Below are 113,442 nucleotides of genomic sequence, written 5' to 3'. Positions count from 1 at the left end.
TCGACGGCGACCACGACATCGTGGGCCGCTGGCGGGAGTTCATCCGGCGGTGCGACGGGCGGCTGCCGTCCTTCCCCGTCGACCTCGGCCTGGAGCCGGGCGGCCCGCTGCCCGAGCAGAAGCTGCTGCGCGAGCCGCTGGTGGACGCGGCCGACGCCGCCGCCTTCGAGGCGTACTGCCGTCCCTACGGCGGCAGCCTGGTCGGGGTCCTGGCCGCCACCGCGCTGGCCGTCCACGAGATCGGCGGGGAGTCCGTCTACCGCACCGTCGTCCCGTTCCACACCCGGTCGCGGTCCCAGTGGTCGGAGTCGGTGGGCTGGTACGTGGGCGGCGCGCCGATCGAGGTCCCGGTGACCGGGGCCGGCGACTTCACCGGTGCCCTGCGCACCGTCCGCGCCCAGCTCCAGGCCAACCGGCGGATGTCCCGCATGCCGATCGACCGGGTGCTGCGCCTGCTCGGCACGGACTTCCGGCCGACCTCGCCCGACCTGTACTCGATCGTGTCCTACGTCGACGCCCGCGGTGTCCCCGGCGCCGACGGCTGGCCGGACCGCACGGCGTACGCCCTGCTCCGGGTCTCCTACGGCGACCAGGTGTGCGCCTGGGTCACCCGGCTCCCGGAGGGCCTGTGGTTCGCCGCCCGCTACCCGGACACCGACGTCGCCCACAAGAACCTGAGCCTGTACGTGGAGCGGCTGCGGGACGTCGTCACGGGCGTCGCCCGCGGCCGTCCCTAGGCACGATGCGTCCCCGCGTCTCCGGCCCGTCCGTACGCCGAAGGCCGGCTCCCGTGACGTGGGTCACGCGAACCGGCCTTCGGCGTACGGGCGTCGGCGGGTCAGAAGCCCACGGACTGGAGGGCGCCCAGGCCCACGTCCGCGTAGGAGTGCTTGCCGGAGACGAAGATGTTCACGCCGTAGTAGTTGAACAGCCAGCAGGCGAAGGCGGCCAGGGCCAGGTAGGCGGCCTTGCGGCCCTTCCAGCCGGCGGTGGCGCGGGCGTGCAGGTAGCCGGCGTAGGCGACCCAGGTGATGAAGGACCAGGTCTCCTTGGGGTCCCAGCCCCAGTAGCGGCCCCAGGCGTCGCCCGCCCAGATGGCGCCCGCGATGATCGTGAACGTCCACAGCGGGAAGACGGCGGCGTTGACGCGGTAGGCGAACTTGTCGAGGGACGCGGCGGAGGGCAGGCGGTCCAGGACGGAGTCGGCGAAGCGGCCGGGGGTCCCGCCGGAGGCGAGCTTGTTCTCGTAGCCGTCCTTGAACAGGTACAGGATCGTGGAGACCGCGCCGACGTAGAAGACCGCGCCGCAGAAGATCGCGGTGGAGACGTGGATGTACAGCCAGTACGAGTGCAGCGCGGGGACGAGCTGGTCGCTGGCCGTGTAGAGGACCGTGACGGCGAGGCCGAGGTCGAGCAGGACCGTGGTGATCAGCGGGAGGCCGAGCCAGCGGACGTTCTTCTTCAGGGCCAGCAGGACGAGGTACACGCCGACGGCGGTCGTCGTGAAGGTGATGTTGAACTCGTACATGTTGCCCCACGGCGCCCGCTTCACCGACAGCGCGCGGGTGAGCACCCCGCCCGCCTCGATGGCGAAGGCCAGCACGGTGAGGGAGATGGCGATCCGGCCGTAGAGGTCGCCCTTCTCGGTGCCGCCGTGCGCGCCGGGGCCGTCGGGCACGTCACGGGAGCCGGTGGCGGCGCGCACCACGACCTCCGGCCGCTCCAGCACGGCGGTGCCGCCGGCCTTCTTGACGGTGACGGCCGGCGCCGCCTTGGACTTGGCCTTGGCCTTGTCCTCGCCGGACGCGGTGAGCGCGGCGGCGGTGCGACCGACCTTGCTGCGGCTGCCGAAGAGCCACTCGGCGATGTAGGCGAAGAACGCCAGCGTGTAGACGGCCATCGCGGAGTAGATCAGCGTGTTGCTGATGTTCGCGAGGTTCTCGTTGGTTGCGGCGGCGAGAGTCACTTCTCAGGCCCTTCGGCAGGTACGACGTGGGTGTCGGGTGAATCGGGGGTGTCGTCGTCGTTCGTCGGCTCGTACAGGACCGCGGCGAGGTCGCCGAGTTCCTCGGGGACCTTCGCGGACTCGCTGCGTCCGAGGCCGGCCATCTCGACGACCGTGACGCCGTCGTCGCCCTTGACGGCCCGCACCCAGACCCGGCGGCGCTGGATGAACAGGGAGCCGGCGAGACCGAGGATGGCGGCGACGGAGCCGGCCAGCGCCCAGCCGCTGGCGGGCTGCCGGGTCACCTGGAAGTTGGCCCACTCCTGGACGCCGTCGAAGGTGACGGTGCCGGCGCCGTTCGGGAGGGTCATGGTCTCGCCGATCTTCAGCTGCTTCTTGAACAGCTCCCCGTCGGAGTCCTTGAACTCCTCCAGGTTGGTCTTGTCGAGCTGGTAGATGCTCTTGGCGAAGCCCGCGTCGACGCCGAGGTCGCCGTGGTAGGCGGAGAGCGCCAGCATCGGGTTGAGCAGCGCGGGGAAGGTGGAGAGCATCGTGCTGCCCTCGCCGCCGTAGGTCGGCAGGAAGAAGGCGTTGAAGCCGAGCTGCTCCTTCTCGCCCTTCGCGTTGCGGTAGCCGTCGCGGACCATGACGGCGCCGGAGGAGGTGACGTTGGAGTCCAGCGGCAGCAGGGCCGTCGCCTCCTTGTCCATGACGACGTTGCCCTTCGCGTCCTTGACGGTGAGGATCGGCGCGTAGCCGTGGGCGGTGAGGTAGACCTTCGAGCCGTCGATCTCCAGCGGCTTGTTGACCTCGATGACCTTCGACTTCTCGTCGCCGTAGGCGCCCTCGCTGTAGGTGACCTGGGCCTCGTAGACGCGGGGGGTGCCGCGGTTGGGGCCGGTCGCCTCGTAGGTGCCGTGGAAGTCCTTCAGGCTGAAGCTGAAGGGGGTCAGGTCGTGGTCCGGGTCGAAGAGGTTGCCGGACTTGAAGTCGTCGTACTGGGTGAGCGTGTTGGAGAAGCCGTCGCCCTCCAGGATCAGCTTGTTGCCCTCGTACTTGAAGAGCTGGCCCCAGGCGAAGGCGATCAGCATCACGATCAGGGCGACGTGGAAGGCGAGGTTCCCCGCCTCGCGCAGATAGCCCTTCTCGGCGGCGACGGCGTCACCGACCGCGTGGGCGCGGAAGCGGCGCTTCCGCAGCAGCTTCAGCGCGGCCTCGCGGACCTCCTCCGGCTCCGCCCCGGTGCGCCAGGTGGTGTACGCGGGCAGCCGGCTCAGGCGCCGGGGGGCGCCCGGCGGACGGCCGCGCAGCTGGCCCACGAACTGCCAGGTGCGCGGCACGATGCAGCCGATGAGGGAGACGAACAGCAGGATGTAGATCGCGGAGAACCACACCGAGCTGTACACGTGGAAGAGGCCGAGCTTGTCGTAGAGGGGCCCGAGGACGTCGTGCTTGCCGCGGAACTCCTCGACCTTCATGGCGTCGACGCCCTCCTGCGGGATCAGCGACCCCGGGATGGCGCCCAGCGACAGCAGCAGGAGCAGCAGCAGCGCCACCCGCATCGAGGTGAGCTGCCGCCAGAACCAGCGGGCCCAGCCGATGACGCCGAGGGAGGGGAGGTTCGGGGTCTCCTCCTTGGGGGCGGTGGTCAGCTGGGAGCCGGCGGCGCCGAGGTCCTGGTCCTCGCCGGGCGCCGGGGCCCCGTTCGCCGGCGTCTTGCCGGGCGCCGTTTTCGAAGTGCCGCTCATCGGTTCAGATCCCTACAGTGAAGCCGTTGGACCAGGTCTGCATGTCCTGCACGATGCTGTCCCAGGCGCCGGTCAGCAGGAGGAGGCCGGTCGCGATCATCATGCCGCCGCCGATCCGCAGCACCCACACATAGTGGCGCTTGATCCAGCCGAAGGCGCCGAGCGCCTTGCGGAAGGCGACCGCGGCCAGCACGAAGGGCAGGCCGAGGCCCAGGCAGTAGGCGACGGTCAGTATCGCGCCGCGGCCGGCGGTCCCCTGCTGGGAGGAGAGGATCAGCACGGAGGAGAGGGTCGGTCCGATGCAGGGCGTCCAGCCGATACCGAACAGGGCGCCGAGCACGGGGGCACCGATCAGGCCGCTGACCGGCTTCCGGTGGAAGCGGAACTCGCGCTGGGTGAGCCAGGGCATCAGACCCATGAAGAAGACGCCCATGAGGATCATGAAGACGCCCAGCACCTTGGTCAGGACGCCCTGGTTCTCCTGGAGGGTCTGGCCGAAGTAGCCGAACAGCGCGCCGCTGGAGACGAAGACGGCCGTGAAGCCGAGGACGAAGAGGGAGGCGCCGACGACCATCCGCCCGCGCCGGGCCTCCTGGAGGTCGGTGCCGGTGACGCCGGTCACATAGGAGAGGTAGCCGGGGACGAGCGGCAGGACGCAGGGCGAGAAGAAGGAGACGAGGCCGCCGAGCAGCGCGACGGGGAGGGCCACCAGCAGGGCGCCGTTGAGCACCGTGCCGTTGCTGCCCGCCACGGCGAGCGTGGACAGTGCGCTCACGTCACTTCCCCGACCCGCCGGAGGTGTCCTTCAGGTACGGCTCCAGCATCTTGCGGAGCTTCTCCTCGCTCAGCGCCTGGAGGGTGCGGGCGGCGACCTTGCCCTCGCGGTCGATGATCAGCGTCGAGGGGATGGCCTGCGGGTTGAGGGTGCCCTTCTCGAAGCGGAGCATCAGCTTGCCGGCCGGGTCGTACAGGCTCGGGTAGCTGACGCCGAACTCCTCCTCGAAGGCCCTGGCCGGACCGACGGAGGTGTCGCGGGTGTTGATGCCGACGAACTGGACGCCCTGGTCCTTGACGTCCTGGTAGACCTTCTCGAAGTTCTTGGCCTCGGCCCGGCAGGGCGGGCACCAGGAGCCCCACACGTTGAGGACGACGACCTTGCCCCGGTAGTCGTCGACGTCGATCTGTCCGCCGTCGACCGTCTTGCCGGACAGGTCGGGGGCGTCGGCCCGCTCACCCTCCTTGACGGTGGAGATGCCGTCCGAGCCGGTGACGAAGCCGGTCTGCCCGCCCCCGCCCGAGGTGCCGCCCGAGCTGCACGCGGACACGAGCAGCGCCGAGACGGCCGCGCCGGCGGCGAGGGCGGCGCGGCGGCGGACGCGGACGGCTGTGCTGGACGAGCGCAGGGGGGCGCGGCTGGCGGCACTCATGTGAAAAGTTTCGCATGTCCGTTCCGGGGATCTTGGGCACCCCCCTCACGGGCGGAAACCCGCATTTCAGGCGGCGTTTCCGCTGGGTGTCGCGGAGCCGGTGGCGGCGTCCTTGAGGAAGGCGCCCCAGCCGCCGGCCGGCCGCTGCCCGACCTCGACGGTGCGCAGGGCGGCGAGCACCTCCGGCTTCTGCACGTCCAGCCAGTCGGTGAACTGGCGGAAGGAGACCAGCCGGATGTCCTGCCCGCTCTTCTCCTTCTCCCGGGCGATGTGCCGGAGGACGTTCTCGACGGCGTCCATGTAGATGCCGCCGTTCCACTCCTCGAAGTGGTTGCCGATGAAGAACGGCGCCCGATTCGTCTCGTATGCCCGTTTGAAGCCGGATATGTAGGCGTTGGTGGCTTGTTCGCGCCACCCGGGGTAGTTGTGGGCGGGCGCCTTGGTGGAGTTGACGGACTGGTTGGCCAGGATGTTGTAGTCCATCGAGAGCACTTCGAAGGAGTGGCCGGGGAAAGGTATCTGCTGGAGCGGCAGGTCCCAGATGCCGTCCTTCTTCACCGGCCACACCTGACGGCCGCCGGGCGAGGAGGCGTCGTAGCGCCAGCCCAGCTCGCGGGCGGTGGGCAGCAGGTTGTCCTGGCCGAGCAGACAGGGCGTGCGGCCGCCGACCAGCTCCTTGTCGTAGTCGAAGGGCAGCGAGGGCAGGTCGGTCCAGCCGGTGTTGGTCCGCCACTCCTTGACGAAGGACTTCGCCTGGTCGATCTCGCTGCGCCACTGCGCCGGGGTCCAGTTGCCGACCGTGCCGCTGCCGCCGCAGAAGTGGCCGTTGAAGTGGGTGCCGATCTCGTGGCCGTCCAGCCAGGCCCGGCGCACGCCCGCGAGCGTGTCCTTGATGTGGGCGTCGGTGAGGTAGCCGATGTCGGAGGCGCCGCGCGGGTTGTTCGGCGGGTCGTAGAGGCGCTTCTTCGACTCGGGCAGCAGGTACAGCCCGGAGAGGAAGAAGGTCATGTGCGCGCCGTGCTCCTTCGCGAGGTCCAGGAAGCGCGGGAAGAGCCCGTTGCCGACCTCGCCCGCCCCGTCCCAGGAGAAGACGACGAACTGCGGCGGAGTCTCGCCCGGCTCCAGCGGCACGGGGGCGTCCGGCTGGTGGGGCTGCTTGCCGGTGTACGACGTCGAGCCGTCCCCGATGGGCTTGGCGGGAGCCGTCTCGCTGCCCGAAGGCGAGGGCTTCCCGGAGCCGTCGGCCCGGTGCGAGCCGTCCGACGCCGGGTGGGAGCCGGTACCGCAGCCCGCGACCCCGACGGCGGCCGCGGCGCCCGCGCCGAGTCGGAGCATCCCCCTGCGGGTGAGAGTGCGGGTGGAAGTGCGCATCGCAACCTCGTTCGTCACGTCCTCTGGTGGTCACTAGGTCAGAGGACGTGACGAACGTGCGGGTTCCGGAAATTTGTGCGGATCACGTGACGGGGAGTCACATACCGCGGGGTCGGCCGTGCCGGCCCCTCAGGCCCCGTACGCCTTGCCCTGCCCCTTGACCGGCTTGGCGCCGGCGAGGAGGTGGGCGGGGACGAGGTCGCGGGCCGGCTCGGTGTAGCCGACGGAGACGATGCGGTCGCCCCGGTACGTGAACGTCGTCAGGGACGCCAGGGTGCACTGCCGCTTGCGCGGGTCGTGCCACAGGCGCCGCCGCTCGACGTAGGACCGCAGGATCCAGATCGGCAGCTGATGGCTGACCATCACGGCCTCGTGCCCCCGCGCCCGCTCCTTGGCCGCGTCCAGCGCGCCCATCATGCGCACCACCTGGTCGACGTACGGCTCGCCCCAGGACGGCTTGAACGGGTTGACCACGTGCTTCCAGTTGCCGGGCCGGCGCAGCGCGCCGTCGCCGATGCCGAAGGTCTTGCCCTGGAAGACGTTGTCCGCCTCGATGAGCCGCGCGTCGGTGGCGAGGTCCAGCCCGTGCGCCTTGGCGATCGGCGTCGCCGTCTCCTGCGCCCGCTCCAGCGGGGAGGCCACGACATACGTCACGTCCCGCTCGGCCAGGTGCTCGGCGACCCGGTCGGCCATGCGCCGGCCCAGGTCGGAGAGGTGGTAGCCGGGCAGACGGCCGTAGAGGACGCCCGTGGGGTTCTCCACCTCGCCGTGCCGCATGACGTGGACGACGGTCAGTTCCTCGTCGGTGTCGTGGCTCACGCCGTCGCCTCCGCAGCCGCGCGGGCCGCCGCCGGGAGGGCGTCGGCGATGCGCTGGACGGCCCGCTCGTCGTGGGCGGTGGACACGAACCAGGACTCGAAGGAGGACGGCGGCAGGTAGACGCCGTTCGCGAGCAGCGCGTGGAAGAAGGCGGTGTAGCGGAAGGACTCCTGCGCCTTGGCGTCCTCGTAGTCGCGCACCGGGCCGTCGGTGAAGAACACGGAGAACATGTTGGAGGCGGTCTGCAGCGTGTGCGCGACGCCCTCCTTGCTCAGCGCCTCGGTGACCAGGCCCTGGATCTGCTCCGACACGGCGTTGACCTTGGCGTACGCGGCATCGTCGAGCAGCCGCAGCTGGGCGAGCCCGGCGGCGGTGGCGACCGGATTGCCGGAGAGGGTGCCGGCCTGGTAGACGGGCCCGGCGGGCGCGAGGTGCGCCATGACGTCGGCGCGCCCGCCGAACGCGGCGGCGGGGAACCCACCGCCCATGACCTTCCCGAAGGTCATCAGGTCGGGGACGACGCCCTCCACCCCGTACCACCCGGCGCGGCTGGTCCGGAAGCCGGTCATCACCTCGTCGGACACGAACAGCGCGCCGTTGGCCGCGCACGCGTCCTTCAGCCCCTGGTTGAACCCGGGCAGCGGCGGCACGACGCCCATGTTGCCGGGCGACGCCTCGGTGATCACGCAGGCGATCTCGCCGGGGTGGGCGGCGAAGGCGGCGTGCACGGCGTCGAGGTCGTTGTACGGCAGCACGATCGTGTCGCTCGCCTGGGCGCCCGTGACCCCGGGGGTGTCGGGCAGCGCGAAGGTGGCGACGCCGGAGCCGGCGGCGGCGAGGAGCGAGTCGACGTGACCGTGGTAGCAGCCGGCGAACTTGATCACCTTGGTGCGCTGCGTGAAGCCGCGGGCGAGCCGGATGGCGGACATGGTCGCCTCGGTGCCGCTCGACACGAGCCGCACCTCCTCCAGCGGCGCGACCCGCTCCACCATGGCCTCGGCGAGGGCGACCTCACCCTCGGCGGGCGTACCGAAGGAGGTGCCGCGCGCGACCGCCTCCTGCACGGCGGCGACCACCTCGGGGTGGGCGTGCCCGAGGATCATCGGCCCCCAGGAGCAGACGAGGTCGACGTACTCGCGCCCGTCCGCGTCGGTCAGGTACGGCCCGGAGCCGGACACCATGAACCGGGGCGTGCCGCCGACGGCGCGGAAGGCCCGCACCGGCGAGTTCACACCGCCGGGCGTGACGGCCGCCGCGCGGTCGAACAGAGCCTGCGAGGCCGGTGCTTCGTATGGATATGCCAGTTCGCTCATGACCTGCGACTTCTCCGACCTTCTCGTCCTTCTCCGACTTCTCGGACCCTGCGCGGGCCTCGACCGGCCCCTGTCCGGCTCCCGCTCGGCCTCTGGTTGCCCAGGGTGACCTCAATCAGGGTAGACAACCCGCCCGACCGCCGTACCGTCTGCCAGACTGGAGCCCATCCACGCAGCTCACGCGGGCGGCGCGGAGAGGGGCCGCCGGCCGTGCCGCGGACGCGTGTCGGACATGCGACGGGCATACGACGGGCATATGTCCGACCGCACGTTTCGGCGAGCGGCCGTGGGGGAGGTCACTGACACGATGATCGGGTTGCGCGGCTGGGGCCACGCGTCCTAGAAAAGCAGTCGGGTGGAGATATGCATCGCGGTGGCGGACTGGGCGAGGGGACCGACGACCTGGGTCCTCGACGTGCCCGGCGGGGAAGGCACCGGCGCGAGGCGGCGGAATCGACCGAAGCACGTCAGGCACACGGCACCCCGGGCGAGCCCGACCGGCTCGCCGGGCAGGCCGACCGGCTGGGGGCGGGGAGCAGGAATGGTGGTCGGGTGGGGGTGACCTACAAGTACTTCGGCGCGCCCGACGGCGCGACCGCGGCCCGCGTCCCGATCTCGATGCGCCCCGAGGAACTGGGCGGCGACGAGCTGGGGATGAACGGCATGTTCACCAAGATCAAGCCGGAGACCATGGCCGCGATGGTCCTCACCGGCATCGAGGGCGTGCCCCTGCACAAGGTCCCGCCCCTCGAACTGGTCGTCCTGCACCCCGACTACGCGGTCGTCAAGCTCCCCATGACGGTCGTCGACCCCCTGCGCGGCATCGGCGAGGAGGCGGTCGGCGCGGCGGCCTTCATCTGGTCGACGGTCCCGGACCGGGGCGGACCGCGGGACGCGTTCAACGTGTACCAGCTGCTGCACGAGTGGCAGGACTTCTCGCACCGGCTGCATGAGGCGGGGCATCAGCCGTATTGCCTGGTGTGGCCCTGAGGCTCGGAGCCTCGGCGGTGGCGGGCGGGGTCTTCGGGCCTCGCCCTTTTGCTTGCCGGGGAGGGGCCGTCAGGCGGGCAGGGCACGTCGCCCGTCGCCGACCGCCGTGCCGGGGCCGCCGTGCCGGGTCCGGTGAGGCGAGGCGAGGCGAGGCGAGGCGAGGACACGATCGCCGATGCGCACGGCATCCGCCCGCTCGGTTGGCCCACCAGGGGGACCGCGCGGCCCTGCGGGTGTGTGCGGTGGCTGGAAGTCGCCCGTCGTGAACAGACTGAGGAACCCGTCTGTGCTCGTCGCCCGACACGGGGTACTCCGACGGCGCGCGGATCCCCCTCGTCGTCAGGAGGCACGGCCCATGACGTTCAATCCGTTGGAGCAGCGGGGTATCCCGCTGGACCGCCAGCTACGGAGCTGGCGCGAGCTGAACGTGGACCCGATCGACCCGGACCACTGCGACCCGTACACCCGCTGCCGGATCATCACGATGAACGGCATCGAGGTGGAGGCGATCCTCTTCAGCCACCAGCTCGCCCGGAACACGGTCGATCCTGAGGTCAAGCGGCAGCTGGCCCGGGTCCGCTACATCGAGGCGCAGCAGCAGAAGGTCGTGAACTGGCTGCTCCCGGGTGTCTCCTCGGTGCTGGAGACGACGATCGCCTACGAGCAGGTGGCGGTGGACCTGACGGCGTGGGTGGCGCGGATGGAGCCGGACCCGTACCTGAAGCAGGCGTACCAGTTCGGTGTGCTGGAGGACTTCGACCACCTGTACCGGTACGCGAACCTGTACGAGATGATCGAGCACCGCAAGGCGGAGTCGATCGTCGACAACCTGACCGAGGTCATGCCCGGCCGGCCCACCCGGTTCCACCACCGCGATCCGGTCGACAACGTCCGCGACCCGTACGCCAAGGACGAGACGGACCCGCTCTCCAAGCTGCACGCCCTGACGATCATGTCGGCGGAGCAGCAGACCATGAACTTCTACATGAACACCGGCCCCACCTACATGGAGCCGATCGCCCGCCAGCTCTACCAGGAGATCGGGCTGATCGAGGAGGAGCACGTCACCCACTACGAGTCCCTGGTGGACCCGGGTGAGACGTGGTGGGAGCAGTTGGTCAACCACGAGTACAACGAGTGCTACCTGTACTACTCCTTCATGGAGCAGGAGAGCGACCCCAAGGTCAAGGCGATCTGGGAGCTGCACCTGAACATGGAGCTGGAGCACCTGCACGCCGCCTGCGACCTGATGCGCCGGCACGACGGCCGCGACCCCGCCTCCGTGCTGGCCCCCGAGCTGCCCAACGTGCTCACCTTCGAGCCGAACAAGGGCTATCTGCGCGAGTTGCTGGACACCCAGATGGACCTGACGACTCTCGGTGCCGGATACGTGCGGGAGGCTCACGAGCGGTTCGAGAAGATGCAGGAACAGATCCACGGCGGCGAGGCGCCCCCGAGCGACCGGGTGATGACCCAGCACGACGAGATGTTCGGCCGCGAGTACCGCGTCCAGACCGAGGGCGAGCACCCCGACCCCACGCAGCGCGAGAAGTAGGGGAGGCCGACATGTCCGAGCTGCACACCCCGCACGCCGGGGACGACATGGCCGAGGACGACGACGTCGTCTCCCTGCTGATGCGCCAGCACGGCGACATCCGCAACCTCTTCGACGAGGTCGAGGCCGCCAAGGGCGAGGAACGCCGGGACGCCTTCCGCCGCCTGGTGCGCCTGCTCGCGGTGCACGAGACCGCCGAGGAGGAGGTCGTCCATCCCTTCGCCCGCAAGGGCTTCCCCGGTGGCGAGCAGGTGGTGAAGGACCGGCTCGCCGAGGAGAAGGCGGCCAAGGAGACCCTGTCCGCGCTGGACGACATGGACACCGACGACCCGAAGTTCATGCCCCGGCTGCTCAAGCTGCGCAAGGACGTCCAGGAGCACGCGCGGGCCGAGGAACGCTACGAGTTCACCCACATCCGGCGCAGCACCGACGTCACCGGCCTCGCCGCGATGGCCAAGGCGATCAAGGCCGCCGAGGCCATGGCGCCGACCCGGCCCCACCCGGGTGTCGAGTCCGGGGCGAAGAACATGGCGCTGGGACCGGTCGCCGCGCTGATGGACCGCACCAAGGACGCGGTGCGTCAGGCCATGGGCAAGGGCTGAGTCCGCGTCGACTCCGCGTCGATCCCGCGTCGACTCCGCGTCCTCCTGGCCGGCCGGGGCATCCGCCCGGTCGGCCGGGGCGCGGTACCGGCCCCGTGAGCCGGCTGTTTGTCCCCTACCCTCCGGGGGACCCAGCGCGCATGAGCAAAAAGGCAGGTCGCCGCCTCATGGGCCAGAACCGGATGCTGTGGCTGCTCGACGCCCTGGAACGTGATCCCAGGGCTGACGCGGTGATCGACAAGCTCACCGGGAGCGTGCGGGCCCTCCCGTTGGGCCGCGCGCGGGACGCGCTGCACGGCAGGTGGCTGGGACACCCCGTGCACCCTCTGATGGTCCAGGTGCCGATCGGCAGCTGGATGTCCGCCGCCGTCCTCGACCTGCTGCCCGGCCGCACCCGGGAGGCCGGCCTCCTCGTGGGCGTCGGACTGGCCGCGGCCGGCCCCGCCGCGCTGGCGGGCGCGGTCGACTGGGCCGAACTCCACCGGCAGCAGACCCGGGTGGGACTGGTGCACGCCGTGGCCAACACGGCGGCCGTGGGGCTGTACGGCGCCTCACTCCTGTGCCGCCTCACCGGACGGGCCACAGCGGGCCGCGCGTACGGCTTCCTCGGGCTGACGGCGGTCGGCCTGGGCGGCATGCTCGGCGGCCACCTCGCCTACCGACAGGCTTCCGGAGCCAACCACGCCGAGGAAGTACCCCATGTCGTCGGCGAAGGCTGGCACCGGATCGGCACCGTGGACGAGTTCCCCGCCGGCCGGCCCGTGCGGCGCGCCGTGGACGACGTTCCGGTCCTGGTGGTGCGCGAGACCGGCGGCACCTTCCACGCGCTGGCGGACCGGTGCAGCCACCTGGCGGGCCCGCTGTCCGAGGGCACGGTCGCCGACGGGTGCGTGGAGTGCCCCTGGCACGGCAGCGTCTTCCGGCTCTCGGACGGCTGGAACGTCCGCGGCCCCGCCACCGCGCCCCAGCCCGCCTTCGACACCCGCGTCGTCGACGGACACGTGGAGATCAGGCTGCGCCGCGCGGACGGCACGGAGGACGCGGACGAGGACCGAACGGCCGGGGCAGCGGAGCGGGCAGGGGAGGACGAGGGTCATGGGCACGGCGTCTGACGGCGGTGTCGTGGCGCGGCTGAGGGGACGGCTGCGCCGCACCGAACGCACCTACTCGGCGGGAGAGGACCGCCCGCTGCGCGGCTACGCGGCGGCCATGGCGGCCTTCGGCGTCTACACGGCGGGGTGGGCGGCGGTGGTCGGCACGCGCGGTCGTCCGCTCCCGGACCGGCCCGAGCCCTGGGACGTTGCACTGACGGCGGTGGCGACGTTCCGGCTGAGCCGGCTGCTCAGCAAGGCGTCGGTGACCAGCCCGCTACGGGCCCCCTTCACCACGTTCCAGGGTCCCCAGGGCCCGGCCGAGCTGCACGAGGAGGCGCGCACCGAGGGCGCCAAGGACACGGTCGGCGAGCTGCTGACGTGCCCGTTCTGCATGAGCGTCTGGGTGGCCTCGACCCTCACCGCCGGACAGCTGCTCTGGCCGCGCGCCACCCGCACCGCCATGGGCGCGCTCACCGCGCTGGCCGGCGCGGACGCCCTGCAACTCACGTACAGCGCGCTGGTGGCCAGGACGACCGACGAGTGACCACGCCGCGCGGGCCCGGCCCGGTGGTCACCGGCGCCGGGGCAGAGGCCCTACGTCGGAGTGGCGGCCGGGGCGCATCGCGGCGTGCCGCTGCCCCGGACCGGGGCCCGACCGGGCGGCCAGGGCGTCGGCGACGGCGCCGGTGACGAAGGCGTACACCGTCTTGTGCAGCAGGTCGACGGCGAGTTCGCGGCGGGGCCAGGTCGGGGGCGGGGCGCCGACGCCGGTGGCGTTCTCCAGGATCTGGTCGGAGGTGACCCGGACGACGGCGAACTTCCCCGAGGACCAGGGCCCGCGCAGCCCGGCGTGCGCCATCACCGACCGCAGGACCCCGAGGAGGGCGCCCTGCCCCGCGTGCATGGCCAGGTTCACCGGCACCGGCTGACGCCCGGAGTGCTCCCGCATCCCGGTCAGGCGTTCCAGTGTGCGGGCGGGGACGTGGGAGTCGGGCCGGCCGGTCAGCCGTTGCTCCGCCTTCTCGCCCAGCGTCATCGCCAGCACTCCGGTCGTACCGGCCAGCAGCCCCTGCCACAGTGCGCGCTTCATCATGCGGCGCCGAGTACCCAGCGCGCCCCGGCTCACCTGCTCCCCGGCCTCGGACGGAGGCGCGCCGTCCGGGTCCGCTCAGCGGGCGACCGTGCACAGCGCACCGCTGACGGCTGCCGCGCGGACCAGCGGGCACGACGCCCGGACACCTTGGCGTCTGAGCAGGTCGCCTCGGAGCGGGGCCGCCGCTACGGCGGTGCGGTGCGGGTCAGGACCACAGCGCGTCCGCGAGGGCGGTGCCGAGGAAGGCCGCGCCCAGGCCGGCGACGACGCCGGCGAGGACGTTGGCGGCGGCGAGGAGCCTCGCGCCGTTCTCGGCCAGCCGCAGGGTCTCGTAGGAGAAGGTGGAGTAGGTGGTCAGGGCTCCGCACAGGCCCGTGCCGACCAGCAGCTGCACCGATGCGGAGGCGGCGCCGTGGGCGGCCGCGCCGGCGAGGGTGCCGAGGACCAGGCAGCCGACGACGTTGACGGTGAAGGTGCCCCAGGGGAAGACGGTGCCGTGCCGGGCCTGGACCGCCCGGTCGGTCAGATAGCGCAGGGGCGCCCCGACCATGGCTCCGGCCATGACGAGCAGCCAGTTCACCTCCGCCTCCCGGAGACCAGGCGCCGGGTGAGGCTCGCCGAGCACCACACCGCCGCGAGGGCCGCGACGACGGTGACGGCCAGGTAGGCCAGGCCGGTGCCGGCCTCCCCGGAGCGGAGCAGGTGCTGGATGTCGACGGCGTAGGTCGAGAAGGTGGTGAAGCCGCCCAGGACGCCGGTGCCGAAGAAGGGGCGCACCAAGCGGTGGGCGGCCCACACGTCGGTGACGACCACCATGAAGACGCCGATCACCGCGCAGCCGACCGCGTTGACCAGCAGGGTGGTCCAGGGGAAACCGCCGGCCGCCGTGGGCCACAGCAGTGCGGCGCCGTAGCGGGCCGCGGCCCCCAGGGCGCCGCCGGCCGCGACCACCGCGAGGACGGGAGCCTCGCCGTGGGTGAGCGCGGGGCGGGTGGCGGGCGCCGGCGGGCGGGGGCCGGGGTCGAGGTCCGGGTCGACGGGCTCGGGGGCTGCGGGGACTTCGGGGTGCGCGGCGCTCCCGGCGCGGGGTTCGCGGGGGGCTTCGGTCAACGCGGGTCTCCTACTCGTGCGGCCGTCCGGGCAGGCGGACGGCTCTGATCACCAGTAGGGACTGTCGGCGGCGTCGGTGCCGCGGTTCGGGTGCGGCGAGCCCCACCGCCGCGCGACCCGCCCGGACGGGGCCGGCCGCTCCCCCAGGGTAACCGAGCGCCCCGTACGGACATCGGGGCCGGGCGCCCCCGACCTCGTAGACTCGACGGCCGATATCGGTTTCGTCACCGGCGGAGGTGGACCGGGTGCGGGAGTTCCAGCGGGCCGCGGTGCGGCTGCACATCCTGCACCACGCGGCCCAGGAGGAGATCCACGGCGCCTGGATGACCGCGGAGCTGGCCCGGCACGGGTACCGGATCAGCCCCGGCACCCTGTATCCGACGCTGCACCGCCTGGAGGCGGACGGGTTGCTCGCCTCGGAGCAGCGGGTGGTGGACGGCCGTACGCGCCGCGTCTACCGGGCGACGGAGGCGGGGCGGCAGGCCCTCGCCGACGACCGCCGGGCCCTCGAGGAGCTGGCCCGCGAGGTGCTGGGCGACGAGCGGCCGTGAGGCGACCGCGCCGCGCGGTCAGGCGCCGCGGGAGGCGAGCCGGCGGCGGACGCCGTACGCGAGGACGCCGGCGGCGAGCACGGCCGCGCCCGAGAGGACGGAGGCGACCGGCAGGGTGAAGGCCAGCAGCAGGCAGCCCGCGAGTCCGACCACCGGGACGAGGCGCGGTGGCCGGCCCTCCTCGGGGCGGAGCGTCCAGGCGGAGGCGTTGGCGACGGCGTAGTAGACCAGGACCGCGAAGGAGGAGAAGCCGATCGCGCCGCGCAGGTCCGCCGTCGCGGCGAGCACGGCCACCACGGCACCGACGAGCAGTTCGGCGCGGTGCGGCACCTCGAAGCGCGGATGGACGGCGGCCAGGGCGTGCGGCAGGTGCCGGTCCCGGGCCATGGCCAGGGTGGTGCGCGAGACGCCGAGGATCAGCGCCAGCAGCGAGCCGAGCGCGGCGACCGCCGCTCCCGCCCGCACCACCGGTGACAGGCCGTCGGCGCCCGCGGCCCGCACCGCGTCCGAGAGCGGCGCGGCGGACTCCGCCAGCCCGCGCGGGCCGAGCACCGCGAGCACGGCCAGTGCCACGGCGGCGTAGACGGCCAGGGTGATGCCCAGGGCGAGCGGGATCGCGCGGGGGATGGTGCGGGCCGGATCGCGGACCTCCTCGCCCAGGGTGGCGATGCGCGCGTACCCGGCGAACGCGAAGAACAGCAGGCCCGCCGCCTCCAGCACCCCGCCGGCGGTGGCGTCGCCCCCGATGTCCCAGCGGGCCGGGTCCGCCGCCCCGGAGCCCAGGGCCGCGACCACCACCGCGGCCAGCACCGCCAGGACCACGGTGACGATCACGCGGGTCAGCCACGCCGACTTCTGCACCCCGGCGTAGTTCACCGCGGTGAGCGCCACGACCGCGGCCACCGCGACGGCGTGTGCCTGGCCGGGCCAGACGTAGGCGCCGACGGTGAGCGCCATGGCCGCGCACGAGGCGGTCTTGCCGACGACGAAGGCCCAGCCGGCCAGGTGGCCCCAGAAGTCGCCGAGCCGTTCCCTGCCGTAGACGTAGGTGCCGCCGGAGGCCGGGTACCGGGCGGCGAGCCGCGCGGAGGAGGTGGCGTTGCAGTACGCCACCACGGCGGCCACCGCCAGCCCGAGCAGGAGCCCGGAACCGGCGGCGCGGGCGGCCGGGGCGAGGGCCGCGAAGATCCCCGCGCCGATCATCGAGCCCAGCCCGATGGTCACGGCGTCGCCGACGCCCAGCCGACGCCGCAGCCGGTCCGGCGCCCCCGTGGTGTTCGACGACTCGCCCATCAGCTCAGCTCACTCCTCGCGCCCCGCGCACCGTTTACGGATACCGATATCGGGTGACGATAGAGCAGCGGGGCGACGTCGAGGTGAACTCCCGGGGCCGGCCCGTAGCATGGTGCGCGTGACCAGGAGCATGCCGCCGATCAGCCGCCCGGCCGGGCGGTTGCTCACGCTGCTGGTACTGGCGGTACTGGCCGGCGTGCTCGGTATGCACGGCCTGGCCCCCGGGGTGCCGACGGCCCACGCGGGCGCCGGACACGAGCGGGCGACGGGCTCCACGACCGGGGCACCCCACGCGGAGGGTGGGGCGTACGCGGAACGCGGGATGTACGCGGAAGGCGCGTCGCACGCGCAAGGTACGGCGTACGCGGACGCCGGCGCGGACCGGGCCTGTGGTCACACGGACGGCGGGCCGGGGCACCTCGATCACGCCGACGGCACCTGCGCCGCCGCCGGGACCGCCTCCGCCTACACCCCGCCGGCCCTGACCGGCGCCGCCACCGACGCCCCCGCCGTCACCGTGCCCTCGGCGGCGGCCACCGGAGCCTCCCGGGACGGCCGGGCGCCGCCCGACCTCTCCGAACTGCAACTCCTGCGGATATAGAGCCGCCCGCACGGCATCCCACGCACCGGTCCCCGGTGCCGGGTGCCGTGCCCTCGCGCGCCCTCACCTCCACTCGACGCATCCAGTCGACACATCCACCGCGCGCCGCGAACAGGCGCGCGCGAAGGAGTTGCACCCCGCATGAAGATCGAGCGTTCCCTCGTCCGCCGTACCGTCGCCGTGGCCGCCGCCGGTGCGACGGCCCTCGTCCTGGCCGCCTGCGGCGGAGCCGACGACGGCGGGTCGGACGGCTCCGCCGGGCACGGCGGACACAGCGCCGCGGCGTCGGCCACGGCCTCGCCCACGCCGTCGGCCTCCGCGTCGGACGCGCGGGGCGGGCACAACGCCGCCGACGTGGCGTTCGCGAAGGGGATGATCCCCCACCACCGTCAGGCCGTCGAGATGGCCGACCTCGCGCCCGGACGGGCGGGTTCGCCCGAGGTCGAGAAGCTGGCCGCGGAGATCAAGAAGGCCCAGGACCCGGAGATCAGGACGCTGTCCGGCTGGCTCACGGCGTGGGGCGAGGAGGTGCCCGCCGAGGGCGCCGCCATGGACCACTCGTCGCACGGCATGGACGGCATGGACGGCATGATGACCGACCAGGAGATGCGCGGGCTCGAGGACGCCTCGGGCGAGGCGTTCGACACCGCCTTCCTGGAGCTGATGGTCAAGCACCACGAAGGCGCGCTCGCGATGGCCGAGACCGAGCGGGCCGACGGCGCCTTCGCGCCGGCCAGGAAGATGGCCGCCCAGATCATCACGTCCCAGAGCGCCGAGATCGAGCGCATGAACGGGCTCCTCGGCAAGGGATAGGACAACGGCGCCTTTCGGCGTCCTCACGGGTACCGGAATACCCCCAGGGGGTATATGGTTCCCCACCGTGGGGGCCCGGCCCGGGCTCCCACGGGGACGTCGAACGGGGTTGAACCGTCATGGAGCATCACCACCACACGCACCAGGAGCACCACGGGCACGGCCAGGCACACCAAGGGCACCAAGGGCACCAGCAGCGGGAGCAGCACGGTGCGACCTGGGCCACGGCGGTGCGCGCGACCCTGCACTGCCTCACCGGGTGCGCCATCGGCGAGATCCTCGGCATGGTCATCGGCACCGCCCTGATGTGGGGCAACGTACCGACGATGGCCCTGGCGATCGGCCTCGCCTTCGTCTTCGGCTACTCCTTCACCCTCTTCGCGGTGGTGCGCGCCGGGGTCTCCCTGAAGGCCGCGGTGAAGGTGGCGCTGGCGGCCGACACCGTGTCCATCGCGGTGATGGAGCTGGTGGACAACGGCATCATCGCGCTGACGCCGGGGGCGATGGACGCGCACCTGTCGGACGGACTGTTCTGGTACGCGCTGCTCGGCGGGTTCGCCGTGGCGTTCCTGATCACCACGCCGGTCAACAAGTGGATGATCGGCCGCGGCAAGGGCCACGCCGTGGTCCACGCCTACCACTGACGCGCCCGCGCACCGACCGACGCCGGGCGGCCCTCTCCGATCGGGGGCCGCCCGGCGCGGTGCGTGCGCGGGGCGCCGCGCGCCTCAGCCCAGACTGGCGAGCAGTTCCTCGCACGCCTGCTCGCAGCGCCGGCACGCCTCCGCGCAGACCCGGCAGTGTTCGTGCATGTCCGCGTGGCTCGCGCACTCGTCCCCGCACGCCCGGCACACGGTCGCGCAGGCCCGCAGGACGGCATGGGTGACGTTGGCGTCGTAGCCGGTGTGCCGGGACAGCACCGACGCGGTGGTGGTGCAGACGTCGGCGCAGTCCATGTCGGTCCGGATGCACTTGGTCAGCTCGCCGACCATGCCCTCCGACAGACAGGCGTCCGCGCAGGCGGTGCAGGCCTGGGCGCACGCCAGACACTCCTCGATGCAGGTGGCCATCGCCTGCCGGTCTACGCCTCCCAGGTCGGCGGGGTAGGTACGGAGCATGTCTTCGACGGTCGTGGTCATGAGTACTCCCTCGCTCTCCCGGTGACGGCCCGGAGGGCGGGGCACCGGCCGGCACCGTCACCGCGCTGGGAACCGGGTGCACCCCGCCGCGCGCCCGCAAACGACCGTCGCGGAACAGCGGGAGCCGGGCCCCGTCCGGGGCCCGGCTCGTACGCGGGTGTGCGGGGTGACCGCCCTCAGGAGGCGCGGCCGGTCAGCTCGTAGCCGGCCTCGTCGACGACCTTGGCCAGGACCGCGTCGTCGGGCTCCCCGTCGGTGGTGACGGAGACGCGGCCGGCCGCGCGGTCGACCTCGACCGAGCGCACGCCGTCCACGGCGCCGATCTCCCTGGTGAGCGTGGCCTCGCAGTGTCCGCAGGTCATGCCGGCGACGGCGTAGACGGTGGTGACGCCCTCGGCGACCGCGGCGGTGGCCGGGGTGGCGGTGGTGGAGCAGCTGCCGTCAGGGGTGCAGCAGGACATGGTTCCTCCTGGACAAACGATCGGACGGGTACCCCGTGGGGGTACTCTTACCGCCTCGAATATATACCCCCAGGGGGTACCTGCGGAAGTCTGAGCAGCGGTGACGACCCGCCGCGTCCTACCGGAAGCCGATCGGAAGCGCATCGGAAGCCCCGAAATCTGGTTTCGGAAGCGCCGGCACTGGTCGGATCGGGCGAAGCACAAGGCACTTCGGCCCCCCGGGGTCGGCCGGAATCCGCTCGGGCGGATGCCGGAGGCAATGAGGTGACGAATGAGCGACACACATGTCCCGCCCCGCGGCACCGGCTCCTACCCCGCTCCCGGCCTCGCGCCCGCGCCGGGCCGGATACGCAACCAGGCGCTGATCGTCATCGGCGCCCCGTTCCTGCTCGTCGTGGCCCTGATCGTCGTGCTCGGCACGGCCGGCGGCAGCGACTCCGTATCGCCCTCCGGCGGCTTCGACGGGGGCACGCTGGGCGGTGCCTTCACCGGCGACCCCTTCGGCGACGGGACGAACGACGACGGCACGGACGGCGACGAGCCGTACACGGACGACCCGTACACCGACCAGCCCTACACGGACGACCCGTACACGGACCAGCCGTCCACGGAGGACCCGTACACGGATACCCCGTACACCGACGAGCCCGCGGAGTCCCAGGAGGCCGACGCCTCGGACACCACGCCGGCGGCCGGACCGGAGGCGACCGTGACGGCGTACTTCGAGGCCATCAACGACCGTGACTTCACGACCGCGTGGGACCTGGGCGGCAAGAACCTCGACCAGGACTACGACCACTTCGTCGCGGGCTTCGACACGACCGAGAGCGACGAGCTGACCGTCCACGGCACGGCGGGGGAGACCGTGTACGTCACCTTCACGGCACGGCAGACGGACGGTTCCGAGCAGACCTACGACGGCAGCTACACCGTGCGCGACGGGCTCATCGTCTCGGCGGTCGTCCAGGAGAGGGGCTGAGGCAACCGCCATGACCACCCACACCGCACCCCCGCCCCCGCCCCCGGACGCGCCGCCGCCGCCCGACGCCACGAGCAACGCCACCCGCCTGCTGTGCGCGGGCACCTACCTGGACCCGGTGTACCGCAAGGCCGTGATCCGCGAACTGCTCACCGAGCGCTTCCGGGTGGTGGCCCCCTCGTACGGCTACGACGCCGTCCCCGTACTGGCCCACGCGCTCGCCGCCCACCACCTCCGGCTCCAGCAGCTGCGCACGCTGCTCGCCGGTGCCGCCCTCATCGCCTTCCTCATGGTCGCCGGCGTCCTGGACACCCTCGGCGCCGCGCTCCTCTTCGGCTGGCTGGCGTGGGCCACCATGTTCCTGCGCCGCATCGCCGTCCTGCGGACGCTCGCCGCCCACCTCGCGCCGCCCGCCGCCGGAGCCGCCTTCGACGGCCGCTACCCCCGGACCGAACGGCTCACACCGGAACTCGTCGGCAAGATCACCGACGAGCAGAACTCCGAGACGGTGCGCTACGGCGGGTACAAGCCCTTCATCGGTGCCGGTGTGCTGTGGCGCCGCTGGTCCAACGCCGAGCTGCTGATCGGGGCGCCGGTCGCCTCGTCCGGCCCCTTCGACCACGGCCCGTTCAACGGCCGCGTCCCGCACCCGGGCGGCCCGGCGGACGGCGCCGTGAACGGCTCGCCGCAGGCGCCCGGCGCAGCCGCGCACCCCGAACGCAGACCGATCGTCCCCTTCACGGCCGAGGAGATCACCTGCGAGGTCCGCGACCGGATGCTCGCCGAACTGCGCGACCGGCCCAGGCCGGCCGACAGCGTCCGGATGCTCTCCGTCGACCGGCGCCGCTTCACCACCGCCGTCCGCACCCTCGACGGGCCGACCCTGCGGGTGCCGGTCGACGCCCGGCACCACGGCCGGGGCACGGACGAGCACTGGCGCGAGGCTTACGACGCCGACCGCGAGTACCTGTGCATCCGCATCGGCTCCTGGAACCAGGAGCTGGTGACCACGGTGTTCGTCGGCTTCGACATCAAGGGCGCCACCCTGCACACCGAGTTCTACACCTACGTCCTCGCCCCGGTGGCCGAGAGCTTCCACCTGGTCGACCGGCTCCCCGCCACCATCGACGGCCGGCTGATGGCCCGCATCGCGTGGGACGTGACCCGCGGCATGCCCGGCGAACTGCTGCGCCTGCTCACCAACCCGCTCCAGGAACGGCTGCCCAGCCGCTCCGGCACCGTCAAGGTGACGGTCCCCCAGCCGGCCGACCGCAGCGAGTTCCGGCTCGGCCGCTACGCGGACGCCGTCGTGGACTGCGGCGCGCGCACCAGCGTCCGGGAGATGGCCGCCAGCAGCGAGTTCCACCACTTCTTCCAGGAGACCGACGCCCGCAAGTACACCCAGATCGTGGAGCGCCATCTCCTGCAGATCGTCGGCGACTTCCTGCGCGAGCACGACGTCGACACCCGCGACCACGAGGCCAACCAGACCAACATCCTCCAGCAGAACTTCGGCGCGAACAGCACCAACAACTTCGGCGGCAACCAGAGCGTCGGCAACAGCGGCACCCAGACCTTCGGCAACAACTCCGGCGTCACCAGGGAGGCACGACCCGCATGAGCGGCCAGCAGTACCGCGACCACGGCCAGGGCGGCAACACCAACTACGGCGGCAACCAGAGCGTCGGCAACAGCGGCACCCAGAGCTTCGGCGACCACTCCCCGGTCGTGCCCGCGCCCGCGGGCCCGCCCGGACAGCCGTACGCCGGAGCCGGCACCCGGCGCCACGACGTGGCCCCGGCGCCCGGCGACAGCGACCGGGCGCGCAGCGTGTTCGTCGTCCACGGCCGCGACGAACAGGTACGGCGCGAGATGTACGAGCTGCTGCGCCGACTCGACCTGCGCCCCAAGGAGTGGGAGGACCTGGTCAGGGCGACCGGCCAGTCCTCCCCCTTCCTCGGGGACGTGGTCGCGGGCGCCCCCGCGCAGGCCCAGGCGGCACTGGTGCTGCTCACGCCGGACGACGTCGTGACGCTCCACCCCGACCTGCGCGGACACGCCGAGCCCGAGTACGAGACGCGGCCCGTCTGCCAGGCACGTCCGAACGTCCTGATCGAGCTGGGCATGGTGCTGATGGCGTACCCGGAGCGCACGCTGATCGTCGAGGTCGGCGGCCTCCGGCCGATCGCCGACATCGCCGGGCGCAACGTCATCCGCTTCGACGGCTCCGCCACGGCCGTCGGCAAGATCGTGGAGCGGCTGAAGCTGGCCGGGTGCACGGTCAACGACACCGGCTCGGACTGGCGCCAGACCTACCCGTTCCAGCACCTGTCCGCCTACCACCGCCGGCCGTAGCCCGGCGGATCCGGCGCCGATCGGGGGACCGGCGCGACCGGCCCCCGGGTGCGTTCCGCGAACGCGGCGCGCGCGCCCGGGGGCCGCCCTCGTCCCGTCCGCCGAAACACCGGCTGCCCCCGACGGGCGATTGCTACGCTGCCGACACCTCTCCCACCACCGCCCGGCGGGAGGGCGTGGAACGAGTGGAGACCACTTGTATGGCGCGTATCCGTGTCAGCGTGCTGGGCCCGGCGAGACTCCGAGTCGACGGCGAAGACGTCCGGTTGACCCCGTTGACGACACGGCTGCTGGTCCGGCTGGTGGCGGCGGAGGGTGAGCCCGTACCGATCCGCCGGCTCCACCGGGAGGTGTGGGCGGTCCCCGGCGCGTTACCGCGCCAGGCCGCGCGACACCGCAACGACGTGCACAAGCGCGTCCTCGAACTGCGCCGCGCCCTCGACCCCGCCCAGCGCGGCGACGGGGCCCGCATCCTGCGCACCGAGCAACTGCTGACCTCGGCGGCGCCCGAGACGGCGTACCGGCTGGTGCTCACCGCCGACGAACTGGACTGCGCGGAGTTCACCGACCTCGTGCACTCCGCGCTGCTCGCGGCCCCCGCGTCGGCCGCCGACCGGCTGGCCGCGGCTCTCGACCTCGTCCGCGGGCGTCCCCTCGCCGACGCCGCCGACGACGCGTTCGCGCTGCCGCTGATCCGCCGGCTCACCGCACTGCACGAGACGGCCCGCCGGCAGCTGATCCGCAGCCGCATGGACCTGGGCCGCCACGACCTCGCCCTCCCCGTCGCCGAACGGCTGGCCCGGGAGCGGCCGGACGACCCCGCCACGGCCGAACTCCTCGGCTCTCTGCGGGCCCGGCTGCGGGAGCGGCACGGGCGGGAACTGCTGCGTCAGCCGGTCCCCGGCGCGGGCGGCGGCGAACTCGTGGTGGTGCGCGGCGACCTGTTCGGTCAGGAGGACGCCAATCTGGTCGTCGGTTTCACCGACACCTTCGACACCGCCACCGAGCAGGATCTGGTGATCAGCCGGGAGAGCGTGCAGGGCCAGCTGGTGGACCGGCTGTTCGGGGGCGAGCGCAGGCTGCTGGACGACCGCGTCCAGGCCGGGCTGCGGGCGTTCACCCCGCTGCGTACGGAACGCCCGCAGGACAAGCCCCGCGGCCGGCGCGTCCGTTACCCGGTCGGCACCACCGTCCCGCTGCCGGTGGACGGCCGCCGGGTCTTCGCCGTGGCCTACTCCCGCCTCGGCAACGACCTCGTCGCCCGCTCCTCACCGGCCGATCTGCGGGCGAGTCTGGACCAGCTCTGGGCCGCCGTCGCCCGGTACGGCATGTACAAGCCGGTGGCCATTCCGCTGATCGGCTCCGGGCTGGCCCGAGTCGTGGAGCTGGACCGCACCCAGCTGCTGCTGATGATCGTCGAGAGCTTCGCCGCCCACTGCCGACGGGACCCGGCGACCGCGCCGGAGCTGCGCGTCGTGATCCGCCCGGCCGATCTGGAGCGGACCGACCTGTCCGCGCTGGGCACGTATCTGCGGACCGCACCGCACGACACCGCACCGCACGACAAAGCGCCGCACGACACCGCGCCGCACGACACCGCACCGCACGACACCGCGCCGCACGACACCGCGCCGTACGCCGTCGGCGCCCCGCGCCGCCCCGCCGACGCGGCCGACGCTGCCGACCCCGCCGACGTCCCGGCGCCCGCCGACACCACCCGGCGCTCCGGCCCCCGGTGACCCCCGGCCGGTGACCCCCGGCCGGTGCCCCGGTCCCTCGGGACCCCGCGCCCGCGCCCTCAGTCGCCGCCCGCTCCCCCGCCCCCGGCCGGTCCCCCGCCCACCGTGAAGCCGATCACCGACCCGCCCCCGTCCCGCCGGAAGGCGAACGTCGCTCCCCCGTGCGCCAGCGCCACCTCCCGCACGATGGACAGGCCGAGGCCGGAACCGGAGCGGGAGCGGGCGCCGGCGGTGCGGAAGAAGCGGTCGAAGACCCGGGTCAGGTCGGCTTCGGCGATCCCCGGGCCGCGATCGCGGACCTCGACCCGGATCGGGCCCTCCAGGGCGGGCCCGGCGACGGCGACCTCGATGGGCCCGGTGCCGCCCGGGTCGAACTTCGCGGCGTTCTCGACCAGGTTCGTCAGCGCCCGGGTCAGCAGGGCCGGCCGGCCCTCCGTCACCGTCTCGCCGCGGACGCTCACCGCGATCTCCCGCCCGGTGCGGCGCCGGGCCAGGCTCGCCACGTCGCGGGCGATCCGGGCCAGGTCCACCCGCTGCGGGGGCTCACCGGAGGACTGCCCGGCCGCCAGCTCGACCAGTTCGTTGACCAGGTCGGTCAGCTCCCGGGCCTCCTGGCCGAGGTCGGCGACCAGCTCCCGGCGGGCGGCCGGCGGCAGCTCGTCGATCCGGCGCAGCAGCGAGATGTTGGTCCGCAGCGAGGTCAGCGGCGTCCGCAGCTCGTGCCCCGCGTCCTGGACCAGGCGCCGCTGGTCCTCCTCCGACTGGGCGAGACGGACCAGCATCAGGTCGATGGCACGGCCGAGGCGGCCCACCTCGTCGGGGCCGGTGACCGGCACCTCGACGCCCAGCCGACGGGTGCGGGCGACGTCCTCGGCGGCCGAGGTGAGGAGCACCAGCCGCCGGGTCATCCGCCGCGCCAGCCACCAGCCGAAGAGACCGGCGGCGGTCACCACCGCGGCCATCAGCAGCAGCGTCCGCCGCTGCAGCGCCCGCAGCAGGTCCTCGGTGTCGCTGAACTCCTGCGCCACCTGCACCGCGCCCCGGCCCCCGCCCAGGGACACGGTGGCGACCCGGAACACGTCGTCGCCGACGCCGACGTCCTCGTGCTCGACCGTCCGCCCGGCCGTGGCGGCGTGCGCGATCCGCCGGTCCGCGTCGGTGACCGGCAGCCGCGGACCGGCCGGGTCGGAGATCTCCCCCCGCGGCCCCAGCACCTGGACGTCGGTGCGGGCCGGGCGCACGATCTCGTGGCCCGGCGCGGAGGAGGCGAAGTCGCCGGGCGACATCCGCCGCTCCCGCACCTCGGCCCGCAGGTCCTGCACGACCTGCGCGAAGACGGTCTCCTGGTCCACCCGCACCAGCCGGGCCGCCGCGTTGTACGACAGCACCCCGACGAGGACCGTGACCACGGCGGTGACCGTCGCGAAGGACACCGCGAACGTCGTCCGCAACGACAGCAGCCGGGGCCGGCGCCCCAGCGGGGAGGGACCCACTCAGTCCTCCCGCAGCACGTAACCCACCCCGCGCACGGTCTGGATCGGCTGCGGGGCCCCCGGCTGGTCGAGCTTGCGGCGCAGGTAGCCGACGTAGACGGCGAGGTTCTTGGAGCCGGGACCGAAGTCGTAGCCCCAGATGCGGTCGTAGATGGTGGAGTGGTCGAGGACGATGCCCGCGTTGCGCACCAGCAGTTCCAGCAGCTCGAACTCGGTGCGGGTCAGCTCCAGCTCGCGCCCCCCGCGCCACACGCGGCGGGCCTGCGGGTCCACGCGCAGCCCGGCCGCCTCCAGGAAGCGGCCCGCCTCCGGCTCGGGTGCCGGCAGGGCGCCGTCCTGGCCCGCCGCCTCCTCGCGGGCGGTGCGGCGCAGCAGCGCGCGCAGCCGGGCGAAGACCTCCTCGACGTCGAAGGGCTTCACCACGTAGTCGTCGGCGCCCGCGTCCAGGCCGGCGATCCGGTCGGCGGTCTCCACCAGCGCGGTCAGCATCAGGATGGGCGTGTCGTCGCCCTCGGCGCGCAGCTCGCGGCAGACCTGGAGGCCGTCGAGGCCCGGCATCATCACGTCGAGCACGAGCACGTCGGGCCGGCCGCCGCGCGCCCGCGCCAGCGCCTCGGTGCCGTCGGCGACCGCGGTGACCCGGTAGCCCTCCAGAGTGAGGGCACGCTCCAGGGCGTGCCGGATCGCGCGGTCGTCTTCGGCGAGCAGAACAGTCCGGGCCACGCGTCCAGTCTGCCAAGGCGGGCGCGCCCGCGACCGGGCGGCCGGGCCTATCACCGGGATCTCACCCCGCGGATCCGCGCCGGCGGGTCTCCCCGCCGGGTCTCACCCGGCGGGGCGCAGCGCGGCGAGCCGTTCCTCGAAGGGCACGACCTCGAAGGCGTCGTCCGCCGGCTTCCCGGCCTCCGGGGCGGTTTCCCGGGCCGCCGACGGTCCGCCCGTCAGCGCGGCCAGCTCACCCGCGGCCCGGGCGATCCGGCCGTCCAGCCCCTCGGCGCCCCAGTCCTCGGAGGCGGCGTAGACCCCGGTGGGGACGACGACGGCCTTGAGGTAGGCGAAGAGGGGGCGCAGGGCGTGGTCGAGGACCAGGGAGTGGCGCGCCGTGCCGCCGGTCGCGCCGAGGAGCACCGGCTTCCCGGCGAGGGCGTCCTCGTCGGTGACGCTCAGGGCGTCGAAGAACGACTTGAAGAGCCCGCTGTACGACGCGGAGAACACCGGCGTGACGACGATCAGGCCGTCGGCCGCCGCCACCGCGTCGAAGGCGGCGGCCAGGTTCCGGCCGGGGAAGCCGTTGGTGAAGGTGTGCGCGATCTCCACCGCGAGGTCGCGCAGCTCGACGACCTGGACCTCGGCCGGGGTCCGCTCGGCGGTGGCGGCGGCCAGGCGGTCGGCGAGCAGCCGGGTGGAGGACGGGACGCTCAGTCCCGCCGAGACGACGACGAGCTTCATGCCCGTGCTCCTTCCTGACGGTCCTCGCGCTCCTTGCGGGCGGCGGCCAGCAGGGAGGCGTGGGTGGGGGCGTCCGGCACCTCGGCCGGGCGGTTCTTGGCGAACTCCTCGCGCAGGACCGGCACGACCTCCTCGCCGAGCAGGTCGAGCTGTTCCAGGACGGTCTTCAGGGGCAGCCCGGCGTGGTCCATCAGGAACAGCTGGCGCTGGTAGTCACCGGCGTAGTCGCGGAAGGCGAGCGTCTTCTCGATCACCTGCTGCGGCGAGCCCACCGTCAGCGGCGTCTGCGCGGTGAAGTCCTCCAGCGACGGCCCGTGCCCGTAGACGGGGGCGACGTCGAAGTAGGGGCGGAACTCGCGCACCGCGTCCTGGCTGTTCTTCCGCATGAACACCTGGCCGCCCAGGCCGACGATCGCCTGCTCGGGGGTGCCGTGCCCGTAGTGGGCGTAGCGGTTGCGGTACAGCTCGATCATCCGCTTGGTGTGGTCGGCCGGCCAGAAGATGTTGTTGTGGAAGAAGCCGTCGCCGTAGTACGCGGCCTGCTCGGCGATCTCCGGCGAACGGATCGAGCCGTGCCAGACGAAGGGCGCGACGCCGTCCAGCGGCCGGGGCGTGGAGGTGAAGCCCTGCAACGGGGTGCGGAACTTCCCTTCCCAGTTCACCACGTCCTCGCGCCACAGGCGGTGGAGCAGGGCGTAGTTCTCGACCGCGAGGTTGATGCCCTCGCGGATGTCCTTGCCGAACCAGGGGTAGACCGGGCCGGTGTTGCCGCGCCCCATCATCAGGTCCACCCGGCCGTCGGCCAGGTGCTGGAGCATCGCGAAGTCCTCGGCGATCTTCACCGGGTCGTTCGTGGTGATCAGGGTGGTGGAGGTGGACAGGATCAGCCGCTCGGTGCGGGCCGCGACGTAGCCGAGCATCGTGGTCGGGGACGACGGCACGAAGGGCGGGTTGTGGTGCTCGCCGGTCGCGAAGACGTCCAGGCCGACCTCCTCGGCCTTCAGCGCGATGGCGACCATGGCCTTGATGCGCTCCCGCTCGGTCGGCGTCCGGCCCGTGGTCGGGTCCGGGGTGACGTCACCGACGGTGAAGATGCCGAACTGCATGGTCGCTCAACCTCCGAGTTGTTGACGGTTCAACTATACCCGTGGAACGGAGGACCCCCGGACGTTATTCCGCCCCCCGCTCCTCCCCGTGCGAAGCTGCCCTCATGCTGGTCCTGCGCTCCGCCGCCCTCTTCGTCGTCGCCGCACTCTTCGAGATCGGCGGCGCGTGGCTGGTCTGGCAGGGGGTGCGCGAGCAGCGCGGCTGGCTCTGGGCCACCGGCGGGGTCCTCGCCCTGGGCGCCTACGGCTTCGTCGCCACCTTCCAGCCCGACGCCCACTTCGGCCGCATCCTCGCCGCGTACGGCGGGATCTTCGTGGCCGGCTCGATCCTGTGGGGCATGGTCGCGGACGGCTACCGACCCGACCGCTGGGACATCACCGGGGCCCTGGTCTGCCTGGCGGGGATGGCCGTGATCATGTGGGCGCCGCGTGACGGCGGCTGACTACCCTGGGCGGCGACCGCACGTGTCGTCCTCGAACCAGGAGCAGCCCATGGCCACCGCAGCCGCCCCGTCCGCCGCCTCCCGCATCGCCGTCGTCACCGGTGCGAGCAGCGGCATCGGCGCCGCCACGGCCCGGCAGCTCGCCGCCGCCGGCTACCGCGTCGTCCTCACCGCCCGCCGCAAGGACCGCATCGAGGCGCTGGCGGAGGAGATCCAGGCGGCCGGGCACCAGGCGACGGCGTACCCCCTGGACGTCACCGACCGCGCGGCCGTCGACGAGTTCGCCACCGCCTTCAGGACGATCGGCGTCCTGGTCAACAACGCGGGCGGAGCGCTCGGCGCCGACCCGGTGGCCACCGGCGACCCCGAGGACTGGCGCCGGATGTACGAGACGAACGTCCTCGGCACCCTCAACCTCACCCAGGCCCTGCTGCCCAAGCTGGAGGCGAGCGGCGACGGCACGGTGGTCGTCGTCTCCTCCACCGCCGGCTTCGCCACCTACGAGGGCGGCGCGGGCTATGTCGCCGCCAAGCACGCCGAGCACGTCCTCGCCGAGACGCTGCGCCTGGAGATCGTCGGCCGCCCGGTCCGCGTCGTCGAGATCGCGCCCGGCATGGTGAAGACCGACGAATTCGCCCTGACCCGCTTCAGCGGCGACGAGGAGAAGGCGGCCAAGGTCTACGCCGGGGTCCCGGCCCCCCTGACCGCCGACGACGTCGCCGACACCATCACCTGGGCGGTCACCCGCCCCGCCCACGTCAACATCGACCTCCTGGTCGTCCGCCCCCGCGCCCAGGCGTCGAACACGAAGGTGCACCGGGAGGCGTAGGCCCCCCGGCGCACCGGCGCGTCAGCCCTTCACGCAGACGACCTGCTTGAGCTTGGCCACGACCTCCACGAGGTCGCGCTGCTGGTCGATGACCTGCTCGATCGGCTTGTACGCGCCCGGGATCTCGTCCACGACGCCGGAGTCCTTGCGGCACTCCACGCCCCGCGTCTGCTCCTCCAGGTCCTTGGTGGAGAAGCGGCGCTTGGCGGCGTTGCGGCTCATGCGCCGGCCGGCGCCGTGCGAGGCGGAGTTGAAGGACTTGGCGTTGCCGAGGCCCTTCACGATGTACGAACCCGTGCCCATGGAGCCGGGGATGATCCCGTACTCGCCGGAACCGGCCCGGATCGCGCCCTTGCGGGTGACGAGCAGGTCCATCCCGTCGTAGCGCTCCTCGGCCACGTAGTTGTGGTGGGCGCTGATCTCCGGCTCGAAGACCGGCCTGGCCTTCTTGAACTCCTTGCGGACCACGTCCTTGAGGAGCGCCATCATCAGGGTGCGGTTGTACTTGGCGTACTCCTGCGCCCAGAACAGGTCGTTGCGGTACGCCGCCATCTGCGGGGTGTCGGCGACGAACACCGCGAGGTCGCGGTCGACCAGGCCCTGGTTGTGCGGGAGCTTCTGGGCGATGCCGATGTGGTGCTCGGCCAGCTCCTTGCCGATGTTGCGGGAACCGGAGTGGAGCATGAGCCAGACCGCGTCGGAGGTGTCGACGCACACCTCCACGAAGTGGTTGCCGCCGCCGAGCGTGCCCATCTGCTTGGCCGCCCGCTCCTGCCGGAACCGGACCGCCTCCGCGACCCCGTCGAACCGCCCCCAGAAGTCGTCCCACCCGGCCGTCGCCAGCCCGTGGAGGCGCCCCGGGTCGACGGGGCTGTCGTGCATCCCCCGCCCCACCGGGATCACCTGCTCGATCTTCGACCGCAGCCGCGACAGGTCGCCGGGGAGGTCGTTCGCCGTCAGGGACGTCCGCACCGCCGACATCCCGCAGCCGATGTCCACGCCCACCGCCGCCGGACACACCGCGCCCCGCATCGCGATCACGGAGCCGACCGTCGCGCCCTTGCCGTAGTGCACGTCCGGCATGACCGCCAGGCCCTTGATCCACGGCAGGGTCGCGACGTTGCGCAGCTGCTGGAGCGCGCCCTCCTCGACCGTCGCCGGATCGGCCCACATCCGGATCGGCACCTTCGCGCCCGGCATCTCCACGTACGACATATCGTCCTCATTCCCCCGGAAAGCACACAGAAGTCTCGAAGCGCAGAACCGGCGCCAAGGGCAGTCAATGGGACGACTGACCGGCGTTCACGGCGGCGCGTGCGATACACATTGTCTGCTGGGAACGCCCCCGTGCGGCAAGCGAATAACCAGCGGGGACACTGGAGTACCGACCACAGCCACACCGGCGAGAGGAGCCGCACCGTGCAGCGGAAGGCCTATGTACCCGGCGTCGCCGCCCTTCTGGCGGCGCTGCTGGCCGGCTGCACCGGCGGCTCGGACGACGGAGCCACGTCCGACAACTCCAACCCGGGGCAGCCCGGCGTCGCGACCGAGGCCGCCGAGCCCGGGAAGTACCGCACCCTGCCCGAACCGTGCGGCGCGGTCGGCGACAAGGCCCTCGGCTCGCTCCTGCCGGGTCTGCAGGAGATCGCCGACGAGGAGCAGCGCGAGAAGGCGTACGCGGGCGAGCCGACGCTCGCCTACGACACGGACCGCAAGGTCGGCTGCCGTTGGAAGGTGGAGTCGGCGGACGCCACCGACCACCTGTTCGTCGACTTCGAGCGGGTCGTCTCCTACGACAAGGCCGTGAGCGACGACAGCGAGGCCGAGCGGCTCTTCGCCGAGCGGGTGGAGGCGGCCGACCTGCCCGAGCCGGTGATCTCCGAGTCCGCCTCCGCCTCGGGGTCCTCGTCCGCCTCCGGCACCCCCTCGTCCGGGGAGCCGACCGCGGGACCGAGCGGCACCCCCTCCGCCCCCGCCGCCTCGGGCTCCGGTTCGTCGTCCGCCACGCCCTCGTCGAGCGCGTCCGACGGTGCCGCGTCCACCGAACTCCAGCCCCGGCTCCTCGACGACCTGGGTGACGAGGCGTTCGTGGACGACGAGCTGAGCAGCTCCGGTTCCACGGCGAAGCGGCGCACGGTGACTGTGGCGTTCCGCACGTCGAACGTGATGGTGACCGTCGAGTACGCGGAGCAGTCGGCGACGCTCGGAGTCGTGCCGGACAGCGAGGAAATGCAGGACAAGGCGCGGAAACTCGCGTCCCAGCTGGCCGATTCGCTGGGTGGTTGAGCCCGTCGCGGGGTTCCCGGTGACCGCGCGTGAAGCACCTGAAGAGGAGCCACACGGTTTCCTCACCGCGTACCGTGACCCCTCGGACCCGTTCCGAACGCAGGAACCACGAGTGCCATGAGTGAAGGAACCATGCAGCGACGAGCCCAGCGTGACCAGCAGGATCAGCGTGCGAAGCGACTCACCCGCGCCCTTGTCTGCGCGGCCGCCGTCCCCGTGATGCTGGTGGCAGCCGGCTGCTCCTCGGACTCCGGCTCCGACGACGGCAAGGACAAGGCGTCGGAGAAGACGGCCGCGACGAAGTCCGCGAAGCCGTCCCCGACGGTCCAGGCGGCGGCGTACGGAAAGCTTCCGGAGCCGTGTTCGGTGGTGACGAAGAAGACGCTGGAAGACCTGGTGCCCAAGGCCGACAAGGGCAAGGAAGGCGCCTCGAACGACACGGCGACGCGCGGCGGTTGCTCCTGGGACAGCCTCGACGACAACGGTGTGGACGGCTCCCAGTTCCGCTGGCTGAGCGTGTCGATGCTGCGCTTCGAGTCGGACCAGACGCGCGGCCCGGGCGACAAGCTGGCTCGTGACTACTACACGAAGCAGCTGCAGGACGCCCAGAGCGCCGAGGGCGCCAAGAGCGTCAAGACGACGCCGGTCGGCGGGACGGGCGACGAGGCCGCCGTCGTCAGCTACGACCTGAAGAAGAAGGAAGGCACCTTCAAGCAGCAGACGGTCGTCGCACGCGTCGAGAACGTCGTCGTCACGGTCGACTACAACGGCGCGGGCCTGGCGGGCGACGAGACGCCGGACGCCGCCGACCTCATCAAGGACGCCCAGAAGGCGGCCAAGGAGGCGGTGGACGCGGTGGCGAAGGCCAACGGCAGCGCGTCGGGCACCTCGTCGTCCCCGTCCCAGTCGGTCTCCGGCTCGGGTTCGGGCGCGGGCTCCGGATCGGGCTCGGGCCTCGACTCCGACGACGACTCCGACTCGGACTCGAAGTCGTCCGGCAAGTCGTCCAAGTCGTCGTCGAAGACCGGCTGACGGCCCGTATCACCCACCGGCCACCCGTTCCCCGCACACATGTGCCACCCTGTTGCGCGCAACAACTGGCACTGGGAGGGGAGTACGGGTGGCCGCGCCACTACAGCTGACCCGGACGCATCGCGTTCTCATCGGCATGGTCGTCTTCGGCGCCGTCATCATCGCCGGCATCGGCTTCGCGGGTTCGTACGCGGCGGTGCGCGAACTGGCCCTGCAGAAGGGCTTCGGGAACTTCAGCTACGTCTTCCCGATCGGCATCGACGCGGGCATCTGCGTGCTGCTGGCGCTGGACCTGCTGCTGACCTGGATCCGCATCCCCTTCCCGCTGCTGCGGCAGACGGCCTGGCTGCTGACGGCCGCGACGATCGCCTTCAACGGCGCGGCCGCCTGGCCCGACCCGCTGGGCGTGGGCATGCACGGCGTGATCCCGGTGCTCTTCGTGGTGTCCGTCGAGGCCGCCCGGCACGCGATCGGGCGGATCGCGGACATCACCGCCGACAAGCACATGGAGGGCGTACGCCTCACCCGCTGGATGCTCTCCCCGGTGCCGACCTTCCTGCTGTGGCGGCGCATGAAGCTGTGGGAGCTGCGCTCCTACGAGCAGGTGATCAAGCTGGAGCAGGAGCGGCTGGTGTACCAGGCGCGGCTGCGCTCGCGCTTCGGCCGCGGCTGGCGCCGCAAGGCGCCCGTGGAGTCGCTGATGCCGCTGCGCCTGGCCCGCTACGGCGTCCCCCTGGCGCAGACGGCCCCGGCCGGTCTGGCGGCGGCGGGCATCGAGCCGGCGCTGCTGCCGCCGGCACCCCGGCAGCAGACCGAGGAACCGCAGGCCGCCGTGGACGCGCCGGAGCAGCGCCCCGAGCTGGCCGGCGCCCCGGAGCAGGAGCGGCGGCCGGGGCCGGAGGCGCCCGTCGAGGAGCGGAACCCGTGGCTGCACGCCCGTGATCCGCAGACCGTGGAGTACCACGGGGACTACGACCCGGACTTCGACCCCGAGGAGTACGCCCACTGGGCGGAGGAGCAGCGGCAGGCGGAGCAGTACCGGGAGCAGTTCGAAGAGGAGCCGCCGCCGCAGGAGCCGGGCCCCGAGGAGACCGGCAGCTTCCCGATCCCGGTCGGACCGACCCGCACCCGCGAGCTGGGCGAGGGCGGCGGCACACCCGAGCCGGCGCCGACCGAGGAGGACTACTACACGGTCTTCCGGAAGTCGATCGACGGCAGCTACCCCACCGCCTTCCAGTTCAGGGACGACGTGGAGGCGACCTTCGGGGTGCCGCTGGCTCCGCGTGAGGCCGATCGCATGGTGAAGGCGTTCAGCGAACGGCACATGCGCGAGCTGCAGGAAGAGCACATCGCGTAACCCGCCGGGGAGACGAGACGAGAAGGAAAGACGTGAAGGGGCCCTCCGTCGTCGACGGAGGGCCCCTTCACCGTGGCACCCGGTTCCTACTCCCCGAGCAGGGTCCGCACCCGCTCCTGGCCCACCGCGAGCAGCAGCGTGGGCAGGCGCGGGCCGGTGTCGCGGCCGACGAGCAGGTGGTAGAGCAGCGCGAAGAACGACCGCTGGGCGGTCTTGATCTCCGGCGGCAGCTCCTTGGGCGTGGCGTCGGCGGAGAAACCGGCCTGGACCTTGGGCACGCCGTAGACGAGGTGGGTCAGCCCGTCCAGGGACCAGTGGTCGGCGAGCCCGTCGAGCAGCAGCCGCAGCGAGGCCCGGCCCTGCTCGTCCAGCGACTTCAGCAGCTCGGCGTCCGGCTCCCGGCGCACGATGGTGCGCTGGTCGGCGGGGACGTGGGTGTTGATCCACGCCTCGGCCTTGTCGTACCGCGGGCGGGCCTCCGCCAGCTCCGTCAGCGGGTCGGCGGGGTCCAGCTCGCTGAGGATGCGCAGCGCCTGGTCCTCGTGGCCGGCGGTGATGTCGGCGACGGAGGCGAGGGTGCGGTACGGAAGCGGCCTGGGCGTGCGCGGCAGCTCACCGGCGGCCGTGCGGACGGCGCGGGAGTGGGCGGCGGCGTCGGCGGGCAGCGCGCTGCCGTCGGCGACCTTGGCGTCGAGGCGGTCCCACTCGTCGTAGAGCCGCTGGATCTCCTGGTCGAAGGCGATCTTGAAGGACTGGTTGGGGCGACGGCGGGCGTAGAGCCAGCGCAGCAGCTGCGGCTCCATGATCTGGAGCGCGTCGGCCGGGGTGGGCACCCCGCCCTTGGACGAGGACATCTTCGCCATGCCGCTGATGCCGACGAACGCGTACATCGGGCCGATGGGCTGCTGCCCGCCGAAGATCCCGACGATCTGCCCGCCGACCTGGAAGGACGAGCCGGGCGAGGAGTGGTCGACGCCGCTGGGCTCGAAGATCACGCCCTCGTAGGCCCAGCGCATCGGCCAGTCGACCTTCCAGACCAGCTTGCCGCGGTTGAACTCGCTCAGCCGCACCGTCTCGGAGAAACCGCAGGCGGTGCAGGCGTAGGTCAGCTCGGTCGAGTCGTCGTCGTAGGCGGTGACGGTGGTCAGGTCCTTCTCGCAGTTGCCGCAGTACGGCTTGTACGGGAAGTACCCGGCGGAGCCGGAGCTGCCGTCGTCCTCGGCGGCGGCGCCGGAGCCCTCGGCGGCCTCCAGCTCGGCCTCGTCGACCGGCTTCTGCGACTTCTTCGCGGGCGCCTTCTTGGTGCGGTACTGGGCGAGGATCGCGTCGATGTCCTGCCGGTGCCGCATGGCGTGCAGGATCTGCTCGCGGTAGACACCGGAGGTGTACTGCTCGGTCTGGCTGATCCCGTCGAACTCGACGCCCAGCTCGGCGAGCGAGGCGACCATGGCGGCCTTGAAGTGCTCGGCCCAGTTCGGGTACGGGGAGCCCGCCGGGGCGGGGACGGACGTCAGCGGCTTGCCGATGTGCTCGGCCCAGCTCTCGTCGACGCCCGCGATCCCCGCGGGCACCTTGCGGTACCGGTCGTAGTCGTCCCAGGAGATCAGGTGCCGGACCTCGTGGCCCCGGCGGCGCACCTCGTCGGCGACCAGGTGCGGGGTCATGACCTCGCGCAGGTTGCCCAGGTGGATGGGGCCGGACGGGGAGAGTCCGGAGGCGACGACGACCGGTTTGCCCGGGGCACGGCGCTCCGACTCGGCGATGACCTCGTCCGCGAAACGGGAGACCCAGTCGGTGGTCTCTGTGCTCTGAGCCACGATCGGCACGTCCTCTTTCCTGGAACTTCTCTGGATGCTGCTGAGACAGCCGGTACGGTCACACGACTGACCGCTCCATTCTCCCAGCCCGGCCCGCATCCGCGAAAACCGCTTTTCACCGCGTGGGATACTCGGTTCCTGTGGCTGCGGACGCAGCCGCGGAAAGCCACACTCCCGGAACCCCGAGCAGAACGGCGAACCACTCCATGGCCTCGGTCACGTCCCTCAGCGACTCCGTCCAGCAGCACCTCGCGTCCGCCCTCACGGCCACCCGGCCGGAGGCCGCCGGCGCGGACCCGCTGCTGCGACGCAGCGACCGGGCGGACTACCAGGCCAACGGCATCCTCGCCCTGGCCAAGAAGGCCAAGGCCAACCCGCGGGAGCTGGCGGCCGAGGTCGTCGCGCGGATCACCACCGGCGACCTGATCAAGGACGTCGAGGTCTCCGGGCCCGGCTTCCTCAACATCACCGTCGCGGACCGGGCGATCACCGAGAACCTGGCCGCGCGGTACGCGGACGGCGAGCGCCTCGGCGTGCCGCTGAAGGCGGACGCGGGCACCACGGTCGTCGACTACGCCCAGCCGAACGTGGCGAAGGAGATGCACGTCGGCCACCTGCGGTCCGCGGTCATCGGCGACGCCCTGCGCTCCATGCTCGACTTCACCGGCGAGAAGACGATCGGCCGGCACCACATCGGCGACTGGGGCACCCAGTTCGGCATGCTCATCCAGTACCTGTTCGAGCACCCGGGCGAGCTGGCCCCGGCCGACGAGGTCGACGGCGAGCAGGCCATGTCGAACCTGAACCGGGTGTACAAGGCGTCGCGTGCCCTCTTCGACGCGGACGAGGAGTTCAAGGAGCGGGCCCGCAGGCGGGTCGTCGCCCTGCAGTCCGGCGACAAGGAGACGCTCGAGCTGTGGCAGCAGTTCGTGGACGAGTCGAAGGTGTACTTCTACTCCGTCTTCGAGAAGCTCGACATGGAGATCCGCGACGAGGAGATCGTCGGCGAGTCCGCGTACAACGAGGGCATGCCCGAGACCGCCCGGCTCCTGGAGGAGATGGGCGTCGCGGTCCGCTCCGAGGGCGCGCTCGTGGTGTTCTTCGACGACATCCGCGGCAAGGACGACCAGCCGGTGCCGCTGATCGTGCAGAAGGCCGACGGCGGCTTCGGCTACGCGGCCTCCGACCTCACCGCGATCCGCAACCGGGTGTCCGACCTGCACGCGACGACGCTGCTGTACGTGGTCGACGTGCGCCAGTCGCTGCACTTCAAGATGGTCTTCGAGACGGCCCGCCGGGCGGGCTGGCTGAACGACGACGTCACCGCGCACAACATGGGCTACGGCACGGTGCTCGGCGCGGACGGCAAGCCGTTCAAGACCCGTGAGGGCGAGACGGTGCGGCTGGAGGACCTGCTGGACGAGGCGGTGCAGCGGGCCGCCGAGGTCGTGCGGGAGAAGGCGCGGGACCTCACCGAGGAGGAGATCCAGGAGCGGGCCGCGCAGGTCGGCATCGGCGCCGTGAAGTACGCGGACCTGTCGACGTCGCCGAGCCGTGACTACAAGTTCGACCTGGACCAGATGGTCTCGCTCAACGGCGACACCAGCGTGTACCTCCAGTACGCCTACGCCCGGATCCAGTCCATCCTCCGCAAGGCCGGCGAGGTCCGCCCCGCCGCCCACCCGGAGCTGGAGCTGCACGAGGCGGAGCGGGCGCTGGGCCTGCACCTGGACGCGTTCGGGGACACGGTCTTCGAGGCGGCCGCGGAGTACGCCCCGCACAAGCTGACCGCGTACCTGTACCAGCTGGCCTCCCTGTACACGTCGTTCTACGACAAGTGCCCGGTGCTGAAGGCCGAGACGCCCGAGCAGGTGGCCAACCGGCTGTTCCTGTGCGACGTCACCGCCCGCACCCTGCACCGGGGCATGGCCCTGCTGGGCATCCGGACGCCCGAGCGGCTCTGACCCCCCCCGGCACACGTCACGCGGCCCGTCCTCTCCCCCGTGGGAGGACGGGCCGCGGTGGTGCCGGCGGTCGTGCGCGGCCGTGGGTCAGCGGCAGTTCACCCACGTGTTCGACTTGATGTAGTGGTACGCGTTGTCGGACTTCTTGTAGTTCCGCGGGACGATGCCGCTGGACCCGCCGTGGTTCTTCGCCGAGTACCACTTGAAGTCGCAGGACGCGCCGTGGTTGTACCAGGACTTGAAGCCCTGGAAGACCACGAACCCGGTCAGGTCCCTGTTGGTGCCGGCGACCTTCTGCATCCGGCCGGTGTAGTTCTGCCCGGACCAGACGCAGAACCAGCCCGACGGGCAGTCCTTCGCGGCGGCCGGCGCGGCCGGCGCGGCCTGGGCGGCGCCCGCGCTGGTGGCCAGCAGTCCACCGGTCATCGCGACACCGGTGGCCACGACGGCGAGCTTGCGGGTGATGTTCATGGTGTTCCCCCTTCGAGGTCCGGGCGGGCCGGCCCGGCGGACCGGCTCGGCACCGAGCATGCGGGACCCGCGGCACGGGTCTCCACGGCTGCCGCCGAACTGACGCCGACACGGGACGTCCCACGCGCTGACCTGCGGGGACGCCGGCCGAAGCGTCGGATGCGCGGGACGGCCCGGCGGGCGGTGGCCGATTCCCACGGGTGCGGGAACCGCTTCCGGGTGTGCCGCGTGGTCGCTGATGCAGAATGAGGCCGGGGGAACGGGGACCTGGACCGGCGAGCCCGAACGCGAGTGGGGGAACATGTCGCGTTGGAAAGAGCTGCCCGCGGAACTGCACCCGCACGTCCATCAGTTGGTGGTGCGATTACGCAGGCTCAAGGACCACGGCGAACTGAGCATGCGGCACCTGTCCGCCAAGACCGGGTACAGCGCGAAGTCCTGGGAGCGCTACCTCAACGGCCGTTCGCTGCCGCCCCGGGAGGCCGTCGAGGCGATCGCCCGGGTCGCCGGTGAGGAGCCGACCCGGCTGCTGGCCCTGCACGAGGTGGCCTCGGAGCACTGGGGGAGGGCGCGCGCGACCGCGCCCGCCGAGCCGGAGGCGACGCCCGGGGAACCGCCCCGCGGACGCTCGCGGCGCGCCGTGGCCGTGGCGGCGGCGGTGGCCCTGGTGCTGGCCGGCTCCGCGGCCGTCCTGCTGGCGGTACGGCTCACCGACGGACCCGACGACGGCGGTCACGGCGGCGCGGCCGCGGCCACGGCGTCCTCGCCCGCCGCACCGGCGGCCCGGTCGTCACCGGCGACGTACACCTGCCGGGTGGAGCGGAGCGACGGGCTCTGGTACGCGGGCAACAGCCGTACGCGGGACGCCATCCTGGCGTACGGGCACGCCGGTCCGGAGGTGGCGGAGGCGCAGTGCCTGCTGGCGCGGGCGGGCATCTCGCCGGGGGAGGTCGACGGGATCTACGGCCCGAACACCCAGCGCGCCGTCAAGCGCGTCCAGCAGCGCCACGGACTGGTCGTCGACGGCATCGTCGGCCCGCACACCTGGAAGGCCCTGCGGAACGCGACCGCGCCATGACCCCGGCGCGTACCCGGATGACCGCCGCGCTGCGGGAGTTGAGGTCCCGTACGGGGCTGAGCCTGGCGGCGCTGGCGGAGCGCACGGCGTACAGCAAGTCGTCCTGGGAGCGGTACCTCAACGGCAAGACGCTGCCCCCGCGCCGGGCGGTGCAGGACCTGTGCCGGCTCGCCCGGGAGCCCGACGGGCGGGTGCTGGCGCTGTGGGAGATGGCGGAGGCGGAGTGGAGCGGCCGCGCGGCACGGCCCGCGCCCCCGTCCGCACCGGCATCGGCACCGACACAGGCATCGGCATCGGCATCGGAACCGGGGGTAGCGCCGCCGCCGGCCGGTTCCCGGGGACGGTCCCGTCCCCGGGCCGGGGGACGGCTCCTGGTGGTCCTCGCGGCCGTGGGCGTCGTGGCCGTGACCGGCGGCGCCGCGGCGCTCCTGCTCCCCCGCCCCGACGCCGAGCCCCGTGCGGCCTCCGCCCCCGCCGGCCCGCGCTGCCACGGCGGCGCCTGTGAGGGCCAGGACCCGATGCACATGCTGTGCGGAGGGGGACCGGACACGCTCACCGCCCACCGCACCACGACCGGGGCCAGGGTGGAGCTGCGCCACAGCGGCAAGTGCGGCGCCGGCTGGGCCCGGATGTGGGGGACGCGCGTCGGCGACCGGCTGGAGGTGACGGCGGGCGGCCCGACCCGCCGGGCGCGCGTCGAGGACGAGGTCGACACGGAGTCGTACGTCTACACCTCCATGACCGCGGCCCGTTCCGGTGCCGTCCTGCGGGCCTGTTTCCGGCCCGCGGCGGCCGCCGACGGCCGACGGGAGTGCTTCGAGGGCCGGGTGGGCGGGACCGAAGCCACCACCCGGCCTCCCTCACCCCGGTAGCGTCAGCCCCTCGGGCACGTCGAGCCCGAGGTCCGCGGACAGCACCCGGCGGACCTCCGCCTCGTCCGCGAGCTTGCGCTCGGTGACCGTGCCGTCGTCGCGGGTCTCGACCACGCGGTCGCCGTCGAGCAGCAGGTGCCCGGCCGGGACGAGGCGCTGGGCGTAGAGGCGCCGGGAGAAGGGGGAGCGCGGGTTGGTCGCGACGTGCCAGTTGATCATCTCGTAGTCGGACGGCTCGAAGGGCTCCAGGGTGAAGGCGTACTGCGCGACCCAGCCGCCCTCCGCCCGCTCCCCCCGGTCCTCGTACGACTCCAGCACCCACGTCTCCAGCGGCCCCCGGTGCGGGCCGTGCACCAGCCGGTGCCGGCGCCCGGCGTCGTGGAACTCGGTGTCCGCCAGCAGCGGCACCGGCTCCAGCAGGGAGCCGATGGCGCCGAAGCCGACGTCGGCCAGGTGGGGCCGCGGGTCGCCGGGCACCTCGACGAGGAGGGCCATGTGGCTGCGGGGCCGGTCCTCGAACCGGTCGGCGCCGACGACGACCCGCGCGGCCAGCCGGGTCACCCGGAAGCCCAGGGCCTCCAGGGCCGCCGCGAACAGCGTGTTGTGCTCGTAGCAGTAGCCGCCGCGCCGGCGGCCGTGGACCAGCTTGGCCATGAGGTCGGCGAGGTCGAGGGAGGGGGCGGTGCCGCCGAGGGGGTCGAGGTTCTCGAACGCGACGGCCCTCAGATGGGCGAGGTGGATGCCGCGGAGGGTGCCGGCGTCCGGCCGCCGTTCCCCGTCCCAGCCGATCCGGCCGAGGTACGCGTCCAGGTCGAAGGGCGTCGTCGCCCGTACGGTCTCAGGCATGGCTTCACCGTACGTGCGGGGACGCCCCGCGTCCTCGGCTCTTGGACCTGGGCCCCCGGACCTACGACCGGTCCGACGCGGCCCGCAGCCCCTCCCCCAGCCGCCGCAGCCCCTCCGCGATCTCGTCCGGCGTCTGCGTGACGAAGCACAGCCGCAGCGTGGCCCGGTCGGGCTCGCCGGCGTGGAAGGGGGCGCCGGGGACGTAGGCCACACGGTGGCGGACCACCTCGGGCAGCAGAGCCGTGGTGTCGTACCCCTCCGGCAGCCGCGCCCACACGAACATGCCGCCCTCGGGACGGGTCCACGCCGACCCCGCCGGGAGGGCGTCCGCGAGGCCGGCCAGCATGGCGTCCCGGCGGGCGCCGTAGGCGGCGGCGACACGGGTGACGTGGGCGTCCAGGTCGCGGTCGGCCAGGTACCGGGCGGCGGCGAGCTGGTTGACGGTCGGGGTGTGCAGGTCGGCGGCCTGCTTGGCGACCGCGCAGGCCCGGCGCAGTTCGGCGGGCGCCCGCAGCCAGCCCAGGCGCAGGCCGGGCGCCATGACCTTGGAGAAAGAGCCCAGCAGCACGGTGCGGTCCCGGGCGCCGTCGTAGGAGGCGATCCACGGCACCCGTTCGCCCTCGAAGCGCAACTCGCCGTACGGGTCGTCCTCGACGATCCACACGCCCCGGCGGCCGGCGATCTCCGCGACGGCGGCCCGGCGGTCGGCGGGCAGGGTGCGGCCGGTGGGGTTGGAGAAGGTGGGGACGGTGTAGAGCAGCTTGGGCCGCTCGCGCACCACCAGTTCCTCCAGGGCCACCGGGTCGATCCCGTGCTCGTCCCCCGGCACCGCCACGACCCGGGCGCCCGCGAAGCCGAAGGCCTGGAGGGCGGCGAGGTAGCAGGGGTCCTCGACGAGGACGGTGTCGCCCGGTTCGATCAGGGCGGTGGCGAGCAGGGACAGCGCCTGCTGGGAGCCGGTGGTGACGAGGAGGTCGTCGGGGTCGGTGTCGAGCCCGCGCGCGGTGGTCCGGGCGGCGAGCGCGGCGCGCAGGGCGGGCTCGCCCTCGGTGGTGGAGTACTGGAGTGCCCGCGCGGGCTCCTCGGTGAGGACCGCCCGGTAGGCGGCGGCGATGCCCTCCGCGTCGAACAGCACCGGGGCCGGCAGCCCGCCCGCGAAGTTGATCACTTCGGGGCGGGCGGTGACGGCGAGGATGTCCCGTACGGGCGAACCGCCGATCGAACGGGTCCGCGCGGCGAGCGGCGGGAGGGGAGCGGCGGGGGCGGTCACGTTCTCGGTCACGGTCATGCCCGCACCCTAGAGAAATACGTGGCGCCTACAAGCGCCTTTCCGCGATCCGGACGTCCACGCGGCGCTCGGCCCGGTCAGCCCTTGGTGCCCAGCCCGCCGTACACGTTGATGTCGGCGTCCGTGACGTCGTTGATGTCCTTGTACCGGACCTTCTCGATGTCCTCCAGGCTCGCCAGGTAGGACTCCTCGGGCTGCTCGGGCACGGGGGCCGCGTGGTCCGGGCGCCAGTGGTGCACCGGAACGACCCCCGGCTCGGCGACGTCCAGCCCGGCCTCGGTGAAGAAGCGCTCGACGTCCTTGTGCGACCGCAGCACGAAGGTGAACCCCCGCTCGGTGTACGTCCGCTGGACCGCGCGGATGTTCTCCGGGTTGAGGTCCTCGGTGAGGTGGCTGAGGACGAGCCGGCTGCCGGCGGGCAGCGCGTCCATCAGCCCGCGGACGATCGGGTACGCCTCCTCGTCCTCGACGAAGTGCAGGATGGCGACGAGGCAGAGCGCGACGGGGCGGCTGAAGTCGAGGGTCGCGGAGGCCAGTTCGAGGATCCGCTCCGGGCTCTTCAGGTCGGCGTCGATGTAGTCCGTACGTCCCTCGGGTCCGCTGGTGAGCAGGGCGCGGGCGTGGGCGAGGACGACCGGGTCGTTGTCGACGTAGACCACCCGGGACTCCGGGGCGATGCGCTGGGCGATCTGGTGCACGTTCTCGGCGGTCGGCAGGCCGGTGCCGATGTCGAGGAACTGGCGGATGCCGTCCTGCCCGGCCAGCGCGGTGACGGCGCGGCGCAGGAAGTCGCGGTTGTGGCGTACGTCGAGGTAGCCGCGCGGGTTGGCGGCGAGCCCGGCGGCGGCCGCGTCGCGGTCGGCGGGGTAGTGGTCCTTGCCGCCGAGGAAGACGTCGTAGACGCGGGCCGGGTGCGCCTTGCTGCTGTCGATCCTCCTTCTCAGCTCCGCGGGGTCCTGGCTGAGGGCGTCACCGGGCATGGGCGTCTCCTGACGAGAGAACCGTTGTGTGGTCAACAACGTAACGTCCCGGGCCAGTTGCCGGTGCCCGACGTCCCCTCCCGCCTTCCCTCAGCCCTCCTCGACCAGCTCCCAGTGGTCGCTGCCGAGCGGGTACGCGTAGTAGGAGTCGTCCTTGGAGGCGCTGGTGCGGAACGGCCGGCCGTGGTCGTCGACCCGCAGGGTGCCCTCCCGGCCGCCGCTCGACCACTCCAGCTCCAGGTACCAGCTCACGTCGTGCTCGCTGGTGTGCGCGTTGACGTGGAACACCTCGAGGTCGGACTCGGTGACCGAGTACGGGAAGTCCCGCTGGCCGCCGATCGGCATCGCCAGGGGGTCGCCCAGGTCGAGGGCGACGTCGAAGGCCGCGACGTCCACCTTGCCGCCGCAGCCGTTGCCCATCACGTACTGGTCCCAGTCCAGCGGCTGCTCGCTGCTCACCACGCGCACGTGCAGGTCCTTCAGGACGACGGTCTCCGGGCCGGTGCCCTGCACGGTGAGCACGACGGTCTGCCGGTTCGCGGAGACCGCGCCGTAGGCGGTGGCCCAGCCGACCGCGTCCTGCTGGGCGGGCGGCTTCAGCACGTTCTTCGGGCTGCGGTCGACCAGGAAGGCGTGGTCGCAGGGGGAGTCCCAGTAGTACGGGGTGGTCGAGACGGTGAACGGCGGGCCGGACGCCGGCGCGGGGCGGCTCGGCGGGACGGCGGTGTCCCGCCGGGAGGCGGACGCGGAGGGCGTACCGCCGGACGGCGACGGCGAGGCGGAGGGCGACGCGGAGGCGCTGCGGCTCGTGGTCGTCGACGGGGTGACGCTCCCGGACGCCGACAGGGAGGGCGGCACGGCCCCGGCGGCCGCGGCCGGGCCCCGGCGCCCGTCCTCACCCGTGCCGGACACGAGGTTCGCCACCAGCGCCACGGCGATGCTGACGGCGACGACACCGGAGGCCGCGTAGAGGGCGGCGCGGGGGACGCGACGACGGGGGGCTTTCGGCACGGACGCGACCGGACCGGACGCGACCGGACCGGACACGGCGGGGCCGGACACGGACGACGCGGGCTCGGGCGACCCGGGCTCGGCGGACACCGGCTCGGGTTCGGCGGACGCGGGCTCGGACGACGCGGGTCCGGCGGCGACCGGAACGCCGGCCTCCACGACGGGAGGGGCGGGCTCCGGAGCGGGAGCGGCCGGCTCCGCGACGGGAGCGGCCGGCTCCGCGGGGCCTTGGGACCGCTCCCGCTCCCCCTCCGGCCGGCCCTCCTCCCCCGCCGCCGCACTCGCGCTCGCGCCCTCGTTCTTCTTCACGCCGCGCAGGGCGTCCGCCCTGATCCAGCGGCGGTGCAGTTCGAGCAGCTCCTCCGGTGTGGCCCGGCACACGCGGGCGAGGCGCTCGACGGGCGCGAACTCGACGGGCACCACCTCCCCGCTGACGTACCGGTGGAGGGTGGACGCGCTCATGTGCAGCCGCTTGCCCAGGGCCCCGTAACTCAGCCCGGACCGATCCTTGAGTTCACCCAGCAGTCCCGCGAAGTCGTCCCCCGCCACCGTCTCTCCCTCTCCCGCATCCCCGTACCGCATCCCTGTACCGCATCCCAGAGGAATGCCGTTCCCGCAGGTCAAAGCCGTTCTGGGCATCCCAGTGTCCCGCATGCCCCGGCATCACTGGCGGCCGGGACGGACCCGGCCACAAGCTGTGGTCATCCAAGCAGCCGCTCCCGGCGAACGGTCGAGCGGCTCACCTCAACTCCACCCGAAGGGGCTTACCCATGTCCACACGCACCGCCCGCCGCACCCGCCTTTTCGCCGCCACCACGGTCGCCCTGGCCGCACTCTCCCTGACGGCGTGCGAGAGCGGCGACGGCTCCGACACGGGCGCCGCGGCCCCGTCCTCCTCCGCTCCGGCCGGCGGGAGCAGCGAGCAGCCGCCCGCCGGCGGGAAGGAGTCGGGCAACGCCACCGAGGCCAACGGCTCGAAGGGCACCAACGGTTCCGCCGGCGCGTCCGGCGCGAAGGATTCCTCCGGAGCGGACTCTTCCGGTTCCGGCTCCTCGGGTTCCTCGGGTTCCTCGGGCTCCGCCGGCAAGTCGACGGGCGGCACCGGCGACGACGACTCGGACCTGCCCGGCAAGTGCTCCGCCGCCGACGTCAAGATCACTGCGACGAAGGTCACCCGCCCCCTCAACCACCTTCTGCTGACCGCCACCAACACCGGCTCGAAGACCTGCATGCTGCCGCCGTACCCGGCGGCGCGCTTCGGCGAGGCCCAGTCGGTGCCGCCGGTCGCGCAGGCGACCAAGCCGCAGTCCCTGACCGGTGTCGAGCCCGGCAAGTCCGGCTACGCCGGAGTGCTGCTGTCCTCGGGCGACGGCAGCGGCGAGAACGGCTACGAGACCGACACCCTCACGATCCCCTTCGAGGACGGCTCCATCGCCACGGTCGCCCTGCCCGCCGGCGGCGTGTACGTCGACACCGCGCTGACGGTCACCTACTGGCAGACCGACATGGACGCCGCCCTCGCCCACTGAAGGGGTGCCCACCCCCCTTGTGCGCGGCACCGGCCGAGGCCGCCGCTCAGCGCAGCGTGCGAGCGGCCTCGGTGGCCCAGTAGGTCAGGATGTTGCGCGCACCGGCCCGCTTGATGCCGGTGAGCGTCTCCAGGATGGCCCGGTCGCGGTCGATCCAGCCCTTCTCGGCGGCGGCCTCGATCATCGAGTACTCGCCGGAGATCTGGTAGGCGGCGACGGGCACGTCCACGGCCTCGGCGACCTTGGCGAGGATGTCGAGGTAGGGGCCGGCCGGCTTGACCATCACCATGTCGGCGCCCTCCTCGAGGTCGAGGGCCAGCTCGCGCAGGGACTCGCGCGCGTTGGCGGCGTCCTGCTGGTAGGTCTTCCGGTCGCCCCGCAGCGAGGACCCGACGGCCTCCCGGAAGGGGCCGTAGAAGGCGGAGGCGTACTTCGCGGTGTAGGCGAGGATCGCGACGTCCTCCCGCCCGATCTGGTCGAGGGCGTCGCGGACGACGCCGATCTGGCCGTCCATCATCCCGCTCGGCCCCACCACATGGGCACCCGCGTCGGCCTGCACCTGCGCCATCTCGGCGTACCGCTCCAGGGTGGCGTCGTTGTCGACCCGCCCCTCGGCGTCGAGCACCCCGCAGTGGCCGTGATCGGTGAACTCGTCGAGGCACAGGTCGGACATGACGAGCAGTTCGTCCCCGACCTCGGCCCGCACGTCCCGCAGCGCGACCTGGAGGATTCCGTCCGGATCGGTGCCCGCCGTCCCGGCGGCGTCCTTCTTCTCCTCCTCCGGCACGCCGAAGAGCATGATCCCGGAGATCCCCGCCTCGACCGCCTCCGCGGCGGCCTTCTTCAGCGTGTCCCGGGTGTGCTGGACGACCCCGGGCATCGCCGCGATCGGCACCGGCTCGCTCACGCCCTCGCGCACGAAGGCCGGGAGGATGAAGTCGGCGGGGTGCAGCCGGGTCTCGGCGACCATCCGACGCATCACGGGGGTGGTCCGCAGCCGCCGGGGCCGGGTGCCGGGGAAGGATCCGTACGTCGTCATACCACCTACGCTACGCCCGCCCCACCCGTGCCTTTGCCGACGCCGAGTCGGCCCGGGACGCCCCCCGGGGGCGACGCTTGACCTCGACCGAGCTTGAGTTTCTACGGTCGAGGCCATGGACTACTCCCACGACGACGCCGAACTGATCCGCCAGCCCATCGGCTACTGGAGCTGGGCGGCGTACAAGGCGGTCGTCACCCGCACCCGCGACGCCCTCGCCGAGATCGGCACGACCCAGCCCCAGTGGTGGACCCTGGCCCAGGTCGCCCGCGCGGACTCCCCGAAGACGCGCGACGAGATCGCCCGCACCCTGCGGAACTACCTGGACACCGGCCCGGAGACCATGGAGGCGGAGATCGACGCGACCGTCGCCCACGGCTGGACCACCCAGACCCCCGACGGCCACCTGCTCCTCACCCCCGAGGGCAGCGCCTTCTTCGAGAAGGCCGCCGCCCTCCAGGACGACCTGTGGACGGAACGCCACGCCGGCATCTCCGACGACGAGTACCTGACCACCATGAAGGTGCTCCAGCGCTTCATCCACAACACCGGCGGCAGGGCCTGGCACCACTAGGGCGTCGGCCGGGGCCTCTGCGGCGGCCACGGCACGTCGGCCAGCAGCGGGAGCAGCGCCTCCTCCTCGTGGTCGAGGTGGGCGTTCAGCTCGGCCGACATCGCCGCCAGCTCCGCGCGGAAGCGGTCCGGGTCGGCGATGTGGACGCCGGCCAGCAGCGCGGCCAGACCGTCCTGGAGCCGGGCCACGGTGCGGTGTTCCTCGGCCAGCCGGTCGAAGACGTCGGACAGGTGGGGGTGGTGCCGGGCGATCCCGGGGAACAGGTGCCCGTCCTCGCTCGTGTGGTGGAACTCCAGCGCCTGGCAGAACGCCAGGCACCGCTGGCGGATCTGCAGCCCCAGCCCCGGTGCCGGCGGCTCGCCGGGCCCGCAGTGCGCGTCCCGCGCGGCGAAGTGCGCCTCCACCTCCGCCCGCACCTGACGCAACTGCCCGCGCAGCCAGGTATGGACCTCCAGCAGCTTGTCGGCGAGGGTGCGGACCTCCCCGGGCCCCGACCACTGCTCGGGCTCGGCCCTCCCCAGCACCACCACCGGCAGCGGCCGCCGGGTCCGGTCCTGGTAGTCGCCGTAACCGGGCACGGCCCGCACGACGTGCACGAACAACTCCTCGCGCCGCGCTCCCTCGGCAGGGACCGCGAGCGCCTCGAAACTCGACGTGCCCACCTCCACCCGGACCACGGGATGGGCGAGCAGGTTGTAGTACCAACCGGGGTGCCGTGGGCCACCGAGGTTGGACCCGACGACGACGAGGGAGTCCCCGTGGCGGACGTATCCGAGCGGCGTGGTCCGCGAGGCCCCCGAACGGGCGCCGGTGGTCGTGAGCAGCAGCAGGTCCCCGCCTTCGAAGGGACCGCCGACCTTCCCCTCGTTGGCGCGGAACTCGTCGATGACGGACTGGTGGAAGGAGAAGGACTGGGAAGACGTGGGCATACGGTTCTGTGTCTCCATGACGGCAGGCCGCGGCGTGCGGCGGTGCCGGAAAGGGCGAGAAGAGGAAGAGAGAGGACGACGACGTGCGGAAGCGCTACGTCGTGTCAGGGCGCGGAGAATCGACTCATCGCGTATCCCTGGGGTCAGGGTGCTCGCCCGATCGCCGGCCGGCCCACTGCTCTTTGACCGGCGCCACGCGGCACCACCCTCATTACACGCAGCCGCCCGGCGGCTGTCAACGCGAAGCGGGGCGCCCCCTTCCGGGAGCGCCCCGCCTCGTCTCACCTCACGTCACCTCACGTGGAGGTCCGCCGCCTCCGCGCCCCCGGACGCCGCTCGCTCGGCCGCGTCACCGGGTCGCCGGCCTCCACGGCCGCCGCGCGCCGGCGGGCGCCGAAGTCGGCCAGGGCCTCCGCCAGCTTGGTGACGGACGGCTCGGGGGACATGACGTCGACCCGCAGCCCGTGCTCCTCGGCCGTCTTGGCGGTCGCCGGACCGATGCAGGCGATCACCGTCACGTTGTGCGGCTTGCCCGCGATGCCCACCAGGTTGCGGACCGTGGACGACGAGGTGAAGAGCACCGCGTCGAAGCCACCGCCCTTGATCGCCTCCCGGGTGGTGGCCGGGGGCGGCGAGGCGCGCACCGTGCGGTAGGCGGTGACGTCGTCGACCTCCCAGCCCAGCTCGATCAGACCGGCGACCAGGGTCTCCGTGGCGATGTCCGCGCGCGGCAGGAAGACGCGGTCGATCGGGTCGAAGACCGGGTCGTAGGGCGGCCAGTCCTCCAGGAGGCCCGCCGCCGACTGCTCCCCGCTCGGGACCAGGTCCGGCTTCACGCCGAAGGCGATGAGCGCCTTGGCGGTCTGCTCGCCGACCGCCGCGACCTTGATGCCCGCGAAGGCACGGGCGTCGAGACCGTACTCCTCGAACTTCTCCCGGACCGCCTTCACCGCGTTGACCGACGTGAAGGCGATCCACTCGTAGCGGCCCGTCACCAGGCCCTTGACCGCCCGCTCCATCTGCTGCGGAGTACGCGGGGGCTCGACGGCGATGGTCGGGACCTCGCTGGGGACGGCCCCGTAGGACCGCAGCTGGTCGGAGAGCGACGCCGCCTGCTCCTTCGTACGCGGCACGAGGACCTTCCAGCCGAACAGCGGCTTGGACTCGAACCACGACAGCTGGTCGCGCCGGGCGGACGAGGAACGCTCGCCGACCACGGCTATCACCGGGCGGCCCCCGTCCGGGGACGGCAGCACCTTCGCCTGCTTCAGCGTCTGGGCGACCGTGCCGAGCGTCGCCGTCCAGGTCCGCTGGCGGGTCGTCGTACCGGCGATCGTCACCGTCAGCGGGGTGTCCGGCTTGCGGCCCGCCGACACCAGCTCACCGGCGGCCGCGGCCACCGAGTCGAGCGTCGTCGAGACCACGACCGTCCCGTCGGAGGCACCCACCTCCGTCCAGCACCGGGCCGACGCCGTACGGGCGTCCACGAACCGCACGTCGGCGCCCTCGGCGTCCCGCAGCGGCACACCGGCGTACGCGGGCACACCGACGGCGTTCGCGATACCGGGGACGACCTCGAAGGGCACCCCGGCCGCGGCGCACGCCAGCATCTCCTCGGCGGCGTACGCGTCGAGCCCGGGGTCCCCGGTCACCGCACGCACGACCCGCCTGCCGCCCCGCGCGGCCTCCATGACAAGATGTGCGGCATCCCGCACAGCGGGGGTGCCGACGGAGGTTGACGCACCGTCAACAACCGTCAGCTGGGGCGCGCCTGTGCCCGGATCCGACGGATCGGCGTCCGTGTGCACTTCCGACACGCCCCGCCTCGCATGCGTGCGTACGACGTCGAGCACCTCGTGCTCGGCGACGAGGACGTCCGCGTGCGCCAGCGCCTCGACGGCGCGCAGAGTCAGCAGTCCCGGATCTCCGGGTCCGGCACCGAGGAAGGTGACGTGCCCTTGTTCCGGACCGGCGGGAAAGGTGGTGGGGCTCAATGTGCTCGCTCCCCCATCAGACCGGCCGCGCCCTGGGCGAGCATCTCGGTGGCGAGTTCGCGACCGAGTGCCATGGCCGCCTCGTGCGTTTCAGGCACGGGACCGGTGGTGGACAGCTGCACCAGCGTCGAGCCGTCGGTCGTGCCGACGACGCCGCGCAGGCGCATTTCCTTGACAGTCTGCCCGTCGGCCAGAAGGTCGGCCAGCGCCCCGACGGGTGCGCTGCAGCCGGCCTCCAGGGCGGCGAGCAGTGACCGCTCGGCCGTTACGGCGGCCCGCGTGAACGGGTCGTCGAGTTCGGCGAGCGCGGCGATCAGGTCCGCGTTGTCCGCGGTGCACTCGATCGCCAGGGCCCCCTGGCCGGGAGCCGGCAGAACCGTGTCGACCGACAGGAAGTCGGTCACCTCGTCGATGCGGCCCACCCGGTTCAGCCCGGCGGCGGCCAGTACGACGGCGTCCAGTTCACCGCTGCGGACGTATCCGATGCGGGTGTCGACGTTGCCCCGGATCGGGACCGTCTCGATCTCCATGCCGTGGGTGCGGGCGTACGCGTTCAGCTGCGCCATGCGGCGCGGCGCGCCCGTTCCTATGCGGGCGCCGCGCGGCAGGTCGGTCAGCTTGCGCGCGTCCCGGGCGACGACCACGTCCCGCGGGTCCTCGCGCTCGGGGATCGCCGCCACCACCAGGCCCTCGTGCTGCGCGGTGGGGAGGTCCTTCAGCGAGTGAACCGCGAAGTCCACCTCACCCCGCAGCAGCGCCTCGCGCAGCGCGGCCACGAACACGCCCGTGCCGCCGATCTGCGCCAGATGCTCGCGCGACACATCGCCGTACGTGGTGATCTCGACCAGCTCAACGGGCCGACCGGTCACCTGGCTCACGGCGTCCGCCACCTGCCCGGACTGGGCCATGGCGAGCTTGCTGCGCCTGGTCCCCAGCCTCAGTGCCTTCTCAGTCATGCCGGCCCTCGGTTCTTCTCAGTGCTGTTCTCGGCGCGGGAGACGGAGGCCACCGTCTCGGGGTCGAGGTCGAACAGGGTGCGCAGCGCGTCCGCGTACCCGGCGCCGCCGGGCTCGGCGGCGAGCTGCTTGACCCGCACCGTCGGCGCGTGCAGCAGCTTGTCGACCACACGCTTGACGGTCTGGGTGATCTCGGCGCGGTGCTTGTCGTCGAGCCCGGGCAGCCGCCCCTCCAGGCGGGCGATCTCGCCGGCCACCACGTCGGCGGCCATGCTGCGCAGCGCCACGACGGTCGGCGTGATGTGCGCGGCCCGCTGGGCGGCGCCGAACGCCGCGACCTCGTCGGCGACGATCCGGCGGACCATGTCGACGTCGGCGGCCATGGGCGCGTCGGCGGAGGCGTCGGCGAGCGACTCGATGTCCACCAGGCGCACCCCGGCCAGCCGGTGCACGGCGGCGTCGACGTCGCGCGGCATCGCGAGGTCGAGCAGGAAGAGCACGGGCTGCGGACGCGGCACCTCGGCGACCGGCTCCGGGCGGCGGCGCTCGGGGATGCGGCCGACCCGCGTCGCCGTCGCGGCGAGCGCGGTGATCAGCTCGGCGTCCGCCTCGGCGCCCGGCCGGCCCGTCTCGCGCGGCCGGTCCACCGTCGTACCGCTCGCGGCCCAGGCCCCGTGCTGCTCCAGCGTCGCCGCGTCCATGCCGGCCACGGCGGCCTCGCCCATGACGGAGAAGCCGGACGGGACGGAGGACAGGTCCAGCGGGCAGTTCTCGTCGGCGCCGGCGCCCTGCAGAGGCGTTTCGGCTGCCTCCGGTACGCCGGTGGGACCCGCGCCCTCCCCGGCGCGTACGCCGGCCGGCTCGGCGGCGGGCACGCCGGTGCGGCCCTCCACCGCCGCCGCCACGGCGTCCGCCGTGAGGACCAGCCCGGTCGCGCCGGTGCAGGAGACGGCCACGTCGGCACGTGTCAGCTCGGCCGGCACCGCGTCCATCGGTACCGCGCGGGCCAGCACGTCCGTGTCGTCGCCCTCGGAGAGGATCTGGGCGAGCCGCTCGGCCCGCTCGAAGGTCCGGTTGGCGACCACGATCTCGGCGACCCCGGACCGCGCCAGCGTCGCGGCGGCCAGCGAGGACATCGAACCGGCGCCGATGACCAGGGCCTTCTTCCCCTCGGCCCACGTCCGCACGTCGGCGCCCGCGGCCAGCTGCTCCAGGCCGAAGGTGACCAGGGACTGCCCGGCGCGGTCGATGCCGGTCTCCGAGTGGGCCCGCTTGCCGACCCGGAGCGCCTGCTGGAACAGGTCGTTCAGCAGCCGTCCGGCGGTGTGCAGGTCCTGCGCGCGGGCCAGGGCGTCCTTGATCTGGCCGAGGATCTGGCCCTCGCCCACCACCATCGAGTCCAGCCCGCAGGCCACCGAGAAGAGGTGGTGGACGGCCCGGTCCTCGTAGTGCACATAAAGATAAGGAGTGAGTTCCTCCAGGCCGACCCCGCTGTGCTGGGCGAGCAGCGTGGACAGCTCGGCGACACCGGCGTGGAACTTGTCCACGTCGGCGTAGAGCTCGATGCGGTTGCAGGTGGCCAGCACCGCGGCCTCGGCGGCCGGTTCGGCGGCGACCGTGTCCTGGACCAGCTTGAGCTGCGCGTCCGCGTTCAGGGAGGCCCGCTCCAGCACGCTGACCGGCGCGCTGCGGTGGCTCAGTCCGACGACGAGGAGGCTCATGCCGGCATCACGGCGGGCACGTCCCCGTCGGGTCCCTGGTCGGTGGAGGGCTGCTGCTTGCGGGCGGCGGGCGGCACGACGCCCGCGTCGGCCACGGCCTCCTCGCCGGCCTTGCGCTGCTCGTGGAAGGCGAGGATCTGCAGCTCGATGGAGAGGTCGACCTTGCGCACGTCGACGCCCTCGGGGACGTTCAGCACCGTCGGCGCGAAGTTCAGGATGGAGGTGACACCGGCGGCCACGAGCCGGTCGCAGACCTGCTGGGCGGCGCCGGCGGGGGTCGCGATCACACCGATGGAGACACCGTCGTCCTGGATGATCTTCTCCAGTTCGTCGGTGTGCTGCACCGGGATGCCCGCGACGGGCTTCCCGGCCATCGACGGGTCGGCGTCGATCAGCGCGGCGACCCGGAAACCGCGGGAGGCGAAACCGCCGTAGTTGGCGAGCGCGGCGCCGAGGTTACCGATACCGACGATCACGACCGGCCAGTCCTGGGTGAGCCCCAGTTCGCGGGAGATCTGGTAGACGAGATACTCGACGTCGTAGCCGACGCCCCGGGTCCCGTAGGAGCCGAGGTAGGAGAAGTCCTTGCGCAGCTTCGCGGAGTTGACTCCCGCCGCCGCGGCCAGCTCCTCGGAGGAGACCGTGGGCACCGAGCGCTCGGAGAGCGCGGTCAGCGCGCGGAGGTACAGCGGAAGCCTGGCGACGGTGGCCTCGGGAATCCCTCGGCTGCGGGTCGCCGGTCGGTGTGTTCGGCCAGTTGCCACGGTGCTCCTGCGGGTAGAGCGGGGCTGTAGGCGGTCATACGTCCCTACATGACCGCCCCGTCGAATGCAGGCTATGTCTTTGTGAACGCGTGCACAAAGATGGTGTCCGATTTGCCCGGCCAACGTGACCGGGCTCACGCGTGCCCGGCGCACGAACCGGGAACCGGCGCATACGCGCACGCGTTCCTCTCCCATCGGGGGCAAAGCCGCACACGCTCCTCACGATCAACGCCCCCGAGACCAAGTCACCATCGATCCTAAGCGACCATCCGGACTACTTGTACTGGTCGGTCAGTGCCTTGCGGAGCCGTTCCTCGTTCACACGCCAGAAGGTGTGCTGCCTGCCGTCGACCAGGACGACCGGGATCTGCTCCCAGTACGCGTCGTGGAGCCGTTGGTCCTGGGTGATGTCCTTCTCCTCCCAGGGGACACCGAGGTCGCCGCACACCTTCTCGACGACGAGCTGTGCGTCATCACACAGATGACAGCCGGGTTTGCGGATGAGGGTGACGAGATGGTTCTCGGAGTGCTCGGGGGACTGAGCGGGCTGCGGGGCCCCAGGCGTCTGCGGGGCCTGCGGGCGCGGCGCGGGCTTGCGGCGGAAGAGGGGACTCATGCCCGCCATTCTCGCCCGCCCGGCCACCCGTTCGACGCCGCGGTCACCCAGAGTTCACAGCCTCCGAACCTCTCGGCTCCGAAGCCCCCGAACAAACTGGCTATGCTCACGGACATGGCCGCTCTTCGATGGCTCACTCCCCGGAGGCGCTCCGCCACGGCGCGGAGCGTGTTGGCAGGCGAGGCCTCGGCGGAGGCAGCCCGCAAATCCGCGCAGTCGGCGCAGGAGGCCGCCCCCGACACGGGCACGGAACCCGAGTTCCCGGTCCACGGCGACGAGCGGGCGGCCGCCTTCTTCGACCTGGACAACACCGTGATGCAGGGCGCCGCGATCTTCCACTTCGGGCGGGGCCTGTACAAGCGGAAGTTCTTCGAGACCCGCGACCTCGCCCGGTTCGCCTGGCAGCAGGCGTGGTTCCGGCTCGCCGGGTTCGAGGACCCGGAGCACATGCAGGACGCCCGCGACTCGGCGCTGTCCATCGTCAAGGGCCACCGCGTCTCCGAGCTGAGGTCCATCGGCGAGGAGATCTACGACGAGTACATGGCCGAGCGGATCTGGCCGGGCACCCGCGCCCTCGCCCAGGCCCACCTGGACGCCGGACAGAAGGTCTGGCTGGTCACCGCGGCCCCGGTGGAGATCGCCCAGGTGATCGCCCGCCGCCTGGGCCTGACCGGCGCGCTGGGCACGGTGGCCGAGTCCGTCGGCGGCGTCTACACGGGCAAGCTCGTCGGCGAGCCCCTGCACGGCCCCGCGAAGGCGGAGGCGGTGCGCGCCCTGGCGGCGGCGGAGGGCCTGGACCTGTCCCGCTGCGCGGCCTACAGCGACTCCCACAACGACATCCCGATGCTGTCCCTGGTCGGCCACCCGTACGCCATCAACCCGGACTCCAAGCTGCGCAAGCACGCCCGGGAGCTGGAGTGGCGCCTGCGGGACTACCGCACCGGGCGCAAGGCGGCCAAAGTCGGCATCCCGGCGGCCGCGGGCGTCGGCGCCGTGGCCGGCGGCACCGCGGCGGCCATCGCGCTGCACCGCCGCCGGCGCTGACGGCGCTGACGGCGTCGGCCGCCGTTCGTCGTCCGTCGACCGGCGCCGGGTCGACCCCCAATCGATGTGACGTACCCCCGGGACGCCCCCTCCAGTCCCCCTTCCTCACATCGACCACAACACGCTCTGTAGCAACACGGAATTCGAACCGTTCCGGTCATCAACCGATCACTCTGTCGCATCTGATCGAGCGTCAATCGGGCACGGAAGCGACGTAATCGATGATTTGAGCAACTGGGCGTAGCAGTCCCTGCACGAAGCGTTATTCTCCTCAGACGCATTCCGGCACCCCACCTTCGCTACGACGGGTGAATGGTTCCGTACTGCACGTGATGGAAGCTCTGCCTCTGGGAGTCCCGTGTACCCACACGTCGGGGTTGACGCCTCGGGCCTGGCTACGCTGCGCGCAACGGTCAAAACAGCCCAAGAGCTGTTGCGCGGCTTCGTCCCCACCGCGTACGCCGTCCCCGCCCTCGCCACGGCCACCGCCCCCGCAGGCCCGTGCTACGCACTGGCCGACTCGGGCGCCGCCGTCGGCAGACGCGCTCGGTCGTCCTCGTCCGGAGCCGCCGCCACCCACCGGCGCCCCGCCGCGGACAGCGACAGCGCCCGCATGATGGACCTGGTCGAGCGCGCCCAGGCCGGCGAGGCCGAAGCCTTCGGGCGGCTGTACGACCAGTACAGCGACACCGTGTACCGCTACATCTACTACCGCGTCGGCGGCAAGGCGACCGCCGAGGACCTCACCAGCGAGACCTTTCTGCGGGCCCTCAGGCGCATCGGCACCTTCACCTGGCAGGGCCGCGACTTCGGCGCCTGGCTGGTGACCATCGCCCGCAACCTGGTCGCCGACCACTTCAAGTCCAGCCGCTTCCGGCTGGAGGTCACCACCGGCGAGATGCTCGACGCCAACGAGGTCGAACGCTCCCCCGAGGACTCCGTCCTCGAGTCGCTCTCCAACGCCGCCCTGCTGGAGGCCGTGCGGCGGCTCAACCCGCAGCAGCAGGAGTGCGTGACCCTGCGCTTCCTGCAAGGACTCTCGGTCGCCGAGACCGCCCGCGTCATGGGCAAGAACGAAGGCGCCATCAAGACGCTCCAGTACCGGGCCGTGCGCACCCTCGCCCGGCTCCTCCCGGACGACGCGCGCTGAGAACACCCGGCGACGTTCACCCTTCGCGTACCCCAAGTCACCCTCGGTGAAAGTCTGTTGAGACAGCGGTCCGATCATCCACCGTCCGTAACCCAAGTGCCGCGCCGCTCGTTGTGCGGGATGCAGGCTCCCTGTGGTCACACTCCGGCCTACTCCGATCACACGATCGAGTGGTTCCGATCAGGGTGTGCAACCCTCAGGACCCCCTGGGGAGTCGACCGTCATGACGAGAGGAGGTGCCGCCAGTGATCGCGAACGTATCGGCACACCGGCGGGCGAACGCCTTCGCCCAGGCTCTGGAGGAGCAGTCCGATCCCGGGGCGGCGGCCGAGCAGTCCGGAGGACCGGCAGCCGCCGGGCCCGCCGGGGAACCGACCGAGCAGGGTCGCCTGTTGACCCTCGCCACCGGCCTGGAGACACTGCCCCGGCCCGAGCTTGATCCCGAGGTCAAGGTCGTCCAGCGGGCCCAGTTGGTGGCCGCGTTCGAGGCCATGCTCCAGGAGGGCACCGCGGGCGGGGCGGCGGACCCCGCGGTACCCGAGCAGCGCCGGGCGCGCGGCACTCACCGGGCGGCCCCGCTGAGCAGGTTCCGGCCGCGCTCGCGCCTGGCCAAGGGTCTCACCGCGGGCGGGCTGAGCGTGAGCGTGGCAGCCGGGGCCTTCGGCGGCGTCGCCGCCGCCAGTTCGGACGCCCTGCCCGGCGATTCGCTCTACGGCCTCAAGCGCGGCATAGAGGACTTCCGCCTCGGCCTCGCCGACGGGGACGACGAGCGCGGCCGGGCCTACCTCGACCTGGCGTCCACCCGGCTCAGCGAGGCGCGCCGGCTGATGGAGCGCGGTCGCAGCGGCCCGCTGGACCACGAGTCCCTCACCGAGATCCGCCGCGCCCTGTCCGGCATGCGTCACGACGCGTCCGAGGGCCACCGCCTGCTCAGCGCCGTCTACGCCCGCGACCCCGACTCGATCGCCCCCATGCAGGCGCTCTCCGCCTTCTCCCGCTCCCACCGGGAGAGCTGGGGAGCACTGCGCGACCGGCTGCCCGTGCAGCTCGGGGACGTCAGCGAGCAGGTGTCGTCGGTGTTCGACGCCATAGAGGACGACGTGGCGCCGCTGCAGTCCCTGCTGCCGACGCCGCCGGACCAGGAGACCGGCGGCACGGAGGACAGCCGCCCGGGCAGCTCCGAGTCCGCGACCAGGGACACCCCCGGCTCCGGGCACTCGTCGGCGCCCAGCACCGGCGACGGCGGCACCTCCGAGCGCGGACGCACGGACAGCGGCCGGCCCAGCGAGTCGACCGACACCGGCCAGGAGAACGACGGACTGCTCGGCGGCGGCACCGGCGGCCTGCTCGACCCGCCCAAGGACAGCAGCCCCGCCTCCCCGTCCACGGGCGGCAACACCCCGCCCGCGGAGCCGGACGTCACCCTCCCGCCCCTCCTCCCCGGCCTCCTGCCCGGCCTGGGCATCGAGGCGGACGACGCGGAGTGACCGAGCGGGGGCGCCCCGACACGAAGGGGCGCCCCCGCCGTCACTCAGGTCGACACCCCGGTCGTCACCTCAGAAGAACACCGACCGCCGCTGCACCAGCAGCTTGTAGAGCGTGTGCTGGATCTGCTCCCGCACCTGGTCGGTGAGGTTGAACATCAGCATCGGGTCCTCCGCCGCCTCCGGCGGATAACCGTCCGTCGGAATCGGCTCACCGAACTGGATCGTCCACTTCGTCGGCAGCGGCACCGCGCCCAACGGCCCCAGCCACGGGAAGGTCGGCGTCAGCGGGAAGTACGGGAAACCCAGCAACCGCGCCAGCGTCTTCGCGTTGCCGATCATCGGGTAGATCTCCTCCGCGCCCACGATCGAGCACGGAACGATGGGCGCCCCCTGCCGCAGCGCCGTCGACACGAAGCCGCCCCGCCCGAAGCGCTGCAGCTTGTAGCGCTCGCTGAACGGCTTGCCGATGCCCTTGAACCCTTCCGGCATCACCCCGACCAGCTCGCCCTGGGCCAGCAGCCGCTCCGCGTCCTCGGCGCAGGCCAGCGTGTGACCCAGCTTGCGGGCCAGCTCATTGACGACCGGCAGCACGAACACCAGATCCGCGGCCAGCAGCCGCAGATGCCGGTCGGCCGGGTGATGGTCGTGCACGGCGACCTGCATCATCAGGCCGTCCAGCGGCAGCGTCCCGGAGTGGTTGGCGACGATCAGCGCCCCGCCCTCGGCGGGGATGTTCTCCACGCCCTTCACCTCGACCCGGAAGTACTTCTCGTACACCGGCCGCAGCAGGGACATCAGCACCTGATCGGTCAGTTCCGCGTCATAGCCGAAGTCGTCGACCTCGTAGTCACCGGTGAGGCGGCGGCGCAGGAAGGCCAGCCCACCCGCGATACGCCGCTCCAGCCCTCCGTCCGCACCCGCGCCCGCGTCCGCGTCCTCGGAGGAGTGCGGCGCGGTCGCCCGCCGCGTCGCGGCGTCGTCGTCCTCGGCGGCGCCCCGCACCGGCAGCGGCTGCACCTCCCGTACCGGCACGGACTCCGCCGAGCCCGTGCGCCGGCTCCCCGTACCCCGGCGCCGGGCCGGGCGCTGAGCCGCGTTCCCGCTGCCGCTGCCCCGCGACCGGTCGTCGTCGAACGGAATGACCTTGGCGTCCGCCATCGTTGCTGCGCTCCTCAGTTGGCGCTCTGCGTCGGGAGGTGGCCGCTGCCCCGCAGGGACAGCTCCGCGATCCGGTCCACGGCCCCCGCGAGGGCCTCGGGCGGCAGCAGGCCCGCACCGCGGCCGCGCGCGAAGTCCGCGAACGCCGCGGCCGTCGAGTACTTCGGCCGGAAACCCAGGGTCTCGCGCATCTGTGTGGTGTCCACCACCCGCCCGTGGGTGAGCAGCCGGATCTGCTCGGGGGAGAAGTCCGTCATCCCCAGCGTACGCACGAGCGACCCCGCCCAGGTGACCGCCGGCAGCAGCAGCGGCACGGTGGGGCGGCCCAGCCGGCGCGAGCACTGCGACAGCGTCAGGACACCGTCGCCGGCGATGTTGAAGGTGCCGCTGTTCAGCGTGCCCCGCCGCGGCTCGTGCGAGGAGATCCGCAGCACCTCGATCACGTCGTCCTCGTGGACGAACTGCAGCCGCGGGTCGTAACCGAACACCGTCGGCAGGACCGGCAGCCCGAAGTACGAGGCAAGCGGTGTGTCCGCGGCCGGACCCAGGATGTTGGCGAACCGCAGCACGGTCACCGCGACGTCGGGACGGCGCCGGGCGAAGCCCCGCACATACCCCTCGACCTCGACCGCGTCCTTGGCGAAGCCGCCGCTGGGCAGCGACTTGGGCGCGGTGGTCTCGGTGCAGACGGCCGGGTCGCGCGGCGCGGACCCGTAGACGTTCGTACTGGACTTCACCACGAGCCGCTGCACCGCCGGCGACTTCTGGCAGGCACCGAGCAGCTGCATCGTGCCGATGACGTTGGTCTCCTTGACCGACGTGCGGCTGCCGCTGCCCAGCGGGGTGCCCGTGACGTCCAGGTGGACGACGGTGTCGGCCCCCGTCTCGGCGAGGATGCGCCCGATCGCCGACTGCCGGATGTCGGCCTGGACGAACTCCGCGCCGCCCAGATGGTGCTCCGGCGCGACGGCGTCCACGCCGACGACCCGGTCCACGTCGGGGTCACGCTGGATGCGCCGGACGAACCGGCCGCCCAGCTGGCGGGCCACTCCGGTCACGAGCACGACCTTGCCCAAGATCAGCGCCTTCCTTCCGCCCTACTGCGTACCCTGCCGCCTTCCCCGCCCGCGGGCCAACTTAGCCGGTCGGTGTTGCGCCGTGATGACCGTCGGACGCGGTACGTGACGAGATTTCGTGGGTCACGACCCGTCCGGGCTCCGGAAACGGCTGTGGCCCCCACCGGATGCGGTGGGGGCCACAGACCACGCTGACGGCGCAGCGTCGCTTACTTCTTGTTGCGACGCTGAACGCGCGTGCGCTTGAGCAGCTTGCGGTGCTTCTTCTTGGCCATCCGCTTGCGCCGCTTCTTGATAACAGAGCCCACGACTACCCTCGCTCACTTCTCATCACTCGGTTGTTGGGCGCCATGGGCCCACACGACCTACGAGGGGCCAGCCTACCCGCCCGAGCGCTGAGGTCGTAATCGAGGTCGTCAGGCCGTTTCCACCCCCACGTAACTCTCGCGGAGGTACTCGTGAACCGCTTGCTCCGGAACGCGGAACGACCGCCCCACCCGGATCGCGGGCAGATGACCACTGTGCACCAGCCGGTACACGGTCATCTTGGACACGCGCATCACCGAGGCGACCTCCGCCACGGTAAGGAACTGAACCTCGTTCAGAGGCCTTTCGCCAGCTGCAGCCATGACACACCTGAACCTTCCGCACTCGACGGCCACCGGCTTCCCCTTCCGGTGACTCTTCGTCGCTGCGTGCTCACTCCCCAATGTAGGGGCGGGTGATGCGAATGGGGAAGAGTTGCACCCATCGCTTCCCTACCATGACAGACACGCCCGATTGAGTACGTAGCGGGTAAGCGGCCGGTAGTACTCGGACCGCACGGCGTCATCAAGTGGAACGGCCACGGACACCGTCCCCTCCGCCTCCCCCACGAAGAGCGCGGGATCGTCCGTATCGGCCGGCCCGATCGCCTCGAACCCCAGCTGACCTGCACCGCAGACCCAACCGTGGTCCCCGATCACCAGCTCGGGAAGCGGCCCGCCGGCCTCGGCGGCGGCCGCCAGCGCGGTACGAACCGGGAGCGGTGAATGCGTGTGTGCGCCCGGCTCACCACCGGCGCGCCCGGAGTCGGCTTCCCGCACCAACGCGACTCCCCGGACGTAGTCGAGGTTGTACGTGCGTAGACCGAACCGGGTCGTTATGTCGACACGGCGACCCTGCGCGGGGGTGAGGACAGCACATCCCGCCGCCGACAACGCCTCGGCCAAGGCGACGTAGAAACCGAGCAGCCGGTGCGGGTGCCCGGTGCCCAGGAGCACCGGTCCGCGACGCTGAGCGACGGCCGCGAGCCGGTCGGCGAACGCGTCCAGCGCCGCCAGCGTCCGGTCCGGGTCGATCACGTCCTGGCCCGCGGTCCGCCGCGGATCGGCCGAGACCCCGCACCTCTCCGCCATCAGCGCGAGCAGCTCACGCGGGCCCCAGTCCCGCTCCGGATCGATCCCGATCAGCACCCGCGGGTCCCGCGCCGCGAACAACCGGTAACTCCGCAGACTCACCTCCCGGGAGGTCGCCACGACCCCGGCAAGACGAACGTCCAGAAGATGAGCCCGAAGAGCTCGACGGGTCAGCACAGCCCCGATGCTGCCGCTTCCGCCGGCTCCCGACCCCGGAAACGCACCAATCCCCCCACGGTCGGCGTAACGTTCCTACACCGCCGTGGCCGCGGGCGCCGTCGTGCCTCCCCCAGCGCCGGGCTGCGACACCCATCCCGGCCGGCGCCAACCCCGGTCGACACCCCTCCCCGCCGGCACCCGCGCCGGGCGCCCTCACCTCACGCCAGCAACCCCCGCAGCGGAAACACCGCCCGCCGAGCCGCCACCACCGCCTGGTCCAACCGGTCCGCAGGGTCGTACCCCGCCTCCCACGAGGCCCACGACACCGGCCACCGCCCGTCGGTCATCCGCATCGGCCCCAACTGCCGCGTCCGCGCGAAGACCTCCTGCCGCCACCCCTCCGGAATCACCGTCTCGGGCTCCACCGCCCGACCCGCCGCGATCCCCACCAGATGCGTCCACGACCGCGGCACCACGTCCACCACGGCGTAACCGCCACCGCCCAGCGCCACCCACCGCCCCCCGGCGTGCTCGTGCGCCAGCTCGTGGCACGCCACCTGCACCGCCCGCTGGGCGTCCAACGACACCGCCAGATGCGCCAGCGGGTCCTCGAAGTGCGTGTCCGCCCCGTGCTGGGTCACCAGCACCTGCGGCCGGAAGTCCGCGATCACCTCCGGCACCACCGCGTGGAACGCCCGCAACCACCCCGCGTCCCCGGTCCCCGCGGGCAGCGCGACGTTCACCGCCGTCCCCTCGGCGCACTCCGCCCCGGTCTCCTCCGGCCACCCGGTCTGCGGGAACAGCGTCCGGGGGTGCTCGTGCAGGGACACCGTCAGCACCCGCGGGTCCTCCCAGAACGCCGCCTGCACCCCGTCCCCGTGGTGCACGTCCACATCGACGTACGCCACCCGCTCCGCGCCCAGCTCCAGCAGCCGCGCGATGGCCAGCGCCGCGTCGTTGTACACGCAGAACCCGGACGCCGCCCCCGGCATCGCGTGATGCAGCCCGCCCGCGAAGTTCACCGCGTGCAGCGCGTCCCCGCGCCACACCGCCTCCGCCGCGCCCACCGACTGCCCCGCGATCAACGCGGACACCTCGTGCATCCCCGCGAAGGCCGGGTCGTCGACCGTCCCGAGCCCGTACGACAGGTCCGCCCTCCCCGGCTCCACCGACGCCGCCTTCACCGCGTCGATGTAGTCCTGCCGGTGCACGAGCCGCAGCGTCGACTCCCCGGCCGCCCGCGCCGCGACGACCTCCACCTCCCGGTCGAGCCCCAGGGCACCGACCAGACTTCGCGTCAGGGCGAGCCGGACCGGATCCATCGGATGCTCCGGACCGAAGTCATAGCCCGTTACTGCCTCGTCCCACATCAGCTGTGCGCGGCCGCTCATGCCCGCCACCGTATCGGTCCGGTCGAGCCTCGAACGACCGGGCGTACACGACCGTCACCAGCACCAACACCATCGGCACGAGCATCGCCCCGCGATAGCTCCAGGCGTCCCCGAGCGCCCCCACCAACGGCGAACCGATCAGGAAACCGACGTAGTTGAACACATTGAGCCGCGCCACCGCCGCGTCCGACGCCCCCGGACGGCCGTCCCTCTCCTCGGCCAGCCGCCCCGCCGCGGCGAAGGTCTGCGGCACCAGCACGCACAACCCCAGCCCCAGCAGCGTGAACCCGAGCATCCCCACCCACGCCCCCGGCGCCCCCGCCACCACCGCGAACCCACCCGCGGCGACGACGGCCCCGCCCCGGACCACCGCCACGGCCCCGAACCGCCGCACCCCGAAGTCCCCGACGGCCCGCCCCACCAGCGTGGTCACCATGTACACGTTGTACGGCACGGTGGCGAGCTGCTCCGAACTCCCCAGGACGTCCTGGAGGTACTTGGCGCTCCAGTTGGACACGGTCGAGTCCCCGATGTACGCGAACGTCATCACGAGACACAGCGGCAACAGCACCTTGAACCCGACGCCCGCCCCCGGCGCCCCGCCCGCCCGCTCGGCCCCGCCCCCGCCGTCCCCGGCAGCACCGTCCCCGGCGGCACTCTCCCCGTCGACGTACCACCTGCTCCCCACCAGCGCGGCCGGCACCAGCACCACCACGACCGGCAGGTACGACACCCACAACGCCAGGTCCCAGTGCGCCCCCGCCCAGGCCAGCGAGGCCCCCAGAATCCCGCCTAGGCTGTACGCGGCGTGGAAGCCGAGCATGATGCTGCGCCGGTACGCCCGCTGCAGACTCACCCCGAGCATGTTCATCGACGCGTCCAGCGCCCCCACGGCGAGCCCGAAGACACCGAGCGCCACGGCCAGCACCGCCATCCGGTCCCCCGCCCCGACCCCGAGCAGCGCCAGCAGCACCACGGGCTGCGACCAGCGCAGCAGCCGACTCGGCCGCACCCGCCGTACCAGGCGCTCGGTCACGACACTGCCGATCCCCGCCAGGATCGGCACGGCGGCCAGGAAGACCGGCAGCAGCGCGTCGGAGACCCCGTACCGGTCCTGAACGGCCGGGATGCGCGTCACCAGCAGAGCGAAGGCGACGCCCTGGGCGAAGAAGCCGAACGCCAACGAGACCCTGCCGCGCCGCAGCACATCAGTCATGGCGGCGAGCGTAGAGCTCCCGTCTACCGGTGGGTAGATCCAGCCAGAGATGAATTCTGCTCAGCTTTCCCGGGCTCCGCGCCCCGGACCTCGCCGGCGATCATGCGTGCCATCGGGACGGCTCCCAGGGCACCGCTGACGACGAACGCCACCCCCATCGTGAGGGCCATGACGACCGTTCCCAGCCAGACCATCGTGTCCACCGGCACGGTGTACGCCCCGACGGCCCGCACCGCGCACTCCCCGACGAACGCCACGCCCCACACCCCGGTGAACATCAGCTCCGCCCGCCGGAACGCCGGGGACTCCCGCCGCAGCCTCGTCCAGGCCGCCTCCCGCCCGACGTCGCCCTTGGTGAGCCACGGCTTGAGCGTGGCCGTCATCATCGGCCTCCGCAACAGCACGGAGACCAGCAGCACGATCCCGACGACGCTGCTGATCGCACTGTCCTTGACCAGCAGCAGCCGGGCGTCACCCGTCTCGAAGCCGAGGAGCACCCCGACCAGATTCACCAGGAGGATGAGCAACGGGAGCCCGTTCACCTCGCGCTCCCGCAGCAGCCCCCACCCCGTCCGGAGCACGGGCACGACACCGCTCCAGGCGAGCGCCGCCACGGCACTCGTCCCGAACGCGTCCTTCAGCAGGTAGTACGACCCGATGGGCACTCCCACGTCCAGGAGGAGCGATACCGAGGTACGGCCCTTGCCGCCCTGCCGCTGCCCATGTCCCGTGTACGTCGTCATGCCCTCAGCCTGGCGGCCGGGAGGGCACCCCCAGTAGAAACAAGCGTCCGGAACCACCCGGGACAAATGTCAGTGCGACAGCAGGTCGGCCAGTTCTCCCATGTCCTGGAAGAGCCGGGTGGCTCCCGCCAGCTTCCCGGCGGGTGTCATCGCCGTGAACCCGTACACGTCCATCCCGGCCGCGACGGCCGCCCGCACTCCCAGTGGACTGTCCTCCACCACGACGCACCGCTCCGGAGCCACCCCCATCCGCTCCGCGGCGTGGAGGAACAGGTCCGGCGCCGGCTTCCCCCGCCCCACGTCCTCGGAGCTGAAGATCCGCCCGTCGTCGAACCACCGGTCGAGCCCGGTCCTGCGGTGCCCGACCCGGATCCGCTCATGGCTTCCCGAGGACGCCACACAGTACGGAATCCCGTCCAGGGCGAGCTTCTCGAGCAGGGCCGCCACCCCCGGCACGGCCTCCAGGTCCTCCTCGAAGGCGGCGAACACCCGCCGGTGGAACACGTCGTCGAAGTCGGCGGGCAGCCGGCGCCCGGTCCGCTCCCGCACGAGGTCATGCACCCGGTGCATCGCGGCACCCATGTAGTCCCGCAGGGAGTCCTCGTACGTCGTCGGGTGCCCCAGCTCGGTCAGGTAGCCGGCCAGCAGACGATTCGAGATCGGCTCACTGTCGACGAGCACACCGTCGTTGTCGAAGACCACCAAGTCATAACGCATACAAAGACCCTAAACGCAGAATGCCCCGCACCGTTCCCGGTGCGGGGCATTCTCGCAAAAATTGTTCGGCGGCGTCCTACTCTCCCACAGGGTCCCCCCTGCAGTACCATCGGCGCTGTAAGGCTTAGCTTCCGGGTTCGGAATGTAACCGGGCGTTTCCCCTACGCTATGACCACCGAAACACTATGAAACTGACAACCGCACCGTCCGTGACCATGGACGGGGTTGTTCGTGGTTTCAGAACCAACACAGTGGACGCGAGCAACTGAGGACAAGCCCTCGGCCTATTAGTACCAGTCAACTCCACCGGTTACCCGGCTTCCATATCTGGCCTATCAACCCAGTCGTCTACTGGGAGCCTTACCCTCTCTAGGAGGTGGGAGTCCTCATCTCGAAGCAGGCTTCCCGCTTAGATGCTTTCAGCGGTTATCCCTCCCGAACGTAGCCAACCAGCCATGCCCTTGGCAGAACAACTGGCACACCAGAGGTTCGTCCGTCCCGGTCCTCTCGTACTAGGGACAGCCCTTCTCAAGACTCCTACGCGCACAGCGGATAGGGACCGAACTGTCTCACGACGTTCTAAACCCAGCTCGCGTACCGCTTTAATGGGCGAACAGCCCAACCCTTGGGACCGACTCCAGCCCCAGGATGCGACGAGCCGACATCGAGGTGCCAAACCATCCCGTCGATATGGACTCTTGGGGAAGATCAGCCTGTTATCCCCGGGGTACCTTTTATCCGTTGAGCGACGGCGCTTCCACAAGCCACCGCCGGATCACTAGTCCCGACTTTCGTCCCTGCTCGACCCGTCGGTCTCACAGTCAAGCTCCCTTGTGCACTTACACTCAACACCTGATTGCCAACCAGGCTGAGGGAACCTTTGGGCGCCTCCGTTACCCTTTAGGAGGCAACCGCCCCAGTTAAACTACCCATCAGACACTGTCCCTGATCCGGATCACGGACCCAGGTTAGACATCCAGCACGACCAGACTGGTATTTCAACGACGACTCCACCCACACTGGCGTGCGAGCTTCAAAGTCTCCCAGCTATCCTACACAAGCCGAACCGAACACCAATATCAAACTGTAGTAAAGGTCCCGGGGTCTTTCCGTCCTGCTGCGCGAAACGAGCATCTTTACTCGTAGTGCAATTTCACCGGGCCTATGGTTGAGACAGTCGAGAAGTCGTTACGCCATTCGTGCAGGTCGGAACTTACCCGACAAGGAATTTCGCTACCTTAGGATGGTTATAGTTACCACCGCCGTTTACTGGCGCTTAAGTTCTCAGCTTCGCCCCACCGAAATGGAGCTAACCGGTCCCCTTAACGTTCCAGCACCGGGCAGGCGTCAGTCCGTATACATCGCCTTACGGCTTCGCACGGACCTGTGTTTTTAGTAAACAGTCGCTTCTCGCTGGTCTCTGCGGCCACCCCCAGCTCACGGAGTAAATCCGATCACCAAGAATGGCCCCCCTTCTCCCGAAGTTACGGGGGCATTTTGCCGAGTTCCTTAACCATAGTTCACCCGAACGCCTCGGTATTCTCTACCTGACCACCTGAGTCGGTTTAGGGTACGGGCCGCCATGAAACTCGCTAGAGGCTTTTCTCGACAGCATAGGATCATCCACTTCACCACAATCGGCTCGGCATCAGGTCTCAGACTATTGCCAGGCGGATTTACCTACCTGACGTCCTACACCCTTACCCCGGGACAACCACCGCCCGGGATGGACTACCTTCCTGCGTCACCCCATCACTCACCTACTAACCGCTTGGTTCAGCGGCTCCACCACTCCCACTGACGGCAAAGCCGGCAGCGGGCGGTTTCACGGCCTTAGCATCACGATGCTCGATGTTTGACGCTTCACAGCGGGTACCGGAATATCAACCGGTTATCCATCGACTACGCCTGTCGGCCTCGCCTTAGGTCCCGACTTACCCTGGGCAGATCAGCTTGACCCAGGAACCCTTAGTCAATCGGCGCAAACGTTTCTCACGTTTGTATCGCTACTCATGCCTGCATTCTCACTCGTGAACCGTCCACAACTCGCTTACGCGGCTGCTTCACCCGGCACACGACGCTCCCCTACCCATCACGATCCCCGTTGGGGGTATATATCGCAATGACACGACTTCGGCGGTACGCTTGAGCCCCGCTACATTGTCGGCGCGGAATCACTAGACCAGTGAGCTATTACGCACTCTTTCAAGGGTGGCTGCTTCTAAGCCAACCTCCTGGTTGTCTGTGCGACTCCACATCCTTTCCCACTTAGCGTACGCTTAGGGGCCTTAGTCGATGCTCTGGGCTGTTTCCCTCTCGACCATGGAGCTTATCCCCCACAGTCTCACTGCCGCGCTCTCACTTACCGGCATTCGGAGTTTGGCTAAGGTCAGTAACCCGGTAGGGCCCATCGCCTATCCAGTGCTCTACCTCCGGCAAGAAACACACGACGCTGCACCTAAATGCATTTCGGGGAGAACCAGCTATCACGGAGTTTGATTGGCCTTTCACCCCTAACCACAGGTCATCCCCCAGGTTTTCAACCCTGGTGGGTTCGGTCCTCCACGAAGTCTTACCTCCGCTTCAACCTGCCCATGGCTAGATCACTCCGCTTCGGGTCTTGAGCGTGCTACTGAATCGCCCTGTTCGGACTCGCTTTCGCTACGGCTACCCCACCCGGGTTAACCTCGCAACACACCGCAAACTCGCAGGCTCATTCTTCAAAAGGCACGCAGTCACGAGAGCAAGGCAAGCCTTGCTCCGACGCTCCCACGGCTTGTAGGCACACGGTTTCAGGTACTATTTCACTCCGCTCCCGCGGTACTTTTCACCATTCCCTCACGGTACTATCCGCTATCGGTCACCAGGGAATATTTAGGCTTAGCGGGTGGTCCCGCCAGATTCACACGGGATTTCTCGGGCCCCGTGCTACTTGGGTGTCTCTCAAGCAAGCCGCTGACGTTTCGACTACGGGGGTCTTACCCTCTACGCCGGACCTTTCGCATGTCCTTCGCCTACATCAACGGTTTCTGACTCGCCCCACGGCCGGCAGACCGTGGAAGAGAGATCCCACAACCCCGCACACGCAACCCCTGCCGGGTCTCACACGTATACGGTTTGGCCTCATCCAGTTTCGCTCGCCACTACTCCCGGAATCACGGTTGTTTTCTCTTCCTGCGGGTACTGAGATGTTTCACTTCCCCGCGTTCCCTCCACACTGCCTATGTGTTCAGCAGCGGGTGACAGCCCATGACGACTGCCGGGTTTCCCCATTCGGACACCCCCGGATCAAAGCCTGGTTGACGACTCCCCGGGGCCTATCGTGGCCTCCCACGTCCTTCATCGGTTCCTGGTGCCAAGGCATCCACCGTGCGCCCTTAAAAACTTGGCCACAGATGCTCGCGTCCACTGTGCAGTTCTCAAACAACGACCAACCACCCATCACCCCGGGACAACATCCCGAGTGCACTGGGGCCGGCACTGAAGGCGACCTCGCGGCCGTACCTTCAGACACCCAACAGCGTGCCCGGCCCAGTCCCGTCCGGTGATCATGCGTTCCACGCTCCGAAGAGCAGTACTAGCAGCCACCGACCCGTGGTCTGAACCGAGTAGTCAACGTTCCACCCATGAGCAACCAGTGCGAGACGTTCGCTCGCATGCTGGCCTCTGAACCAAGCAAGCTTGGCTTAGAAGTGCTCCTTAGAAAGGAGGTGATCCAGCCGCACCTTCCGGTACGGCTACCTTGTTACGACTTCGTCCCAATCGCCAGTCCCACCTTCGACAGCTCCCTCCCACAAGGGGTTGGGCCACCGGCTTCGGGTGTTACCGACTTTCGTGACGTGACGGGCGGTGTGTACAAGGCCCGGGAACGTATTCACCGCAGCAATGCTGATCTGCGATTACTAGCGACTCCGACTTCATGGGGTCGAGTTGCAGACCCCAATCCGAACTGAGACCGGCTTTTTGAGATTCGCTCCACCTCGCGGTATCGCAGCTCATTGTACCGGCCATTGTAGCACGTGTGCAGCCCAAGACATAAGGGGCATGATGACTTGACGTCGTCCCCACCTTCCTCCGAGTTGACCCCGGCGGTCTCCCGTGAGTCCCCAGCACCACAAGGGCCTGCTGGCAACACGGGACAAGGGTTGCGCTCGTTGCGGGACTTAACCCAACATCTCACGACACGAGCTGACGACAGCCATGCACCACCTGTACACCGACCACAAGGGGGACCCTGTCTCCAGGGTTTTCCGGTGTATGTCAAGCCTTGGTAAGGTTCTTCGCGTTGCGTCGAATTAAGCCACATGCTCCGCCGCTTGTGCGGGCCCCCGTCAATTCCTTTGAGTTTTAGCCTTGCGGCCGTACTCCCCAGGCGGGGCACTTAATGCGTTAGCTGCGGCACGGACAACGTGGAATGTTGCCCACACCTAGTGCCCACCGTTTACGGCGTGGACTACCAGGGTATCTAATCCTGTTCGCTCCCCACGCTTTCGCTCCTCAGCGTCAGTATCGGCCCAGAGATCCGCCTTCGCCACCGGTGTTCCTCCTGATATCTGCGCATTTCACCGCTACACCAGGAATTCCGATCTCCCCTACCGAACTCTAGCCTGCCCGTATCGACTGCAGACCCGGGGTTAAGCCCCGGGCTTTCACAACCGACGTGACAAGCCGCCTACGAGCTCTTTACGCCCAATAATTCCGGACAACGCTTGCGCCCTACGTATTACCGCGGCTGCTGGCACGTAGTTAGCCGGCGCTTCTTCTGCAGGTACCGTCACTTTCGCTTCTTCCCTGCTGAAAGAGGTTTACAACCCGAAGGCCGTCATCCCTCACGCGGCGTCGCTGCATCAGGCTTTCGCCCATTGTGCAATATTCCCCACTGCTGCCTCCCGTAGGAGTCTGGGCCGTGTCTCAGTCCCAGTGTGGCCGGTCGCCCTCTCAGGCCGGCTACCCGTCGTCGCCTTGGTGAGCCGTTACCTCACCAACTAGCTGATAGGCCGCGGGCTCATCCTGCACCGCCGGAGCTTTCGAACCTCGCAGATGCCTGCGAGGATCAGTATCCGGTATTAGACCCCGTTTCCAGGGCTTGTCCCAGAGTGCAGGGCAGATTGCCCACGTGTTACTCACCCGTTCGCCACTAATCCCCACCGAAGTGGTTCATCGTTCGACTTGCATGTGTTAAGCACGCCGCCAGCGTTCGTCCTGAGCCAGGATCAAACTCTCCGTGAATGTTTACCGGTAATCCGGTTGACACCACGAGAGCGGAACGCCGGGAGGAATAGTCCCGACGTTCACAGCGTCCTCGCTGTGTTTTTTCAAAGGAACCTCAACCCGATCGAACCGATCAGGTCGGGGTATCAACATATCTGGCGTTGACTTTTGGCACGCTGTTGAGTTCTCAAGGAACGGACGCTTCCTTTGTACTCACCCTCTCGGGCTTTCCTCCGGGCGCTTCCCTTCGGTCTTGCGTTTCTGACTCTATCAGATCTTTCCGATCCGATTTCCTCGGTGCTTTCCAGGTTCCCGCTTTCGCGTTTCCCTTTCCGGCGGTTCCGACTCTATCAGATCCTTTCGGGCTCTGATTCCCCGTCAGAGGGGGTTGTCTTCCCGGCTGTTGGGCCGTTCCGACGGAGTGAGACTTTAGCGGATTCCCGGCCTCCGAGCTAATCAGGGGCCGCGTCCTCTCGAACGTGGATTCCTCATTCCGTGAATACACAAACCGAACGACACGACGACGTCGACAACGCGACAGTCCGTCGAGTGGTGGTTGGTACTTGCGGAATCGCTGTCCGGGGACCGACCGGAGTCGGCGCTCACGTCGGACAACTCGGAGAACACTACGAGTGCGGGCGGGGTGTGTCAAATGCCGGGCGGGACGGTCGGCGGGGGCGTAAGGTCGGGGACGTGATGACGCGTACGTGTACTCAGCTCTGGTGGGCCGCCTGACGGCGGCCGTACACACGTATGCACTCGACGGCCGCCGCTACGGCGGCCGTTCTCGTATCTCCCTCCGGGAGGGGCGGCCGGCCGGTGGCGGTGGTCCTGACCAGGAGGTGGAGAGATGACTCGGGTCTTCAGTGGGGTCAAGCCGACCGGGCACCTGACGCTGGGGAACTATCTGGGCGCCATGCGGCAGTGGGTCGCGGTGGACCAGCACCGGTCGGACGCGTTGTTCTGCGTGGTCGACCTGCACGCGCTGACCGTGGACCACGATCCGGCGCGGGTGCGCAGGCTGAGCCGACAGGCGGCGTCGCTGCTGCTGGCGGCGGGGCTGGATCCCGGGCTGTGCACGGTGTTCGTGCAGAGTCATGTGGACGAGCACGCGCGGCTGTCGTACCTGCTGGAGTGCGTCGCCACCGACGGTGAGATGCGGCGGATGATCCAGTACAAGGAGAAGGCGGCGCGGGAGCGGGTGCGGGGCGGGAGCGTGCGGCTGTCACTGCTGACGTATCCCGTGCTGATGGCGGCGGACATCCTGGCGTACGGGGCGGACGAGGTACCGGTCGGCGACGACCAGGCGCAGCACGTGGAGCTGGCGCGGGATCTCGCGGTGCGGTTCAACCAGCGGTACGGACACACGTTCGTGGTGCCCCGGGCGACCCTGCCGGGGGTGGCGGCCCGAGTCATGAACCTTCAGGAACCGGCGTCGAAGATGGGGAAGAGCGACGACGTCGGGCCCGGGATCGTCTATCTGCTGGACGAGCCGGACGTGGTGCGGAAGAAGGTCATGCGGGCCGTGACCGACAGCGGCCGGGAGGTCGTGTACGACAGGGAGGCGCGGCCGGGGCTCGCGAACCTGCTGGAGATCCTCGCCGCCTGCGCGGGCGGGGAGCCTGCGGAGCTGGCGGGTGACTACGACTCGTACGGCGCGTTGAAGAAGGACACCGCGGAGGCCGTCGTGGAGGTGCTGCGTCCCTTGCGGGAGCGGCACAAGGAGCTGTGCGCCGATCCCGGGTACGTGTAGGGTGTGCTGCGGGAGGGGGCGCGGAAGGCCCGGGCGATGGCCAGGCCGACCGTGGACGCGGCCTACCGGGCCATCGGACTGTTGCCTCCGGTGAACGCGATGCGGTAGCGGGTGTCGGAGGGCGCCCCGCCCCCGATGTGGGGCGGGGCGCAGGCGAACCGGTCGGCCGTCTCGATCAGTCTGCGGTCATCTCGAGGACCTGCTGCGACGAGCCCGCTGCTCCGGCCCAGACCCGGATGTCGTTGATACGAGCGGGCAGGTGACGCGTGCGGGTGTCTCCGTCCGTCGTCGCGCCGACGGTGAACTCGCCCGGGCCGGGGGCGTTCGCGACGGTGAGCGCACCGCCGTTGCGGCGGTTGCCGACGTAGAGCTCGATCGTCCCGTCCTGTGCGTCGTAGACGCCGGTCAGCTCGACGGGTACGTCCGTGCGGGCGGCCTCGTCGGACACGACCGCGTCGTAGGTGCCGTCGGCGTTCATCCGGCCGAAGTGCCAGTAGCCGACCGGAACCAGTTTCTCCTCGAAGGTTTCCGGGTCGAAGACCGTCCGCATGGGGGCGGCTTCGTACCACAGCCCCCAGGTGGAACCGTCGGCCGTACGCCGGGCAAAGACCTGGCCGGCGCGGCCCACGTCCCAGGTCGAAACCGCTGCTCCGTCCAGCGTGACGTCGGTGTTCACCGTGAACGAGCCGGCGCCGTCCAGCAGCGGCCCGTCCGCTGTCGCCGCGCCGTTCACGCCGTCCAGTTCGAGGTTGTCGCCGTTCAGGGCCGCACCTCCGGAAAGCGCCAGTTCGTGTCCGTAACCGGAGGCTGTGTCGGTGAGCACGGGGCCGGACGCCCCGTCGGCCGACCAGTCCCCGACCGACTCGACCGCGTTGCGACCGTCGCCGAGCATGAGCCGGGCCTCGTCGGCGATCTCCTTGTCGATCAGGGCCCGCTGCCAGACCGCCACCTCGTCGATGGAACCGTCGAAGTAGTCGGTGTACTCCGCAGGTGACTCGTTGGACAGCGCTCGGCCGAACTGCAGCGGCCCGTCCGTCGCACCTGTGCCGGGCGCGGTGTCGACGGCCTGCAAACGGCCGTTGACGTACAGCCGGGCTACGTCGGCCGGTGCGTCGTACGTCGCGGCGAGATGGGTCCACGCCTTCGGCGTCGCCGGCTGCTCGGCTACCAGCGTGCGGTGATCGGTGGTGCCGGGCGCGGACGTCAGCAGCGTCCAGGCGTCCTCGGCCGCGTCGTAGGAGAGGCGGAAGCCGCCGTCCTGTGCCAGCACGGTCCGGTCGGTGCTGCCCAGTGTGTCCGGGCGTACCCAGGCCGACAGTGTGTAGGACGCGCGGGTGTTCACCACGGGGCCGCTCGTCGCCGCATGACCTGTGCTGCCGTCCAGGGACAGGCCTCGGTCCGTGGCCGGTGAGGGCAGCGGAACGCCCTCGGAGTCGTGGGTCCGCACTCCGCGCCGCCCTCGCTCGTCGCGAGTGGCACCGCCGGTCAGCGTCGCGTGGTGGCGCGTTTTCCCCTCCACGGTGCCGGTGTCGAGTGCGGCACCGTCCGCCTCGTCGAAGTGCCAGCGACCGATCGCTCCCTCACCGGACGCGACCATGAAGTCGAGGTAGGCGCTCTGCCCGGGCCAACCGGTCCCGTCCACTGCCCGCACCTTGAGACGGTAGAGCCCCGCCTCCTGCGGGATGCGGGTGACGGTCGCGGTCTCACCGGCGACCGATGACCAGGTGGGATCCGAGGAGAGAATGTACTGGTAGGCGACGATTTCGCTGTCGGCCTCGTTCGGGGCGAACGTGAACGTCGCCGCCACTCCTGGACCACCGGCTTTACGGCAGTCGTCGGCCAGGCACTCCGTGTACGGAGCGGCCAGTGTGATGCGCGGAGCCAGCGGCGCAGTGGATGCCGCATGTGCCGTCGTCGCCGGCAGCGTCAGCGCGGCGGCTGCCACGGCGAGCATGGTGGCCGTGGCCACCGCTCCCCCGCGCCGTCCTCGGTTGCGCCCGTTCCCCTCGGTTCGTCCCCACCCCAGCGACACGAATTGCCCCCACTTTCTTCACGATCTTGACATGAGCACGGATTCAATCTCCCCTGCTCGTACAGCGTCAAGGCATTTGGGAGGGCGGGCGGAGGATCAGTCCTTGGTGCCGGAGGCCAGTTCGCGGCTGCGGTCGCGGGCGGCCTCCAGGGCGGCGATGAGGGCGGCGCGGACGCCGTGGTTCTCCAGCTCGCGGATGGCGTTGATGGTGGTGCCGGCGGGGGACGTGACGTTCTCGCGGAGCTTGACCGGGTGCTCACCGCTGTCGCGGAGCATCTTCGCGGCGCCGATCGCGGACTGGACGATCAGGTCATGGGCCTTGTCGCGGGGCAGACCGAGGAGGATGCCGGCGTCGGTCATGGCCTCGACCAGGTAGAAGAAGTACGCCGGGCCGGAGCCGGAGAGGGCGGTGCAGGCGTCCTGCTGGGACTCGGGGACGCGCAGGGTCTTGCCGACGGCGCCGAAGATCTCCTCGGTGTGGGCGAGGTGCTCGGCGGTGGCGTGGGTGCCGGCGGAGATGACCGACATGGCCTCGTCGACCAGGGCCGGGGTGTTCGTCATGACGCGGACCACGGGGGTGCCGGGGGCGAGGCGTTCCTCGAAGAAGGCGGTGGGGATGCCCGCGGCGCCGCTGATGACCAGGCGGTCGGCGGGGACGTGCGGGGCGAGTTCGTCGAGGAGGGTGCCCATGTCCTGCGGCTTGACCGTGAGGATCAGGGTGTCGGCGGTCTTGGCCGCCTCGGCGTTGGTGACGGGGACGACTCCGTGGCGGGCGCGGAGTTCGTCGGCCCGTTCCGGGCGGCGGGCGGTGACCAGGAGGTCGGCGGGGGACCAGCCGGCTCCGATCATCCCGCTGAGCAGGGCTTCGCCGATCTTGCCGGTGCCGAGGACTGCGACTTTCTGGGTCATGGCTTTCGGTGCCCTCCGGTGCCCTGTCTGGGGTGCGTCGTCCGTCGTCGTCATCCTCGCATTCCGGGGGCGGACGGGGGTGCCGCGTCCGGTGGGCGGGACGCCGGTGGGGGCCGGGGGCGCTAGGCCGTGCGGCGCTTGAGGGTGGCGGCGCCCAGGGCCAGGACCAGGAGCGCGCAGCCGGCGACGATCAGGGCGTCGCGGACGAAGGCCGCGGTCATGTCGGTGTGGCGGAGGACCTCGTTCATGCCGTCGACCGCGTAGGACATGGGCAGGACGTCGGAGATCGCCTCCAGGGCCGGGTGCATGTCGTCGCGCGGGGTGAAGAGGCCGCAGAGGAGGAGCTGGGGGAAGATCACGGCCGGCATGAACTGCACCGCCTGGAACTCGGAGGCCGCGAAGGCCGAGACGAAGAGGCCGAGTGCCGTGCCGAGGAGGGCGTCGAGCAGCGCGACCAGGAGCAGGAGCCAGGGGCTGCCGGTCACGTCGAGGCCCAGGAACCAGACCGCCAGGCCGGTGGCGAGGGCCGACTGGACGATGGCGAGGGAGCCGAAGGCCAGGGCGTAGCCGGCGATCAGGTCGCCCTTGCCCAGGGGCATGGCGAGGAGGCGTTCCAGGGTGCCGGAGGTGCGCTCGCGCAGGGTCGCGATGGACGTGACCAGGAACATCGTGATCAGCGGGAAGATCCCGAGGAGGGAGGCGCCGATGGTGTCGAAGGTGCGCGGGCTGCCGTCGAAGACGTAGCGGAGGAGGAACAGCATCAGGCACGGGATGACGAGCAGCAGGGCGATGGTGCGGGGGTCGTGGGCGAGCTGGCGCAGGACCCGGGCGGCGGTGGCCGTGGTGCGGGAGGCGGTCAGGGGGCGGATGGTCGAGGGCCCGGGCTGGGCGGAGGTGGCGTGGGCGGAGGCGGGGTGGGGTGTCGGGGTGGTCATCGGGCGGTCTCCTTCGGGCGGGTGGTGCGGGCCGCCGCTGCCGCCTCGTCGACCAGGCGCAGGAACGCCTCCTCGACCGTCTCGGCGCCGGTGCGGGTGCGCAGGGCGTCGGGGGTGTCCTGGGCGAGGATCCGGCCCTCGCGCATGAGGAGGAGGCGGTGACAGCGCTCGGCCTCGTCCATGACGTGGGAGGAGACGAGGAGGGTGGTGCCGCGGTCGGCGGCGAGGGAGTGGAAGAGGGTCCACAGGTCGCGGCGGAGTACGGGGTCCAGGCCGACCGTCGGTTCGTCGAGGACCAGCAGCTCCGGGTCGCCGAGGAGGGCGACGGCGAGGGAGACGCGGCTGCGCTGGCCGCCGGAGAGGTGGCCGGCGAGGGCGTCGGTGTGGGCGGTGAGGTCGACGTCGGCGATGGCGCGGGTGACGTCCTCCCGGCGGCGGTCGGAGGCGGCTCGGCCCGGGGCGAGTATCGCGGCGAAGTAGTCGAGGTTCTGGCGGACGGTCAGGTCGTCGAAGACGGACGGGGCCTGGGTGACGTAGCCGATGCGGGTGCGGAGGGCGGGGTGGCCGGCCGGGCGGCCGAGGACCTGGAGGGTGCCGGTGACCTTGGCCTGGGTGCCGGCGACGGCGCGCATGAGGGTCGACTTGCCGCAGCCGGAGGGGCCGAGGAGGCCGGTGATCCGGCCGCGGGGGACGGTGAAGTCGAGGCCGCGCAGGACGGTGCGGGGGCCGCGGACGACGGTGAGGCCCTCGGCGCGGACCGCGGGTGGGGCGGGGGCGGGGGCGGCGGGGCCTGCGGGGGTGTCGCCTCGTTCTGCGGCCGTTGCGGCGGCTGCGGCGGCTGCGGGTGGTTCGGCGGCTGCGGGTGGTGCGGAAGCGGCGGATGCGCCTGGTGGTGCGGGCTCGTTGCCCGGTGCTCCGGCTTCGTCGGGGGGTGGGACGGAGGAGTAATTCACCATGTGATGAATACTCCTCCCGGTCCCAGGTGCCGTCAAGCGGTCACGGGGGTCCTGGCGAGCAGCAGGACGACGACGTACGTCTCCTCGACGACTCCGTCCGGGAAGGCGGCCAGGAGGTGCCGGCGCTCGTCGGCCAGGAAGGCCGCGCGGCGTTCGGCGGTGTCGGTCAGGAAGACGGAGTGGCTGGTGAGGTTGGCCAGGTGGGTGTCGACGGGGACGCGCCGGCTCCACCGGATCTCCCGGCGGACGAGTCCGAGGCGGTCGGTGGGGTCGGCGATGCCCGGGCCGAGGTCCCGTCGCTCGGCGGACAGCTCGTGGTCGAAGTGCCGGTCGACGCGCCGGGCCGCCTCGGCGATCCACGGCACGTCGAGGGCCTCGGTGTTCCACCACAGCGCCAGCGTGCCGCCCGGACGCAGCACGCGGAGCGCCTCCGGGACGGAGAGCGCGGGGTCGGTCCAGTGCCACGCCTGGGCGTAGGTGAGGAAGTCGGCGCTGTGGTCGGCGAGGGGCAGGGCGTTGCCGTCGCCCCGGACGATCGGCACGCCGGGCAGTGCGCGGCGGAACTCGACGGCCATGCCGGCGCCGGGTTCGACGGCGATCACGTCGGCGCCGCGCGCGTGCAGCCGGGCGGTGGCGATGCCCGTACCGGCGCCGACGTCCACGACGCGGGAGCCGGCCAGGGGGCGGCCCGCGTGCTCCTCCAGGGCGTCGAAGAGGGCGGGCGGGTAGGAGGGGCGGTTGGCGGCGTACTGGGCCGCGGCCGAGTTGAAGGAGTGGGCCCGGGCGGTGTGGGCGGCGGACCGCGCCGACGGTGGGATGGCGCCGTGTGTCGTCATACGGCCATGGTGGCCCGGGGCGCGGTGGGGAGCGGGGCGGTTCCTCGCTAGCGGCGGCGGCGCTTCTTCGACGGGTTGCCCGAGCGGCGGGTGGTGCGCTTCTCGTACTCCTCGCGGGCCTTCTCGTACTCGGCGCGGTGCAGTTTCTCGCCGGGGGCCTCGGTGAGGGTGCGGAAGAAGTAGGCGAGGAGCGAGCCCACGAAGCCGATGGCCAGCAGACCGCGCAGGGAGGACTGGCGGTCGGGGTCGGGGCGGGTGCCGAAGGCGGACCAGGTGTGGCGGAAGGCCAGGGCGCTGCAGATCGCGAACATCACGATCATCAGCAGCGAGACGAAGCTGCCGATGTCGGCGATCTGGAGGCCCTGGTAGGCGATGCGGAGGACGAAGCAGGCGGCGGCCGCCGCGGCCAGGGAGCCGACGGCGAGGCCGATCCGGCGGGCGGTGTAGCCGTTGTCGTGGTGCACCCAGGTCGTGCCGTAGAACCGGAGGGGTTCGGGGCGGGGACCCGCGGGGGTGTCCGGGCTGCCGGTCTTGCCGTTCTCTGCGCTCACGGGTCGATTATGGCGCCGGTGCGGCGCGGGCCCCGGGCGGGCCCGGCACACCGGACGGGGCTCCTGGGAGCCGGCGTGCGTCAGCCGCCCTGGCCGGCGCTGCCGAGCGGGCCGACCTGCACCGGGGTGCCGGAGCCGTCCGTGACGGGCAGCGTGGCGCCGCCCGGCCAGTCGAGGGTGACCGACTTGGTCTCGTCCGGCGGGGTCACCACGAGCCCCGTGATGCGGACGCCGGAGCCGCCCGAGTCGTTGATCGGGTAGGTGATGCCGAAGGTGATCCGCTCCCCGTCCTTCAGCACCACCGAGGGGGCCGGTTCGCCCGTGCGCTCGGCGGACAGGGTGCCGGAGTCCGTCTTCAGGTCGACGCCCGCGTGGCCCGCGAGGGAGCAGTCCCGGCCGCCGCCGTTCTTCAGGTCCACCGCGACCGTGCCCCGGTCGTCGCCGCCGACCGTGGCGTCGATCGCGGTGATCTCCAGCTCGTCGGTGCGGCACTTGGCGGCCTTGCCGTTCTCGACGGAGCCGCCGGAGCCGCCGGAGCCGCCCGTGGCGGTCGTGCCGTCGCCGCCGCCGGTGCCGGCGGGGCTCTTCCCGTCGGCTTCCGTGCCGCCCTGCTGGTCGGAGCCGGTCGAGCCGGAGCCGCCGGTCGAGGAGGCGGCGGACGCGGCCGGCGACGCGGCGCCCCGGTCGGTGCCGTCGTCGTCGTTCTGGCAGGCCGTGAGCGAGAGACCGGCGGCGAGGGCCATGGCGGCGATGGTCAGCTTGTGAACGCGCATCGTTGTCTACCTCAGAGTCGGTTGGCGTGCCGGTCCGCCCGTACCCATCGGTGCGAGCGGGCGTTGCTGACCACCAAGACCCGTTCGGCCCGGCACGCCGTTCCTCTCGGCAACCTCCTAATACGCCCTCAGGACAGCCCTGTTACAAGGTCAGCAGCGCGGGGCCACATAGCCGTCGCTGCCGGTGCGGACGTACGCGTCGGAGACGTACTGGCCGCTGCCGATGTTGTCCCAGACGCTCGACGTGCCGTACGGGCCCGAGACCCGGGTGCCCGACGTCTGGCAGACGATCTGGACCCTCGACCCCTCGGGCAGGACCCGCACGACGGCGTAGCCGGTGCCGGGACCGCTGCGCACGTTCAACCGGTAACCGGGCGCCACCGGGTAGGAGCCGGCGGCAGCGGCGGTCGTGGTGACGGCCTGCGCGATCGTGTTCTCGTCCTCGCCCGCGGCGTCCGTGAGCTGGTCGACAGACATGGAAAACCTCCCCCGTTCACCCCACGCGTCTCGTGGGGTCACCTTGATTCCCCTGGAACAAGCTACGAAACACCAGTTCGCAACTCGCACGCGGAGGCTAGCAAGCCTCCTCGGCCCCGTCCGCACCATCGACTAGGCTCCGAGCGTCGCGCGCGCGAACGAACAGCACGGGGGTGGTTCCATGGCGCCGCAGCCGAACGCCGGAGCGGGCGCGGAAGCGGAACTTCCGGAGTACGCCGGTCACTACCGCCTGGAGTCCCGTCTCGGCTCGGGCGGCATGGGCGTCGTGCACCTGGCCCGGAGCACCTCCGGGATGCGGGTCGCGGTGAAGGTGGTGCACGCCTCGTACGCCAGGGACCCCGAGTTCCGGGGACGCTTCCGGCAGGAGGTGGCCGCGGCGCGGCGGGTGAGCGGGGCCTTCACGGCGCCGGTCGTCGATGCCGATCCGGATGCCGGGCGGCCCTGGATGGCCACGCTGTACATCCCCGGCCCGACGCTCTCCGAGCAGGTCAAGCGGAACGGCCCCATGGAGCCCGACCAGTTGCGCCGGCTGATGGCCGGGCTCGCGGAGGCGCTGCGCGACATCCACCGGGTGGGGGTCGTGCACCGGGACCTGAAGCCGAGCAACGTGCTGCTCGCCGAGGACGGACCGAAGGTCATCGACTTCGGCATCTCCCGGCCGAAGGACAGCGAGTTGCGCACGGAGACGGGGAAGCTGATCGGCACGCCGCCGTTCATGGCGCCCGAGCAGTTCCGGCGGCCCCGGGAAGTGGGGCCCGCGGCTGACGTGTTCGCGCTCGGGTCGCTCATGGTGCACGCGGCGACCGGGCGTGGGCCGTTCGACTCGGACAGCCCGTACGTCGTCGCCTACCAGGTCGTGCACGACGAACCGGACCTGACCGGCGTACCGGAGACACTCGCGCCGCTGGTGCTGCGGTGCCTCGCCAAGGAGCCCGGCGACCGGCCCACGCCGGACGAGCTGATGCGGGAGCTGCGGTCGGCGGCGGCGGCTTACGACACCCAGGTGTTCATACCGGCACAGCGGGAACGGACCGAGACCCCGCGGGAGGCCGGTCCGGAACCCGCCCCTGGGGCTCCCGTCGAACCGTCGGACCCGTCGGACCCGTCGGACCCGTCCCAGCGGTCCGGACGGTCCGGGCCGGTCGCGCGGTCCGGACGGTCCGGGCGGGTCGCGCGGCGGCTGGGGAAGCGGTCGGCGCTCGTCGCCGGGGCGGTGGGGCTCGCGGTGACCGGGAGCCTCGTGGCCGTGCACTCGTTCGGCGGTGCCGAGCCCGCGGGCACGCCCACCGCGCGGAGTGCGTCGGGCGGGTTCGGGGCGTGGGAGGTGGTGCCCGCGGCGAGCGGCGGCGGGATGCCGCAGTGCTCGTACGCGGCCCGGCGACTGCTGTGCGCGCGGCCCGGTCTGGTCTTCGCCCTCGACCCGGCCGACGGCGGCACCCTGTGGCGGCACCCCGTCGAGGAGGCCGTGCGCGACGAACCGCCGGTCGTGTCGGGCGGGCTCGTGCAGCCCGAGGTCGGCCTGCTGGGCCCGCTGGAGGCGCTCGACCCCGCCACCGGCGAGCCCGCGTGGCAGGAGGAGATGCCCGCGTACGACGGACTGCGTACCGTCGGCGACATGCTGCTGCTCACCCGGGCCGACGGCATGGTCACCGGCGTCGACAGCGCCACGGGGCGGACCGAGTGGGCGCGCCGGATCCCCGGGCAGGCGGTGCCGTACTTCACCTCGTTCGCCGGGGAGCGGCGGCCTGCGGCGTACGCGACGAGCCCGAGCGCGGACGGACGGCGGACCCGGGTCACCGCGGTGGACCCGGCGAGCGGGGACGTGCGCTGGGACACGGAGCTGGCGGGGGCGCTGAAGCCCGTGGGGGCCGCGGACGGCTCCGTGTTCCTCGTCGCCGAAGGGGCGACCTACGGCGACGTCAGGAGCGTGGTCCGCTACACGCCCGCCACCGGGGCGACCCGGCGGGTGGTGCTGCCGATCCCGGTGGAGCAGGCCCAGGCCGGGGTGCACGGGGACACGGTGTACCTCATGGGCGCGGGCGGCTCGCTGGTGGCCGCCGACATGGCGGCGGGGAAGCAGGCGTGGCGGCTGGAGACGGGTGTGAGCCGGGGCTCGACGCCGGTCTCCGACGGTCGGCACGTGTACGTCACCGCACCCGACGGGCGGCTCCTCGGTGTGGACGCCCGCGCGGGCAGGCTCCTCGGGCAGACCCGGCCCCGGCTCGGCCCCGACTCCGACAAGGTGCCCGCGTCACTGCCGGCCCCGCTGCTCGCGGGCGGGTACGTGTACGCCGGGGCGCCGGACGGGACGGTGTTCGGGGTGGCGGGGCGGGACCCGGGGGCCTGGTAGGCGGCCGGGTCCCGGGTCCCCCGGTGGGACCTCAGCCCAGCTTGCTCACGTCGCGCACGGCGCCCTTGTCGGCGCTGGTCGCCATCGCGGCGTACGCCTTCAGGGCCGCGGAGACCTTGCGGTCGCGGTTCTTCGGGGCGTACCGGCCGCCCAGCGCCTGCTCGCGGCGGGTCAGCTCGGCGTCGTCCACGAGCAGCTCGATGGAGCGGTTCGGGATGTCGATGCGGATGCGGTCGCCGTCCTCGACGAGGGCGATGGTGCCGCCGGCCGCCGCCTCGGGCGAGGCGTGGCCGATGGAGAGGCCGGACGTGCCGCCGGAGAAGCGGCCGTCGGTGACCAGCGCGCAGGTCTTTCCGAGGCCGCGCCCCTTCAGGTACGAGGTCGGGTAGAGCATCTCCTGCATGCCGGGGCCGCCCTTGGGACCCTCGTAGCGGATGACGACGACGTCGCCCTCCTTGACCTGCTGGGTGAGGATCTTCTGCACGGCCTCCTCCTGCGACTCGCAGACGACGGCCGGGCCCTCGAAGGTCCAGATCGACTCGTCGACGCCGGCGGTCTTGACGACGCAGCCGTCGACGGCGAGGTTGCCGCGCAGTACGGCGAGGCCGCCGTCCTTGGAGTAGGCGTGCTCGACGGAGCGGATGCAGCCGTTCTCGGCGTCGTCGTCCAGGGAGTCCCAGCGCTCGGACTGGGAGAATGCCTCGGCGGAGCGGACGCAGCCGGGGGCCGCGTGCCACAGCTCGACGGCCTCCTGGGAGGGCGAGCCGCCGCGGATGTCCCAGGTCTTCAGCCAGTCGGCCAGGGACGGGCTGTGGACGGAGTGCACGTCCTCGTTGAGCAGGCCACCGCGGTGCAGTTCGCCGAGGAGGGCGGGGATGCCGCCCGCGCGGTGCACGTCCTCCATGTAGTACGTGCGGTCCTTGGCGACGTTCGGCGCGACCTTGGCGAGGCACGGGACGCGGCGCGAGAGTGCGTCCATCTCGGTGAGGCCGTAGGCGACCTCCGCCTCCTGGGCGGCGGCCAGCAGGTGCAGGATCGTGTTGGTGGAGCCGCCCATCGCGATGTCGAGCGCCATGGCGTTCTCGAAGGCCGCGGGGGTGGCGATGCTGCGGGGCAGGACCGAGTCGTCGTCCTGCTCGTAGTAGCGGCGGGTCAGGTCCAGCACCGTGCGGGCGGCGTTCTCGTAGAGCGCCTTGCGGGCGGTGTGGGTGGCGAGGACCGAGCCGTTGCCGGGGAGGGAGAGCCCGATGGCCTCGGTGAGGCAGTTCATCGAGTTGGCGGTGAACATGCCGGAGCAGGAGCCGCAGGTCGGACAGGCGTTCTCCTCGATGCGGAGGATGTCCTCGTCGGAGATCTTCTCGTTGACCGCCTCCGACATCGCGTCGACCAGGTCCAGGGTGCGGACCGTGCCGTCGACCAGGGTGGCGCGGCCGGACTCCATCGGGCCGCCGGAGACGAAGACCGTCGGGATGTTCAGGCGCAGCGCCGCGTTGAGCATGCCCGGGGTGATCTTGTCGCAGTTGGAGATGCAGATCAGGGCGTCGGCGCAGTGGGCCTCGACCATGTACTCCACGCTGTCCGCGATCAGGTCGCGGGAGGGGAGGGAGTAGAGCATGCCGCCGTGGCCCATGGCGATGCCGTCGTCCACGGCGATCGTGTTGAACTCGCGCGGGATGCCGCCGGCCGCGACGACCGCCTCGCTGACGATCCGGCCGACGGGGGCGAGGTGGGTGTGGCCCGGCACGAACTCCGTGAAGCTGTTGGCGACGGCGATGATCGGCTTCCGCCCGATGTCCGCGCCGGGTACACCGGAGGCACGCATAAGGGCGCGGGCGCCCGCCATGTTGCGGCCGTGGGTGACAGTGCGGGACCTCAGTTCGGGCATCGTCGCTCGCTCCTTCGGAGAGTTATGACTGCCGTCGAGCGTACGCCCGTCTTCCAGGGGTCGGGACGGGGTGTCCGGAATGCGGGATGCCCGTCTCGCCGGCGGCTGCCCCGGCGGGTGCCGGGAGTGACCTCAGGGGCCGGTGAGATGGCCTTGTACGACCGGTGCGAGGCGGGCGACCAGCTCCTCCGGGTCGGCCGAGGCCAGCGGCTCCACCTTGATCACGTAGCGGAGCATCGCGCAGCCCACCAGCTGCGCCGCCGCCAGTTCGACGCGCAGCTCCGCGTCGGGCCGCTCCAGCCGGGCGGCGACGCGGCGCATCACCTGGGCGGCGATCAGCCGGCGGAAGACGGCGGCGGCGGTCTCGTTGTTCACGGCGGAGCGGACGATGGCCAGCACCGGCTTGCGGGTGGACGGGTTCTCCCACACGCCGATGATGAACCTGGTCAGCCGCTCGCCGACGTCGTCGAGGGGGCCGTCGCCGATCGCGTCCGGGGCCTGGAGGGCGGGCGCGAAGGCGACCTCGATGGCCGCCTCGAAGATCTGTTCCTTGGTGCCGAAGTAGTGGTGCACCAGCGCGGCGTCGACGCCCGCCGCCTTGCCGATGCCGCGTACCGAGGTCTTCTCGTAACCGCGCTCGGAGAACTCCTCGCGGGCGGCGGTGAGGATGCGGGCCCGGGTGCCGGCGGACTCCGCGCCCGGGGGCCGGCCGCGGCGGCGGGTCCCCTCCGGGGTACCGGTCACCGCCCCCGCGCCTTCGCCGCCGACGACGACGCCAGGTGCAGGCGGGTGAAGGCCAGCGCCTCGGCGAGGTCGGCCTCACGTTCGGCGCTGGACATCGCGCGACGGGTGTTGACCTCGATGACGACGTGGCCGTCGAAGCCGGTGTGCGCGAGGCTCTCCAGCACCTCGGCGCAGGGCATGTTGCCCCGGCCGGGGACCAGGTGCTCGTCCTTGGCGGAGCCCTTGCCGTCGGCGAGGTGGACGTGACCGAGGCGGTCGCCCATGCGCTCGACCATGGCGAGGGCGTCGGTGCGGGAGGTCGCGGCGTGGCTGAGGTCGATCGTGAAGTGGCGGTAGTCGTCCTTCGTCACGTCCCAGTCGGGGGCGTACGCCTGCATCTCGCGGTCGCGGTAGCGCCAGGGGTACATGTTCTCGACGGCGAACCGTACGTCCGTCTCGTCCGCCATCCGCCAGACGCCGTTCACGAAGTCCCGGGCGTACTGGCGCTGCCAGCGGAACGGGGGGTGCACGACCACCGTGCTCGCGCCGAGCTTCTCGGCGGCGGCGCGGGCGCGCTGGAGCTTGACCCAGGGGTCGGTGGACCAGACCCGCTGGGTGATGAGCAGGCACGGGGCGTGCACGGCCAGGATCGGCATGTGGTGGTAGTCGCTGAGCCGGCGCAGGGCGTCGATGTCCTGACTGACCGGGTCGGTCCAGACCATGACCTCCACGCCGTCGTAGCCGAGGCGCGCGGCGATCTCGAAGGCCGTCGCCGTCGACTCCGGGTAGACGGAGGCGGTCGACAGGGCGACCTTCGCATCCGGGATGCGGACTACGTCCCTTGGTTCTGCCACGGGGGCCAGGTTACGGGGTGGGGATCGGGGGCCGCGGGGTGCCTGGGCGTCGTTGTGGTGAGTGACATAGCGCGGAGGCGGGTGCGTGGGGGCTCGCCGGGGCGGTGCGGGGCGGGCGCGGGCGGTGGTGTGGGCAGGCGTACGGGGCGGGTGCGGGCGGTGGTGTGGGGCGGGCGTACGGGGCCGGCGCGGGCGGTGGTGTGGGGCGGGCGTACGGGGCGGGTGCAGGTGGTCGCGTGGGTGCCTGCTCGGGTGGTCCCGCGTCGACACGGTGCCGGGCCCTTTCGGGGCGGGTCATCCCTGGCCCATGTGGTCCAGACGCCGGAGAATCACGCCCTCCCTCAGGGCCCACGGGCAGATCTCCAGGCTCTCCACGTGGAAGAGGTCCATCGCGGCCTCCGCGACCAGGGCGCCGGCCAGCAGCTGGTTCGCGCGGCCCTCGGAGACGCCGGGCAGCTCGGCGCGCTCGGCGGTGGTCATGGCGCCCAGGCGGGGCACCCACACCTCCAGGGAGGCGCGTTTCAGCTCGCGCTGGACGTACAGGCCCTCGGCGGAGCGGGCGGCGCCCGCGATGCGGGCCAGCTGCCGGAAGGTCTTGCTGGTGGCGACCACGTGGTCGGGGGCGCCGAAGCGGCTGAACTCGCCGACCGTCCGGGCGATCTCCGTACGTACATGGCGGCGCAGCGCCCTGACGTCGTCCGGGTGGGGCGGGTCGCCGGGCAGCCGGGCGGCGGTGAGCCGACCCGCGCCGAGGGGCAGCGACACGGCGGTGTCGGGCTCCTCGTCCATGCCGTAGGCGATCTCCAGGGAGCCGCCGCCGATGTCGAGGACGAGCAACTTGCCCGCGGACCAGCCGAACCAGCGGCGGACGGCGAGGAAGGTGAGCCGCGCCTCCTCCTCACCGCTGAGGACGGTCAGCTCGACGCCGGTCTCGGCGCGCACGCGTGCGAGGACGTCGTCGGCGTTGGTCGCCTCGCGCACGGCGGAGGTGGCGAACGGCAGCAGATCCTCGACACCCTGGTCCTCGGCGGCGCGCAGGGCGTCGTGGACGACCGCGATCAGGCGGTCGACGCCGTCGGGGCCGATCGCGCCGTCCTCGTCCAGGAGCTGGGCGAGGCGCAGGTCGGCCTTGTGGGAGTGCGCGGGCAGCGGGCGGGCGCCGGGGTGGGCGTCCACCACCAGCAGATGCACCGTGTTCGAACCCACGTCGAGGACACCGAGTCTCATGTACGGAACGCTACTGCCGACGGGGCGGACGGCGGCACCGTGTTCGCGCTCGGGCGACTTACCCTGGAGCCGTGCCAAAGACGAAGAAGGCGAAGGACGACAAGTCGGCCAAGCAGGAAAAGAAGCGGGTAAAGAAGCACGAAATGGGCGACGAGAAGGGGCTCGACTTCGCACGCGCGTGGGTGGAGTTTCCCGATCCCGCGGACGACGAGCAGGTCTTCCGCTGCGATCTGACATGGCTGACCTCTCGTTGGAACTGCATCTTCGGCAGCGGCTGCCAGGGCATCCAGGCCGGCCGCGCGGACGACGGGTGCTGCTCGCTGGGCGCGCACTTCTCCGACGAGGACGACGAGAAGCGGGTCGCCGAGCACGTGGCGCGGCTCACGCCGGACATCTGGCAGCACCACGCCGAGGGCACGCGGGGCGGGTGGGTCTCCGAGGACGACGAGGGCTCCCGGCAGACCCGGCCGTTCCAGGGGTCCTGCATCTTCCAGAACCGGCCCGGTTTCGCGGGCGGGGCGGGGTGCTCGCTGCACATCCTGGCGCTGAGGGAGGGCCGGGAGCCGCTGGAGACCAAGCCGGACGTGTGCTGGCAGCTCCCGGTGCGGCGGACGTACGAGTGGATCGACCGGCCCGACGACACGCGTGTGCTCCAGGTGTCGATCGGTGAGTACGACCGCCGGGGGTGGGGGCCGGGCGGTCACGACCTGCACTGGTGGTGCACCTCGGCGACCTCGGCGCACGGCGCGGGGGAACCGGTGTACGTCTCCTACCGGCCGGAGTTGATCGAGCTGATGGGCAAGGCGGGGTACGACCGGCTGGTCGAACTGTGCGAGGAGCGGCTGGCGTCGCAGTTGCCGGTGCTGGCGCCTCATCCGGCGGACCCGGGGGTGGGTGGCCGCTGAGGTCGGGCGGGGCCGAGGGGGCCGGGGGCCGGCGGGGCTCGTCGGGCAGCTCCTCAAGTCGGCGAGGCTCGTCGGACGGCTCCTAAGGGGTGGTGGGGCTCGGGTCGCCGGTGTCGCTCGGGGGCGGTGAGGAGCCGTCCGGGTCGCCGGGGCCGCCCGTTTCGCCCGAGCCGTCGGTGGGCGACGGGTCGTCGGTCGGGGTCGGGTCCGGGTCGGGGCCGGGTGAGGTGGGCGGCGGGTCGTCCGTGGGGGACGGGTCGGAGGGCTGCGAGGTGGAGGGGTCCGGGCCCGGCCCGGGGTCCGACGGGGGCGGGGAGCCGCCGGGTGTGCTGGGGTGCGGGCCCGGGTGGGACGGGCTGGGGGCGGTGCCGTAGCCCTGGATCGAGACGACGGCACCGGCGGGTGCGACGGCCACACGTGCGCGCCAGTGGCCCGAGGGTTCGCGCAAGTGGTCGACGTACACCTTGATCGTCAGGGACTCGCCGGGGTGCAGGGTGCCCGAGGACTGGCTGAAGTAGAGCCAGGGGGCGGCGGTGGTCGCGGACCAGCGCACCGGTGCGTCGCCGGTCGCGGAGAGGGTGATCAGCGTGGTGTCGCCGTCGTGGCCGGCCGTCACCCCCAGGTGCCCGTTCCGCTCGCCGGCGCCCGGGACGCTCACGACCTCGACGGAGACGTCGGCCTTGCCGTTCTTGCCGAAGCGGGGGCCCGGGGTGGTGCTGGCGTTGCCGGCGTTCTCGTAGCCGTGGCCGTCGTGCGCGGACTCGCCGTCCAGGCCGCCGGGGTCCTGCGCCTCGGTGGCGCTGGCCGAGCGGCCGTCCTCGCCCTCGACGACCGGGGTGCCTCGGTAGGCCGCCCACAGGGCGAGGACGGGGGCCGCCACGACGGTGGCGACGACGGTCGTGGTGACGGCACGCGCGCGCAGGCGGTCCCGGCGGGCCGCGCGGTCCTTGGGGTCCATGGGGAAGCCGCGCCGGTCGAAGCGGGGGGCTGCGCTCCGTGCGCGCGGGAGGTGCGCCATCGCCAGGTGCAGCGCCGCGCGGGGGGCTTCCAGTACGGGCAGTTCGGCCGGGGTCACGCTGGTGCCGGGCCAGCGGCCCGGGATCGCGCGTTCGGCGGTGCGGCGGCAGCGGGGGCAGTCGTCCACGTGCCGGACCAGTTCGCGGCGGAGGGCCGCGCTCAGTACGTACTGGTTGTCGCCGGTGAGGCGGGCGACGCCGGGGCAGGTGCCGGTCTCGACCACGGCGAGGGCGGCGCGGGTGCGTTCCACCTCGCAGGCGGCGGAGGCGAGCAGTTCCCTGGCGGTGGCCAGGTCCAGGCCGAGGACGGCGGCGACCTCGTGGGCGGCGAGGTGGTGGCGCACGGCGAGTTCGAGGGCCTCGCGCTGCTCGGGGGTGGTGCCGGCGGCCTCCGGCCAGGCGAGGAGGGCGAGTTCGCGTTGTTGCTGCTCGGTGCGGGGGGTGTGGGCGGTGTGCCCGGTCTGAGCGGTGTGCGCGGTCTGAGCGGTGCGGGAACGCGGGTCCTGGGGGTGGGCTCGGGGGGTGGAGCGGCCTGCGGCGTGGCTGCTCGGACGTTTCTGCTTGGCTTCGGCGAGCCTGCGCAGGCAGGCCCAGCGGGCCAGCGCGTACAGCCAGGCCCTGCGGTCGGCGGCGGAGCCGGGGCCCGGGCCGCGGTTGCCCCGGCCCCTGCGCTCGGCGAGGGCCAGGGCGTCGCCCAGGGCGGCGGTCGCCGCGTCGTGGTCGCAGAGGACGGACAGACAGTACGTGAACAGGCCGTCCAGGTAGGCGTCGTAGCGCGCGGGGGGTCGCTCCGCCAGCGTGCGCGCCGCGGTGCGGTCACGCGACTCCCGGTGCGCCCGGTGTGCGCCGGTCGTGCGGGTCGTGGTCTCCGTACTGCTGCTCATCACTCGGCGACCGTAGGGGGCTATGGGTGGCGCGAACTGGCGCGTTGGGCACTTTTAATCCGTACGGGTGAAACGATCCCTCATAAGGGGACAGGAAGCCGTTGTTCCGCGGATGGGGCGGGGTGGGGGGTGGTCCGTTCGGGGTGGCGGGGGCGGTTGTCTGCGGGTTGGTGGGTGGGGTGCCTGCGGCGCCGCTGCGGGTTCGGTGGGGGTGCGCGTAGCGCGATCCGTTGTGGGATGGGACGGGGCCGCGCCGGGGGGTGTCCGTCCTCGGAACGGCGCGAAATCGGTGGGCTACGGGGGTGAACGGCGCGGACGCGCCAACCGCTGCGGGCGGACACCCCCCGACACGTCCCCTCCCCGCCGTACGCGGCTACCCGTACGTCCCACCGCAGCTGCCATAGCCGCCGCCGCTGCGGGCAGTCATCCCACCCAGCTGCGGCCATCCCCTCCCCCCGCAGCTGCGGGCAGTCGTGCCGCTGGGGCGGCACGGGTGGGCGCAGCGGCACCCCGTCGGCGCCGGGCTGCGCACCCACCCCCCTCGCGCCGGGGCTGCCGGATGGGCCGCGCGGTGGGGATGTCAGTGGGGCCGGTTACGGTTCGTGCATGGCTGCCCGTGCGAAGACCAGCAAGGAACGGCCGTCCTACCGCTGCACCGAGTGCGGCTGGCAGACGGCCAAGTGGCTCGGCCGCTGTCCCGAATGTCAGGCGTGGGGCACGGTCGAGGAGTACGGCGCGCCCGCCGTGCGGACGACCACGCCGGGGCGTGTCACCACGTCCGCGCTGCCGATCGGGCAGGTCGACGGACGGCAGGCCACCGCCCGCCCCACCGGTGTGCCCGAGCTGGACCGGGTGCTCGGCGGGGGGCTGGTGCCCGGGGCCGTGGTGCTCGTCGCGGGTGAGCCCGGCGTCGGGAAGTCCACGCTGCTGCTGGACGTCGCGGCCAAGTCGGCCAGTGACGAGCACCGGACGCTGTACGTCACGGGTGAGGAGTCGGCGAGCCAGGTGCGGCTGCGGGCCGACCGGATCAACGCCATCGACGACCATCTGTATCTCGCGGCCGAGACCGACCTCGCGGCGGTGCTCGGGCATCTGGACGCCGTGAAGCCGTCGCTGTTGATCCTCGATTCCGTGCAGACGGTCGCCTCTCCCGAGATCGACGGGGCGCCCGGCGGCATGGCGCAGGTGCGGGAGGTCGCGGGGGCGCTGATCCGGGCGTCGAAGGAACGGGGGATGTCGACGCTGCTGGTGGGCCACGTCACCAAGGACGGGGCCATCGCCGGGCCCCGGCTGCTGGAGCACCTGGTGGACGTGGTGCTGCATTTCGAAGGGGACCGGCACGCGCGGCTGCGACTGGTGCGGGGTGTCAAGAACCGGTACGGGACGACGGACGAGGTCGGCTGCTTCGAGCTGCACGACGAGGGGATCACGGGGCTGGCCGATCCCAGCGGGCTGTTCCTGACGCGGCGTGCCGAGCCGGTGCCCGGGACCTGTCTGACGGTCACCCTGGAGGGGCGCCGGCCACTGGTGGCCGAGGTGCAGGCGCTGACCGTCGACTCGCAGATCCCCTCCCCGCGGCGCACGACGTCCGGGCTGGAGACCTCGCGCGTGTCGATGATGCTGGCCGTGCTGGAGCAGCGCGGGCGGATCAGCGCGCTGGGGAAGCGGGACATCTACTCGGCGACGGTCGGCGGTGTGAAGCTGTCCGAACCGGCCGCCGACCTGGCGGTGGCGCTCGCGCTGGCGAGCGCCGCGAGCGACACCCCGCTGCCCAAGAACCTCGTCGCGATCGGCGAGGTCGGTCTCGCCGGTGAGGTGAGACGGGTCACGGGGGTGCAGCGCAGGCTCGCCGAGGCGCACCGCCTGGGCTTCACGCACGCCCTGGTGCCGACCGATCCCGGCAGGGTCCCGGACGGCATGAAGGTCCTGGAAGTCGCGGACATGGGTGACGCCCTGCGGGTGCTTCCGCGCTCGCGTCGCCGAGAGGCCCCACGGGAGGAGGAGGACCGCCGGTAGACTTTGCCCTGGTCTCGCCCGTCCGTACGACCGAGTGTGCGACACGGGAGCGCCAGAAGAACCTGCGACCGGAGGAGTGCAGTGGCAGCCAACGACCGGGCAGCAGCTCCCGGAAAGTCCGGTGGGAGTGCCGGTGCCGATGGCCTGATGCGCGCCTCGCTGAGCGCGGTGGCGCCCGGCACACTGCTGCGGGACGGCCTGGAGCGGGTCCTTCGCGGCAACACCGGCGGTCTGATCGTGCTGGGCTCGGACAAGACCGTCGAGTCGATGTGTACCGGTGGCTTCGTGCTGGACGTGGAGTTCACCGCGACGCGGCTGCGGGAGCTGTGCAAGCTCGACGGCGGCATCGTGCTCTCGTCGGACCTGTCGAAGATCCTGCGGGCGGGGGTGCAGCTGCTGCCGGACCCGACCATTCCGACCGAGGAGACCGGTACGCGGCACCGCACGGCGGACCGGGTGAGCAAGCAGGTCGGGTTCCCCGTCGTGTCGGTCTCGCAGTCGATGCGACTGATCGCGCTGTACGTGGACGGGCAGCGCAGGGTGCTGGAGGACTCGGCCGCTATCCTGTCGCGGGCCAATCAGGCGCTGGCGACCCTGGAGCGCTACAAGCTGCGGCTGGACGAGGTCGCGGGCACCCTGTCGGCGCTGGAGATCGAGGATCTGGTGACCGTCCGGGACGTCTCGGCGGTCGCGCAGCGGCTGGAGATGGTGCGCCGGATCGCCACCGAGATCGCCGAGTACGTCGTCGAGTTGGGCACGGACGGGCGGCTGCTCGCGCTCCAGCTGGACGAGTTGATCGCCGGGGTCGAGCCCGAGCGTGAGCTGGTCGTTCGGGACTACGTGCCCGAGCCGACCGCCAAGCGGTCCCGCACGGTCGACGAGGCGCTGGCCGAGCTGGACAAGCTCAGCCACGCGGAGCTGCTCGAACTCTCGACCGTGGCGCGGGCGTTGGGGTACACCGGGTCGCCCGAGACGCTGGACTCCGCGGTGTCGCCGCGCGGGTTCCGGCTGCTGGCGAAGGTGCCGCGGCTGCCGGGCGCGATCATCGACCGGTTGGTGGAGCACTTCGGTGGTCTGCAGAAGCTGCTCGCCGCGAGCGTGGACGATCTGCAGACGGTGGACGGTGTCGGCGAGGCGCGGGCGCGCAGCGTGCGGGAGGGACTGTCGCGCCTGGCGGAGTCGTCGATCCTGGAGCGGTACGTCTGAGCCGGCGCCGCCGGGCCCGGCTCAGTCGTTCTTCAGGACGAAGGACGTCCGCACCTTCTCGAACCCTTCGGCCTTCGCCTCCACCAGGTACGTCCCCGCCTTGGCCGAACCGGCCGGCGGCGTCCCGCACTCGGGGGCGCTCGGCTTGCGGTCCCACTTCACCGTGTAGGTGATGCCGCTGCCCGCGGCCACCCGGTACCGCAGGCTGCCCGCGCCCTTCACACAGTCGTCGGAGGACCAGTACGCGTCCTCCCCCTCGGCCGGCGTGATCGTGAACACCGCGTGCTCCGGGCCGAGATCGACCTTGCAGTCGGCGGCGGACGTGTTGCGCGCGGTCAGTTCGAAGGTGGGGGTCTGGCCGGGCGTGTAGGTGTTGCGGACGCTGCGCAGGCTCAGCTTCACGGCGCCCGGCGTGCAATCGGCCAAGCTCGAGCCGCCGGGCAGCGCGTCGCCCGCGCCGACTCCGGTCGCCGCACCGCCCGCGGAGCCGCCCGTGCCCGCACCGCCGCCGGAGCCGCTCCCGGCGCCACCGCCGGCGCCACCGGAGCCACCGGAGCCTTCGCCGCCCGCTCCCCCGCTGCCCGTGCCCGAACCCGACCCGTCGGAGTCCCCGCCGTCCGACTCGTCGCGTCCGCCCGGCGCCTCACTGATCGCCGGGCCGGAACCCGAGGGTCCGGGAGTGATCGACGGGGCCGGGTTCTTGCCGTTGGCGCCGTCCTCGCGGTCCTTGCCGCCGTCTCCGCCGCCGGCGACCACGATCCAGGTGATCAGAAGTGCCAACAGGGCGAGCAGGGACAGCAGTACGGCCCTCCGTCGCCAGTAGATGGAGGAGGGAAGCGGCCCGACCGGATTGCGCAGAGATCCCACGGCGCAAACTGTACGAGAGATCGGTGCGTTCCCTCGTCCCACCCGCCGTTCAGGACCGTATCTTTTGCGGATCATCATTCCGGAGACGGCCCCGGACCCCCTGCCGATCGTCAGGGGCGGCACGTGTCGATCGCAGGGTGTGACGGTGACGGGCCGTTGCCTACCGTCCGTGAGCATGAACTTCGACGACGAGCTGTACCGCGACATCACCGGCTTCGCCCACGACACCCCAACGTGGGTACAGCACACGGCGGAAGTGTGGACGGAGGCCGGAATCCTGTTGTTCGGGGCGATGTTCGTCGTCGCCTGGTGGCGGTCGAGGAGCGGTAGCCCCCGCGCGTTCGCGATCGCGGTCCTTGCACCCGTGGCCACGGCTGTGGCGTACGTCTGCAGTGAGGTGGTCAAGTCCGGTTTCTCGCAGGAGCGTCCGTGCCGGGCGGTCGCCGGAGCGGTGCCGTCCCTGGCCGAGTGCCCGCCGACCGGTGACTGGTCCTTCCCCAGCAACCACGCGACGATAGCGGGCGCTTCGGCGGTGACGCTGGTGCTGGTGCGGCGGGCGCTGGTGTGGCTGACGGCCCCGCTGGCCCTGCTGATGGCCTTCTCCCGGGTCTTCGTCGGCGTGCACTATCCGCACGACGTCGTCGCCGGGCTGGTGTTCGGCGCGCTGGTCGCCGCCGTGGCCGTGCGTGCCGGTACGCGTCCGGCGACGCGGCTGGCCGAGGCGTTGCGGACGTCGTCGGCGCCGGGGGTGCGGTGGCTGACCGGCACGGGGCCGCGTGCCGCTTTCGACCGGCGGCGTTGAGGCGGCTCAGCCGTCCGCTTCGACCAGGCCCGCCTCGTACGCCACGATCGCCGCCCGGACCCGGTTGCGTACCTCCAGCCGGTCCAGGACCGCGCTCACGTACGCCTTCACGGTGCCCTCGACGAGGTGCAGCCGGGCGGCGATCTCCGGGTTGGACAGGCCGGCACCGACGAGGCCGAGGACCTCGCGCTCGCGGGGACTGAGGAGGGCCACGCGGGCGCGGGCCCGTTCCTGGCGGGCGAGGCGGCCGCCGTCCCGGCCGAGGTCCTCGACCACGTACCGGGCGACCTTCGGGGACAGGAAGGCCGCGCCCTCCGCCACGGCCCGTACGCCCGCCATCAGTTCGTAGGGGTCACCGGACTTGAGCAGGAAGCCGGTGGCTCCGGCCGCCAACGCGCGGGCCACGTAGGACTGTTCGGAGAAGGTGGTCAGCATGGCGACGGCCGTTCCGGGGACGGTCCGGACGATCTCCTCGGCGGCCGTCAGGCCGTCCAGGCGGGGCATGCGGATGTCCAGCAGGGCCACGTCGGGGCGGTGCGCGCGGGCGAGTTCGACCGCCTCGCGGCCGTCGCCCGCCTCGGCGACGACCTCGCTCTCGCCGCCGCTCGCCAGGATGGCGCTCACACCGGCCCGCACCATCGCCTCGTCGTCGGCCAGCAGTACCCGGATCACCGTGTGGGCCCCCCGTTCTCCGTGCTCTCCTCGCGGTCGGGGTCCGGCCGGCCGACGCCGGGGACCACGTCCTTGCTGATCAGTCTCCCCTGCCGATCCGGTGTGTCGAAGCAGAGCCGGAAGTGGTCGATGGAGACGAGCAGTTCGCCGCTGGCCCGGTAGTAGCGGCAGTGGGCGCCCGCCGGCGGTGCGGGGGCACGGTCGGTGGGCGGGTCGTGCGCCTCGCGGTCCGGGAGTACGGGGGCGACCTCGTCGTACGGCGTTCCCGGGCGCAGCTTCGCGTACGCGGCCGGGGTGAGCACCGAGTGCGTCTCCGTGTACGCGTACCAGCCGAAGGCCGCGCCGACCAGGACGGCGCCCGCACCGGCGGCGGCGCCCAGGCCGAGGGCGACGCGGCGGCGGGCGCGGGTGAAGGGCGCGGTGACGGCCGTGAGGGTGCCGGCGGGGGACCCGGCCGGTTGCCGGGCGGAGGTGGTGGACCGCTGTGCGGGGACGTACGCCCGGACGCGGAACCCCTCGCCGTGCGGGCCGGCCCGGAAGTCGCCGCCGACCGAGGTGACGGCGGCGCGCAGCCCGAGCAGGCCCGAACCGCCGCGCGTCGCGGTCGCCTCCTGGGTCGGCGGGCCGTTGGTGACGGTGACGGTCGTGCCGTGGGCATGGTTCCGGACCGCCACGACGACCGGGGCGCCCGGTGCGTGCCGGGCCGCGTTGGTGAGTGCCTCGCGCACCACGCGGTGCAGGAGGCGCGCGGTGACGCCGCCGGGTTCCGGCGCCTCGGCGGCGGTGGTGTCGCTCGGTTCCTCCCAGCGGACGGGGAGCCCGGACTCGGCGGCACGGGCGACGAGTTGTCGGACGCTCTCCCCGGCGGGGGCGAGCGGGACGGGTTCGTCGTCCTCGCGCAGTACGCCGATGATGCGGTGCAGGTGGTCGGTGGCGTCGGCGGCGGCCGCGCGCAGGTCGGCCGCGGCGGCGCGGTGGTCGGTGGCGAGACCCGGCGAGACCTGGAGGGCGGCGGCGCGCAGGGCGAGCAGGCTCAGCTCGTGACCGAGCGAGTCGTGCATGTCCTGGGCGATCCGGGCCCGCTCGCGCAGCCTGGCCCGTTCCTCGGCGTGCCGCTGCTCGTCCTCCAGCCGGGCCGCCTTCAGCCAGCCGGCCTCCGCCAGCGCCCGGCTCTGACGCCAGTAGCGTCCGCAGAGCCAGGGGAAGACGCAGCCGAAGAGCAGCGTGCCCGTCAGGACCAGCCACTCCGGCGGCGGGTCCACCCCGACCAGCGCGATCCGCGCCGTACCGACGAGGGCGATGGCCACGAAGGCGGCCACCGCGGGGCGGGAGCGCGGTGCGCGCAGGCCCAGCAGCACGGCGAAGACGCCGAGGGCGGGGCCGTAGGAGACGCTGAACAGCGCGGGGGTGGCGGCCAGGCCCAGGGCTGCCGTGAGGGCGAAGGAGGCGAGCGGCTGCCGCCGGGAGAGCGCGGCGGCAGCGGCGAGCACCGCAAGTCCGGCCAGCTGCTGCCACAGGGGCCGCGGCTCGTTCATCCCGAGCCGGTCGGCGGTGACGGCGGGCAACGCCAGCACCGCCCAGAGGAGCACTCCCCTGCCGAGGGCGGCGGGGCCGGGAGGAGGGCCGGGGGCAGCGTCGCCGCCCGGGGCGGGGGCGGTACGGGCAGCGGGGCCGGGGGCGTCCTCGTCGCCGAGGGTGGAGGCGGGGCCGGTGCCGGCCGCAGGGGCGCCCTGGGTGCCGGAGGCGGGAGCGAGGTCGGCGACGGCTGCCCCGGTGGCGGGGGCGGGACCGGTGGCGGGGGCGGGGCCGGCGGCAGTACCGGCCAGGGCGTCCCCGCCGGAAGCGCCCTCCGTAGCGGCGCCGGGGCCCGTACCCGGGGTGGGAGCGTCGCGGTGAGGCGCACACCGGGCCGGGCCGCCGGGCTCGGGAGCGGCCCCGGCGGGGGCACCAGACGCGGTGGCGGCCCAGACCCGGCGGGAGCGCCAGACCCGGTGGCGGGGCCAGACCCGGCGGGAGCGCCAGACCCGGTGGAGGCCGCGGCGGCCCCGGTGGCCGTTCCGGTGGCGGAAGCGCCGTCGGCAGCCGAGGCAGCGGCAGCGGTGGCGTTGGCGGAGGCAGCCACCTCGGCGGATGCCGTACCGGTGGCGGCGGCAGCAACGCCGGCGGATGCCCTGCCGGTGGCGGCGGCGCCGCCGGTGACGGCCTCGTGTTCCGTGGCCAGGGCGGGGTGCCCGTACCGGGCGAGGTCGTGGGCGGGTGCCGTGTCGTCGGCCGGACGGGGACCTTCCATGGACCCGACGCTACAAGCGGCGGACGGGCCGGCGCCCCTGCCGATCGTCAGGTGCCGTGGCCGCCACCGGGTGGCGGTGCGCCCGTGCGGCGGTCCTCCCGTGGCAGGATCGGAGGGTCATGACTGCGCCACGAAGCCCCCGCACAACGGCCCCTCCGACCCCGCCCGGACCGCGGCGTCCCCCGGCGGCCCCGGTACGTCCGGCACCGGCGCCGACACCGGCGCGCCCGCCTCCGGTGTGCCGCTGCACGCTCCCGTCGTCGACTGGTTCGCCGAGCACGCCCGTGACCTGCCGTGGCGGCGGCCGGAAGCCGGTGCGTGGGGTGTGATGGTCAGTGAGTTCATGCTCCAGCAGACGCCGGTGAGCCGCGTCCTGCCCGTCTACGAACAGTGGCTGGCCCGCTGGCCCCGCCCCGCCGACCTCGCCGCCGAGGCGCCCGGCGAGGCCGTCCGGGCCTGGGGTCGGCTCGGTTACCCGCGTCGCGCCCTGCGCCTGCACGGCGCCGCCGCGGCCATAACGGAACGGCACGGCGGTGACGTGCCGTCGGACCACGCGCAGTTGCTGGCGCTGCCCGGCATCGGCGAGTACACGGCCGCCGCGGTCGCCTCCTTCGCCTACGGCCAGCGCCACGCCGTACTGGACACCAATGTCCGCCGGGTCCTCGCCCGCGCGGTCACCGGGGTGCAGTATCCGCCGAACGCGACCACCGCGGCCGAACGGAAGCTCGCCCGCGCCCTGCTGCCCGACGACGAGGCCGAGGCCGCCCGCTGGGCCGCCGCCTCGATGGAGCTGGGCGCGCTGGTGTGCACGGCGAAGAACGAGTCGTGCCACCGCTGCCCGATCGCCGGCCGGTGCGCCTGGCGGCTGGCCGGGAAGCCCGCGCACGACGGGCCGCCGAGGCGCGGGCAGACGTACGCCGGCACCGACCGGCAGGTGCGCGGGCGGCTGCTCGCGGTGCTGCGCGAGCAGCCGGGCCCGGTGCCGCAGGCTGCCCTCGATCAGGTGTGGCACGAGCCGGTGCAGCGCGCCCGCGCCCTGGACGGCCTGGTGGCCGACGGCCTGGTGGAGCCGCTGGCGGACGGGCTGTACCGGCTGCCGCTGGGCTGAACCACGGCGCGGGCACAGGCCGGGCACAGGGAGAGCGGCGACAGTGGGCGGGGCACCGCTCGCAGGACGTCGTCCGTGACATCCGCCCGGCCTTCCCCCGGCCACCGCCCGCCCCCGAACAACCGGGCGAATCCCCCATAACACCCCCAAGCGGCGCGGCGATATGCCCGTTTCATTCTTCCGTTACACAACCGACGGACAGCCGAGGGTTTGCCGCAGGGTGCTTCGCACAGCGCCGTGACAACGCTTCCCTACCTTCGTTTCCGTGCCCCGCAGGCACAGAGGACTACGGACCACAGGCAGTGGGCCGGCGGTGACCACCGTCGGAGTACGGGGATCGGAAGGCGGTTGACATGGGCGAGGTGCTCGAGTTCGAGGAGTACGTCCGCACCCGGCAGGACGCGCTGCTGCGCAGCGCCCGGCGCCTGGTCCCGGACCCCGTCGATGCCCAGGACCTGCTGCAGACCGCGCTGGCCCGGACCTACGGCCGCTGGGAGACCATCGAGGACAAGCGCCTCGCGGACGCCTACCTGCGCCGGGTGATGATCAACACGCGGACCGAGTGGTGGCGGGCGCGGAAGCTGGAGGAGGTGCCGACCGAGCAGCTCCCGGAGTCCTGCGTGGACGACTCCACCGAACAGCACGCCGACCGCGCCCTGCTGATGGACGTCATGAAGGTGCTCGCCCCGAAGCAGCGCAGTGTCGTGGTGCTGCGACACTGGGAGCAGATGTCAACGGAGGAGACCGCCGCCGCCCTCGGCATGTCGGCGGGAACGGTCAAGAGCACGCTGCACCGGGCGCTCGCCCGGCTCCGCGAGGAGCTGGTCGCCCGCGATCTGGACGCGCGGGCGCTGGAGCGTGAGGAGCGGGAGCGTTGCGCGGCCTGACCAACGGTCGATCACCCGGCAGGGGGAAGAACGGCACGCAGGCGACGAGTGCGGCGGTGGCCGCGTTCGTCGCCCTCGGCGTTTCCCTCTCCGGCTGCGGGGCCGGCGGCACCGGCGCCCGTGACGAGGGGCCCGCCCACGCCGAGGCGGTGGAGGGCGCCGCCTCCCCCTCCCCCGTGGCCTCCCCCTCGAAGGTTCCCGAGCGGGTGGACGCGGTGCGGCTCGTCAAGACCGACCCGAAGGTCTCCGCCGAGGTCAAGCGCGAACTCAAGCCGTGCGTGGGCGACCAGTACCCCGTCGACGTGTCGTACGGGAAGCTGACCGGCCAATCGGCCGAGGACGTCGTCGTCAACGTGCTGACGTGCGGCGACGGGGTGGGGGTGGGCAGTTACGTGTACCGCGAGGAGGACGGCGCGTACCAGAATGTCTTCCAGGCCGAGGAGCCCCCGGTCTACGCGGAGATCGACCGCGGCGATCTGGTGGTGTCCAAGCAGGTGTACGAGAAGGGCGACTCGGTGTCGAGCCCGTCCAGCTCCATCGTGATCACGTACCGCTGGGCGTCGGACCGGTTCGCCGAGGAGTACCGCACCCACAACGACTACAGCAACGCCGTCGGAGGCATGCCCTCCCCGGCTCCGGAACCGGAGAACTGACCCGGGGAGCCGGCGTGCCCGGCGGGTGAACCGATCGGGCCGCCCGGACCGATGAGGACATGAACACCGCGGGGGAATGAACGCGTGGCGCGATCGTCGCGTCTACCGAGTGACCGCACACGAGGACTGAGAGCACCGGGATGGCAGACCAGACCCACGTCCTGTTCGTCGAGGACGACGACGTCATCCGCGAGGCCACGCAGCTCGCCCTGGAGCGGGACGGCTTCGCGGTCACCGCGATGCCCGACGGACTGTCGGGGCTGGAGGCGTTCCGGGCCGACCGGCCCGACATCGCGCTCCTCGACGTCATGCTCCCCGGCCTGGACGGCGTCAGCCTGTGCCGGCGCATCCGGGACGAGTCCACCGTGCCGGTGATCATGCTGTCGGCGCGGGCGGACTCCATCGACGTGGTGCTCGGCCTGGAGGCGGGCGCCGACGACTACGTGACCAAGCCGTTCGACGGTGCCGTGCTGGTCGCCCGGATCCGTGCGGTGCTGCGCCGCTTCGGACACGCGGGCGGCGGCGACCGGGCGGACGCGGGGAGCGCCGCGGACACCGGGGGCGTGCTCACCTTCGGCGAGCTGGAAGTGGACACCGAGGGCATGGAGGTGCGGCGGGCCGGGCGGCCGGTGGCGCTCACCCCGACCGAGATGCGGCTGCTGCTGGAGTTCTCCTCCGCGCCGGGCACGGTGTTCTCCCGGGACCGGCTGCTGGAACGCGTGTGGGACTACGGCTGGGGCGGGGACACCCGCGTCGTCGACGTCCATGTGCAGCGGCTGCGCACCAAGATCGGCCAGGACCGGATCGAGACGGTCCGCGGCTTCGGCTACAAGTTGAAGGCCTGAGCGGGGACGGCGGGACACAGGACATGCGGGGGTTCTTCCGACGCGGAGCCACGCCGACACCGGGACGCCCCGAGGCGGGACGCCCGACACCGGGACGCCCGGAGGCGGGACACACGGCACCGGGACGCCCGGAGGCGGGACACACGGCACCGGAACGCCCGGCGGCGCGGCCCGGCGTCCGCGTGCTCGGCATCCGCACGCTCGGCATCCGCAGCGGGCTGCGCTGGAAGCTCAGCGCGGCCATCGCGCTGGTCGGCGCGCTGGTCGCGATCGCGCTGAGCCTGGTCGTGCACAACGCGGCGCGGGTCTCGATGCTGGACAACGCGCGCGACCTCGCGGACGACCGGGTCCTGATCGCCCAGCGCAACTACGAGCTGTCCGGACGGCAGAACTTCCCCAACGCCAAGATCGACGACCCGGAGCTGCCGCCGGAGCTGCGCCGCAAGGTCGAGGCGGGGCGGCGGGCGACGTACGTCTCGGAGCGGGCCGACGGGGTGACGGACATCTGGGCCGCCGTGCCGCTCAAGGACGGGCACGTCATGTCGCTGCACTCCGGGTTCACCGACCGCAGCGCCGACATCCTCGAGGACCTGGACCAGGCCCTGGTCATCGGCTCCATCGCGGTCGTCCTCGGCGGCAGCGCCCTCGGCGTGCTCATCGGCGGGCAGCTCTCGCGCCGGCTGCGCAAGGCCGCCGCCGCCGCGCACCGGGTCGCCAACGGCGAGCCCGACGTGCGCGTGCGGGACGCCATCGGCGGGGTCGTCCGGGACGAGACCGACGACCTGGCGAGCGCGGTCGACGCGATGGCGGACGCCCTGCAGAAGCGGCTGGACGCCGAGCGCCGGGTCACCGCCGACATCGCGCACGAGCTGCGCACGCCGGTGACCGGACTGCTGACGGCGGCCGAGCTGCTGCCGCCGGGGCGGCCGACCGAGCTGGTGCTGGACCGGGCGAAGGCGATGCGCACGCTGGTGGAGGACGTGCTGGAGGTGGCCCGGCTCGACGGTGCCTCCGAGCGGGCCGAGCTGCAGGACATCATGCTGGGCGCCTTCGTGACCCGGCGGGTGGCGGCCAAGGACCCGGACGTCACCGTCCACGTGGTGCACGAGTCGGAGGTCACCACCGACCCGCGGCGTCTGGAGCGCGTGCTGTTCAACCTGCTCGCCAACGCCGCCCGGCACGGCCGGCCGCCCGTCGAGGTCAGTGTCGAGGGGCGAGTGATCCGGGTCCGCGACCACGGGCCGGGTTTCCCCGAGGACCTGCTCGCCGAGGGGCCGAGCCGTTTCCGCACCGGCGCCGCGGACCGGGCCGGGCGCGGGCACGGGCTGGGCCTGACGATCGCGGCCGGTCAGGCCCGGGTCCTGGGGGCCCGGCTCACCTTCCGCAACGTACGGCCCGCCGGGGCGCCCGCGCACGTGCCGGCCGAGGGCGCGGTCGCCGTGCTCTGGCTCCCGGAACACGCGCCGACCAACACCGGGAGCTACCCGATGCTGCCGGACCGGGTGGCAGGCGGGTCCTAGCAGGCCCGGTCCCGGTCGGTGTCGAGGACGGATCGAGGCCGGTGACCCGGTAGACGGCGAAGGCCCCCGGACGGCAGGAGCCGCCTGGGGGCCTGGGGGGGGCGGGTGGCCCCGGGGTCACACCGCCTCGCTCACCCGTGCCTTCGCCGTCGCCGTGTCGTCGTCCCCGTCGGAGGGGCCGTCCGCCGCCTGCGGGCCCGCGCCCTTCAGCGGGACCTCCTTGACGAAGACCGCCGCGACCAGCGCGAGGACCGCCACCGCCGCGCCCAGCAGGAACGCGCCGTGGGTGCCGGAGGAGACCGCGTGCTGGTAGGCCTCGCGGGCCGTGGCCGGCAGGAGGTCCAGCGCCTCCTTGGTCAGCGTCGCCGTCTGCTCCGTCGCCTGGGAGCCGGCCGCTCCGGCCCGCTCGGACATGACGTCCTGGACCCGGTGGTTGAAGATCGCGCCCATGATCGCCACGCCGAAGGAGGAGCCGAGGGTGCGGAAGAGGGTGGTGGACGAGGAGGCGACGCCCATGTCCTTCATCTCCACGCTGTTCTGCGCCACCAGCATGGTGATCTGCATCAGACAGCCCATGCCGAGCCCGACCACGGCCATGTACAGCCCGGAGGTGAGGCGGCTGGTGTCGGTGTCCATGAGGGAGAGCAGGAACAGCCCCACCGTCATCAGCGCGCCGCCCGCCAGCGGGAAGACCTTGTAGCGGCCGGTGCTGGTGGTGATCCGGCCGGCGACCATCGACGTGACGAGCATCGCGCCGAGCATCGGCAGGAGCAGCAGCCCGGAGTTGGTGGCCGAGGCGCCCTGCACCGCCTGCTGGTAGAGCGGCAGGAAGAGGGTGGCGCCGAACATCACGAAGCCGGTGATGAAGCCGATCAGGGACATCAGCGTGAAGTTGCGGCTGCGGAAGATGTGCAGCGGCACGACCGGCTCGGCGGCCTTGGTCTGCCAGAAGACGAAGCCGACCAGCGCGGCGACGCCGATGCCGATCAGCTCCATGATCCGCGCGGAGGTCCAGGCGTACTCGGTGCCGCCCCAGGTGGTGACCAGCACGATCGCGGTGATGCCGACGGTCAGCAGCGCGGCGCCGAGGTAGTCGATCCGGGCCTGGCTGCGCTTCTTCGGCAGGTGGAGCACGGCGCTGACGGCGACGAGCGCGACCGCGCCGAGCGGCAGGTTGATGTAGAAGGACCAGCGCCAGCCCCAGTGGTCGGTGATGGTGCCGCCGACCAGCGGTCCGCCGATCATGGCCAGCGCCATGACGCCGGCCATCATGCCCTGGTACTTGCCGCGCTCCCGGGGCGGTATCAGGTCGCCGATGATGGCCATCACGCCCACCATCAGACCGCCCGCGCCCAGGCCCTGGACGGCACGGAAGCCGATGAGCTGGCCCATGTCCTGCGCCATGCCGCTGAGCGCGGAGCCGATCAGGAAGACGACGATGGACGTCATGAAGACGCCCTTGCGCCCGTACATGTCGCCGAGCTTGCCCCACAGCGGGGTGGAGGCCGCGGTCGCGAGCGTGTAGGCGGTGACCACCCAGGAGAGGTGCTCCAGGCCGCCCAGCTCACCCACGATCGTCGGCATCGCCGTACCGATGATCATGTTGTCGAGCATCGCGAGCATCATCGCGATCATGAGAGCGAGCAGGACCACCCGCACGCTCCTCGGCTGTTTGCCGCCATCCGTGTCGACGGTCCCCGCCGCCGGTGCGTCCGCCATGAACCTTCACTCCCCCAGCCACCGCTGTCACTCGCCTACTTACTTGCCGACCGGCAAGTTGACTACACTCGGAAAGTAGACGCGTAACTAGCCGGGCGTCAAGTAAGTATTTTGGAAAGTGCGCGGAGCGGGAGGTGCGTAGGAGGATGGGCGGCACGATGGACAGCACCAAGCAGCAGCGGCGCCGCGGGGACACCCGTCGGCGCATCCAGGACGTGGCGCTCGCGCTCTTCGCCGAGCAGGGGTACGAGAAGACCTCACTGCGCGAGATCGCGGAGCGGCTGGACGTCACCAAGGCCGCCCTCTACTACCACTTCAAGACCAAGGAAGAGATCCTGGTCAGCATCTTCGAGGGCCTGGTCAGGCCGGTGGAGGAGCTGATCGAGTGGGGGCGGGAGCAGCCGCACACCCTGGAGACGAAGCAGGAGATCATCCGCCGCTACAGCGAAGCGCTGGCGGCAGCGGCCCCGCTCTTCCGCTTCATGCAGGAGAACCAGGCGACGGTGCGGGACCTGCGCATCGGCGAGATGTTCAAGATCCGCATGCTCGGTCTGCGGGACATCCTGATAGACCCCGAAGCGGACCTGGCCGACCAGGTCCGCTGTGTGAGTGCACTCTTCACGCTGCACGCCGGGATGTTCGTCCTGAACGACCTGGCGGGCGACCCCGAGGAGAAGCGCGCGGCCGTCCTCGAGGTCGCCACCGATCTGGTCACCCAGGCGCACCGGGGAGCCGGCGGCTCCTAGCCGGCGTCCGTCAGACGGTCACGCCCTTGGAGCGCAGGAAGGAGACCGGGTCCACGGCCGAGCCGTAGTTCGGGGTGGTGCGGATCTCGAAGTGCAGGTGGGGGCCGCTGGAGTTACCGGTGTTGCCGGACTTCGCGATGGACTGGCCGGTCTTCACGATCTGGCCGATCTTCACGTTGATCTTGGACAGGTGCGCGTACTGGGAGTACGTGCCGTTGCCGTGCTTGATCACGATCGCGTTGCCGTAGGCGGGGCCGTCACCGGCGCCGTTGCCGCCGGCCTTGACGACGGTGCCGCCGTGGGTGGCGACGACGTTGGTGCCGATCGGCACGGCGAAGTCCTGGCCGCTGTGCTTGCTGGCCCACATGCCGCCGTTCTGGGCGAAGCTGGCGGTGAGCTTGTAGTTCTTCACCGGGTCCACCCAGGAGGCGGCCTTCTTCTTGGTGGCCGTCTTCTTGGCGGTGACGGTCTTGGTGGCGGCCTTCTCGGCCTTCGCCGCCTTGGCCTGCGCCGCGGCCTGGGCCTCGACGGCGCTCGCCGCGGTGGAGGTGCTGGAAGCCGCCGTGGTGCCGGTGGCGGCCGCGACCCCGGCTCCCAGTGCGACCGAGGCTCCGAGGCCGGCGGCCATCACCGCGGCGCGGGTGCGGAGGGTCGTACGGGAAGAACGGGACGTGACACGCGGGAACATTCGAACCTCATGGGGACGGGAACAGAGGAAAGCCCCTCCGGCGGGACGCTCGAGGCGCTCACCGGGCGGGCTCAACCTTGGTAACCCGACCGGCCCAAAGTGCACAAAGGTGTGACCTACGACCCCATGTAGTACTTCAGCACGATACTTCCCAGCTCACGACACAACTCCCATTCAGGACAAAACCAGGCCAGAGCCCTGCAAAGCGACCATCGGTTCACGGAGGTATGTCCGTTTTCGTAGTTCTTGCGGCATCCACTATTCCTCGTAGTACGCCCCAAAACCCCTGTGCGGCACATCACCGGCGGCGGCACCCGAGGACCCCCCGAATGTGACCCGGGCTACCCCGCTCCGACCTAACCCGCCCGCACCGCAAGGGGGTTAAGAGGGCCCCTGACAGTGGTCGGCGTCACGCGAAACGGCCGCTCCACCCCCTCTCCGGCGCGCGGATCAGCCACCTACCGGCCGGTAACCCAATCGTTGCCGTACGGCCACTTGTCCACGTGAGCATGCTCGCGACAACTTGGGTGCCGTCAGGCATCCGCGCAGGCATGAGAGGACCCCAACCCCCCATGACCGAACAGAACGGACAGACCAGACAGACCCGGCGCACCTGGAAGCGGGCGGCGGGCACGGCCGCCGTCACCGCGGCCGCCCTCACCGCGACGGTCACGCCGTCCGCCGCCGCCCCGGTCGAGACCCGTCCCGCCGCCGCCCCGGTGGCCGCGGCCGCGGCGGACGTCGACTACGACACCTGGCAGCGGGACTGCCGGGCCGTGATGGACCAGGCGCTGCCCTATCTGAAGGAGCGCATCGCCGACGCCGCGCCCGGCGAGAAGCAGGCGATCGTCCTCGACATCGACAACACCGCGCTGGAGACCGACTTCGGCTTCAGCTACCCGCAGCCCGCCAACCGGCCGGTCCTGGAGGCCGCCCGGTACGCCCAGGAGCACGGCGTCGCCCTGTTCTTCGTGACCGCCCGCCCGGGCATCATCGAGGCGCCCACCGAGTGGAACCTCGACCACGCCGGCTACGAGTCCTCCGGCCTGTACGTCCGCGGCTTCATCGACCTGTTCCGGAACGTCGCCGAGTACAAGACGGAACAGCGCGCCGAGATCGAGTCCAAGGGCTACACGATCATCGCGAACATCGGCAACAGCGCCACCGACCTGTCGGGCGGCCACGCCGAGAAGACGTTCAAGCTCCCGGACTACGACGGCCAGTTGTCCTGACGCCGGCCGATAGGCTCCTCCCCTGGTCGAACCATCACGGGGGTGGCGCATGGAACCGGCGGTACTGGGTGGGAAGTTGGCGTCCGCTCTGGTCGCCCCCCTGGTGAAGAAGCTGTTCGTCACGGGCGGTCCCGGCGCCGGACTCGTCGACCGGCCGGTCCGGCTCACCCGCCTGGTCTCCTTCCGGGGCGAGCAGCGCCACCTCGGTGAGGCGGAGGTGGGCAGGCTCGCCGGGCGGCTGGTCGGGGCGTCCCTGGACTCCCCCGGCGAGCCGCCCTTCCCACCGGACGAGACGGAGGCCGTCACCCATGCGCTGACGGCCCGTCTGCTCGCCCTCGGCGACCTGGACATGGACGACGTCCAGGCGGTGCGGCTGGGTCACCGGGAGCTGGCCGCGCAACTGCGGCGCCGGACGCCCTCGGCCACCGGGGGCCTGTCCGCCGACGCCTGCCACTTCCTCGACTCGGTGACGGAGTGGGCCTGCCTGCACATCCTGGAGTTCTTCACCCGGCGCTCCACCTTCGTCGCCCGGACCCTGGTGGCCCAGACCCGCGGCCAGGCCGAGCTGATCGCCAAGGTCGACGAGCTGATCGCCCGCACTCCCAGGCCGGACGCCCGGGACACGGCGTTCGAGCGCCGCTACCTGCCCTACGTCGCCGACCAGCACAACCGCATCACCATCTACGGCATCGACCTGCGCGACTCCCCCGACCGCTGGCCCCTCGAAGTCGCCTATCTGAGCCTGGAGGCGACCGGCACCGAGGAGCGGGCCGCCCTGCCCGGGGAACCCCCCGAGCCCGAACGCACCGTCCACCTCTCCGCCGACGAGGCGCTGCGCGGCGACGACCGCGTGCTGCTGCGCGGCGACGCGGGCTCCGGCAAGACGACCCTGGTGCAGTGGCTGGCGGTGACCGCCGCACGGGACGGGGACCGTGTCCCGTACGTCCTGCCGCTGCGCACCTTGGTCCGGGCGGGGGCACTGCCCGCCCCGGCGGCCTTCCTCACCGCCGTGGGCTGCCCGCTCACCCCGCCGGAGGGCTGGGCGGAGCGGGTGCTGAGCGCCGGCCGGGGCCTGGTCCTCGTCGACGGCCTGGACGAGATCCCCGCCGCCGACCGGCACCGCACCCGTGACTGGCTCCTCGCCCTCATCCGCGCCTTCCCGGGCAACCGCTGGCTGCTCACCTCCCGCCCCACCGCCGTACGCCCCGACTGGCTGGCCGCGGAGGGCTTCCGGGAACTGACCCTCACCCCGATGCGCCGGGACGACGTCACCACCTTCGTACGGCGCTGGCACGCGGCGGCCGACGCCCCCGAGTACGAGGCGAAGCTGCTGGACGCCCTGCGCACCAAGCGGGACCTGGCCCGGCTCGCCACCAACCCGCTGATGTGCGGCCTGATCTGCGCCCTGCACCGGGAACGGCGCGGTTACCTCCCCACGGGCCGCAAGGAGCTGTACGACGCCGCCCTGACGATGCTGCTGGCCCGCCGGGACCGGGAGCGGGGGATGGAGGCCGTCGACCTGGGCGAGGAGGCACAGCTGGAACTGCTCCAGCGGCTGGCGTACGCGCTGGTGCTGAGCGGACGTACGGAGATGGACGTGGAGACGGCCGAGGGCATCGTGGAGCGTGCCCTGCCGTCGGTCGCCTCGGCGGCGGGGCAGGGGGACGCGGCGACGGTCCTGCGGGCGCTGGTCCTGCGCAGCGGGCTGCTCCGGCGCCCCGGCGAGGGAACCCTGGATTTCGTCCACCGCACCTTCCAGGACTACCTGGGCGCGCGGTACGCGGTCGAGGAGGGCCACCTCGACGTCATCGCCGGCCACGCGGGCGACACGCAGTGGGAGGACGTGATCCGCATGGCGGTGGCCCACGCCCGCCCCGGCGAGCGGGCGATGCTGCTGCGGCGGCTGCTGGCCGAGGACACCCCTCGGCTGACGCTGCTCGCCCTGGCCTGCCTGGAGCACGCGACGGCCCTCGATCCGACGGTGCGGGCCCAGGTGGAGGCGCGGGCGGGGGCACTGATCCCTCCGGCAACGACGGAGGACGCGAAGGCGCTGGCGGAGGCCGGGCCACTGGTCCTGGAGCTGCTGCCGGGTCCGGAGGGCCTGACGGACGCGGAGGCGCACGGGGTGACGGTGACGGCCTCGCTGCTGGCGGAACGAGGACCGGAGGGCGCGCTCGCGGTGCTGCGCCGGTTCCGGGATCACCCGGCTCTCCGGGTGCGACGGCAGCTGGTAGGGACGTGGGAGCGGTTCGACGCCCGGGGGTACGCGGTGGAGGTCCTGGACCACCTGGATCCGGCACAGCTGTTCCTGGCCTGCACGACAGCGGCGCAGCGCGCGGTCCTCTCGGAGATGCGGCCGTGGCGCAAGCTCCAGTTCCGGGGCGCGCACCCACTGGACGACATCCTCGCCTGTGTACCGGATCCGGGCGTGGTCGAGGAGCTGTCCATGCTCGACAACCCGGAGGTGAGCGACCTGGAAGCGCTGGTGGCGCTCAGCTCTCTCCGGCACCTGTCCCTGTTCGACTGCGGGCCCGCCCGGGGCATCGGGCGCCTCGCCGCCCTCCCCCTGGAGAGCCTGACGATCGTCGGCGGTGCCGATCTCACCGGCGTGGACGAGCTGGCCACGCTCCGGCAACTGTCCGTGATGCAACGGCTCCCGGGCACCCGTCTGACCGACTCCCTCCCCGTCGCGGCGCGCCTGGAGCAGCTCTATCTCGGTCGCGGGGCCACCGTGGACACCGGTCTTCGCGGCCTGTCCCACTGGTCCACGCTGCGCGAACTCAGCCTGCCCGGCTTCCGCGTCACTCCCGACGCCTGGACGGAGCTGTCCCGGCTGCCCCAGCTGACGTATCTGCTGCTGGACACGTCGGTCCTCGAGGTCGACCCGGGCCCGCTGCCGGCCCTTCCCGGCGTGCGCACCGTCCAGCTGCTGAATTCCCGCGGACGGGACACCACGGGGATCACCGGTCTCTTCCCCGGGGCCCGCATCTTCCAGCTCTGACCGCGCACGCGAAAGGGGCTGCCCGGGACCGGAGTCCCGGGCAGCCCCTTTCCAGGCTCACCCCCGGAGGGCTACGCCTCCTTGCTCAGGTTCGGGCCGGCGCCGCCGGCCGCCTGCTCGATCGGCGGGACGTCGGGGAGGGCCGACTTCTCCTCACCCCGGAAGGTGAAGGTCTTGGCGTCGCCCTCGCCCTCGGTGTCCACGACCACGATGTGACCGGGGCGCAGCTCGCCGAAGAGGATCTTCTCCGACAGCGTGTCCTCGACCTCGCGCTGGATCGTGCGACGCAGCGGACGCGCGCCCAGCACCGGGTCGTAGCCCTTCTTGGACAGCAGCTCCTTGGCGGACTGGGACAGCTCGATGCCCATGTCCCGGTCCTTGAGGCGCTCGTCGACCTTGCCGATCATCAGGTCGACGATCTGGAGGATGTCGTCCTGGCTGAGCTGCGGGAAGACGACCACGTCGTCGACGCGGTTGAGGAACTCGGGCCGGAAGTGCTGCTTCAGCTCGTCCGAGACCTTGTTCTTCATGCGCTCGTAGTTGGTCTTCGTGTCGCCCGCGGCGGCGAAGCCGAGGTTGAAGCCCTTGGAGATGTCCCGGGTGCCGAGGTTGGTCGTCATGATGATGACCGTGTTCTTGAAGTCCACGACCCGGCCCTGGGAGTCGGTCAGGCGACCGTCCTCCAGGATCTGCAGCAGCGAGTTGAAGATGTCCGGGTGGGCCTTCTCGACCTCGTCGAAGAGGACGACGGAGAACGGCTTGCGGCGGACCTTCTCGGTCAGCTGGCCGCCCTCTTCGTAGCCCACGTAGCCGGGGGGCGAACCGAAGAGACGCGAGACCGTGTGCTTCTCGCTGAACTCCGACATGTCGAGGGAGATCAGCGCGTCCTCGTCACCGAAGAGGAACTCGGCGAGGGCCTTGGACAGCTCGGTCTTACCGACACCGGACGGGCCGGCGAAGATGAACGAGCCACCCGGGCGCTTCGGGTCCTTCAGACCGGCACGGGTACGGCGGATCGCCTTGGAGAGCGCCTTGACGGCGTCCTTCTGGCCGATGACCCGCTTGTGGAGCTCGTCCTCCATGCGCAGCAGGCGGGACGACTCCTCCTCCGTGAGCTTGAAGACCGGGATGCCGGTGGCGGTCGCCAGGACCTCGGCGATCAGCTCGCCGTCGACCTCGGCGACGACGTCCATGTCGCCGGCCTTCCACTCCTTCTCCCGCTTGGCCTTGGCGGCGAGGAGCTGCTTCTCCTTGTCGCGCAGGGAGGCGGCCTTCTCGAAGTCCTGCGAGTCGATCGCGGACTCCTTGTCGCGGCGGACGCCGGCGATCTTCTCGTCGAACTCGCGCAGGTCCGGCGGCGCGGTCATCCGGCGGATGCGCATCCGGGAACCGGCCTCGTCGATCAGGTCGATCGCCTTGTCCGGCAGGAAGCGGTCCGAGATGTAGCGGTCGGCGAGCGTCGCCGCCTGGACCAGGGCCTCGTCCGTGATGGAGACGCGGTGGTGCGCCTCGTACCGGTCGCGCAGCCCCTTGAGGATCTCGATCGTGTGCGGCAGCGACGGCTCCGCGACCTGGATGGGCTGGAAGCGGCGCTCGAGGGCCGCGTCCTTCTCCAGGTGCTTGCGGTACTCGTCCAGCGTGGTCGCACCGATGGTCTGCAGCTCACCGCGGGCCAGCATCGGCTTGAGGATGCTCGCGGCGTCGATGGCGCCCTCGGCGGCACCCGCACCGACCAGCGTGTGCAGCTCGTCGATGAACAGGATGATGTCGCCGCGGGTGCGGATCTCCTTGAGCACCTTCTTCAGGCGCTCCTCGAAGTCACCGCGGTAGCGGGAGCCGGCGACCAGGGCGCCGAGGTCCAGGGTGTAGAGGTGCTTGTCCTTGAGGGTCTCGGGCACCTCGCCCTTGACGA

99 protein-coding genes, 3 rRNA genes and 1 pseudogene (2 of these 103 cut by a window edge) are annotated in these 113,442 nt (G+C 71.9%); 41 read left to right on the top strand and 62 right to left on the bottom strand.

The window, feature by feature from the left end; translation table 11 throughout:
- On the top strand, positions 1–737 hold the 3' portion of the coding sequence (locus ACFZP7_RS19970; protein WP_031019366.1) for a condensation domain-containing protein. It extends 664 nt beyond the left edge of the window; 737 of the gene's 1,401 nt are visible here — the last part of the coding sequence; its start codon lies off the left edge, out of view; it ends in the stop codon at positions 735–737.
- A gap of 101 nt (positions 738–838) precedes the next feature.
- On the opposite strand, the gene ccsB is transcribed toward ACFZP7_RS19970, so the two are convergent.
- The 7 genes from ccsB to hemL all read right to left on the bottom strand — a co-directional run bounded on the left by ccsB (position 839) and on the right by hemL (position 8,623).
- Positions 839–1,966: a c-type cytochrome biogenesis protein CcsB gene (gene ccsB / locus ACFZP7_RS19965; RefSeq protein WP_031019367.1), complete on the bottom strand. Its 1,128-nt coding sequence runs from the start codon at positions 1,964–1,966 to the stop codon at positions 839–841.
- Entirely contained in the window at positions 1,963–3,693 is a 1,731-nt protein-coding gene (locus ACFZP7_RS19960; RefSeq protein ID WP_019328493.1) for a cytochrome c biogenesis protein ResB, read from the bottom strand. Before ACFZP7_RS19960 ends, ccsB begins: the two co-directional genes overlap by 4 nt.
- 4 nt (positions 3,694–3,697) lie before the next feature.
- On the bottom strand, positions 3,698–4,468 hold the full coding sequence (locus ACFZP7_RS19955; protein WP_019328494.1) for a cytochrome c biogenesis CcdA family protein: 771 nt from the start codon (positions 4,466–4,468) through the stop codon (positions 3,698–3,700).
- A 1-nt stretch (position 4,469) separates the two neighbouring features.
- On the bottom strand, positions 4,470–5,120 hold the full coding sequence (locus ACFZP7_RS19950; protein ID WP_125536230.1) for a TlpA disulfide reductase family protein: 651 nt from the start codon (positions 5,118–5,120) through the stop codon (positions 4,470–4,472).
- Between the two features lie 66 nt (positions 5,121–5,186).
- Positions 5,187–6,491, bottom strand: a complete 1,305-nt coding sequence (locus tag ACFZP7_RS19945; protein ID WP_193448806.1) for a hypothetical protein — start codon at positions 6,489–6,491, stop codon at positions 5,187–5,189.
- A gap of 129 nt (positions 6,492–6,620) precedes the next feature.
- Complete coding sequence (locus tag ACFZP7_RS19940; protein ID WP_046248932.1) at positions 6,621–7,268, bottom strand: histidine phosphatase family protein; 648 nt, start codon at positions 7,266–7,268, stop codon at positions 6,621–6,623.
- Between the two features lie 38 nt (positions 7,269–7,306).
- Positions 7,307–8,623 carry a glutamate-1-semialdehyde 2,1-aminomutase gene (gene hemL / locus ACFZP7_RS19935; RefSeq protein ID WP_019328498.1) on the bottom strand — a complete coding sequence of 439 codons (1,317 nt, stop codon included), beginning with the start codon at positions 8,621–8,623 and terminating at the stop codon, positions 7,307–7,309.
- Between the two features lie 363 nt (positions 8,624–8,986).
- Here hemL and ACFZP7_RS19930 point away from each other — a divergent pair, with 363 nt between their 5' ends.
- The 5 genes from ACFZP7_RS19930 to ACFZP7_RS19910 all read left to right on the top strand — a co-directional run bounded on the left by ACFZP7_RS19930 (position 8,987) and on the right by ACFZP7_RS19910 (position 13,408).
- Positions 8,987–9,613 carry a hypothetical protein gene (locus ACFZP7_RS19930; RefSeq protein ID WP_175438048.1) on the top strand — a complete coding sequence of 209 codons (627 nt, stop codon included), beginning with the start codon at positions 8,987–8,989 and terminating at the stop codon, positions 9,611–9,613.
- 355 nt (positions 9,614–9,968) lie between these two features.
- Complete coding sequence (locus tag ACFZP7_RS19925) at positions 9,969–11,168, top strand: hypothetical protein (protein WP_127444968.1); 1,200 nt, start codon at positions 9,969–9,971, stop codon at positions 11,166–11,168.
- A gap of 11 nt (positions 11,169–11,179) precedes the next feature.
- Positions 11,180–11,770: a hemerythrin domain-containing protein gene (locus tag ACFZP7_RS19920; RefSeq protein ID WP_031019374.1), complete on the top strand. Its 591-nt coding sequence runs from the start codon at positions 11,180–11,182 to the stop codon at positions 11,768–11,770.
- A gap of 140 nt (positions 11,771–11,910) precedes the next feature.
- Positions 11,911–12,882 carry a Rieske 2Fe-2S domain-containing protein gene (locus tag ACFZP7_RS19915; protein WP_385635051.1) on the top strand — a complete coding sequence of 324 codons (972 nt, stop codon included), beginning with the start codon at positions 11,911–11,913 and terminating at the stop codon, positions 12,880–12,882.
- Positions 12,866–13,408 (top strand): DUF1360 domain-containing protein, encoded by a 543-nt coding sequence (locus ACFZP7_RS19910; RefSeq protein ID WP_385635049.1) that lies wholly within the window; start codon positions 12,866–12,868, stop codon positions 13,406–13,408. Before ACFZP7_RS19915 ends, ACFZP7_RS19910 begins: the two co-directional genes overlap by 17 nt.
- A gap of 27 nt (positions 13,409–13,435) precedes the next feature.
- Here ACFZP7_RS19910 and ACFZP7_RS19905 read toward each other — a convergent pair whose 3' ends face one another.
- The 3 genes from ACFZP7_RS19905 to crcB (ACFZP7_RS19895) all read right to left on the bottom strand — a co-directional run bounded on the left by ACFZP7_RS19905 (position 13,436) and on the right by crcB (ACFZP7_RS19895) (position 15,067).
- Positions 13,436–13,957, bottom strand: a complete 522-nt coding sequence (locus ACFZP7_RS19905; RefSeq protein WP_385635047.1) for a hypothetical protein — start codon at positions 13,955–13,957, stop codon at positions 13,436–13,438.
- 205 nt (positions 13,958–14,162) lie between these two features.
- The gene (crcB, locus tag ACFZP7_RS19900) at positions 14,163–14,537 is read right to left on the bottom strand and encodes a fluoride efflux transporter CrcB (RefSeq protein ID WP_031019381.1); all 375 of its coding nucleotides are present in this window, start codon (positions 14,535–14,537) and stop codon (positions 14,163–14,165) included.
- Positions 14,534–15,067, bottom strand: coding sequence for a fluoride efflux transporter CrcB (gene crcB, locus ACFZP7_RS19895; RefSeq protein ID WP_385635045.1), 534 nt, complete (start codon positions 15,065–15,067; stop codon positions 14,534–14,536). The genes crcB (ACFZP7_RS19900) and crcB (ACFZP7_RS19895) overlap by 4 nt, the downstream gene beginning before the upstream one ends.
- Before the next feature lie 245 nt (positions 15,068–15,312).
- Here crcB (ACFZP7_RS19895) and ACFZP7_RS19890 point away from each other — a divergent pair, with 245 nt between their 5' ends.
- Complete coding sequence (locus tag ACFZP7_RS19890; RefSeq protein ID WP_029394001.1) at positions 15,313–15,618, top strand: PadR family transcriptional regulator; 306 nt, start codon at positions 15,313–15,315, stop codon at positions 15,616–15,618.
- 18 nt (positions 15,619–15,636) lie between these two features.
- Here the strand turns inward: ACFZP7_RS19890 and ACFZP7_RS19885 are convergent, their stop codons facing one another.
- Positions 15,637–16,911 (bottom strand): APC family permease, encoded by a 1,275-nt coding sequence (locus ACFZP7_RS19885; RefSeq protein ID WP_031019383.1) that lies wholly within the window; start codon positions 16,909–16,911, stop codon positions 15,637–15,639.
- 109 nt (positions 16,912–17,020) lie between these two features.
- Here ACFZP7_RS19885 and ACFZP7_RS19880 point away from each other — a divergent pair, with 109 nt between their 5' ends.
- The 3 genes from ACFZP7_RS19880 (at position 17,021) to ACFZP7_RS19870 (ending at position 18,969) form a co-directional block, all read left to right on the top strand.
- The gene (locus tag ACFZP7_RS19880; protein ID WP_385635043.1) at positions 17,021–17,512 is read left to right on the top strand and encodes a DUF6153 family protein; all 492 of its coding nucleotides are present in this window, start codon (positions 17,021–17,023) and stop codon (positions 17,510–17,512) included.
- A 141-nt stretch (positions 17,513–17,653) separates the two neighbouring features.
- Positions 17,654–18,325, top strand: a complete 672-nt coding sequence (locus ACFZP7_RS19875) for a DUF305 domain-containing protein (RefSeq protein WP_062130017.1) — start codon at positions 17,654–17,656, stop codon at positions 18,323–18,325.
- A 119-nt stretch (positions 18,326–18,444) separates the two neighbouring features.
- On the top strand, positions 18,445–18,969 hold the full coding sequence (locus ACFZP7_RS19870; protein WP_125536227.1) for a DUF4396 domain-containing protein: 525 nt from the start codon (positions 18,445–18,447) through the stop codon (positions 18,967–18,969).
- Between the two features lie 84 nt (positions 18,970–19,053).
- Here ACFZP7_RS19870 and ACFZP7_RS19865 read toward each other — a convergent pair whose 3' ends face one another.
- Together ACFZP7_RS19865 and ACFZP7_RS19860 are read right to left on the bottom strand one after the other, a co-directional pair.
- Positions 19,054–19,464 (bottom strand): four-helix bundle copper-binding protein, encoded by a 411-nt coding sequence (locus ACFZP7_RS19865; protein WP_385635040.1) that lies wholly within the window; start codon positions 19,462–19,464, stop codon positions 19,054–19,056.
- Between the two features lie 176 nt (positions 19,465–19,640).
- The gene (locus tag ACFZP7_RS19860; protein ID WP_019328508.1) at positions 19,641–19,925 is read right to left on the bottom strand and encodes a heavy-metal-associated domain-containing protein; all 285 of its coding nucleotides are present in this window, start codon (positions 19,923–19,925) and stop codon (positions 19,641–19,643) included.
- A 271-nt stretch (positions 19,926–20,196) separates the two neighbouring features.
- On the opposite strand from ACFZP7_RS19860, the gene ACFZP7_RS19855 reads away from it, so the two are divergent.
- From ACFZP7_RS19855 to ACFZP7_RS19840, 4 genes are all read left to right on the top strand, one after another.
- On the top strand, positions 20,197–20,904 hold the full coding sequence (locus ACFZP7_RS19855) for a hypothetical protein (RefSeq protein WP_385635038.1): 708 nt from the start codon (positions 20,197–20,199) through the stop codon (positions 20,902–20,904).
- A 10-nt stretch (positions 20,905–20,914) separates the two neighbouring features.
- Positions 20,915–22,525, top strand: coding sequence for a hypothetical protein (locus ACFZP7_RS19850; protein WP_046251379.1), 1,611 nt, complete (start codon positions 20,915–20,917; stop codon positions 22,523–22,525).
- Positions 22,522–23,259: a TIR domain-containing protein gene (locus ACFZP7_RS19845; protein WP_192341510.1), complete on the top strand. Its 738-nt coding sequence runs from the start codon at positions 22,522–22,524 to the stop codon at positions 23,257–23,259. Before ACFZP7_RS19850 ends, ACFZP7_RS19845 begins: the two co-directional genes overlap by 4 nt.
- A 200-nt stretch (positions 23,260–23,459) precedes the next feature.
- Positions 23,460–24,998, top strand: coding sequence for a macro domain-containing protein (locus tag ACFZP7_RS19840; protein WP_385635034.1), 1,539 nt, complete (start codon positions 23,460–23,462; stop codon positions 24,996–24,998).
- Positions 24,999–25,057: 59 nt separating this feature from the next.
- On the opposite strand, the gene ACFZP7_RS19835 is transcribed toward ACFZP7_RS19840, so the two are convergent.
- From ACFZP7_RS19835 to ACFZP7_RS19820, 4 genes are all read right to left on the bottom strand, one after another.
- Positions 25,058–26,491: a HAMP domain-containing sensor histidine kinase gene (locus tag ACFZP7_RS19835; RefSeq protein WP_031019402.1), complete on the bottom strand. Its 1,434-nt coding sequence runs from the start codon at positions 26,489–26,491 to the stop codon at positions 25,058–25,060.
- Entirely contained in the window at positions 26,492–27,214 is a 723-nt protein-coding gene (locus tag ACFZP7_RS19830; protein ID WP_019328515.1) for a response regulator transcription factor, read from the bottom strand.
- A gap of 102 nt (positions 27,215–27,316) precedes the next feature.
- Complete coding sequence (locus ACFZP7_RS19825; protein ID WP_019328516.1) at positions 27,317–27,940, bottom strand: CE1759 family FMN reductase; 624 nt, start codon at positions 27,938–27,940, stop codon at positions 27,317–27,319.
- On the bottom strand, positions 27,937–29,046 hold the full coding sequence (locus ACFZP7_RS19820; protein ID WP_019328517.1) for an LLM class flavin-dependent oxidoreductase: 1,110 nt from the start codon (positions 29,044–29,046) through the stop codon (positions 27,937–27,939). Before ACFZP7_RS19820 ends, ACFZP7_RS19825 begins: the two co-directional genes overlap by 4 nt.
- Positions 29,047–29,150: 104 nt before the next feature.
- Here ACFZP7_RS19820 and ACFZP7_RS19815 point away from each other — a divergent pair, with 104 nt between their 5' ends.
- Together ACFZP7_RS19815 and ACFZP7_RS19810 are read left to right on the top strand one after the other, a co-directional pair.
- Positions 29,151–29,489: a YnfA family protein gene (locus tag ACFZP7_RS19815; protein ID WP_019328518.1), complete on the top strand. Its 339-nt coding sequence runs from the start codon at positions 29,151–29,153 to the stop codon at positions 29,487–29,489.
- Between the two features lie 49 nt (positions 29,490–29,538).
- Positions 29,539–30,318 (top strand): SDR family NAD(P)-dependent oxidoreductase, encoded by a 780-nt coding sequence (locus ACFZP7_RS19810; protein ID WP_019328519.1) that lies wholly within the window; start codon positions 29,539–29,541, stop codon positions 30,316–30,318.
- A gap of 21 nt (positions 30,319–30,339) precedes the next feature.
- On the opposite strand, the gene ACFZP7_RS19805 is transcribed toward ACFZP7_RS19810, so the two are convergent.
- Entirely contained in the window at positions 30,340–31,533 is a 1,194-nt protein-coding gene (locus tag ACFZP7_RS19805; protein ID WP_086878440.1) for an RtcB family protein, read from the bottom strand.
- Between the two features lie 204 nt (positions 31,534–31,737).
- Between ACFZP7_RS19805 and ACFZP7_RS19800 the strand changes: the two genes are divergently transcribed.
- The 3 genes from ACFZP7_RS19800 (at position 31,738) to ACFZP7_RS19790 (ending at position 34,993) form a co-directional block, all read left to right on the top strand.
- Positions 31,738–32,604 carry a DUF3558 domain-containing protein gene (locus ACFZP7_RS19800; RefSeq protein WP_355521454.1) on the top strand — a complete coding sequence of 289 codons (867 nt, stop codon included), beginning with the start codon at positions 31,738–31,740 and terminating at the stop codon, positions 32,602–32,604.
- Positions 32,605–32,736: 132 nt separating this feature from the next.
- Positions 32,737–33,636 carry a DUF3558 family protein gene (locus ACFZP7_RS19795; protein ID WP_192341513.1) on the top strand — a complete coding sequence of 300 codons (900 nt, stop codon included), beginning with the start codon at positions 32,737–32,739 and terminating at the stop codon, positions 33,634–33,636.
- A gap of 88 nt (positions 33,637–33,724) precedes the next feature.
- Positions 33,725–34,993, top strand: a complete 1,269-nt coding sequence (locus tag ACFZP7_RS19790) for a DUF2637 domain-containing protein (RefSeq protein WP_127438469.1) — start codon at positions 33,725–33,727, stop codon at positions 34,991–34,993.
- 86 nt (positions 34,994–35,079) lie between these two features.
- On the opposite strand, the gene lysS is transcribed toward ACFZP7_RS19790, so the two are convergent.
- Positions 35,080–36,819 carry a lysine--tRNA ligase gene (gene lysS / locus ACFZP7_RS19785; protein ID WP_385635030.1) on the bottom strand — a complete coding sequence of 580 codons (1,740 nt, stop codon included), beginning with the start codon at positions 36,817–36,819 and terminating at the stop codon, positions 35,080–35,082.
- Between the two features lie 197 nt (positions 36,820–37,016).
- On the opposite strand from lysS, the gene argS reads away from it, so the two are divergent.
- Positions 37,017–38,774 (top strand): arginine--tRNA ligase, encoded by a 1,758-nt coding sequence (argS, locus tag ACFZP7_RS19780; protein WP_019328525.1) that lies wholly within the window; start codon positions 37,017–37,019, stop codon positions 38,772–38,774.
- An 87-nt stretch (positions 38,775–38,861) separates the two neighbouring features.
- Here argS and ACFZP7_RS19775 read toward each other — a convergent pair whose 3' ends face one another.
- Entirely contained in the window at positions 38,862–39,245 is a 384-nt protein-coding gene (locus ACFZP7_RS19775; RefSeq protein WP_127433788.1) for a peptidase inhibitor family I36 protein, read from the bottom strand.
- A gap of 301 nt (positions 39,246–39,546) precedes the next feature.
- Between ACFZP7_RS19775 and ACFZP7_RS19770 the strand changes: the two genes are divergently transcribed.
- On the top strand, positions 39,547–40,323 hold the full coding sequence (locus tag ACFZP7_RS19770) for a peptidoglycan-binding protein (RefSeq protein WP_385635028.1): 777 nt from the start codon (positions 39,547–39,549) through the stop codon (positions 40,321–40,323).
- Positions 40,320–41,195, top strand: a complete 876-nt coding sequence (locus tag ACFZP7_RS19765; RefSeq protein WP_385635026.1) for a DUF2690 domain-containing protein — start codon at positions 40,320–40,322, stop codon at positions 41,193–41,195. The genes ACFZP7_RS19770 and ACFZP7_RS19765 overlap by 4 nt, the downstream gene beginning before the upstream one ends.
- Here ACFZP7_RS19765 and ACFZP7_RS19760 read toward each other — a convergent pair.
- The 4 genes from ACFZP7_RS19760 to ACFZP7_RS19745 form a co-directional block, all read right to left on the bottom strand.
- The gene (locus tag ACFZP7_RS19760) at positions 41,184–42,041 is read right to left on the bottom strand and encodes an arylamine N-acetyltransferase (protein ID WP_086878436.1); all 858 of its coding nucleotides are present in this window, start codon (positions 42,039–42,041) and stop codon (positions 41,184–41,186) included. The two genes, ACFZP7_RS19765 and ACFZP7_RS19760, sit on opposite strands and share 12 nt — an antisense overlap.
- A 61-nt stretch (positions 42,042–42,102) precedes the next feature.
- Positions 42,103–43,329 (bottom strand): PLP-dependent aminotransferase family protein, encoded by a 1,227-nt coding sequence (locus ACFZP7_RS19755; protein WP_019328527.1) that lies wholly within the window; start codon positions 43,327–43,329, stop codon positions 42,103–42,105.
- Between the two features lie 77 nt (positions 43,330–43,406).
- Complete coding sequence (locus ACFZP7_RS19750; RefSeq protein ID WP_019328528.1) at positions 43,407–44,309, bottom strand: SAM-dependent methyltransferase; 903 nt, start codon at positions 44,307–44,309, stop codon at positions 43,407–43,409.
- A 90-nt stretch (positions 44,310–44,399) separates the two neighbouring features.
- Positions 44,400–45,869, bottom strand: coding sequence for a helix-turn-helix domain-containing protein (locus ACFZP7_RS19745; protein ID WP_385635024.1), 1,470 nt, complete (start codon positions 45,867–45,869; stop codon positions 44,400–44,402).
- Positions 45,870–46,090: 221 nt separating this feature from the next.
- Here ACFZP7_RS19745 and ACFZP7_RS19740 point away from each other — a divergent pair, with 221 nt between their 5' ends.
- A complete protein-coding gene (locus ACFZP7_RS19740) occupies positions 46,091–46,849 on the top strand; it encodes a DUF4232 domain-containing protein (protein WP_125770064.1) in 759 nt (252 codons plus the stop codon).
- A gap of 46 nt (positions 46,850–46,895) precedes the next feature.
- On the opposite strand, the gene hemB is transcribed toward ACFZP7_RS19740, so the two are convergent.
- Positions 46,896–47,888: a porphobilinogen synthase gene (hemB, locus tag ACFZP7_RS19735; protein ID WP_019328531.1), complete on the bottom strand. Its 993-nt coding sequence runs from the start codon at positions 47,886–47,888 to the stop codon at positions 46,896–46,898.
- 115 nt (positions 47,889–48,003) lie between these two features.
- On the opposite strand from hemB, the gene ACFZP7_RS19730 reads away from it, so the two are divergent.
- Positions 48,004–48,462 (top strand): MarR family winged helix-turn-helix transcriptional regulator, encoded by a 459-nt coding sequence (locus ACFZP7_RS19730; protein ID WP_019328532.1) that lies wholly within the window; start codon positions 48,004–48,006, stop codon positions 48,460–48,462.
- Here ACFZP7_RS19730 and ACFZP7_RS19725 read toward each other — a convergent pair.
- The 6 genes from ACFZP7_RS19725 to ACFZP7_RS19700 form a co-directional block, all read right to left on the bottom strand.
- Positions 48,459–49,391: a nitroreductase/quinone reductase family protein gene (locus ACFZP7_RS19725; RefSeq protein WP_385635021.1), complete on the bottom strand. Its 933-nt coding sequence runs from the start codon at positions 49,389–49,391 to the stop codon at positions 48,459–48,461. The genes ACFZP7_RS19730 and ACFZP7_RS19725 overlap by 4 nt on opposite strands.
- Before the next feature lie 296 nt (positions 49,392–49,687).
- Complete coding sequence (locus ACFZP7_RS19720; RefSeq protein ID WP_385635019.1) at positions 49,688–51,385, bottom strand: uroporphyrinogen-III synthase; 1,698 nt, start codon at positions 51,383–51,385, stop codon at positions 49,688–49,690.
- On the bottom strand, positions 51,382–52,341 hold the full coding sequence (hemC, locus tag ACFZP7_RS19715) for a hydroxymethylbilane synthase (RefSeq protein WP_019328535.1): 960 nt from the start codon (positions 52,339–52,341) through the stop codon (positions 51,382–51,384). Before hemC ends, ACFZP7_RS19720 begins: the two co-directional genes overlap by 4 nt.
- Positions 52,338–54,062: a glutamyl-tRNA reductase gene (locus tag ACFZP7_RS19710; protein WP_385635017.1), complete on the bottom strand. Its 1,725-nt coding sequence runs from the start codon at positions 54,060–54,062 to the stop codon at positions 52,338–52,340. The genes hemC and ACFZP7_RS19710 overlap by 4 nt, the downstream gene beginning before the upstream one ends.
- Positions 54,059–54,826 (bottom strand): redox-sensing transcriptional repressor Rex, encoded by a 768-nt coding sequence (locus ACFZP7_RS19705; protein ID WP_029394005.1) that lies wholly within the window; start codon positions 54,824–54,826, stop codon positions 54,059–54,061. Before ACFZP7_RS19705 ends, ACFZP7_RS19710 begins: the two co-directional genes overlap by 4 nt.
- 274 nt (positions 54,827–55,100) lie before the next feature.
- Entirely contained in the window at positions 55,101–55,451 is a 351-nt protein-coding gene (locus ACFZP7_RS19700) for a glutaredoxin family protein (protein ID WP_031019425.1), read from the bottom strand.
- 105 nt (positions 55,452–55,556) lie between these two features.
- Here ACFZP7_RS19700 and ACFZP7_RS19695 point away from each other — a divergent pair, with 105 nt between their 5' ends.
- The 3 genes from ACFZP7_RS19695 to ACFZP7_RS19685 all read left to right on the top strand — a co-directional run bounded on the left by ACFZP7_RS19695 (position 55,557) and on the right by ACFZP7_RS19685 (position 59,123).
- On the top strand, positions 55,557–56,486 hold the full coding sequence (locus tag ACFZP7_RS19695; protein ID WP_078855250.1) for an HAD family phosphatase: 930 nt from the start codon (positions 55,557–55,559) through the stop codon (positions 56,484–56,486).
- A 358-nt stretch (positions 56,487–56,844) separates the two neighbouring features.
- Complete coding sequence (locus ACFZP7_RS19690; RefSeq protein WP_029394007.1) at positions 56,845–57,636, top strand: ECF subfamily RNA polymerase sigma factor, BldN family; 792 nt, start codon at positions 56,845–56,847, stop codon at positions 57,634–57,636.
- 245 nt (positions 57,637–57,881) lie between these two features.
- Positions 57,882–59,123 (top strand): DUF5667 domain-containing protein, encoded by a 1,242-nt coding sequence (locus tag ACFZP7_RS19685; RefSeq protein ID WP_385635015.1) that lies wholly within the window; start codon positions 57,882–57,884, stop codon positions 59,121–59,123.
- A gap of 69 nt (positions 59,124–59,192) precedes the next feature.
- Here ACFZP7_RS19685 and ACFZP7_RS19680 read toward each other — a convergent pair whose 3' ends face one another.
- The 12 genes from ACFZP7_RS19680 to ACFZP7_RS19625 form a co-directional block, all read right to left on the bottom strand.
- Positions 59,193–60,281, bottom strand: a complete 1,089-nt coding sequence (locus ACFZP7_RS19680) for a lysophospholipid acyltransferase family protein (protein ID WP_385635013.1) — start codon at positions 60,279–60,281, stop codon at positions 59,193–59,195.
- A 14-nt stretch (positions 60,282–60,295) separates the two neighbouring features.
- Positions 60,296–61,357 (bottom strand): NAD-dependent epimerase/dehydratase family protein, encoded by a 1,062-nt coding sequence (locus ACFZP7_RS19675; protein ID WP_031019430.1) that lies wholly within the window; start codon positions 61,355–61,357, stop codon positions 60,296–60,298.
- Positions 61,358–61,566: 209 nt separating this feature from the next.
- Positions 61,567–61,665 carry a 30S ribosomal protein bS22 gene (locus ACFZP7_RS19670; RefSeq protein WP_003948845.1) on the bottom strand — a complete coding sequence of 33 codons (99 nt, stop codon included), beginning with the start codon at positions 61,663–61,665 and terminating at the stop codon, positions 61,567–61,569.
- Positions 61,666–61,773: 108 nt separating this feature from the next.
- The gene (locus ACFZP7_RS19665; RefSeq protein WP_004984898.1) at positions 61,774–61,986 is read right to left on the bottom strand and encodes a helix-turn-helix domain-containing protein; all 213 of its coding nucleotides are present in this window, start codon (positions 61,984–61,986) and stop codon (positions 61,774–61,776) included.
- Between the two features lie 129 nt (positions 61,987–62,115).
- Positions 62,116–62,931 carry a phosphatase gene (locus ACFZP7_RS19660; protein ID WP_385635011.1) on the bottom strand — a complete coding sequence of 272 codons (816 nt, stop codon included), beginning with the start codon at positions 62,929–62,931 and terminating at the stop codon, positions 62,116–62,118.
- Between the two features lie 200 nt (positions 62,932–63,131).
- On the bottom strand, positions 63,132–64,304 hold the full coding sequence (locus tag ACFZP7_RS19655; RefSeq protein ID WP_029394009.1) for an acetoin utilization protein AcuC: 1,173 nt from the start codon (positions 64,302–64,304) through the stop codon (positions 63,132–63,134).
- Entirely contained in the window at positions 64,255–65,520 is a 1,266-nt protein-coding gene (locus ACFZP7_RS19650) for an MFS transporter (protein ID WP_385635009.1), read from the bottom strand. The genes ACFZP7_RS19655 and ACFZP7_RS19650 overlap by 50 nt, the downstream gene beginning before the upstream one ends.
- Positions 65,521–65,543: 23 nt before the next feature.
- Positions 65,544–66,263, bottom strand: coding sequence for a VC0807 family protein (locus ACFZP7_RS19645; RefSeq protein WP_385635007.1), 720 nt, complete (start codon positions 66,261–66,263; stop codon positions 65,544–65,546).
- A gap of 69 nt (positions 66,264–66,332) precedes the next feature.
- The gene (locus ACFZP7_RS19640; RefSeq protein ID WP_019328549.1) at positions 66,333–66,980 is read right to left on the bottom strand and encodes an HAD family phosphatase; all 648 of its coding nucleotides are present in this window, start codon (positions 66,978–66,980) and stop codon (positions 66,333–66,335) included.
- A gap of 63 nt (positions 66,981–67,043) precedes the next feature.
- Positions 67,044–67,160, bottom strand: a 5S ribosomal RNA gene (rrf, locus tag ACFZP7_RS19635).
- An 87-nt stretch (positions 67,161–67,247) separates the two neighbouring features.
- Positions 67,248–70,371, bottom strand: a 23S ribosomal RNA gene (locus tag ACFZP7_RS19630).
- Positions 70,372–70,683: 312 nt separating this feature from the next.
- Positions 70,684–72,209, bottom strand: a 16S ribosomal RNA gene (locus ACFZP7_RS19625).
- The 16S, 23S and 5S rRNA genes sit together here, the layout of an rRNA operon.
- Positions 72,210–73,041: 832 nt before the next feature.
- On the opposite strand from ACFZP7_RS19625, the pseudogene trpS reads away from it, so the two are divergent.
- Positions 73,042–74,052, top strand: a pseudogene (trpS, locus tag ACFZP7_RS19620) (tryptophan--tRNA ligase).
- A 67-nt stretch (positions 74,053–74,119) separates the two neighbouring features.
- Here the strand turns inward: trpS and ACFZP7_RS19615 are convergent.
- From ACFZP7_RS19615 to ACFZP7_RS19580, 8 genes are all read right to left on the bottom strand, one after another.
- A complete protein-coding gene (locus ACFZP7_RS19615; RefSeq protein ID WP_385635005.1) occupies positions 74,120–75,913 on the bottom strand; it encodes a LamG-like jellyroll fold domain-containing protein in 1,794 nt (597 codons plus the stop codon).
- Positions 75,914–76,072: 159 nt separating this feature from the next.
- Positions 76,073–76,885, bottom strand: a complete 813-nt coding sequence (gene proC, locus ACFZP7_RS19610; RefSeq protein WP_030979577.1) for a pyrroline-5-carboxylate reductase — start codon at positions 76,883–76,885, stop codon at positions 76,073–76,075.
- 122 nt (positions 76,886–77,007) lie between these two features.
- Positions 77,008–77,820 carry an ABC transporter permease gene (locus tag ACFZP7_RS19605; RefSeq protein ID WP_385635003.1) on the bottom strand — a complete coding sequence of 271 codons (813 nt, stop codon included), beginning with the start codon at positions 77,818–77,820 and terminating at the stop codon, positions 77,008–77,010.
- Positions 77,817–78,776 (bottom strand): ABC transporter ATP-binding protein, encoded by a 960-nt coding sequence (locus tag ACFZP7_RS19600; RefSeq protein WP_385635001.1) that lies wholly within the window; start codon positions 78,774–78,776, stop codon positions 77,817–77,819. Before ACFZP7_RS19600 ends, ACFZP7_RS19605 begins: the two co-directional genes overlap by 4 nt.
- A 32-nt stretch (positions 78,777–78,808) precedes the next feature.
- The gene (locus ACFZP7_RS19595) at positions 78,809–79,612 is read right to left on the bottom strand and encodes a class I SAM-dependent methyltransferase (RefSeq protein WP_385634999.1); all 804 of its coding nucleotides are present in this window, start codon (positions 79,610–79,612) and stop codon (positions 78,809–78,811) included.
- Positions 79,613–79,659: 47 nt separating this feature from the next.
- Positions 79,660–80,163 carry a hypothetical protein gene (locus ACFZP7_RS19590; protein WP_031022662.1) on the bottom strand — a complete coding sequence of 168 codons (504 nt, stop codon included), beginning with the start codon at positions 80,161–80,163 and terminating at the stop codon, positions 79,660–79,662.
- Positions 80,164–80,243: 80 nt separating this feature from the next.
- The gene (locus ACFZP7_RS19585) at positions 80,244–80,936 is read right to left on the bottom strand and encodes a DUF4232 domain-containing protein (RefSeq protein WP_385634997.1); all 693 of its coding nucleotides are present in this window, start codon (positions 80,934–80,936) and stop codon (positions 80,244–80,246) included.
- A gap of 150 nt (positions 80,937–81,086) precedes the next feature.
- On the bottom strand, positions 81,087–81,413 hold the full coding sequence (locus tag ACFZP7_RS19580) for an SH3 domain-containing protein (protein WP_109204751.1): 327 nt from the start codon (positions 81,411–81,413) through the stop codon (positions 81,087–81,089).
- A 181-nt stretch (positions 81,414–81,594) separates the two neighbouring features.
- Between ACFZP7_RS19580 and ACFZP7_RS19575 the strand changes: the two genes are divergently transcribed.
- Complete coding sequence (locus tag ACFZP7_RS19575; RefSeq protein ID WP_385634995.1) at positions 81,595–83,784, top strand: serine/threonine-protein kinase; 2,190 nt, start codon at positions 81,595–81,597, stop codon at positions 83,782–83,784.
- 31 nt (positions 83,785–83,815) lie between these two features.
- Here ACFZP7_RS19575 and ilvD read toward each other — a convergent pair whose 3' ends face one another.
- From ilvD to ACFZP7_RS19555, 4 genes are all read right to left on the bottom strand, one after another.
- On the bottom strand, positions 83,816–85,669 hold the full coding sequence (gene ilvD, locus ACFZP7_RS19570; protein WP_385634993.1) for a dihydroxy-acid dehydratase: 1,854 nt from the start codon (positions 85,667–85,669) through the stop codon (positions 83,816–83,818).
- Positions 85,670–85,801: 132 nt separating this feature from the next.
- Positions 85,802–86,413 (bottom strand): TetR family transcriptional regulator, encoded by a 612-nt coding sequence (locus tag ACFZP7_RS19565; RefSeq protein WP_019331132.1) that lies wholly within the window; start codon positions 86,411–86,413, stop codon positions 85,802–85,804.
- Positions 86,410–87,246 carry a sugar phosphate isomerase/epimerase gene (locus tag ACFZP7_RS19560; RefSeq protein WP_019331133.1) on the bottom strand — a complete coding sequence of 279 codons (837 nt, stop codon included), beginning with the start codon at positions 87,244–87,246 and terminating at the stop codon, positions 86,410–86,412. Before ACFZP7_RS19560 ends, ACFZP7_RS19565 begins: the two co-directional genes overlap by 4 nt.
- A gap of 294 nt (positions 87,247–87,540) precedes the next feature.
- A complete protein-coding gene (locus ACFZP7_RS19555; RefSeq protein ID WP_029394664.1) occupies positions 87,541–88,473 on the bottom strand; it encodes a Ppx/GppA phosphatase family protein in 933 nt (310 codons plus the stop codon).
- 71 nt (positions 88,474–88,544) lie between these two features.
- On the opposite strand from ACFZP7_RS19555, the gene ACFZP7_RS19550 reads away from it, so the two are divergent.
- Complete coding sequence (locus ACFZP7_RS19550) at positions 88,545–89,378, top strand: hypothetical protein (protein WP_062130085.1); 834 nt, start codon at positions 88,545–88,547, stop codon at positions 89,376–89,378.
- A gap of 82 nt (positions 89,379–89,460) precedes the next feature.
- Here ACFZP7_RS19550 and ACFZP7_RS19545 read toward each other — a convergent pair whose 3' ends face one another.
- Complete coding sequence (locus ACFZP7_RS19545) at positions 89,461–91,278, bottom strand: BACON domain-containing protein (protein ID WP_385634991.1); 1,818 nt, start codon at positions 91,276–91,278, stop codon at positions 89,461–89,463.
- A 606-nt stretch (positions 91,279–91,884) separates the two neighbouring features.
- On the opposite strand from ACFZP7_RS19545, the gene radA reads away from it, so the two are divergent.
- Both radA and disA read left to right on the top strand, forming a co-directional pair.
- A complete protein-coding gene (radA, locus tag ACFZP7_RS19540; protein ID WP_019331015.1) occupies positions 91,885–93,294 on the top strand; it encodes a DNA repair protein RadA in 1,410 nt (469 codons plus the stop codon).
- An 81-nt stretch (positions 93,295–93,375) separates the two neighbouring features.
- Positions 93,376–94,500, top strand: coding sequence for a DNA integrity scanning diadenylate cyclase DisA (gene disA / locus ACFZP7_RS19535; RefSeq protein ID WP_029394644.1), 1,125 nt, complete (start codon positions 93,376–93,378; stop codon positions 94,498–94,500).
- Between the two features lie 21 nt (positions 94,501–94,521).
- Here the strand turns inward: disA and ACFZP7_RS19530 are convergent, their stop codons facing one another.
- Complete coding sequence (locus tag ACFZP7_RS19530; protein WP_185908290.1) at positions 94,522–95,367, bottom strand: hypothetical protein; 846 nt, start codon at positions 95,365–95,367, stop codon at positions 94,522–94,524.
- A gap of 175 nt (positions 95,368–95,542) precedes the next feature.
- On the opposite strand from ACFZP7_RS19530, the gene ACFZP7_RS19525 reads away from it, so the two are divergent.
- Complete coding sequence (locus tag ACFZP7_RS19525; protein ID WP_031021930.1) at positions 95,543–96,169, top strand: phosphatase PAP2 family protein; 627 nt, start codon at positions 95,543–95,545, stop codon at positions 96,167–96,169.
- A 6-nt stretch (positions 96,170–96,175) separates the two neighbouring features.
- Here the strand turns inward: ACFZP7_RS19525 and ACFZP7_RS19520 are convergent, their stop codons facing one another.
- Both ACFZP7_RS19520 and ACFZP7_RS19515 read right to left on the bottom strand, forming a co-directional pair.
- The gene (locus ACFZP7_RS19520) at positions 96,176–96,841 is read right to left on the bottom strand and encodes a response regulator transcription factor (protein ID WP_019331019.1); all 666 of its coding nucleotides are present in this window, start codon (positions 96,839–96,841) and stop codon (positions 96,176–96,178) included.
- Positions 96,838–98,415, bottom strand: coding sequence for a sensor histidine kinase (locus ACFZP7_RS19515; RefSeq protein WP_385634989.1), 1,578 nt, complete (start codon positions 98,413–98,415; stop codon positions 96,838–96,840). The genes ACFZP7_RS19520 and ACFZP7_RS19515 overlap by 4 nt, the downstream gene beginning before the upstream one ends.
- 816 nt (positions 98,416–99,231) lie before the next feature.
- On the opposite strand from ACFZP7_RS19515, the gene ACFZP7_RS19510 reads away from it, so the two are divergent.
- The 5 genes from ACFZP7_RS19510 to cseC all read left to right on the top strand — a co-directional run bounded on the left by ACFZP7_RS19510 (position 99,232) and on the right by cseC (position 104,144).
- Positions 99,232–100,239: an A/G-specific adenine glycosylase gene (locus tag ACFZP7_RS19510; protein WP_385634987.1), complete on the top strand. Its 1,008-nt coding sequence runs from the start codon at positions 99,232–99,234 to the stop codon at positions 100,237–100,239.
- Positions 100,240–100,592: 353 nt separating this feature from the next.
- On the top strand, positions 100,593–101,126 hold the full coding sequence (locus ACFZP7_RS19505; protein WP_019331022.1) for a SigE family RNA polymerase sigma factor: 534 nt from the start codon (positions 100,593–100,595) through the stop codon (positions 101,124–101,126).
- The gene (locus tag ACFZP7_RS19500; RefSeq protein WP_385634986.1) at positions 101,114–101,779 is read left to right on the top strand and encodes a hypothetical protein; all 666 of its coding nucleotides are present in this window, start codon (positions 101,114–101,116) and stop codon (positions 101,777–101,779) included. The genes ACFZP7_RS19505 and ACFZP7_RS19500 overlap by 13 nt, the downstream gene beginning before the upstream one ends.
- A 140-nt stretch (positions 101,780–101,919) precedes the next feature.
- Positions 101,920–102,624 carry a two-component system response regulator CseB gene (gene cseB, locus ACFZP7_RS19495; protein WP_019331024.1) on the top strand — a complete coding sequence of 235 codons (705 nt, stop codon included), beginning with the start codon at positions 101,920–101,922 and terminating at the stop codon, positions 102,622–102,624.
- On the top strand, positions 102,513–104,144 hold the full coding sequence (cseC, locus tag ACFZP7_RS19490) for a two-component system sensor histidine kinase CseC (RefSeq protein ID WP_385638487.1): 1,632 nt from the start codon (positions 102,513–102,515) through the stop codon (positions 104,142–104,144). The genes cseB and cseC overlap by 112 nt, the downstream gene beginning before the upstream one ends.
- 117 nt (positions 104,145–104,261) lie before the next feature.
- On the opposite strand, the gene ACFZP7_RS19485 is transcribed toward cseC, so the two are convergent.
- On the bottom strand, positions 104,262–105,863 hold the full coding sequence (locus tag ACFZP7_RS19485) for an MDR family MFS transporter (RefSeq protein ID WP_029394647.1): 1,602 nt from the start codon (positions 105,861–105,863) through the stop codon (positions 104,262–104,264).
- 158 nt (positions 105,864–106,021) lie between these two features.
- On the opposite strand from ACFZP7_RS19485, the gene ACFZP7_RS19480 reads away from it, so the two are divergent.
- On the top strand, positions 106,022–106,609 hold the full coding sequence (locus ACFZP7_RS19480) for a TetR/AcrR family transcriptional regulator (RefSeq protein WP_385634984.1): 588 nt from the start codon (positions 106,022–106,024) through the stop codon (positions 106,607–106,609).
- A gap of 10 nt (positions 106,610–106,619) precedes the next feature.
- Here ACFZP7_RS19480 and ACFZP7_RS19475 read toward each other — a convergent pair whose 3' ends face one another.
- The gene (locus ACFZP7_RS19475; protein ID WP_019331029.1) at positions 106,620–107,297 is read right to left on the bottom strand and encodes a M23 family metallopeptidase; all 678 of its coding nucleotides are present in this window, start codon (positions 107,295–107,297) and stop codon (positions 106,620–106,622) included.
- Between the two features lie 572 nt (positions 107,298–107,869).
- On the opposite strand from ACFZP7_RS19475, the gene ACFZP7_RS19470 reads away from it, so the two are divergent.
- Both ACFZP7_RS19470 and ACFZP7_RS19465 read left to right on the top strand, forming a co-directional pair.
- Complete coding sequence (locus ACFZP7_RS19470; protein ID WP_385634983.1) at positions 107,870–108,529, top strand: HAD family acid phosphatase; 660 nt, start codon at positions 107,870–107,872, stop codon at positions 108,527–108,529.
- A gap of 49 nt (positions 108,530–108,578) precedes the next feature.
- Positions 108,579–111,530, top strand: a complete 2,952-nt coding sequence (locus ACFZP7_RS19465; RefSeq protein WP_385634981.1) for an NACHT domain-containing protein — start codon at positions 108,579–108,581, stop codon at positions 111,528–111,530.
- Between the two features lie 71 nt (positions 111,531–111,601).
- Here the strand turns inward: ACFZP7_RS19465 and ACFZP7_RS19460 are convergent, their stop codons facing one another.
- On the bottom strand, positions 111,602–113,442 hold the 3' portion of the coding sequence (locus ACFZP7_RS19460; RefSeq protein WP_019331032.1) for an ATP-dependent Clp protease ATP-binding subunit. 685 nt of this gene lie beyond the right edge of the window; 1,841 of the gene's 2,526 nt are visible here — the last part of the coding sequence; its start codon lies off the right edge, out of view; its stop codon occupies positions 111,602–111,604.

The sequence above is a fragment of the Streptomyces sp. SudanB5_2050 genome, from assembly GCF_964272335.1.
Lineage (GTDB): Bacteria > Actinomycetota > Actinomycetes > Streptomycetales > Streptomycetaceae > Streptomyces > Streptomyces rochei.
The sequence above is the reverse complement of the archived record's forward strand: the minus strand, read 5'-3'. Positions and strand labels throughout refer to the sequence as shown.

What these genes read in the sequence shown, in the direction of transcription:
- hemB (WP_019328531.1), bottom strand. Translation starts at nt 47,888, where the DNA reads ATGACGACGTACGGATCCTTCCCCGGCACCCGGCCCCGGCGGCTGCGG.
- ACFZP7_RS19600 (WP_385635001.1), bottom strand. Translation starts at nt 78,776, where the DNA reads ATGGTGAATTACTCCTCCGTCCCACCCCCCGACGAAGCCGGAGCACCG.
- ACFZP7_RS19595 (WP_385634999.1), bottom strand. Translation starts at nt 79,612, where the DNA reads ATGACGACACACGGCGCCATCCCACCGTCGGCGCGGTCCGCCGCCCAC.
- ACFZP7_RS19915 (WP_385635051.1), top strand. Translation starts at nt 11,911, where the DNA reads ATGAGCAAAAAGGCAGGTCGCCGCCTCATGGGCCAGAACCGGATGCTG.
- ACFZP7_RS19580 (WP_109204751.1), bottom strand. Translation starts at nt 81,413, where the DNA reads ATGTCTGTCGACCAGCTCACGGACGCCGCGGGCGAGGACGAGAACACG.
- ACFZP7_RS19855 (WP_385635038.1), top strand. Translation starts at nt 20,197, where the DNA reads ATGAGCGACACACATGTCCCGCCCCGCGGCACCGGCTCCTACCCCGCT.
- ACFZP7_RS19545 (WP_385634991.1), bottom strand. Translation starts at nt 91,278, where the DNA reads ATGAGCAGCAGTACGGAGACCACGACCCGCACGACCGGCGCACACCGG.
- proC (WP_030979577.1), bottom strand. Translation starts at nt 76,885, where the DNA reads ATGACCCAGAAAGTCGCAGTCCTCGGCACCGGCAAGATCGGCGAAGCC.
- ACFZP7_RS19650 (WP_385635009.1), bottom strand. Translation starts at nt 65,520, where the DNA reads ATGACTGATGTGCTGCGGCGCGGCAGGGTCTCGTTGGCGTTCGGCTTC.
- ACFZP7_RS19505 (WP_019331022.1), top strand. Translation starts at nt 100,593, where the DNA reads ATGGGCGAGGTGCTCGAGTTCGAGGAGTACGTCCGCACCCGGCAGGAC.
- ACFZP7_RS19880 (WP_385635043.1), top strand. Translation starts at nt 17,021, where the DNA reads ATGGTGCGCGTGACCAGGAGCATGCCGCCGATCAGCCGCCCGGCCGGG.
- hemL (WP_019328498.1), bottom strand. Translation starts at nt 8,623, where the DNA reads ATGAGCGAACTGGCATATCCATACGAAGCACCGGCCTCGCAGGCTCTG.
- cseB (WP_019331024.1), top strand. Translation starts at nt 101,920, where the DNA reads ATGGCAGACCAGACCCACGTCCTGTTCGTCGAGGACGACGACGTCATC.
- ACFZP7_RS19940 (WP_046248932.1), bottom strand. Translation starts at nt 7,268, where the DNA reads ATGCGGCACGGCGAGGTGGAGAACCCCACGGGCGTCCTCTACGGCCGT.
- ACFZP7_RS19950 (WP_125536230.1), bottom strand. Translation starts at nt 5,120, where the DNA reads ATGAGTGCCGCCAGCCGCGCCCCCCTGCGCTCGTCCAGCACAGCCGTC.
- ACFZP7_RS19750 (WP_019328528.1), bottom strand. Translation starts at nt 44,309, where the DNA reads ATGCCCGGTGACGCCCTCAGCCAGGACCCCGCGGAGCTGAGAAGGAGG.
- ACFZP7_RS19760 (WP_086878436.1), bottom strand. Translation starts at nt 42,041, where the DNA reads ATGCCTGAGACCGTACGGGCGACGACGCCCTTCGACCTGGACGCGTAC.
- ACFZP7_RS19795 (WP_192341513.1), top strand. Translation starts at nt 32,737, where the DNA reads ATGCAGCGACGAGCCCAGCGTGACCAGCAGGATCAGCGTGCGAAGCGA.
- ACFZP7_RS19775 (WP_127433788.1), bottom strand. Translation starts at nt 39,245, where the DNA reads ATGAACATCACCCGCAAGCTCGCCGTCGTGGCCACCGGTGTCGCGATG.
- ACFZP7_RS19755 (WP_019328527.1), bottom strand. Translation starts at nt 43,329, where the DNA reads ATGACCGTGACCGAGAACGTGACCGCCCCCGCCGCTCCCCTCCCGCCG.
- ACFZP7_RS19925 (WP_127444968.1), top strand. Translation starts at nt 9,969, where the DNA reads ATGACGTTCAATCCGTTGGAGCAGCGGGGTATCCCGCTGGACCGCCAG.
- ACFZP7_RS19865 (WP_385635040.1), bottom strand. Translation starts at nt 19,464, where the DNA reads ATGACCACGACCGTCGAAGACATGCTCCGTACCTACCCCGCCGACCTG.
- ACFZP7_RS19655 (WP_029394009.1), bottom strand. Translation starts at nt 64,304, where the DNA reads ATGAGCGGCCGCGCACAGCTGATGTGGGACGAGGCAGTAACGGGCTAT.
- ilvD (WP_385634993.1), bottom strand. Translation starts at nt 85,669, where the DNA reads ATGCCCGAACTGAGGTCCCGCACTGTCACCCACGGCCGCAACATGGCG.
- ACFZP7_RS19920 (WP_031019374.1), top strand. Translation starts at nt 11,180, where the DNA reads ATGTCCGAGCTGCACACCCCGCACGCCGGGGACGACATGGCCGAGGAC.
- ACFZP7_RS19850 (WP_046251379.1), top strand. Translation starts at nt 20,915, where the DNA reads ATGACCACCCACACCGCACCCCCGCCCCCGCCCCCGGACGCGCCGCCG.
- ACFZP7_RS19475 (WP_019331029.1), bottom strand. Translation starts at nt 107,297, where the DNA reads ATGTTCCCGCGTGTCACGTCCCGTTCTTCCCGTACGACCCTCCGCACC.
- argS (WP_019328525.1), top strand. Translation starts at nt 37,017, where the DNA reads ATGGCCTCGGTCACGTCCCTCAGCGACTCCGTCCAGCAGCACCTCGCG.
- ACFZP7_RS19555 (WP_029394664.1), bottom strand. Translation starts at nt 88,473, where the DNA reads ATGAGACTCGGTGTCCTCGACGTGGGTTCGAACACGGTGCATCTGCTG.
- ACFZP7_RS19525 (WP_031021930.1), top strand. Translation starts at nt 95,543, where the DNA reads ATGAACTTCGACGACGAGCTGTACCGCGACATCACCGGCTTCGCCCAC.
- ACFZP7_RS19575 (WP_385634995.1), top strand. Translation starts at nt 81,595, where the DNA reads ATGGCGCCGCAGCCGAACGCCGGAGCGGGCGCGGAAGCGGAACTTCCG.
- ACFZP7_RS19815 (WP_019328518.1), top strand. Translation starts at nt 29,151, where the DNA reads ATGCTGGTCCTGCGCTCCGCCGCCCTCTTCGTCGTCGCCGCACTCTTC.
- ACFZP7_RS19960 (WP_019328493.1), bottom strand. Translation starts at nt 3,693, where the DNA reads ATGAGCGGCACTTCGAAAACGGCGCCCGGCAAGACGCCGGCGAACGGG.
- ACFZP7_RS19910 (WP_385635049.1), top strand. Translation starts at nt 12,866, where the DNA reads ATGGGCACGGCGTCTGACGGCGGTGTCGTGGCGCGGCTGAGGGGACGG.
- ACFZP7_RS19945 (WP_193448806.1), bottom strand. Translation starts at nt 6,491, where the DNA reads ATGCGCACTTCCACCCGCACTCTCACCCGCAGGGGGATGCTCCGACTC.
- ACFZP7_RS19665 (WP_004984898.1), bottom strand. Translation starts at nt 61,986, where the DNA reads ATGGCTGCAGCTGGCGAAAGGCCTCTGAACGAGGTTCAGTTCCTTACC.
- ACFZP7_RS19860 (WP_019328508.1), bottom strand. Translation starts at nt 19,925, where the DNA reads ATGTCCTGCTGCACCCCTGACGGCAGCTGCTCCACCACCGCCACCCCG.
- radA (WP_019331015.1), top strand. Translation starts at nt 91,885, where the DNA reads ATGGCTGCCCGTGCGAAGACCAGCAAGGAACGGCCGTCCTACCGCTGC.
- ACFZP7_RS19730 (WP_019328532.1), top strand. Translation starts at nt 48,004, where the DNA reads ATGGACTACTCCCACGACGACGCCGAACTGATCCGCCAGCCCATCGGC.
- ACFZP7_RS19765 (WP_385635026.1), top strand. Translation starts at nt 40,320, where the DNA reads ATGACCCCGGCGCGTACCCGGATGACCGCCGCGCTGCGGGAGTTGAGG.
- ACFZP7_RS19640 (WP_019328549.1), bottom strand. Translation starts at nt 66,980, where the DNA reads ATGCGTTATGACTTGGTGGTCTTCGACAACGACGGTGTGCTCGTCGAC.
- hemC (WP_019328535.1), bottom strand. Translation starts at nt 52,341, where the DNA reads ATGACTGAGAAGGCACTGAGGCTGGGGACCAGGCGCAGCAAGCTCGCC.
- ACFZP7_RS19470 (WP_385634983.1), top strand. Translation starts at nt 107,870, where the DNA reads ATGACCGAACAGAACGGACAGACCAGACAGACCCGGCGCACCTGGAAG.
- ACFZP7_RS19725 (WP_385635021.1), bottom strand. Translation starts at nt 49,391, where the DNA reads ATGCCCACGTCTTCCCAGTCCTTCTCCTTCCACCAGTCCGTCATCGAC.
- ACFZP7_RS19695 (WP_078855250.1), top strand. Translation starts at nt 55,557, where the DNA reads ATGGCCGCTCTTCGATGGCTCACTCCCCGGAGGCGCTCCGCCACGGCG.
- ACFZP7_RS19605 (WP_385635003.1), bottom strand. Translation starts at nt 77,820, where the DNA reads ATGACCACCCCGACACCCCACCCCGCCTCCGCCCACGCCACCTCCGCC.
- ACFZP7_RS19805 (WP_086878440.1), bottom strand. Translation starts at nt 31,533, where the DNA reads ATGTCGTACGTGGAGATGCCGGGCGCGAAGGTGCCGATCCGGATGTGG.
- ACFZP7_RS19740 (WP_125770064.1), top strand. Translation starts at nt 46,091, where the DNA reads ATGTCCACACGCACCGCCCGCCGCACCCGCCTTTTCGCCGCCACCACG.
- ACFZP7_RS19465 (WP_385634981.1), top strand. Translation starts at nt 108,579, where the DNA reads ATGGAACCGGCGGTACTGGGTGGGAAGTTGGCGTCCGCTCTGGTCGCC.
- ACFZP7_RS19585 (WP_385634997.1), bottom strand. Translation starts at nt 80,936, where the DNA reads ATGCGCGTTCACAAGCTGACCATCGCCGCCATGGCCCTCGCCGCCGGT.
- ACFZP7_RS19875 (WP_062130017.1), top strand. Translation starts at nt 17,654, where the DNA reads ATGAAGATCGAGCGTTCCCTCGTCCGCCGTACCGTCGCCGTGGCCGCC.
- ACFZP7_RS19700 (WP_031019425.1), bottom strand. Translation starts at nt 55,451, where the DNA reads ATGGCGGGCATGAGTCCCCTCTTCCGCCGCAAGCCCGCGCCGCGCCCG.
- ACFZP7_RS19870 (WP_125536227.1), top strand. Translation starts at nt 18,445, where the DNA reads ATGGAGCATCACCACCACACGCACCAGGAGCACCACGGGCACGGCCAG.
- ACFZP7_RS19680 (WP_385635013.1), bottom strand. Translation starts at nt 60,281, where the DNA reads ATGGCGGACGCCAAGGTCATTCCGTTCGACGACGACCGGTCGCGGGGC.
- ACFZP7_RS19810 (WP_019328519.1), top strand. Translation starts at nt 29,539, where the DNA reads ATGGCCACCGCAGCCGCCCCGTCCGCCGCCTCCCGCATCGCCGTCGTC.
- ACFZP7_RS19825 (WP_019328516.1), bottom strand. Translation starts at nt 27,940, where the DNA reads ATGAAGCTCGTCGTCGTCTCGGCGGGACTGAGCGTCCCGTCCTCCACC.
- ACFZP7_RS19820 (WP_019328517.1), bottom strand. Translation starts at nt 29,046, where the DNA reads ATGCAGTTCGGCATCTTCACCGTCGGTGACGTCACCCCGGACCCGACC.
- ACFZP7_RS19905 (WP_385635047.1), bottom strand. Translation starts at nt 13,957, where the DNA reads ATGATGAAGCGCGCACTGTGGCAGGGGCTGCTGGCCGGTACGACCGGA.
- ACFZP7_RS19770 (WP_385635028.1), top strand. Translation starts at nt 39,547, where the DNA reads ATGTCGCGTTGGAAAGAGCTGCCCGCGGAACTGCACCCGCACGTCCAT.
- ACFZP7_RS19845 (WP_192341510.1), top strand. Translation starts at nt 22,522, where the DNA reads ATGAGCGGCCAGCAGTACCGCGACCACGGCCAGGGCGGCAACACCAAC.
- ACFZP7_RS19840 (WP_385635034.1), top strand. Translation starts at nt 23,460, where the DNA reads ATGGCGCGTATCCGTGTCAGCGTGCTGGGCCCGGCGAGACTCCGAGTC.
- ACFZP7_RS19885 (WP_031019383.1), bottom strand. Translation starts at nt 16,911, where the DNA reads ATGGGCGAGTCGTCGAACACCACGGGGGCGCCGGACCGGCTGCGGCGT.
- ACFZP7_RS19710 (WP_385635017.1), bottom strand. Translation starts at nt 54,062, where the DNA reads ATGAGCCTCCTCGTCGTCGGACTGAGCCACCGCAGCGCGCCGGTCAGC.
- ACFZP7_RS19930 (WP_175438048.1), top strand. Translation starts at nt 8,987, where the DNA reads ATGCATCGCGGTGGCGGACTGGGCGAGGGGACCGACGACCTGGGTCCT.
- ACFZP7_RS19645 (WP_385635007.1), bottom strand. Translation starts at nt 66,263, where the DNA reads ATGACGACGTACACGGGACATGGGCAGCGGCAGGGCGGCAAGGGCCGT.
- ACFZP7_RS19485 (WP_029394647.1), bottom strand. Translation starts at nt 105,863, where the DNA reads ATGGCGGACGCACCGGCGGCGGGGACCGTCGACACGGATGGCGGCAAA.
- ACFZP7_RS19480 (WP_385634984.1), top strand. Translation starts at nt 106,022, where the DNA reads ATGGACAGCACCAAGCAGCAGCGGCGCCGCGGGGACACCCGTCGGCGC.